An 85,871-nucleotide genomic window follows, 5' to 3' on the forward strand; every position below is an offset into this window, starting at 1 on the left:
ACAGTGTTGCCAAGAGTGAATAAAATGACTCATCTTTTTTACACAATTATACGGACTTAATCTGAAAATCCACCGAAATGTCCGTAATCTCCCCAATTACGGACATTTTCACTCGGAAATGCCACCGAAATGTCCGTTATCTTCCCAATGACGGACATTTTTCCTCGAAATGCCACCGAAATGTCCGTAATCTCCCCAATGACGGACATTTTTCCTCGAAATGCCACTGAGATGTCCGTTATCCCCCCGATGATGGACATTTACCTTCGAAAGTACCACTGAAATGTCCGCTATCCCTCAGATGACGGGGCTTTCCAGAAAGTCAGAAAAACTGTCTTTTTTAAAAAGTCTTTTTCAATTTCTGCTATTTCGTCGAATCATTGTATAATACTACTTTTACACAAAAAATGGACTTGACTCATCGAAAAGGAGAAAACGGTCACCATACGATATACATGGTGACCGGAGATTTGTTAGTAAATAAACTTCCGCAATATTTGCAAATTCAGAATTACTTTCCAACGCCTATTTCAATTGAATATCCACTTGGCTGATAAGTGTGATACTGAACTGCAGCAGAACCGAGTGTCTTAGCCGCAATTAGCATCGCTTTTTCATCAATATCAAATTTTGGATGGTGATGTGGATAGTTTTCCGTCGTATCTTCAGGTTTTGCTCCAGTAAAGAAGAATGTCCCTTTTACATGCTGAAGATAATAGGCAAAATCCTCGCCGCCCATTTGCGGTTCAGTTTCTTCAACAGAAGTAACCCCATCTATCTTTTGTGCGCATTCAATTAAATACTCAGTTTCTTCCTTATGGTTAACAACAGCAGGGTAGCCTTTCGCATACAAATAGTCATAAGTACTATCTGCTGTATAACAAGTCCCCTTAATAACCCGTTCGATTTCTTCTTTAATATTCGTTTGAACATCCTCATTAAATGTACGGACAGTCCCACCAAGCTTTGCTTTATCGGCGATGACGTTAAAGGCATTGTCTGCGACAAAAGAACCTACTGTCACAACAGCAGAATCGATTGGATTTACCTTCCTGCTAACAATTTGTTGGAGATTTACGACGAGCTGTGAAGCTGTTACAATCGCATCTTTTGTTTTGTGCGGCTGAGCACCATGACCACCTTTACCTTGAATGGTTACTTCAAATCGGTCAGCTGCAGCCATTATTGGGCCCACACGATATTGGATAGTCCCAGTTGTTTCTGATGCCCACAAATGTGTGCCGAAAATAACGTCAACACCGTCCAAACATCCATCCTCGATCATCGAAATAGCTCCGCCTGGTGCGTACTCCTCGGCATGCTGATGGATCATGACAAAATTGCCTTCCAGTTCATTACGCATCTCGTGAAGCGCATTAGCGAGCACTAACAACGTAGCGGTATGGCCATCATGTCCGCAAGCATGCATCACCCCAGGTACAAGTGATTTATATGGGACATCCTTTTCGTCTTGAATTGGCAATGCATCAAAATCAGCTCTTAACGCGACAGTTTTTCCAGGTTTACTGCCATAAATCTTGGCTACTACTCCGTTTCCACCGACATTCCCTCTTACTTCAATCCCTAATTTTTCATAAAATGACTTAATGTATTTGGCTGTATTCTCTTCTTTGAATGAGAGCTCGGGGTGCTGATGAAGAAATCGTCTAATTGAAACCATTTCATCGTAGCCTTTTTCTAATTTCGTAAATAACGTTTCTAGCATTTCCTCTCTCCTCTTCAATTGTATATTTTTTCACTATTATAACATTATTTATTGAATGGAAGGAGTAACTTATTGCAGAATAATAGCCATGCCAATTAAGGTTTCAAATTAGAAACGACGCTATCTGACGGTGAATCGACTTTTGTCACTAATTGGAAGATAATATACTTTTTCCTTTTGTCTAGTTCGATTTTCACGAGAAAAAATGATATATTTATCTATCTAAACAAGCTTTCGTTTGAGTAAAGGAAGATTATGGATGACAAATACTTTAACTTATATAAAGGAATGGCAAAAGGCGCTCAAGGCAGAAATCCAGCATTTAAAAAAGGATGGGAGTACAAGATACAGGATTATAAATGGGCGCTTGCTTTCGAAGGATGCATCTTTCACTTACTTTTTTGACACTTCTGCTTCCTTTAAAGTGCCTGTCGGTTCCGCAGTAAGGATCGAATGGGGCAAAAAAAAGACGGATGGCCGAATCCTCTCGTCTGAAGGCAAAAGTGTCATTATTGATATCGATGAGAACCTTGGTTCCGCATTGACTGAAGTGTTTGTACTGTATGATCCATGGGAGCTGCTTGATCAGCTTTTTCAGCGCCTGGAAGAAATGAAAGGAAGTAAACGCAAAAGAGGAAGGATTAAAAGACTAATGGATCCTTCTATGGAAGCGAAGCATCCTGTTGAAAAGATTAAATCAAATGTTCATGAATTAATTCTGCGCTCTAAATATAATCCTGTCACATACGTATGGGGGCCGCCGGGAACCGGAAAAACATATACATTAGCAAGAGTGGCAGCTAATAAGTATATTAAAGGATTACGCGTGCTAGTCCTTTCGCATAGTAATCAGGCAGTCGATGTATTAATGGCTGAAATTTCTATATTTGTTGAGAAAATAGGGCACTTGCAGGAAGGAGATCTCCTCAGATATGGCTCACAGATGGGAGAGGCCATTCAGAATCGTCCTTATCTGACATCAAATCAATTAATCCAAAAACACCATGCAAGTTTGGCAGAAAACAAGGAAAGTTTATCAGAAGAGCGCAGGTTAATTAAACAAGACTTGTCCAGGTCTTTTAGCAAAAGGGACTCTGACAGGCTCCTTGAAATTGAAAAAAAGCTTGCGAGTGTGCTCGAAAAAATCCGCCAAAAAGAAATACAATTCTTAAAGGAAGCAATGGTCATTGGAACAACGCTGGCAAAAGCGGCCAATGATGCGGCTATTTATGAAAAGGACTTCGACCTTGTTATCGTTGATGAAGCGAGTATGGCCTATGTTCCGCAAGCCGCTTTTGCTGTTTCGCTTGCAAAGAGAGCGATCATTTGCGGAGATTTCAAACAGCTTCCACCTATCGCAACTGCCCGTCATCCTCTTGTGAGTGAATGGTTAAGAGAGGACGTTTTCCATCAATCAGGCGTTTCTGAGTGGGTAAATGATGGCAAGTTGCATCCACATTTATTTCTCCTCAAAGAGCAGCGGCGGATGCATCCAGACATTTCAGCTTTCACTAACAAATATATTTACCATTCCCTTGTCGGTGATTATAAAAATGTTCTTAAATCCAGAACGGAGATTTCAGACAAACTGCCTTTTCCTAATAGAGCCTCTGTTCTCGTTGATTCTTCAGGAGCAGGGGAATATGGCATGACAGAGCGGTTCTCAAAATCACGAATGAATCTCTGGCAGCTGTTCTTATCTTTTCAGCTGATTCATGAATCGTTTACAGGCGGTGCTAGATCAATTGGATATGTTACCCCTTACCGCGCACAGGCATTCATGATGGAACAATTACTTGGAGAATTATATGAAAAAGAACTTCAAGAGGCAGATATCATAGCTGCAACGGTTCACCGTTTTCAGGGCAGTGAACGTGACGTGATGATTTTTGATCCAGTGGATAGTTCCCCACTAGAACGGGCGGGCATGCTTTTAACAGGAAAAGACAGTGAAAGATTGCTAAATGTGGCGATTACGAGGACGAAAGGCAAGTTCATCCATGTCTGTAATTATAAATTCGTGCGCAATCATGTATACCAAAACAAAACATGGCGCAAGCTTGCTGACCACCAGCTTATGAATAAGCAAATTGTCACCCCAAGTGAAATCGGCACTTGGATAAAAAATCAGCATTCCAGATTGCAATGGATGCATGCTAGAAAGCTTGATACGGTAAAAGGGGATATCCATTCGGCGGAAAAGACGATCATTCTTTCAATTCCAAAGGGAGGAACTTTAACGAAAGAATGGATTGAAGCATTTAATAAAAGAGGAAAAGAAGTGAATCTAACCTTATTAACAGTTGATCACATTCCTGGACTTCGAACAGACTGGGTTATACCGGAACCGCTGTCCTTTCCATTTATCATCATAGACCGGCAATTTGTGTGGCTAGGACTCCCAATCGAAGCCAACGTAAGGGCTCAGCCGCCTTTTGTGGCAGCAAGACTCGATTCCAAAATCACAGCTAATTATATTTTGAACCAGTTAAGTGAAAGAAACGTGTAAGGATGGATTAATAATCCATCCTTTATTATTTGGCTGTTTTTGCAAACTTTGTTGGCTTTTAATGATGTACTAATTTTTTTGAAAGGAGTTTTCATTAACTAAAGAAAATTCATGAGTCCAGAAAACTCCCCGAAAAAGAAAAAACCGGTCTCAAAAGGGGGACCTCAGTAAAATTCTTTAGCTATATAGCAACAATTCCTTAGAAATGAGCCTACTAATTTACTCAGTTGACTCCCAGGAAGGATTAGATTCATCCGGTATATAATATGTTGATACATATGAACTCCCCAAGAATAGTTGCTCCTGCTTAAAAGCAGTATTATTTATTTCACTGAAATACTTTTCATATGCCGTTGTATTCTGCCAATTTTTATATGACTTTTCATTTTCCCAAAAGGATAGAATCACATAAGTGGATGACTTAAGCGGGCGCAGTACTCTTAAGCCTAAGAAGCCCGGTTGATTTTCAAAAAAGTGATTCTTGTTTTTGAATCGAAATTCAAACAAAGGTCTTTCTTCCTCTATTACGGGAATATTATTCATAACGGCATATTTTGCTTTTTCAAAAGAACCGGCAGAATCAAGAATCTCATAAGTCCTGGGCGCATTAAATAGAGTTGAACCTACTGTTTCATGCATTAACACAGCATTTTCAATATTTTGCATGAGGATCATTCTTTCATTCGAATGTTTATCTTGAATTTTTTTAAGAAAATCAAATGTTCCGCTTGTCATATAGATGTTCATATTAATCACCTCTATGAAATATGTTTCCTATATTATAGTATTACTTTGAAACAATTCATAGTTACCTAGCTCCACAAGGAAGGCTTCGGCAGCATATTCATCGCACGAGTAAAAGCTTAGCTTTTTAGGAGGAGTGCCTAGGGGCTCGCCGACTAAGAACGCAACTTCCTGTTGCGACGTCGGGCACTAGTACGTCCTGTACGTCGGAGGTCATAAGCCAATCGGTCAAGAAGATTAAAGAACAACCTTCCTGCCGGCTCGTCTTATGCTTGTCGCCCCTGAGCGCTAAGAAAAGCTACAAAGAATAAGCCTCGCAGGAACAATCTGCTCTTTGATTGTTCCGAAGGCACTTCCGCTTTTCGATTAAAAACGTCAAATTTTCGACATTTCCCCTAGTTACCTATACAAGCATAGGTGAAAAGGATACAGTTAGTAAGGATGAATAGATATCTGTATTTCAAATTCTCATACATATATATTACAATATGGAAAGACAAGTCTTGAAAGGTGGATTATTTTAATGACAAAAATAATAAATGATACATTTTTAAGAGCAGCAAAAGGGGAAAAGACTGATCATGTACCAGTATGGTATATGCGCCAGGCGGGTCGTTCCCAACCGGAATATAGGGCAATTAAAGAAAAATATTCTTTATTTGAAATTACCCATCAGCCTGAGCTTTGTGCTTATGTAACAAAATTGCCAGTTGATCAATACAATAATGACGCAGCGATTTTATATAAAGACATTATGTCACCGCTTCCTGCATTAGGAATCGATGTGGAAATAAAATCTGGCGTTGGCCCAGTTATTGCCAATCCGATTCGTTCAGTAGCTGATGTTGAAAAGCTAGGAGAAATAAACCCAGAACAAGACGTACCCTATGTTCTTGAAACAATTAAGATTCTTACGAAAGAACAATTGACTGTGCCATTAATTGGATTTGCAGGTGCTCCTTTTACGCTTGCAAGCTATATGATTGAAGGTGGTCCTTCAAAAAATTACAATAAGACGAAAGCATTTATGTACGCCCAGCCAGAAGCTTGGCATGCTTTAATGAACAAGCTAAGCGAGATGACAATTACATATGTAAAAGCACAAATTAATGCAGGTGCAAAAGCGATTCAGATTTTCGATTCATGGGTTGGCGCATTAAATGTTGAAGATTATCGTATCTTTATTAAACCAGTTATGAACCGGATATTCTCCGCATTAAGGGAGGAGAATGTTCCGCTTATCATGTTCGGAGTAGGAGCGAGTCATTTAGCGATGGAATGGCATGATCTTCCGCTAGATGTAGTAGGTCTTGACTGGAGACTTCCGATTAAAGAAGCAAGAGAAAGAGGAATTACGAAAGCTGTACAAGGAAATCTTGATCCTGCCCTTCTTTTAGCACCATGGGAAGTTATTGAGGAAAAGGCAAAAGAGATTCTTGATCAGGGGATGGCGAGTCCGGGCTACATTTTTAACCTAGGACATGGAGTATTCCCGGAAGTAAGCCCGGACACTCTGCGTAGATTAACTTCATTTGTTCATGAATATTCAGCAGCAAAATTAAGTAAATAAACTCAAAACATTCGCCTTCAGTTCCTTTCTGAAGGCGCTTCGGATTTTAAAGCTTTTCTGTATTCACAATATGGGATTAGAGACAGAGGTGGATTGCATGGCAAAAAAGAAAATGGGTTTACTCGTGATGGCATACGGAACTCCATATCAAGAGGAGGATTTGGAGCGTTACTATACACATATTCGCAGAGGAAGAAAGCCTTCACCTGAGATGCTTGAAGAATTAAGGGAGAGATATGAAGCGATTGGCGGAATTTCCCCTTTGGCAAAAATTACGATGGATCAAGGGAAAAGTCTTGAAACATTTTTGAATGAAAACCAAGATGAATATGAATTTCAGATGTATCTTGGTTTAAAGCATATTGAGCCGTTTATTGAAGATGCTGTCAAACAGATGAATGAGGATGGAATCACAGAAGCCGTCAGTATCGTTCTTGCTCCGCATTTCTCTACTTTCAGCGTGAAATCTTACAACGGAAGAGCGAAGGAGGAGGCAGAAAAGCTTGGCGGCCCTGTCATTCGCTCGGTTGAAAGCTGGTATGATGAGCCAAAGTTTATCAAATATTGGGCTGATCAAGTGAAATCAACATTCAAGAGCATGCCAGAAGAACATAGAGAAAAGGCTGTCTTAATTGTTTCTGCCCACAGCTTGCCGGAAAAGATTTTACAATTAGGCGATCCGTATCCACAGCAGCTTCAGGAAACAGCCGAATTGATTGCAAGCCAAGCGGGTGTTCAGAACTATGCAGTAGGTTGGCAAAGTGCCGGAAATACGCCTGAACCGTGGCTTGGGCCGGATGTTCAGGATTTAACAAGAGCGCTATTTGAAAAAGAAGGCTATCAAGCGTTTGTTTACACACCGGTTGGATTTGTATCTGACCATCTTGAAGTACTGTATGATAATGATTATGAGTGTAAAGTCGTTACTGATGAAGTAGGTGCTGCCTACTACCGACCATCCATGCCTAATGATCAGCCGGAATTCATAGATGCAATGGCAACAGTCATTCTCAACATGTTATCAGATGATAAGTGAAACTTAATGTAAGGAAGGCGATTAACCGTGTCGGTAAAAAAGCATAAGGTTGTTATCATTGGAGGAGGCATTACAGGGTTAACAGCTGCTTATTATTTGCAAAAGGAAGCCCGGGAGAAAGAATTACCGCTTGATGTAATGCTAGTTGAGGCCTCTCATCGCCTTGGGGGGAAAATCCAAACGGTCGTTAAGGACGGATATGTAATAGAAAGAGGTCCTGACTCATTCCTAGCTCGTAAACAAAGTGCATCTCGCCTTGCAAAGGAAGTAGGGATGGATGACACATTAGTTAGTAATACAGCTGGTAAATCTTATGTGTTAGTAAAAGAGCGCCTTCATCCGATGCCGGGTGGATCAATTATGGGAATTCCAACCGAAATGGCCCCTTTTGTCACAACCGGATTATTTTCTGTCACAGGAAAGCTGCGGGCAGCGGCGGATTTTGTTTTGCCTCGTTCCAATCCTACGGAAGATCAGTCACTTGGGGAATTTTTCCGCCGTAGACTTGGGGATGAAGTAGTTGAAAACTTGATCGAACCGCTTCTTTCCGGCATTTATGCAGGAGATATCGATCAATTAAGTTTAATGTCTACATTCCCGCAGTTTTATCAAGTGGAACAAAAATATCGGAGCCTCATTTTAGGAATGAAAAAGGCAACCCCTCCGAAGCCAAAGAATATGGGGGAGTCGAAAAAGGCAAAAGGAATATTCCTGACATTTCAAACAGGTTTGCAATCATTTGTAGACGCAATCGAATCGAACCTTGAACAAGGATCTGTCTTAAAGGGATTTAGGGTTGAGAAAATTGCTAAAGGAAATGACGGCTATGAGCTTGAGTTGAATGGAGGAGACGTACTTTCAGCAGATAGCATAGTCATGGCAGTACCTCACCATATTACTCAATCGCTCTTTTCGAATTACAGCCTATTTGATAGCTTCAAACAGATGCCATCAACTTCTGTGGCTACCGTTGCGCTTGCATATCCTGAAGAAGCAATCGAGAATGACCTTGATGGGACAGGCTTTGTTGTTTCAAGGAACAGTGATTATACCATTACGGCGTGTACTTGGACTCATAAAAAATGGCCTCATTCGACCCCAAAGGGAAAAGTTTTGCTCCGCTGCTATGTAGGACGAGCGGGCGATGAAACTGTTGTTGAATTATCTGATGATGAAATAATTAAGATTGTATTAGATGACCTGAATAAAACGATGAATATTACGATGGATCCAGAGTTTGCGATCATTTCCAGATGGAAAGATTCGATGCCGCAATATACAGTTGGTCATAAAGATCGTTTAGATATGGTAAAAAAACAATTACCAATTGACCTGCCTGGTGTTTTTCTAGCAGGTAGTTCATATGAAGGATTAGGTTTGCCTGACTGCATTGATCAAGGGGAAGAGGCTGTAAGAAAAGTAGTATCATTTTTGAATAGCGAAAAGCAAAAAGCTGTCAAGTTGTGATAGCTTTTTTTGCTTGCTTTTGTTAGCTCTCTATGTTAATCTGATTTACGAATAAAGTGACTGTAATACTAATTTAGTCACTTGTTTTTAGGGGTGATAGAATGGCAATCGATCGTAAGCAGCTTATTATAGAGGCAGCTACAAAGTCTTTTTCCTTATTCGGTTATAAGGCGACAACGATGGATCAAGTAGCGAAGATTGCAAATGTCGGAAAAGGAACGATTTATACATTTTTCAAAAATAAGGAAGAACTGTTTGATGAAATTATTAACTCTTTAATTGTCGAAATGAAGCAAGCTGCCGATGAGGCGGATGATTCATCGCTTTCATTTCATGAAAAGGTTCATCTTAGGCTGTATAAGATCCTGGAATTCCGCATGAAGCACCAGCTGACAATAAAGCTTTTCCAAGAAGAAAAAGAAATGGGCACTCCTGCGGTGATGGAAGTGATGGAGAAATTAGAAGATGCCATTATCAATTACTTGAAAGACAAAATTTCCCATGCAATTGAAAAGGGTGAGATTCAACCATGTGATCCTAAGCTAACCGCGTTCGTCATGCTTAAGCTTTATGTTGCCCTTATCTTTGATTGGGAGCAGCGACATCAGCCATTAGAAAAGGAAGAAATCGCAAGTCTTTTCGAACAGTATATCTTTAAAGGATTATCAGTCAGATAGTCCTCAATTTTTGCTTATTAATGACCGAATGGGCAAAGTGGTCAATCAATCAAGGAGGTAATAACATTGAATAGTAATCTTTTTCTAAAGGAATTGCTGGCTGTTTTTCGGAACAAAAAGCTTCTTATTCCAATTATAGCAGTCTTATTTATCCCCATTTTATATAGCGGAATGTTCCTTTGGGCATTTTGGGATCCTTACGATCGCTTACCTGATTTACCAGTTGCGATAGTAAATGAGGATAATGGTGCGGTTTTTGATGGAAAAGAGCTAAAACTTGGCGATGACCTTGTTTCGAAATTGAAAGAGAGCAAAGATTTTAATTTTAAGTTTGTGAATAAAGAAGAGGGATACAAGGACCTCAAAAATCAGAAATATTACATGCTGATTGAGATACCGGATCATTTTTCAAAAAATGCTACAACTCTTTTAGAAAAAAATCCAGAGAAGTTGGAATTAGTGTATGTACCGAATGAAGGTTATAATTTTCTTTCTGCTCAAATTGGCGGAACAGCCGTTGACAAAATAAAGGCATCTATTTCAGAGAAAATAACTGAGACATATGCAGAAACGATGTTTGATAAAATTGGTGAGCTTGCGGATGGGATCGGTCAAGCAAGTACTGGCGCTTCAAAAATCAGTGAGGGAGCAGCTGAGCTAAAAGATGGTTCCTCAACATTGCATAAGAAGCTGTCCATATTGGCTGAAAAATCGATTGAATTTAATGAAGGTATTGGAAAAGCAAATTCCGGATCAAAAGAAATGGCATCAGGTTCTAAAACACTTGCAGGTGGTCTTGGCGAGCTGCAGGAAGGCTTTAAAAAGCTAGAAGCTGCTTCCAAGCAATTAAAAACCGGGCATGAACAAATGGCAACCGGAATTTCTCAAGCAAAAGGCGGAATTCAAACGGTAAATGATAAAATCCCTGTCATGATTTCTGGTACAGAGCAGCTTCAGGTTGGAGTGAATACACTATCAGCCTCTTTACAACAATGGCAATCAGAAGCGCAAAAGGTAAGTGGCGGTGTTGTGGTTTTACAGCAAAAGCTTCAAGTTGTGATCGGACAGCTACCTGAAAACTCTCAGGAGAGAATAGAACTTGAAGGTGTATTAAACCAGCTTAAAAGCGGGACAGATCAGCTTGCTGAGTCTGCTGGGCAATTAGCTGCTGGTGGTACCGAGCTTGCTAATAAAATTGGTGTCATTAATGAAGGACAGAAACAATTACAGCAAGGTGTCTATCAATTGGCGCAAGGAAGCCAAAGGCTCGAAAATGGGGCAAAAGAGCTTGCTTTAGGACAGCGAGAATTTCAAACTGGCATGGAAACGTTTGGCGATAAGTTTGCGGAAGCTAAGTCTGGTGCAGATAAGCTGGCAAATGGAGCGACTGTTTTAGCAGGCGGCCTTGGGCAGTTGGAAGAGGGCGCTAATGCGATCAAGGACGGAACAGGAAAGCTTGAGGACGGTGCCGATAAAATAGCGAAGGGAAATGCAACTTTATACGAAGGATCAGAAGAATTAGCTAATAAACTTGCTGAGGGCTCTGAGAAAGCATTTTCCGTTCATTCAGATGAAAAAACATATAATATGATGGCTGATCCGGTGCAAATTAATAATGAAAAAATAAATGAAGTTCCTAATTATGGAACAGGGTTTACACCATATTTCTTATCTCTGGGGCTATTTGTAGGTGCATTATTGCTATCAATTGTTTTTCCATTGCGTGAACCTGTAGCAGTACCGCGTAATGGCTTCAGTTGGTTCGCAAGTAAATTCGGCATCCTTATCGGAATTGGCATCATGCAAGCTTTACTTGCTGTATTTATTTTGCTTGCAGGTCTTGGACTTAAAGTTCAAAGTGTTCCATTGTTTATTTTGTTTGCGATCATTACAAGTCTGACTTTCATCGCGTTAATTCAGTTCTTTGTCACATTACTTGGCGACCCAGGACGATTCATTGCGATAATCATTTTGATCTTACAGCTAACTACAAGTGCAGGAACATTCCCGCTTGAGTTAGTACCAAACTATTTACAGCCATTTAGCTCATTCCTGCCGATGACCTATTCAGTTTCCGGGTTTAAGGCTGTTATATCAAGCGGTGACTTTAGCTTCATGTGGCATAATGCAGGAATTCTGCTGATTTTTACGTCAATATTTATTGCCGGTACATTTAGCTATTTCACTGCTATGCATAAACGGCGCTTTGCTGCTGTTGCAGAACAGAATTGAAAAAAGAAAACCAGGCGCTGAAACACAGCGGCTGGTTTTTCTATGTTTATAGGTTTTTGACATCTAAACAATGATCACATTTGTTGCCATAGCATTCATGCTGTTCTACGATTGGCTCTCCGCACTCTACACATTGCTTTGCTGGTAAATTTCTAAAGAAATCTAAAATGTTTTGAATCATTTTGAAGCCTCCTAATTATTTTTAGTTTATTCAGAACAATTTAATTATTAATTTCATTGTATTATAACAGTTTGGATTCGTCAACACCTGTTTCAACACAAAGTGGAAAAAATGAAAAAATGGGCATAATTGATTATATTTAAATGAATGGCTTTGTTAATGAACAATGTTGATAAATGCAAATTAGCGGGGGGCTTTTGCCTGGCCGATTAAAAACGCCACGTCCTGTGGCAACATCGGCACTTGTACATCCTGACGTCGGAGAGAGCCTTTTTTGTGAATGCAAAACCCGCCTCTCGGAAGGTAAATCGAACCCGCGACCAGACCAACAATATCGTTTAACAGCGCTATATGAATAAGATGTTTTTGTTTCTAGGAGGAGGAAATAGAATGAAATTAACAGTAATTGGCTGCTGGGGCGGCTATTCGAAGGCAAATGAGGCTAGCTCTGGCTATTTACTAGAGCATGAGGGATTTCAATTGCTCATTGACTGTGGAAGTGCTGTTCTATCGAAAATGCAAAATTTTTTACAGCCTGAACAATTAAATAGTGTAATTCTTTCCCATTATCATCCAGACCATATTGCTGACATCGGTGTGTTGCAACACGCGAGGCTTATTCAAGGGTTTTTAGGGAAAGAAATGGAATGCCTTCCGATCTATGGCCATGCTAGCGATGAACTGGAATTTTCAAAGTTAACTTATAAAAACATTACAATGGGTATCGCCTATCAGCCTGATCAACCTTTAACAATTGGTCCTTTTAAGGTACAATTTTTACAGACGGATCATCCTGTCCCCTGCTTTGCCATGAGATTTGAAGTTGAGGGAAAATCCCTTGTCTACACTGCAGATACATCATATAAGGAAGAATTCGTTCCTTTTAGTGCAGGTGCTGATTTATTAGTATGTGAATGTAATTTTTATGGGAATCAGAATGGAAAAGGTGCAGGACATATGACAAGTCTTGATGCAGGAACATTGGCGGAAAAAGCAAATGTAAAAAATCTTCTCATAACGCATTTGCCGCATTACGGCAACCTTGAACAGTTAAAGGAAGAAGCCGCACGAATATATAAAGGGCCTGTCTCTCTTGCAGCCTATCAGTGGTCCCATACATTTTAAGGAGTGAACCAGATGTTATTTATCGATAACAAAGGAATCACCGATCCAAGAATTAACCTTGCGATCGAAGAATACGTATTAAAAAATTTAGATATTAGTAAAACATATTTGCTTTTTTACATAAATGAGCCATCTATTATCATTGGGAAAAACCAGAATACGGTTGAAGAAATTAATACGGAATATGTAGAGGGCAAGGGTATACATGTCGTTCGCCGGCTTTCAGGCGGTGGTGCGGTTTATCATGATTTAGGAAATTTAAACTTCAGTTTTATTACGAAGGATGATGGGGAGAGTTTTCACAATTTCAGGAAGTTCACTGAGCCTGTGATCGCCGCGCTGGAAAAACTCGGTGTAAAAGCAGAGTTAAGCGGTCGTAACGATATTATCGCTGAAGGAAGAAAGATTTCCGGAAATGCCCAATTTTCCACAAAAGGAAGAATGTTTAGCCACGGAACCCTTCTTTTTGATTCAGAAATTGATAGCGTCGTTTCTGCTTTAAGAGTGAAAAAGGATAAAATTGAATCGAAAGGAATTAAATCAATTCGCAGCCGTGTAGCCAATATTTCTGAGTTTTTAACTGAAAAAATTACGATTGAAGAGTTTCGGGCTTTATTATTGAAGAATATTTTTAGTGAAATAAATGAAATTCAGGAGTACGAGCTCACTGAGGAAGATTGGGAGAACATTCATCAGCTATCGAAAGAAAGATATCAAAACTGGGATTGGAATTACGGGAAATCTCCGAACTTTAATTTGCAGCACTCCCATCGTTTCCCTGTTGGCCAAATTGATATCAGACTTGATGTGACGAAAGGACAAATCGAAAATTGTAAAATCTACGGTGACTTTTTTGGTGTTGGTGATGTAAGTGATATCGAAAACAAGCTTATAGGTATACGCTATGAAAAGTCTGAGATCGAAAAGGCTCTGGGAGATATAGAAATTAATCATTATTTTGGAAATGTAACGAGAGAGGATTTTGTTAATTTAATTTACTAATTTGAGGCAGATACTTGATGAGTAATAAGAAAAAACAGCTTTATCCTTCCTTTGGAGAGCTGTTTTTCTTATTGAATTATTGCGGTCTAGTAAAAATTGAACGCATGAGTAAAGCCATACGTAAATGAAGTGAATTTTGTGAATCATGGATGGAATAACCCAAAATCTCTTCACATTTGGCAATTCGATATTTAACGGTATTACGGTGAACATATAGTTTTCTAGATGTTATCGCAATTTCACAATTATTATCCAGATATACAATTAAGGTATTAATTAAGTCCTCCTCATCTTTATTTTTCGGATAGGAAAGAGAGCGCAAAGTATTTTCATAAAATTTAAGTAGATTTTCCTCGGGAATTAATCGAATTAATTCTTTTAATTGCTTTGCTTCGTAGAAGTTAATGAATTTGTATTGATACAATTCTGCGCCCTGTTCCCAAGCTTCCACTGCCTCTGCATATGTAACCGGGATCAAGGTAACGTCATTAAAAAAGCTGCCAACACCGAATGAAAGCGAAACTTTTAAATTCGAATACGCCTCATGCTGAAATCTCTCCAGCCTATCTTCTATAGAGCTTTTTAATTGATCATGAATATTCGTTGGTGATTGCATTAAAATAACAAAATAAGAATCCTTCATAAAAACGATATTATTATCATCATTTTTTAAAAATGTGTACAAATAATCATACAATCCATTCAAATTATCTGTACTTTGCTGTAGGGTGTTTTGCTTAACGTCATCAATCTTACAAACGATGCAAACATAATTTAAGTTTTCTATTAATCCATGCTGCTTTCCCCTATGAATAATTTCTTGTTTGTTAGAAATGTTTCCATCAACAAGGGAAGCGAAAAAATTATTTTCTAACAATCGACTGTTTTCTCTAATCGCTTCGTTTTTAAGCAGTGTGAAAGAAATGACCGTGGATGCTTGCTCAATTGCTAATTGTGAAGAAGGGTATGGAAGCTTCTCAGGACTAAAAATGATTAGCAAGTATGGATAGGGATGCATCGTTTTCACTTGGAATATTTTTATGGTAATGTCTGCATTCTGTGCACTTGGGTTGGCAATTGAAAGACTATTTTTTTCACGATATGTACCAATATTATCTTTAAAGAGTTCCTCCGCTTTTAACATTACCATTTTCATATTTTCCGTGTGAAAATGGTGGGAAAAAGAAGTAACATCGCCAATAGGATCTAGCAGAAGGACAGGACATTTTAATAAGGATCCGAGGTTTTCGATTAAGGATTGCAAATTATAGCCCTTTATCATCATAGTTGTAAATTTCTTGTGCATATGAATTGCATAAAATAACTCTTCAATTTTGTTATCCCAAATAAAGCTTAATAATTGGTGAGCAACCGTACCTAATGTTAATGACTCCGGAATTTGGATAATGGGGAATTCTAATTTGTTAGCTAAGTCGATAACCTCTTGTGGGATTTGATCAATAAATCTTTTGAGTTTTATCGCAATCCCTGCACATGGACGTTCATTAATTTGCAAAATGAGTTCGCAAAGTGCAGGAGGGTTGTCTTTAAAGGCGTAACCTGTTGTTAATAATAGGGAGTTTTCAGCTAAAAAGTGGACGACATCGGGTGTTTCTGATATCTCAATTGATTCAACTTCTCTGCCTAGCCCGGCATGTCCAGCGATAATTTTTGCCTCTTGGAACACATCTACGAAAAGTAAATCTTCAACCTTTTTCATCACACACCTCTAATTCATCTTTTTTGGACATTTTTTTGGGAGTCGGTCAAGTCTATACGTTATTAATTGTTTCAATTGTACAATATTGGTGTTGCAAATTGTTTATTTCGAATAATGATTTCGATTGCTAATTTCCTTACAATCAATTGTAAATAGAAATGATCTTTAATGGAACTAATTTTATGAATTTTTTTATAATTGATAAAGAAAGGGTGTATTAATATGTTACACGAACTAAATCCCTCTTTACGAACGCTAATGACACCAGGCCCGGTTGAAGCAGAGCCTCGTGTGCTTCGTGCAATGACAATTCCGATAATCGGGCAATTTGACCAGGAGTTTCTAGGAATTATGGATGAAACAATGGAATTGTTGAGGAAGTTATTCCAAACGAAAAATCATTGGGCTTATACAATTGATGGCACAGCACGCTCTGGAAGTGAAGCAGTTCTATGCTCCATCATTGAGCCCGGGGATAAAGTTTTAGTACCTATCTTTGGACGGTTCGGCCATTTGCTAGCAGAGATTGCTTACCGCTGTGGCGCAGACGTTTCTACGATTGAATGCGAATGGGGAACGGCTTTTGAAGAGGAAGAGATTATTGCTGAAATTAGGAAAGTGAATCCGAAAATTGTAGCGCTTGTACATGGAGAGACTTCAACGGGTATTATGCAGCCGTTAGATATAATCGGCAAATTCTGTCACGATAACGATGTTTTATTTGTTGTTGATGCTGTTGCTACAATAGCTGGAACAGATTTTAGAACAGATGAGTGGAATATTGATGCAGCTATTACTGGCACCCAAAAATGTTTAGGGGTACCAACTGGTATGGCCCCGATTACTTATAATGAAAGAATTGAAAAAATCCTTCTTGAACGGAGAAAAATAGAACAGGGCCTTGATATTACTTCTAGTAATCCTAGAAGAATTCAAAGTAACTATTTTGATTTAAGTCAAATTCAGGAATATTGGAGCCCAAAACGTCTAAATCATCATACGGAGGCAACATCAATGTTATATGCACTTAGGGAAGGTTTACGCATTATTCATGAAGAAGGTTTGCAAAATCGATTCGATCGACATAAATTGCACGAGAATGCGCTTGTAGCTGGCCTTAGGGCGATGGGGCTTACTCTATTTGGAGATTCACGTTATAAAATGCCGGTTGTTACTTGTGTGAATATTCCTGAAGGGGTGAACGGGGATGAAGTCCGTTCTACAATGGTTAAAGAGTTTGGAGTAGAGATTGCCAGCACCTTCGGATCACTTGCAGGGAAAATATGGCGAATCGGCTCAATGGGCTTCAGCTGCCGAAAAGAAAATATTTTAAAAGTTTTAGCTGCACTTGAGGCATCGATTTATCGCCACGGTGGAAAGGTCAACGCGGGTGAAGCAGTTCAAGCCGCACTTGATATTTACGAAGGAAAAGCTTTGGCAGTTAGCACTAGTAAATAAAACGATGATGATTAAGGCAGAAGGGTATTCACAACTAGTGAATACCCTTTTAGTTTGTAAATAAGTAAAAATATTCCCCAAAAGTAATAAATGGGCTTCCTGGATATAGGGGAAAAATGGAGTATTAAAATTGTTTAAAAAACCCGCTGATACCTTATGTTTTGTTCACTTTGAATAGGGGGAATATTTAAATTCGTCTATAGTAGATAATGACATTATTTATGGTAACGTTTACAATCTTTTTATAATTAAGTGAAAAATCAGAAAAGTGTAAAATTAAATTATGGAATTTAATATACTTATATTCAAACGATCTTAGATACCCTAATTTAATCGTACACTTTTTACATTTTTAACTTGGTTAGCAGTGGTCGTAATTCATCATCAATCTTTGAATGGGGAGGGAATCCTATTATTTAACATTAAACCAATGCAATATCATTGTCAGAAGAAATCCTGCAAACAATGAAAAAAGGAGTTGGGTGTACAATGTCTAATATAGAAAGTTACGTTCCAACAGAGACGCAGATCCAACATGATACGGGTGTGGATGAATCGCTTAATCCGAAAACTGATGAGGGTAGGACGGTAGGACAGAGAGACTATATTTTTATGTGGATTGGAGACGGCGTTAATTTAGGAAATATGACGCTTGGAGCTAGTTTGGTTGTGGCGGGAATTGCAACGCTAAACCTCTTTCAAACATTTGCCGCAGCTATCATAGCAATTGGTATCATTTCAACTATTTTTGCTTTAAACGACAGACTTGGATACAGAACGGGAATCCCATATGTTGTACAGCTCAGAATGTCCTTCGGGCTGAAAGGCTCCATCATATCATCACTATTGCGCGGTATCCCCGCCGTCGTTTGGTACGGTTTTCAAAGCTGGATTGGCGGTACTGCATTAAATGAAATTGCGAAGATTATTACGGGCGGTGCCTTTGACAGTGTTGCCATTTGCTTTGTACTGCTTCAGCTGGTGCAAATTGGGCTTTCGCTGTACGGCTTCCATGCCATCAAATGGGTAGAAACGCTTGTATCTATTGTTATAATGCTAGCGCTTCTCTATGTATTTGGCGTTCTTCTAACATCCCATAGCGCTGTTATTGCAGAAAAATGGGTTCATGCAAAAGGCACATGGGGCTTGCCGTTCTTTGCATTCATCATGATGTTTATGGGAAATTATGCGGGGATCTTTTTAAGCGCTGCGGACTATTCAAGAGAGCTCAAATCTGGTATTAGTGACGCAAAACGCGGGTTTTTGTATTTTTCGCCTATTTTAATAGCGTACGGCTTCGTACTTGGAATCGGTGCAATGCTTGCTTCCGCAACCGGAATCTCTAATCCTGTGAAGGCATTTGCAGTAGTGGTAGATAACTCTTATATTACATTCTTTGTTTCCGCATTTATTGTTATGGGTGCGATTGCAGTAAACATGGTTGCCAATATTATTCCACCGACCTATGTGATTACATTGCTTACAAAAATGAAATATAAAGTTGCTGTTACCATAACCGGGCTGCTTGGGTTATGCTCATTCCCTTGGGTACTTGTACAGGATTCTTCGGCAAAGGGTCTTGGTATGTTCATTCTTATTTATTCCGCATTTTTAGGCCCGATTGTTTCTATTTTATTAATCGAATATTATATATTGAGAAAGCAAAAAGTCAATGTTGCAGATTTGTACAAGGAAGATGGTCCATTTGCCGGATATAATCCTGCCGCAATGCTTGCGATGCTTATCGGCGCCGGTGCCGCCTTTCTAAAAGTGGAGTTGGCATGGATTATCGGCGTTGTTGTGGCAGGTATTGCATATATTCTTTTAATGAAGTTTGCATTTAAAGATTCAAAATTCAAAAAGGGCACGATTTTTGAAAAATAAATGTAAACCCGTTGATGCAATCAAATCTATGAGTTAAAGATAAAGGAGTGGATGTTTTTTGATCATCCACTACAATGAAATTTTTTTCAAGGCTTCCATGTGCAAACTAGAATAGCTGGGGCAGTTACGGGAATCAAAATCAGAATATTCCTATTTGTTATAATAATTTATTTTAGGGAGGAAATTCGATGATATATGACCTAATAATTAAAGGCGGCAAAGTTGTTTTTAGCGACGAAGTAAGAAACGTTGATATTGCAATAAAGGATGGAAAAATTTCTGCCATCGCTGAAACAATTAGCAATGTAGCGAAACAGATCGTAAATGCGGAAGGACAATATGTGATGCCTGGCATGATCGATACTCATGTTCACATTTGTGAGCCTGGCCGAACAGAATGGGAAGGTTTTGTTACAGGAACTAAGGCATTGGCTGCAGGAGGCACAACAAGCTATGTGGATATGCCATTAAATGCCCTTCCTGCAACTGTAGATAGAGAATCGCTGCGATCAAAGCTCGAGGCTGCCAAAGGAAAGAACTATGTTGATTATGCATTTTATGGCGGACTAGTTCCGAGAAATCTCGATAATCTTGAAGAGCTTTCAGAAGAGGGAGTCGTAGCTTACAAATGTTTTATGTCCACTTGTGGTACAGATATTCCGAATGATTTCAAAAATGTAGATGACTATACTCTTTATGCAGGAATGGAGAAGCTAGCAAAATTAGGGCATATACTTTCAATCCATGCCGAGAATGCGATTATTACAGACCGTTTAGGTGAGGAGATGGTTAAACTAGGCAAGCTAACAGCTACAGATTATGTTGCCTCCCGCCCTGTTTTTACAGAGGTAGATGCCGTAAAACGAGCATTATATATAGCTAGAGAAACGGGCTGTAAGCTCCATTTCGTACACATAAGCACAGCAGAAGCAGTAGATGTAATTATTAAAGCCAGAAACGAAGGTCAGGATGTAACCCTTGAATCTTGTCCTCACTATTTTACGATTACGACTGCCCAATTCGAAAAGATTGGCCCGGTTGCAAAATGTTCGCCCCCGCTTCGCAGCGAAGAAGAACAAGAAAAGCTGTGGAGTAAATTAATTGATGGCAAGATTGATATGTTAACATCAGACCATTCGCCATGTCCGCCTGACATGAAATATAGTGAGACAAATAATATTTTTGAAGTATGGGGAGGAATTTCTGGCTGTCAAAACAACGTAGATTTAATGTTTGATGAGGCGGTTTTAAAACGCAATGTCCCAGTAACTGATTTTGTACGGATGATTGCTACGAACCCGGCTAAGCGATTTAATATTCGTAATAAAGGGGAAATCGCTGTATCAAAAGATGCTGATATTATTCTTGTTGATGCCAGCCAGGCTTATGTAGTTAAGGAAGAGGACCTTTATTATCGCCACCAGCATAGCCCGTACATTGGCAGAAAAATAAACTGCCGGGTAACGAAGACATTTGTTCGTGGAAATCTAGTATTTGAGCTAAATCAAGGGATTGTAGGGGAGCCTCTAGGTCAATTAGTGACGTATAAAAAAGCAGGAGAAACTGTAAATCTATAAATATATTATGATTTAGGCAACTTCTTTCATAGAGAAGTTGCCTAAATACTTGTATGAACTTGCGATGTTAATAGGGGTTGGAAGCCCAGGGTTACAAATAATCTAATATTAGGTAATATTCACATAATTTTATTCAGTGTGAACAAAAAATAATAGTGATTTTGTCGATTGCTTATAATGACTAACGAAGTGAAAACGCTTAATATCTAAATTAGAAGCTTAATAGATTCCAATTCGAACGAATTATGCCCGCAATATCACAAATAAGTAATATGGGGATAATTTAAGGGGGAATGATGGAAATGGAAGGCTTGATTAATTGTGATGAGGATCTTGAAATTGAAAATTTAGCAGAAGAGATCGTAGATAGGCTCAACTGGTTGGGCGGCTTTGGAAAAGATCCAGTGGGAGGAGTTTCCCGCTTGCTTTATTCGAAAGAATGGCTTGAAGCCCAGCAGGCTTTGAAACGCTGGATGGAAAACGAAGGACTTGAAGTACAATTTGACGAAATCGGAAATCTGAGCGGAATATTAAAAGGGAAAGACACAAGGGAAACGATCCTTACTGGATCTCATATTGATACCGTAACAAATGGCGGAATATATGACGGTCAATACGGAATCGTGGCAGGTGTCCTTGCGACAAAATATCTGAAGAATCATTATGGACAACCGAAGCGAAATCTTGAAATAGTGTCATTGGCAGAGGAAGAAGGCAGTCGTTTTCCTTATGCCTTCTGGGGTTCAAAGAATGTTGTTGGTACTGCAAGCCGAAAAGATGTAGAAACGCTTTCGGATTTTAATGGCGTTTCTTTTGTAGAAGCAATGAAAGGATCTGGGTTTGCTTTCAGGGATGAATCAAAAGCTCCGCGTCAGGACTTGAAGGCTTTCATAGAAATCCATGTCGAACAGGGCAATGTCCTAGAGACTGAAAAGAAATCGGTCGGAATTGTACAAAGCATTGTCGGACAAAGGCGTTTTACTATTAAAGTAACTGGTGAAGCGAACCACGCAGGCACAACGCCGATGGGATATCGTAAAGATGCTGTCTATGCTGCTAGTCATATGATTTATGAAATCATTCGTTTAGCGAAGCAACAAGGTGATCCGCTTGTGGCAACAGTCGGGAAAATGGAGATAACGCCAAATATCGTTAATGTTGTGCCGGGAAAAGTCATTTTTACTGTTGATGTGCGTCATACTGACAAACATGCGATTGTTCAGTTTACTGAATTATTTACGGGGAAAATAAGAGAGGTTTCGAGGGAACATGGAGTAGAAATATCCATCGATATGTGGCTGGATGCCGATCCAGTTCCAATGGATTCAAAAATCGTGGAAGTCATTGAAAAGCAATGTAAGAAAAATAGTTTGAATTTTAAGTTAATGCATAGCGGAGCAGGGCATGATGCGCAAATTTTCGCCAAAACAATTCCGGCAGCCATGTTGTTTGTTCCAAGCCGAAAAGGCATTAGCCATAATCCTGCAGAATACACAGAGCCTGCCGACTTGGCCGAAGGGGTTAAAGCATTGATTGGCACTTTATATGAATTAGCATACAAAGAATAACGATAAAAAAGGAGAGTTTAAAAGATGGGTTATCCAAAAGATTTATTATCAAGCAGATCAATAATTGAGCATGGTAAATATGCATTAATCGCACCAGAAGGATTAGTGAATAATGTGATTCCAGGATTCGAGAATTGTATTATTTCGATTTTAGGTTCACCTAAGCTTGGAGCAAGCTTTGTCGATTATGTTGTGACAATGAAAAATGGCGGAAAAAATAGTGAGGGGTTTGGGGGGCAAGCTGACGTAGAGACATTCGTCTATGTCATTGAAGGTAAAATAAAAGCTGCTGCAGGTGAACAAGAGTTTGTTCTTGAAGAAAGTGGTTATTTATACTGTCCGCCAGGAATAAAAATGTATTTAGAAAACCTTGGGGATGGAGATTCGAAACTATTCCTTTATAAGCAAAAATATCGCCCTCTTGAAGGACGGAAGCCGTGGGTTTATTCAAATCACGCCAACCATATTGAATTCAGGAATTATGATGACATGCACAATGTCAATATTAAAGATTTATTGCCTGCGGATATTGATTTTGATATGAATTTTCATATTCTTTCCTTTGATCCCGCAGCATCTCATCCATTTATCGAAACACATGTCCAAGAACACGGCGCCTATCTACTTTCAGGAGAAGGAATGTATAATCTGGATAATAAGTGGGTTCCAGTGAAGAAAGGTGATTATATTTTCATGGGCCCATACGTACACCAGGCAGCATATGCTGTAGGAAGAGAAAATTTAACCTATGTTTACTCTAAAGATTGTAATCGAGATGCGGAATTATAAAAAAGTCTTTGATTCAAGAAATTAAATAAAGGCTGTTTTCGTAAAGTTTGTTGTTTTTATAATGTGATTTTTATTTAATAATCTGAGTTGATTGGAGCGGAGGGCACTTGACTCCAGCGGGAATAGAGGGAAGCGGGAGACCCCACAGGCGGTAACGCCGAGGAGGCTTCCGTCCCTCCCCGTGGAAAGCAAGTGCCCGCAGCGGAAATCAACGGGCAAAATATTAAGGCTTAAAAACAACAATATATGCGAAAATAGCCTAAATAAAAGAGGTGCATAGAGGTGGAAGAGAAAGCGACTATGGTAAGCATTGAGGGGATAAAGGCAGAAAGAGTCTTTGAAATTGATAAGATAGCAAAATTTGATCCGAACGAACCGCAAAAGAACTATTTCTATGAAACAGATAAAACTGTTGGGGCAGTATGGTGTCTTGAACCAGGACAGGAAGTGTATTTACACTCCCATTCGAATGTCGATGATATGTGGGTGTGCGTAGAAGGGGAAGGAACCTATTTCCCAGACCTGGATAATGAAATCCCGATTAGAAAGGGAATGGTCTTATTAGCCAAACCGAACCAAATTCATGGCATGCGTAATACAGGAAATGGTCGATTCATGTTCGTGGGCTTTGCTGCTGGTTCATTGCCGATGGATATAACAAGATACTAAAATTAAGTCGCACAGTAAGCAAACCGCTTTTCCGGTCTACTTTTTGTTTGGAAAAAAAGAGTCCTTCTCAAATTGAGAGGGACTCTTCCTAATTTCTACTATTGGAATTCTTTACAATTGATAGGAAGGAGCGTATTTAATAAGAAGTAAAGAAGTCAATTGCAGGGAGCTAATATGCCGTTGACTAAAAAATGGAAATAGATTAATTTAGTAATAGACTATAAACGGAGGAGGCTATCTAAATGAAGGTATGCTCATTTTTACCCGCCGCTACAAATATGATATATGAAATGGGACTAGAAAGACATCTGAATGGAGTTACGTTTGAATGTCCATCGGATAAACCAAAAGTTGTTCGCACTCAACTCGAGGGAAAAACCTATTCAAGTGCAGAGATTGAGACTATATTTACTGAATCATCAAATATGGGAAAAAGCTTATATTATGTAGATATGGAATTATTAACAGCGATTGAACCAGACCTTGTGTTTACTCAAGATGTATGTGATGTGTGTCAAATTAGCACATCTGTTGTTCAAAGAGCAATTGGATCTCTAAAAAAGCAACCAAAAGTGGTACCATTAATACCGCGTAGGCTTCGTGATGTATATCAGAATGCACTAACAATTGCAATGGAGCTAGGTGAAGAAAAGGTTGGTCTTGATTACTTAGCTGAATTACAAAAGAGAGTACGTGCGATTACAGACAAACTTCGTGAACATCAAGTAGAACCAAAAAGAGTGATGATTATGGAGTGGCTAGATCCCATTTATAATTGTGGGCATTGGATTCCTGATCAAATCGCATTGGCAGGTGGAGTGGATATGTTGTCCAATCCAGCAGGTTACTCAGTTGTCACCCCTTGGGAAAAAGTACAACAATATGATCCGGAAGTATTGGTCATTGCGCCTTGTGGTTTTCAGGTAGGACGATCGATACAGGAACTAGGCCAACTAACAAATAAACCGGGATGGAGCGATTTGACTGCAGTAAAGAACAGGGCAGTATATCTTGCTGATGCAGATTACTTTACAAGACCAAGTACCACATTAGTAGATGGGATTGAGATACTAGCTGCCCTTTTTCATCCGCATCTGTTTGAAATTCCAGAAACAAGTAAGAAAAAGGTTCTACCTGTTACAGAAAAAGAAATTATAGTGTAAGAATTGATAATTCGCAAAACAGGACCGGGCGGTTTTTGCCCGGTTTTTTCCTTATTATAAATCAGCTAGTCAATAAAATATCGGTAAAGGGATTCTTTCATATTTTTAATACTCGATTTCCTCGTAATCTTTAGGTTGGGGCAGCGGCTGCCCGTTTCCTCTGTTAGCTATCTCATTATTTGATTGCATTTCCTCACGCCTCTCTATAGCAGCTTTTCTATGTTGCTTTTTTTGTTTCTCCATGGTTAGTCACCTCCTAAAATTGGTGAAAATTAAGATGTGTTTCATTAATAGTTTCAACTATGCAATTAAAAAAATACAACGAGAGATGAATGAGTTTAGAGGGATTTCCACATGGCGGAAGTCCCTTGCTTTACGCGAAAAACACCAATTAGTTTTATTAAAGTTTTTCTAAAGTTGGTGTTTTCTGAAAATACTAGGAGCAAAAGAATATAAAACTTTTTATACATGCTTGTGCGTCTATTATGTGTATACAATTTATCAGCCAAAAAGGAGCCTTTTTGTGTAATGGGAAAGATGAGAAAGATGAAATCAGAGGATATTTTTACGGAGTTTGTTAGGGAAAACAAAGAAAACTTTTATCGGCTTGCTTATAGTTATGTGAAAAATTCAGAGGATGCTTTAGATATTGTGCAGGACTCGATTCATAAAGCGATAATCTCCATCGATTCACTTCAAGATCTGAAAATGATTAAAAGTTGGTTTTACAGAATTGTCGTGAATACTTCTTTAGATTTTTTAAGAAAGCAAAAGAGGGTAAGTATTGTCGATTCTGAGACGATGGAGTTAATCAGTTCTGGTAAAGAAGATCATTACGAGAACCTTGACTTAGAACGAGCGTTAGAACAATTACCCCCAGAGTACCGAAGTATCATTGTTCTCCGGTATTTTGAAGATATGAAAATTGAAGAAGTTGCCGACGTCTTGGGAGGAAATGTAAGCACGATAAAAACACGTTTGTATAAGGCGCTAAAATTATTACGTATAGAAATAAAAGATGAAATTATTGAGGGAGTTAAATAGGATGGATAAAAAACTTGAAAAATTGAAAAATGATTATAATAATATACCGATTCCTGACAAACTGAATTTTGTCGTAGAAAAAGCATTAAAGCAAGGGAAGAAAAAATCCCCAAAAAATAAATGGCTTGTAGGAGTTGCTGCAGCCGCTGTCCTATTTACAGCAGGCATCAATACAAGTCCGGCAATGGCGAATGCATTAGCAGACATACCGGTAGTTGGAAGTGTTGTGAAGGTACTTACTTTTACAGAATTTAAAGTTGAAGAAGAACAGTACGAAGCAGACATAAAAGTGCCTGCAGTATCGGATTTAGAAAATAAGGATCTTGCAAAAAGCCTAAACGAAAGCTATTTAAAAGAAAGTAAAGCCCTTTATGATGAGTTTTTATCTGATATGGAGGATCTGGAAAGCAATGGTGGGGGCCATTTAGGTGTTCATAGTGGATATGAGGTAAAAACCGACAATGATAGGATCTTATCCATTGGCAGGTATGTTGTACAAACTGTAGGGTCTTCTTCTACAATCATGAAATATGACACGATTGATAAGAAAAACCAAATATTATTGAGTTTACCGATGTTATTTAAAGATGATCATTATATTAGTCTTATTAGTGACAATATTAAAGAACAGATGCGAGAGCAAATGAAGGCGGACGATAATAAAATTTATTGGGTTTTGGATGCCGGCTTAGAGGATCCGATAGAACCGTTCGAGTCTATAGATATGAATCAAAATTTCTATATTAACAATGATGGGAAATTAGTTATTTCCTTTGATAAATATGAGGTAGCGCCGGGTTATATGGGGGTTGTTGAGTTTGTAATCCCGTCGGAAGTTATTTCGGATATTTTAGTCAGCGATGAGTATATTAAATCATAAAAGATGCAAAGGAATTTCAAGAAAAAGGAATGTTTTTTTGAGCTGATACGTTAAAAAATTCGGTCCCTTTTGATATAATGATTCAGAAAGAATAAAGTGTATAATCAAATAACCCTATATACATTTATATCTTGAAATATAAATCGATAGGTGGCAGAAAAGTAATGAATCAAAAGCCTTACAGAGTATTGTTGTATTATATGTATGTTCCCATTGAGAACCCAGAGGAGTTTGCCAAGGAGCATTTGGATTTGTGTAATGAGATTGGCTTAAAAGGCCGAATTCTTGTTGCAGCCGAAGGGATCAATGGTACTGTTTCTGGAACAGTGGAACAAACAAATCAATATACGGAAGTGATGAAACAGGACCCTCGTTTTGCCGATATGGTTTTTAAAATTGATGAGGCGGACGAGCATGCTTTTAAGAAAATGAAGGTTCGTCATCGAAAAGAGCTTGTAACCCTAAGATTAGAAGATGATGTGAACCCGAACGAACTTACGGGAAAGTATTTAAATCCGAACGAGTTTTATGAAAGATTACAGGATGAGGATACTATTGTATTAGATGCAAGAAATGATTATGAGTATGATTTAGGCCATTTTAGAGGGGCAATCAGACCAGATATTCGCAATTTCCGCGATTTACCGCAATGGGTGAGAGACAATAAAGATGTGTTAGAAGACAAAAAGATCATCACTTATTGTACCGGAGGAATTCGTTGTGAGAAATTCTCAGGTTGGCTGCTTAAAGAAGGTTTCGAAGACGTTGCACAGCTGCACGGTGGAATTGTAACGTACGGTAAGGATCCAGAAGTTCAGGGGCAGCTTTGGGACGGTCAGCTCTATGTTTTTGATGAAAGGATCGGCGTTCCTGTTAATCAAAAGGAGCATGTTGTTGTCGGGAGAGATTACTTTTCAGGGGAGCCTTGTGAACGGTATGTGAATTGTGCTAATCCGGAATGTAATAAAAAAATTCTCAGCTCAGAAGATAACGAACATAAATATTTACGCAGCTGCTCACATGAATGTCGAACGCACCCTAGAAATCGGTATGTTGCTCAACACGGACTAACAGATGAAGAAGTAGCAGAAAGACTTCAGAAAATAGAAAATTGAGTGCTTATCAAAACCCCAGTAAGGAGATACCTACTGGGGTCTTTTGTAATAATAAGCCACTGGCTGTAATTGTTAGCCATAGTTATCGATATTGGAAAGCACTAGAAAAGAATATTGACAAATTCTACTCGATGTAACTATAATGATTACATCAGGAGGTTGCAACATATGAAAATCAGCAGTCGCTTTACTGTAGCTGTTCATATATTATCTCTCGTAACCATACAAAGTAATGCGCATTGTACTTCAGAATGGATTGCAGGGAGTGTAAATACAAATCCAGTGGTCATTCGAAGAGTAATGGGAAAACTGAAAAATGCGGGATTCATTGAAGTTCGACGAGGAGCAGGTGGAGCTACACTAAAAAAGCCTTTGGAAGAAATCACCTTACTTGACGTTTACCGAGCTGTAGAAGTTGTTGAAGAAGGAGAACTTTTTCAATTTCATGAAAAGCCAAATCCGAATTGTCCTGTAGGAGCTAATCTTGAGGCAGTTCTTGAATTAATTTTACTGCGTGCTCAAGAAGCAATGGAAACCGTGTTGAATGAGGTTACTATGGGGGAGCTAGTCAAAGTATTAAATCAAAAAATTGGATAATATCATTCAATTTTTTTTACATCTGTTGTAACTGAGGTGGTTACGATTGCGGCAGTTCGTAATTAAAGGGAATGGTATCGGAAAAGATATTTAGGAAAAAGTAAAACACACTCAAAAAGGGAAGCCTAGCCTTTCGTCTAAGAGAATATATTAAACAATTTACTGGAGGTAATTTTATGAAAATCGGGGTTATTGGAGCAACTGGAAAAGCTGGAAATCTAATATTGAAAGAAGCAATGGATCGAGGACACCAGGTAACGGCTATGGTCAGAAATGCTTCAAAATTAACTGATAAAAATGTAACTGTTCTAGAAAAAGACGTATTTGAACTAAGTGCAGATGACCTAAAGCCGTTTGATGTTGTAGTAAATGCATTTGGCGCACCCGCAGGAGAAGAGCATCTTCATGTGGAGGCAGGAGCAGCGTTAATTGAAGCTGTTAAGGGAGCTCCCGAAACAAGATTAATCGTCGTAGGTGGTGCAGGCAGTCTGTTTGTTGATGAAGCGAAAACAACACGTTTGATTGATACTCCTGAGTTCCCGAAAGAATATTTTGCAACAGCTTCAAACCAAGGGGAAAATTTACAGGATTTACAAAATACAAGTGGAATTAAATGGACGTTTATCAGCCCTGCGGCATTCTTTAATCCAGAAGGGAAAAGAACGGGTTCATATCAAAAAGGAAAAGACAATCTAATCGTGAATGCAAAAGGCGAAAGCTATGTAAGTTATGCAGATTATGCTATCGCTGTTCTTGACGAAATTGAAAATCCCCAGCATATTAATGAACGCTTTACTCTCGTTTCAGAAGCTGAATAATTAAAATGATAGTAATTTAGATAAAGAAAGAGCAGTGAATGCTAACAGCTCTTTTTTTACATATACCAACAGAAATGTTATCTAATAAGACTTTTGATTTTTGATTAGAGCAGCACTTAATGTAGAATATAAATCGTTGGACAAAATTGTAAAAGCATGGAGGTATTTTAATGAAAATAGTCGCAATTGTAGGTAGTAATCGCGAACAATCCTTTAATAAAAAGCTTGTTTCTTTTATGAAGATTCACTTTCATAATAAAGTAGAGATTGAAATTCTTCCTATTGATGAGCTTCCAATGTATAACGAAGATAAAGAACTTTCACCACCTGACATTGTTAATACTATCAAAAGTAAAATTTCTGCGAGTGAAGGGATGATTATTGCTACACCCGAATATAATCACTCGATTCCTGGTGTGTTAAAAAATGCGCTTGACTGGTTTTCAAGAGTCGATAAAGTTATGGTGAAAAAACCAGTGATGGTTGTCGGCGGTACACCAGGTGCCTTAGGTACAGTCCGTGCTCAAATTCATCTGCGGCAAATCTTGAATTCCCCAGGTGTTTCAGCACTTACTTTACCGGGAAATGAAGTCTTTATCGGGGCAATTCACGAGAAATTCGATGAATCTGGAAAACTAATTCACGAACCTACAGTCAACTTTTTAAATACGGTAATGGATAATTTTCTAGATTGGGTTGAAAAAGCGAAGGCATTGTAAAGTGAATGCATTCAGATATAAAATGAGCAGTTCTGATAAAATGGACGAAACCTTATTAATAAAGCTTATAGAGTGTTAAATCATGCTAGATTTAACGCTCTATTTTTTTGTATTTGCCCGGATATTTATATTTGCACAAGCTCAGCTCGATTTACAGTAAAATTGATACTAAAAGGAGATGAACGATATGAAATCCGCACCTATTTCTATACAAGAAAGAATATTAACGATAGACATTATTCGTGGTTTTGCTTTGCTTGGCATATTTTTAGTCAATATGCCTGCTTTTCATTCACCAGCTTTTATGGTGCGGAATCCAGAATATACCGGTATGGATTATTGGCTTGATCTTTTTTTACAAATGTTTGTTCAAACAAAGTTTTATACGATTTTTTCCTTCTTATTCGGTTTAGGCTTTTACATTTTTATGAGCCGTGCCGAACAAAAAGGGTTGAAAATTAACCGTCTGTTTACAAGGCGGCTTACTGTTTTATTATTGTTTGGCGCCGTCCATTTCATTTTTATTTGGTTCGGTGACATTCTTCATACGTACGCTTTAGCCGGCTTTTTCTTGTTTTTGTTCTACAAGCGAAAAGCAAAGACAATCCTTACTTGGGCCTTTAGTTTATTATTTGTTTTTTATTCACTGATCAGTGCTCAGTTTTTATTACCTGCTTCTACGATTAAAGAAATACAAGCAATGGATCAAGATAAAGAAAGTAAGATCGCTGAATATATAGATATGTATGAACATGCAAGCTACTTAGACTGGGTTTCTTATCGCATTCATACCGAAATTATCCCGCTTACGATAGAGCTTCCTTTCGTATTGATTACTGTTTTAGCCATGTTTTTATTTGGGCTTTATGCAGGGAAAATTGGGATTTTCCAACCTAATTCGCCGCATCTACCTAAGATCAAGAAAATTTGGTTGATAACCCTTTTATTAAGTATTCCACTAGTCATTTTATTAGCAATCATGAAGTTAGGGCTTATAGATTTGGGCGTTTACCAAGAAAATGCTCTTTTTTTATTCACAAGTTTAAGCGGTTTGCCGTTATGCTTTTTCTATATGTCTTCATTAACATTACTACTAAGAAAAAAGCTTTGGCAAAAGCTGCTTCGCCCGCTCGGGTTTACAGGGCAAATGGCGTTAACAAATTACCTTTCGCAGACGGTGATTTCAACATTTATTTTCCTCGGACTTCATTTTTTTGGCAAAGTCAGCCTTGTAACTGGTACATTGATTTGTCTTGGAATTTATATATTTCAGGTTTTATTTAGTTATATATGGTTGAAAAGCTTTAGATTCGGTCCATTAGAATGGCTATGGCGCTCGTTAACATACGGCTATTTTCAAGCAATGAAAAAACAGGAAGGGGGAAAATCAGGTTACTAATCATATAGATTAATAGATGAATCCCCATATAAAACTTTTTGTTTTACATGGGGGTTTTTTGATGTGGATTCGAAAATTATTTAACCCAGCCTCCGAAAGAAATCTTTTCTTTGCCCTTGAAAGGGTTTTCACGTATTTTATCGAATTTGGATGGTATAGCAAACAAAAGGGAGTGGAACTGATGAGTTCGATTGTTGTTGAATTAAAGGAGCATATTGCGGTTGTCACGCTAAATCGCCCGGATGCATTGAATGCATTTAACTATGAAACTTTAACCGAGCTCCAATCATCTGTTGAACAATTGCGTACGAATCCTGATGTGCGGGTTGTTATTTTTATAGGATCTGGTGAAAAGGCATTTAGTGTGGGGGCGGATTTAAAAGAGCGGAAAACGTTATCGGAAGTAGATGTTCGCAGAAATATTTATAAAATTGGCGAGGTATTTTCAATGATCGATCAGCTGCCACAGCCTACAATTGCCGCCATCAACGGTTTTGCTTTTGGGGGTGGAATGGAGCTAGCCTTATCATGCGATTTCCGGATTGCTGTTTCAGGCATCTTGATGGGACTAACGGAAACAAGCCTTGCAATCATTCCGGGTGCTGGCGGCACACAAAGGCTGCCAAGATTGATTGGCCAGGCAAAAGCGCTGGAATTAATTTTAACAGCTAAAAGATTAACTTCAGAAGAAGCATTAGATTATGGAATATTGAACAGGGTCACAGATAAAGATCATTTATTAAAAGAATGCTGTGAGCTAGCGGAGCAAATGCTCGCCAATGGACCGCTTGCACTCCAACAAGCCAAGTTTGCCGTAAAACAAGGAATGAATGTTGACCTGCATACAGGCCTGCAAATAGAGAGAAAAGCATATGAAGTGATCATACCTACAGAAGATCGATTAGAGGCACTTTCGGCTTTTGCAGAAAAAAGAAAGCCGGAATTTAAGGGGAAATAGAAGAACATGGTGATTGCCATGTTCTTATTGAACTTTAAACCTACTAAAATAGTATTTTAGATTAACCTGATTAAAATTAGCCAAAGATTTACATATAACAGTTCTTATTGAAAATTTTTCGAAAATAGTAAAAAAGACTTGAAATTTAGACATTGATAGCTTTATAATTTAATGAATAAAAGCATAGAAGCATAGAAGCGTTTAAGTATAGATGAGGGGGAGTTAACATGTTTAAGAGTTTGAAAACTTTAAAAGTTCTTGCTGCAACAAGTTTGATGAGTGTGGCATTCCTGAGCGGGTGCGGAACTACAAATGAGAGTACAAGTGGCGGAGAAAAAAGCGAACCAGCTGAGAAAAAGGCTGAAAGCTACAAAGTTGGCGTTACTCAAATCGTAGAGCATCCTTCACTTGATGCGGCATTCGAAGGATTTAAAAAAGCATTGAAGGATGAAGGGTTAGAAGTAAGTTATGATGTTCAAATTGCACAAGGGGACCAGAATAACAATCAAACAATCGCGAATAATTTCGTTGGCGATAAAGTTGATTTAATCTTTGCTAATTCGACGCCAAGTGCACAAGGGGCTTTAAATGCAACAAAGGATATCCCAATTATCTTCACTTCTGTAACAGATCCTGTTGATGGAAAACTTGTTGCATCAATGGAGCAGCCAGGCGGAAATATTACAGGAACAACCGATACACATCCAGATGCAATTCCTAATACGGTAAGATTCATGGATGAGAACTTTAATGGAAAAACAGTTGGTGTTATTTATAATGCAGGTGAACAAAACTCTGTTGCCCAAATAAATCTCGTCAAAGAAGCAATGAAAGATACAAGCTTAAAACTTGTCGAAGCTACGGTCTCAACTTCAGCAGAAGTAAAACAGGCTGCCGAATCGCTTCTCGGTAAAGCAGATATATTCTATGTAATTACAGATAACACTGTTGTTTCTGCGTTAGAATCAGTTATTCAAGTTTCAAATGATCAGGGTCTGCCACTATTTGTTGGGGAATTGGATTCTGTTGCAAGGGGCGGATTTGCTGCTTACGGATTTGACTATGCTGACATTGGATATGAAGCAGGTGTAATGGCTGCGAAAATTTTAAAAGGGGAAAAACAGCCGTCAGAGCTTCCTGTCCAATATCCACAAAATCTAAAATTAGTAATTAATAAAAAAGCAGCTAATGCAATGAACATTGAATTGAAAGACGAATGGAATAGTCTCGCGGAGTTTATCGAATAAATCGCGGCGCACTAAAGTAAGAAAGGAAGAGTTTTATGCCTACAGCCATCTTTGGTTCAATAGAGGCAGGTGCGATCTACGCCTTAATGGCATTAGGCGTTTACCTGTCATTCAGAATTCTTGATTTTCCTGACCTCACCGTGGATGGGAGTTTTGTCACTGGGGCATCGGTAGCAGCAGTTCTTATTGTTGGAGGAGCAAATCCGTTCCTTGCGACAATTGCTGCTATGTTAGCAGGGTTTGCGGCAGGTTGCGTAACCGGACTTCTGCATACGAAGGGGAAAATTAATCCCCTTCTGTCGGGGATCCTGATGATGATCGCCTTGTACTCGATAAATTTAAGAATTATGGGGAAATCGAATGTTCCTCTTTTAGCAGAAGAGACAGTCATCACAAAATTAACCGCATTTTGGCAAGGTCTTGGCCTCGATCAAGTGCTATCAGCTACCGGTTTTGTCCCTAAAACATGGGGAATCCTAATCCTTATGCTAATCCTAGCTTTGGTTGTTAAAGTAATGATTGATCTTTTCCTAAAGACAGATATTGGTTTGGCTCTTAGAGCGACTGGCAATAACGAAACAATGATCCGCAGCTTTTCTGCAGATACAGATTTATTGAAGATTATCGGTCTTGGTCTTGCAAATGGACTTGTTGCTCTTTCCGGAGCTCTTGTCGCGCAATATAACGGGTTTAGCGATGTCGGGATGGGAATCGGGATGATTGTTATCGGACTCGCATCAGTTATCATCGGGGAAGCTGTTTTTGGTGCAAAAACGATTGTGAGAGCGACACTAGCGGTAGTTGGCGGAGCCATTTTATATCGCATTATTGTCACTCTTGCACTAAGGGTTGAATTTCTTGAAACAGGAGATATGAAGCTCATAACAGCTGTCATCGTTATCTGCGCTCTCGTCCTTCCGAAAATGATTGAAAAGCAAAGAGAGAATCAACGTAAAAAGCGGAGGCTCATCCAGTCTAAACAAAATGCATATGAGAAAAGTGGTGAACATCTTGCTGCAATTAAAACAGATTCATAAAATCTTTAATGAAGGCACACCTGATGAGAAAATCGCCCTTCATCATATGGACTTGCATCTTAAACCTGGGGATTTTATGACCGTGATCGGAAGTAATGGGGCAGGAAAATCGACACTCATGAATCTCATTTCAGGTAAGATGATTCCTGATTTAGGTGAGGTTATCATCGACGGGAAAGACGTTACAATGGTTAAAGAGCACAAAAGATCGAGATTGATCGGCCGGGTCTTTCAGGACCCAATGGCCGGAACTGCTCCTGCCATGACAATTGAAGAAAACCTAGCGATTGCTTTTTCAAGAACAACAACTCGCGGGTTGAAAAAGGGAGTTTCAAAAAATAGACGTGATTTCTTCCAGGAGAAACTTGAAACGCTTCATCTTGGATTGGAAAACCGTCTGCAAGCAAAGGTTGGCTTATTATCTGGTGGGGAACGGCAGGCACTCTCACTATTGATGGCGACCTTTACTGAGCCGAAAATCCTACTTCTTGATGAACACACAGCAGCCCTTGATCCGGCGCGTGCTGAGCTGATTACCGCCCTAACGAAAGAAATTGTTCAAACCTATCAGCTCACGACCTTGATGGTCACTCATAATATGCAGCAGGCACTAGATCTCGGGAACAGGTTAATCATGATGGACAAAGGCCAGCTAATTTTCCAAGCAAATGAAGAACAAAAACAGAAATTAACGGTTGAAAAACTGCTTGAAGAATTCCAGCGCATTCGCGGCGAGAAAATGAGCAGTGATAAGGCAGTTCTCATTTAAAAACACATGGTCCCCCATGTGTTTTTTAACTTTATTCAGCAGAAGTCTTTAAACCTATAAGTGACGAGATGAATCCAAACAGGTACCCAATTCAGTGGGCGCAAATTTGCCAAGGCGAATTTGATTGTTACAATATTTTACTATTTTTTGATAATCATATACATTATATCTAGAGTATTATTTAAAATTATTCGGGCGGTGAAACCAATGGCAGAACTTGCAGTAAACAAACAGGCTTCTGAATTTAGGAAGGGATTACAATCGGGCATTAGCATTGCGATTGGGTACGCGCCCATTGCCTTGACTTTTGGACTCCTTGCTAAAACGACTGGGCTTTCCATTGGAGAAACAGTATTAATGAGTTTAATTGTTTTTGCAGGGGCATCTCAATATATCTCACTTAGTCTGCTCTCTCTTGGGACCGGCGCTTTCGAGATTATTCTGACCACCTTTATTGTGAATATCAGACATTTTCTAATGTCGACAGCATTAAATGAAAAATGCGAAGAGGATCATATCGTTAATAAAGCCATCTATTCTTTTGGGTTAACAGATGAAACTTTTTCTGTTGCTGCGACACGGGAAGAATCGGTTACAGCAGGATACATGTTCGGAGTGATCTCCATTTCGTATTCCAGCTGGGTTATTTGCTCTGGGCTTGGTCATTTAATCGGGGCTAGTCTTCCGCAGACCTTGCAGGAAAGTATGTCTGTTGCCCTTTATGCTATGTTTATCGGATTATTAGTTCCATCCATGAAAAAAAACGCCAAAGTTGTATTTCTTGCTGTTCTAGCGGCCTGCTTTAATACAATTTTTACTTTAACAAATGCTCTGTCCACCGGATGGGCGATTGTAATTGCGACGCTTCTGTCTGCTGTTATCATAGAAATAATTATTGGGCTAAAGAAAAAGCAGGGGGAGAGAGAGCATGAGTAGCGAAATGATTTGGATGATTGCAGGGATGGCAGTCGTAACCTATATTCCAAGAATGCTTCCATTTGTTCTCTTTAAAGGGAAGGAAATGCCCGCTATTCTGCAAGGTGTTTTGAAAAATGTCCCTTATGCGACTTTAGGGGCGCTTATTTTTCCCGGCATATTATTTATCAATGAAGATATATGGTTTGGGCTTCTAGGGGCATTGGTTGCTTTAGTAGCCGCTTATTTGGGCGCAAATGTTATTGTTGTCGTTCTTGGTTCTATTGCGGTTTTATCAGTTTACTCAATCCTATTTTAGATCTCGCCAAAAAAGGTCAGTTCACCTTGAGCTGGCTTTTTCGTCTAGCTCCAGCGCCTAGCCCCTCGAGGTCACAAGCCAATCCTGAAAGGTAGAGCTCACCTTTCCGTGAGGCTCGTCTTGTGCTTGTCGGGGCTGATCAAGGCGCTTGCGCTTTTGTTGCGTGTAAATCCTGAAAATTGAGCATGCTATTATGGTAAATGCGTATCAAGAATTAGTTCTAATTAATGAATTTTATACTAAACTAAATATTGAGGGGCTGTACAAAAAGGGGGAACTGCGATGGCGAGAAAGATAGGCTTTTACGGTGTGATTGCCTATTGTTTATATGGGTTGTTTTTTTATTGGTACTTGTTTTATTTTGCGGATACAAATCTTCCATTTGAATATGAGGGATCCAAGGCAGATCCAGCTACATTCCTAAATGGCAGGGAACTAATGCTTAGTGAGGAATATTCAAAGATAAGAAATATAATGTTTTTCTTATCGACACCATTTGAATGGCTTTTATATTTGTTCATTCTGTTACTTGGCTTATCGAACGCTTTCAAAAAGTGGGCAGAGCATTCTTCGAAATATAAATTTATCCAGACGGCTATTTACCTTATCTGGCTTTCAGTTGTTACATTTGCTGCTACATTTCCATTGAATTATATTAGTTATTCTTTATCTAAAAGCTATAATATTTCCACGCAAAGCTTTGGCGGCTGGATGAAGGACGCGCTAATTGATTTTTGGATTAATTATGGCACGATGGTCATTATTGTTTCTATTCTCTATTGGCTAATCAATAAAAGCAGGAAAAGATGGTGGTTTTATGCGTGGTTGTTATCTGTTCCCTTCTCCTTATTTATGATGTTTCTTCAGCCGGTTGTCATCGATCCGCTTTATAATGATTTTTATCCATTGAAAAATAAAGAACTTGAAGCGAAAATCCTAGAAATGGCAGATAGAGCAGGAATTCCGGCTGAACATGTATTTGAAGTGAATATGGCTACCAAAACAAATTCCCTTAATGCTTATGTGACCGGAATCGGATCAAATTCGAGAATTGTCCTGTGGGATACAACTTTAAATCGGTTAAGCGATGACCAGATTCTTTTTATCATGGCTCATGAAATGGGCCATTACGTTGAAAAACATATTTATTTCGGCATTGCAGGATATTTGCTTTTATCATTAGTAGGTCTTTACCTGGCTTCGAGGATTATGGAGTATGTCGTTGGCAGATGGGGAAAAGCCTTGAAAATTCCATCCGTTCATGACATCAGATCACTTCCATTATTCTTAATGATTATTTCTATGCTTTTATTTGTCTCAAGTCCACTGTCAAATTTCGTTTCCCGTTACCAGGAATCACGTGCAGACCGGTATGCCATTGAGATGACAAAAGATTCTAATGCCGCCATACAATCGTTCCAAGAATTATCCCGAGCCGGCTTAAGCCAAGTAAATCCGCCGCTTTTAGTTAAAGTATTCCGGTATGGCCATCCAACAATGCTTGAACGTATCTCTATGCTTGAGGAATATGAAATCAAGAATCGAACAAATAAGAGCGAGTAGGCCATAGGGGCTGCTCGTTTTTTTTGCTGTTTTCTTAAAGTTTGTTGCTTTTATAATCTGAGTTGATTGGAGTCAAGTGCCCGCAGCGGAAATCAACGGGCAAACTTTGTGGGCTAAAAACAACAATATATGCGAAAAGAGCTTTTTGTTGCAGAAGAAAAATGAAACCCCCGTCACTGAATAACGGGGGATTAAAGTGATATCAGCTAAGTGCCGAAACGTTTAGTCAATTCTTTATATCGATTGGTTAAGCTGATAAATACAGGTTTGTTCCCTTCATCAATGGCATCGTCGATTTCTTTCATAAGCTTCTCTTTTTCGTTTTTCAGCAACACTTCTGAAAGCATCATGTCAATGTAAAGATCTAAAACATAGGACTCTTTTAGCTTCTTTCTTTTCATTGCACTTGCTTTCATGAGTTCTGTGTAGGATTTTTCATTCATGAAAATCACCTCGGATGCTTTTTACTATTATATGGAGTTACTTCAAGATATTCACCAAAACTTCATAAACTTTCTGAAAATTTTTACTGTGTCAAAGTTGTGAATAAATTAGCAACTTTTAGAAGAAAATGAAAATTATTGGCAGAATTCTGATATGATGAAATGGCGTAACAATAGTAAAGGAGATGAATTGATGAAGAGTCCAACAACAACTCCATTAATTGAGGAGTATGAAATCAATCCGAATACGATGATCATAAAGCCAGTATCTTATGGCAGCAAGATCTATTCGCAGATTTGGGAACTCGAGGATGAAGTGCTTTCCCCTTTTAAACCGATCGAAATCATTAAAAAAAGCTGCAGATATTTTGGATCGTCCTACGAAGGGAGAAAAGAAGGGACCCGTCAATTAACAGGAATAACCCACAAAGCACCAATAACCATAGACCCCACAAACTTCATTTATTTTTTTCCAACTTCTTCAGCGAGCAATGCACAATGTATATGGATTTCATTAGAACACATCCTTTATCATCGCCGTGCCGATGCAGGAAATACACAGGTGATTTTTAAAAATAAGGAGTGCCACATCATTCCTATCTCTTACAATTCTTTCAACAACCAGCTATTACGGACAGCCCTGTTAAAGACCACTTTAAATAGCAGGCTTGAGGAATCAGAACGGAAAGCATTGTATTTCTTTAGCGGGAAAAGACATATGAATGCATCAGAGAGAGCCGGGACGTATCGAATAGGGGGGAGGGAATAGATCTTGGCCAGAAGCATGTATTATAAGATCATGCTTCTGTTTTTTTAGGAAGCTCCATGTCGCCATCGATCATGTGCCGTTTAAATAAATAAAGCTCCAACAGCTCCTGCACCTTATTGCGGATGCGGGGATTGAAGTAGTTATGATTTTCCTCATAGCCTTTATACAAGAATAAAAACATCGTAAAAGCTTCGTCCCGTTTCAGCTGCTGAACCTTAAGCCTGTTTTTGATCATATAACGCTTTACTTCTCCGAGTTCTTTTTGAATCATATTCATCGTTTCCTCAATCAAATTCAAGTAGGGCTGTTTAAGCTTAAAAGGGCTTTTATTAATGACAATCAGGTCACGATTTAATACAGTCAATACCATCGGTAAATAGATAGCCTGCTCCATTATGTTCCGATCTTCCTCAGGAATTCTCGTCATAATTGCTATACCCCCTTACGAACTAAAGAACGTTTGTTCTTATATAATTTTACAGACAAAATGATTTTTGTGCAAGGGCTATTATTTGTCGAATGTTTTTCTTCTATCGACCTCCATATACAATCCCTTTAGCGCAAAAAATTGAACCACGATATACCAACCCAATTTTCAAATATCCCTGACGGAAATAAAATGAAAATAACCGCCATGCAAGGCAAAATAAAGAACATACAATATATACCAGCCCAAAGGACGAAACCTTTTTGCTAAAGAAGTAGTCTTATATGGATGAAGACTATTTTCCTATTAACTTTATTCAGCAGAAGTCTCTAAACGATATAAGTGGTGAGATGAATGCAAACAGGCATTCAATTCAATGGGGGTTCAAACCCTGGCTGAATAAAGTTAAGCCTCTGGCGAGCCTTTCGATTTTTTAAAGGAAATTATCGAGCAAGCTAAGATAAAAATCTGGGCGCAAATACGCCAAGGAGAATTTGAATATAAAAGGAAGGATTTTTTTATGAGATCTGAAAGATATCAACAGAAGAAACAAAAAAAGAAGAAATGGAAGTCAATCGTCCTCATTCTTTTTCTGCTATGTGCGGGGACGCTCGCTTATTCCTATATACAATTTAAACAAGGTGTATCTCTATCACAAGGGAAAACGGATGTAGAAAATATCGAATTCGAATTTCATGGAGATAAAGACCAATATGGCGGAACGAATATCCTATTGCTTGGAAGCGATGCCCGCGGAAACGAAAAATCAAGAGCAGATACAATCATGATCGCCAGCTATCATCCAGATAAAGGCACGTATAAGTTGATCTCCATTATGAGAGATTCGTATGTGAATATACCCGGATATGGAAAAAATAAAATCAATGCAGCTCTTGTTTTTGGCGGTCCTGAGCTGCTAAGACAGACGATTAAAGAGAACTTTGATATTGATCTTCAATACTATTCGATCGTTGATTTTAAAGGGTTTGTCCATCTGATTGATGAGGCATTTCCAAAAGGCGTAGAAGTCGATGTCGAAAAGGCAATGTCTGCTAATATTGGGGTAACATTGGAGCCGGGACTTCAAAGGCTTGATGGGGAGCATCTTCTTGGCTATGTACGGTTTCGGCATGATGCAATCGGCGATTTTGGAAGGGTTGAGCGCCAACAAAAGGTGATGAAGGAAGTGGCAAGCCAGTTCACTAACTTCCAAACGATTGCAAAGCTTCCGAAATTAGTTGGAGTCATGACCCCATTTATTAATACAAATATGGATACTACAGATATCCTTTATATAGGAAAAGATTTAATTTCTAAAAACAGCCGTGACATCGAAACACTTCGTATTCCGGTGGATGGATCATATGAAAATCAACGGATAAGCGGGGCAGGGGCAGTACTGGCTATTAATCTTGAACAAAATAAACAGGCAATTCATGATTTTTTAGCAAAATAAAATCCTATTTATCGAAAGTAAGTGTAAAATAAGATAGAAAGAGGTAAAGATATAGTATAGGTACGTATTAGCTTATTCGATACAAGGAGATTTCAAATGGATTTTGAACTGCTCAAAGATTGGTTTACGCTTGAAAATATCATGGGATTAATTGAAAAATACCGCACTTTTGGCCCGGTGCCGGGAATTCTGCTGCCATTAATTGAGGCATTTTTGCCTTTTCTTCCGCTATTTTTATTTGTGATGGCAAATGCAAATGCATTCGGTCTTTGGTTAGGCTTTTTGTTTTCTTGGATCGGTGCCGCTGCAGGTGCATTTATCGTCTTTTTATTAGTTCGGAAATATGGACAAAGAAGAATTCTTAAGGTTCTAAAGCGTAACTCAAAAGTTCAAAAGCTGATGAATTGGGTGGAAAGGCATGGATTTGGTCCATTATTTATTTTATTATGCCTTCCTTTCACCCCCTCAGCAGTCGTGAATATCGTAGCAGGGCTATCGAAAATCAGCATTGCCCAATATATGCTAGCCGTTGTGACAGGGAAAATGGTGATGATCTTTACGATGAGCTTTGTAGGGTATGATATTAAGTCACTTATTACACAACCAATGCGGACGGTGATCGTAGCAGTCATTATTTTTATTCTTTGGTATGTTGGAAAAAGAATAGAAATAAAAATGAATATGAACGTTGAAAAAGAAAAGAAATTTAGAAGGGCAAAATAAACAGTACCAGCAAGGAACTGGGGGAGAAGCAATTTGAAAGAGGCAGTGAAAAAAGAAGGAATAGAGTGGATTAAAGCCTTTGGAATTGGGATGATCATCTTTATTTTTATACGCACATTTTTCTTTTCCAATTATATAGTTGAGGGCGAGTCGATGATGCCTACCCTTGAAAGCGGAAATAAGCTGATCGTTAATAAAATCGGGTACCAAATTAGCGAGCTGAACCGATTTGACGTGATTGTTTTCCATCATAACAAAGAGGAAGATTTTGTAAAGAGAATCATCGGGTTGCCCGGAGATAAAGTGGAATACCGCAATGATGAGCTTTATATAAATGGAGAAAAGGTGAATGAACCATTCCTTGCAAAATATCGGAAGGAAATATTCGGAAGTAGGCTAACCGGAGATTTCACGTTAACGGAATTGACAGGTTCTGAGGTTGTGCCTGAAGGAAAGCTTTTTGTCATGGGTGATAACCGTCTCGGAAGCTGGGATAGCCGCCATTTTGGCTTTATTTCAGCCGATCAGGTAGTCGGCAAAGTAAACTTGCGATACTGGCCGATAGATGAAGTGGATGTTTCCTTCTGAAACATATGATAGGACTCGATAAAATTCGGGTCCTTTTCCAATTGTTTAGCTTTATTCAGCAGAAGTCTCACTTCTATAAGTGGCGAGATGAATGCAAACAGTTATCCAATTCAGTGGGGGTTCAAACCTCGGCTGAATAAAGTTAAGCCTCCGGCGAGCCTTTCGATTTTTTAAAGGAATTTATCGAGCAAACTAAGATAAAAATCTGGGCACATTGCGCTAAGGAGAATTTGATCAATAATGAGTGGCTTCTGTGATAATATAATTTGTAGAAGATAGCATTATTTTTGAAACGGAAGAGGAGGCTGGCAATGTCCGTTCGACTATTGATTGGCCGTTCAGGGAGCGGCAAAACAGAATATTGCTTGAACGAAATACGGGAAGAATTAGGCAAGAACCCAGATGGAGACCCGATTATCTACTTAGTGCCTGAACAGATGACATTTCTATCAGAATATAAATTAATAACAACGCCGAATCTTGGCGGGATGATCCGCAGCCAGGTGTATTCTTTCACGCGCCTTGCATGGCGAATCCTTCAGGAAACAGGCGGAATTAGCCGCTCTCATTTAAACAGCGTTGGGATCAGCATGCTCATCCGGAAGATTATCGAGGATAAAAAGGGGGAGCTAAAGCTTTTTCAGCGTGCGGCTGATAAAAATGGCTTTATTCAGCAAATGGAACAAATGATGACAGAGTTCAAAAGGTATTGCGTAAATCCTAGCGAACTTGCGGAAAAGCAAACCCAGTTGTCGGGAGCGGAAAAAACGAATAAGGCATTAGCGGATAAATTGCACGATCTCCAATTAATTTATAAGAGCTTCGAAGAATCACTCTATGAGAAATATGTAGATTCAGAGGATTATTTTCGTCTTTTAACTGAAAAAGCAGCTGAATCTGATTATTTAAAAAGGGCAGAAGTGTATATTGATGGATTTTATAGCTTTACCCCACAAGAATATATGATTGTTGAGCAATTATTGAAGCTCTGCAAAAAAGTAACGATCACATTTACTCTCGATCAGCCATTTAAGCAAGCAACGCCTGCCGACCTGCACTTATTTCGGATGTCAGGAGAGAACTGCCAGACGATATATGAGATGGCTCACCGGAATGGGATTGAAATAGAAGAGATATTTCTGAAAGAACAAATGCGATGGAAAGACCAGTCATTAAAGCATTTAGAAGCTCATTTTGATGCACGCCCTGCTGTCAGTTATCAAGGAGAAACAGCTATTCATATTGGCCACGCAGTGAACAGACGAGCAGAAATCGAAGGGATCGCCCGCAAAATCAATCAGCTAGTCCGGACCGAAGGATTGCGTTATAGAGATATCGCGATTCTTGCGAGGAATGGACAAGATTACCACGATATTATTGAAACAATTTTTTATGACTATGGGATTCCATATTTTATCGATCAAAAGCGGACAATGCTGAATCACCCTTTAGTTGAATTAATCCGTTCAATCCTGGAGATCATTAATGGAAACTGGCGTTACGAGCCGATTTTTCGGGCCGTCAAAACCGAATTATTATTCCCGGCAAAATTAAATGCGAATCGTTTGCGTGAGCAGATGGACAAGCTAGAAAACTATGTTCTTGCCTATGGCATTCAAGGGGATAAATGGACAAAGAAAAAAAGGTGGATTTACCGTAGAATCAGAGGATTGGAATTTGATTCGATCGTACAAACGGATGCAGAAAAGCAAACGGAGCAAGAACTAAATGAATTAAGGGACCTGATCACGTCCCCTATTCTACGCTTGGCACGACGACTTAAGAAGGCGGATAGCGGCAGAAAACTTTGTGAAGCCGTCTATTTATTTATTGAAGAATTAGACGTACCGGCAAAATTGGAAAAATGGAAGCTTGCTGAAGAAGAAAGAGGAAATCTTGTCAAATCAAGGGAACACGACCAGGCTTGGAATGCCATCATGGAGCTTTTGGATCAATATGTCGAAATGCTCGGAGAAGAAGAAATCACGCCTAAGCGATTTGCTCAAATCCTCGATTCCGGCATGGAGTCACTTCGCTTTACCCTTGTCCCGCCTGCTATTGATCAAGTAGTGGCGGCTGATTTAGAAAGATCGCGCCTTTCGGACGTCAAAGCAGCTTTTGTGATCGGGCTGAATGAGGGCGTACTTCCTGCTAAATTTTCGGAGGAAGGGGTGCTCGCGGATGAGGATAGAGAGCAGCTTCTTGCTAATGGGTTAAAAATTGCCCCTGGGAGCAGAACTCGCCTTCTTGATGAAGAATTTCTTGCCTATAAAGCATTTGTGACAGCATCTGAATGGCTTTTTATTAGCTATCCGCTCGCGAATGAAGAAGGAAAAGCATTAATGCCATCTACCTATATTAAAAGGATGGCAGATTTATTTCCAGACTGCAGGCAGCATTATTTTATGACAGATCCTGCCGAGCTTCCTGAAGAGGAACAGCTGGAATATGCCGCCAATGTAAATACCGCCCTATCTTATTTAACATCACAATTACAACTGAAGAAACGAGCTTATCCGATTTATGATTTCTGGTGGGATATTTACAACTTTTATCTCAATAATGAGAGCTGGAGACGCACCGCTCTTAAAGTTCTATCGAGTCTTAATTATGAAAACCGTTCACAGCAATTGGGGGAAGAAGTAAGCAAAGACTTATACGGGGATTTAATCCAGGCCAGTGTGTCCAGAATGGAACTATTCCACAGCTGTCCGTTTTCCCATTATACACAGCATGGGCTGAAACTAAGGGAACGGCAAGTTTTCCGGCTTGAAGCGCCAGATATTGGAGACTTATTCCACGCCGCTTTAAAATATATTGCCGAAATTGTTATGAAAGGGAAGCTTTCATGGACAGAAATGACAAGGGATCAATGTGAAATCCTTGCCAAAGAAGCGGTTGAAATGCTCGCCCCGAAATTGCAGAATGAAATATTATTAAGTTCAAACCGCCATTATTATATAAAAAGAAAGCTCGAACAGATTATTAGCCGAGCGTCATATGTTTTAAGTGAACAAGCAAAATCGAGCGGCTTTTCACCAATCGGGCTGGAGCTTGCTTTCGGGCCAGAGGGGGAGCTGCCGCCGTTAACTTTTCCACTGAAGAACGGGGCTAAGATGGAGCTTGTTGGAAGAATTGACCGTGTGGATAAGGCTAGTGATGGGAACGGGGTGTTTTTAAGAGTCGTAGACTATAAATCCAGTTCAAAAGATTTAAATGTGAATGATGTTTATTATGGACTCGCTTTACAAATGCTCACCTATTTAGATATCATCATCAGCCACTCCAATGCCTTGATTGGCATGGATGCCGACCCGGCGGGAGTTCTGTATTTCCATGTGCATAATCCAATGATCAGCACGACGAAAATCCTTACATTGGAAGAGATCGAAAAGGAAGTTTTTAAAAAGTTTAAAATGAATGGCCTCATGCTCGGAGACAAAAACGTTATTCGATTGATGGATCAATCGCTTGAATCCGGGGATTCATCGATTGTCGCGGCTGGAATTAAAAAAGACGGAACGATTTCAAAACGATCCAAGGTAGCAAGCAAACAGGAGTTTAACGATTTGCGAAGCTATGTCCGGAATATGTATGTAGGGACAGGAAATGCGATAACAGAAGGGAAAGTAGATATTTCTCCTTATAAAATGAAGGATAAAACCCCTTGTACATTTTGTTCTTATAAATCGGTCTGCCAATTCGATGAATCCTTGGAATCGAATAACTATCGATTACTCGTTCCACAGCCGAAAGAAGAAGTGCTTGAATTGATTCGAAAGGAGGTAGAGGAGCATCATGAAAACGACCATACCGGAAAAGCCTGAAGGGGTTACTTGGACAGATGATCAGTGGAAAGCGATTATGGCGAAAGGACAGGATATTCTTGTTGCTGCCGCGGCAGGATCGGGAAAAACAGCCGTTCTCGTTGAAAGGATTATTAAGAAAGTGCTTTCCGAAACAGACCCAATCAACGTCGATGAATTGCTCGTCGTTACCTTTACAAATGCATCCGCGGCAGAAATGCGGCATCGGATCGGGGAAGCACTAGAAAAGGCCATTAATGAGAACCCGAAATCCTTGCATCTAAGAAAGCAATTAAGCTTATTAAATAAAGCATCGATCTCTACCTTGCATTCTTTCTGTTTGGAGTTAATTAGAAAGTATTATTATATGATTGATATTGATCCGGGTTTTCGCATTGCTGATGAAACCGAAGCGCAGCTTTTAAGAGATGAAGTGTTAGATGAGCTTTTAGAAGAGGAATATGGCAGAGAAGGAAATGAAACGTTCTTTGCGCTCGTCGATACGTTTACGAATGACCGGAGTGACACGGCCTTACAAGACATCGTTCGGGATATATACGATTTTGCAAGATCCAATCCGTCACCAAATGAATATTTACATTCTATCTTGGCGATGTATGATGTCGATGATGCAGCTAAAATCGAACAACTCCCATTTGCCCACTCCCTTTTGCATGACATTGATCTTCAGCTTAAAGGGGCAAAGCAATTACTTGAAAGTGGGCTGGAGCTGACGAAGCTCCCTGGGGGTCCTGCACCGCGGGCAGAAAACTTTATCTCGGACCTCCATATCGTTGATACCCTTATCAAGGCAAAAGCTGAATCTTGGACAACTCTTTATGAAGCGATGCAAACTTGGTCATTCTCAAGGGCCAAAACTTGCAAAGGAGATGCCTTTGAGAAGGAATTAGTAGAAAAAGCGCAGAAACTGCGGGAAAAGGCGAAAAAGCTGCTTCAGGAATTAAAGGATGAGCTTTTCTCCCGTAAGCCGGAAAGTTTCACACGTGATATGAAAGAAATGAAGCAGCATATCGGTACCCTTATTTCTCTCGTTAAGAAGTTTTCAGAGCGATTTAATCTAATGAAAAGTGAAAAAGGCCTTGTCGATTTTGCTGATCTTGAACATTATTGTTTGGAAATCCTCTCTGAAGCAGAGGCTGATGGCAGCCTATTACCTTCAGATGCTGCTCTAGCGTGCAGAAATCAGTTTAAAGAAGTGCTCGTTGATGAATACCAAGATGTGAACATGGTTCAGGAAGCGATTATTCAATTGGTTACCATGGATGGGGAAGAAACGGGAAATCTATTTATGGTTGGGGATGTGAAGCAATCGATATATCGCTTTCGCTTGGCGGAACCGAATTTATTTTTAGGCAAGTATAACCGGTTTGCCGTTGAGGAGAATTCGGGATTAAGGATTGACCTAGCTAGGAATTTCAGGAGCCGAAAAGAAGTCCTTCACGGTACGAATTATATTTTTAAACAAGTCATGGGTGTTTCAGTTGGAGAAATCGAATATGACGAAGCGGCTGAATTAATAAAAGGAGCCCCGTATTCGGAGGAACAGTTATATCCTATTGAACTGGCGGTCATTGATCTGGAGGGAAAGGAAGAAGAAGAGCCCCAGGAAAATGAACAAGAAGAGTTTGACGAGGCTGACCTTGCCCAGTCACAGCTTGAAGCTAGATACATGGCCACGAAAATTAAAGAATTGATAGCTGATCGAAAAGAAGTATACAATCCAAAAACGAAGTCAGGAAGGCCTGCCATGTACAGGGACGTCGTTATTCTGCTTCGCTCGATGACATGGGCACCTCAGATCATGGAGGAATTTAAGCAACAGGGGATTCCGATCTATGCCAATCTGTCGAACGGTTACTTTGAGGCGACTGAAGTAGCCATCATGTTGTCGCTATTGAAAATCATCGACAACCCATATCAGGATATCCCGCTTGCATCTGTATTAAGATCTCCAATCGTCGGACTGACAGAGGAAGAACTTGCAAAAATACGAGTTAACCATAGAAATGGAAATTATTATGAAGCATTGGTTTCTTTTTGTAAAGCTAGGCCTGCTCAGGATACAGAAGAATTGTTTGGGAAAATTCGTCCCTTCTTTGATCAATTGAAGGAATGGCGTGTGTTGGCGCGCCAAAGTTCTCTTTCGGATTTAATTTGGCAACTTTACAGGGAAACGCATTTTTATGACTTTGTTGGGGGTATGCCGGGAGGAAAACAAAGACAGGCCAATCTTCGTGCCCTATATGACAGAGCTCGGCAATATGAAGCAACCTCTTTCAGGGGGCTGTTCCGCTTTTTGCGATTTATCGAAAGAATGCGTGACAGAGGGGACGACCTCGGTGCGGCTCGTGCTTTAGGCGAGCAAGAAGACGTAGTTCGCATCATGACCATCCATAGCAGTAAAGGACTGGAGTTTCCGTTTGTATTCATCGCGGGACTTGCCCGCAATTTTAATACAATGGACTTGAAAAAGCCGTATATGCTCGATAAAGAATATGGATTTGCAGCGAAATATGTTAATGCAGAAAAGAGAATCTCTTATCCGTCCTTGCCTCAGCTCGCTTTTAAAAGGAAAAAGAAAATGGAAATGCTTGCAGAAGAGATGCGCGTTTTATACGTAGCTTTAACTAGGGCTAAAGAGAAGCTATATTTAGTAGCCTCTGTGAAAAGTGCAGAGAAAAAAATGAACCAGTGGGCACAATCAGCGGATCATACAGAATGGCTTCTAAACGACTTTGATCGTGCTTCGGCAAATAGCTATCTTGATTGGATCGGGCCATCTCTTATTAGACATAGGGATTGTGGGGAATTGCTAGCGGATGGGATTGGAATGAACCCTCTCATTCCATCGGAAATGATCGGGCATCCATCATGCTGGGATATCCAAATTCTGAAGGGTGAAGAGGTAGCAAAGATTGAAAAACAATCGGAATCAGAAGAAGATTCCTTACTTAAGAAAGTTTTTGCTGGAGAACCCGTTCCGGTTCAGTCAGCACGCAGTCATGCTGTAGAGGCTCAGCTTTCGTGGAGGTATCCGGATTTACAATCAGCTTGGCACCGTTCTAAACAATCTGTTTCAGAGGTGAAAAGACAAAAAGAGATTTTTGCTGATGAAGAGAGCGGTAGTGAGCTGACACGTAAATTCAGCAAGCCACTGTGGAACCGTCCTGCGTTCATGCAGGAAAAATCATTAACTCCAGCTGAGCGGGGAACAGCGATGCATATGGTAATGCAGCATATGGATTTCAAGTTTCCTGTTACGGAAAAAGCTGTAGATGAAAAATTGGATGAAATGGTCCAAAAAGAGCTGTTGACCATGGAGCAAAGAGACAGTATTAACTCATTCCAAGTCCTGCAGTTTTTCGAAACGGATATCGGACAAAGACTCGTTCGTGCCAGTACAATCAATCGGGAAATTCCATTCAGTTTATCTTTTCCAGCAAGTGAAATATATCCCGATTGGCAGGGGGCAGACGAGCCTGTCTTAATTCAAGGAATCATTGACTGTGTTTTTGAGGATGAAGAGGGAATGGTTCTCCTTGATTATAAAACCGATGGCATTACCGACCGTTTTAAAGGTGGATTTGCTGAAGCGAGGACAGTGCTTGAGGAAAGATACAAAATTCAAATAGACATGTACACAAGAGCATTGGAACAAATTCTAAAACGTAAAGTAAATGAGCGCTATTTATTTTTCTTCGATGGAGCTCATACGTTAAAGATGGATTCATAATATAGAATCAATGAAAAGTAAAAAGCGGCTGATTCATTTTTTGTGAGTCAGCCACTTTTTTTAGTTATTCCCAATTGTCGGCTGGTCAATCAGATTTGTATCTATTACGTTGCTTGCATTAAGGCCATTATTCGTAATGATAAATCCCCCGGTATTTAATGCACCCTGACCCGAATTTTGTTTTGTATTGCTTTTTGGATTAATAAAAACGGCATCACCGAACTGGACAATCCCTCCGCCGACATTAATGATTTGTACCGGACCGATAATCGCTGGCATGTCAAACATCCTTTTCCTTTTGGCTATTGTATATCAGTATATTTCAGTTTCTCTACTTTGTTCAGAGTCTCTTGGTAATAGCTGTCGTATATGCTTAACTCTCGCTTCCATAGAAACGTGATAACTGCTTCCGATATGAATCAAGGAAGATGCAGACACCCCGTTAATATCAATGTTATTAACTTTAATAGCAGGATTTAGATTAATGGACTGCATGAAGAAATTTTCTTCGATGAGCGGGAAGGGGATATTTTTAGTAAAAGCAGGGTAGGCTTGAAAATTCCCTTCGTTTCCAAAAAAGGTGTCAGCTTCTCGGTGTACGGCAAGAGCACGACTAAACCCTTGAATAAAGGTTGAATCCCCGATTTCAAAAACGGATGAAATAATTAGGGTGTCTATTTTAATATGATCCACAATAGATGTTCTACTAAGCATTTCTAATCACTCCGGCGTTAATGGAACAAATGGGCCAATAATTAACGATTCAGCAGGTGTGTCAAATACAGACGCAAGCTGGATCGTTTGCGTGTCTCCTACCATTAAAAGCGAAGAACTCGATACCCCGATAATCCTAATGTTGCCAACACATAAATCCCGATTATAAACTTCAAAATTCACTCATTATTCATTCCCTTCACATGATTAGGCAAATTGCTGATAAATATTTGCACTCCATTTTGGATTTCTTTTTTTAACTGCTCAAGAATTTGTTCTTTCATACTGGCTGTTTTTCCGTCTCCCTTATTTCGAGCGGAAGCCTGGAACTGTTTTAGGTGGAGATCGATTCGGTTTGGCAATTGCTTTTTAATATCTTCCTTAATAAAGGTTATATATGATTCATCGACGGATGTGTTCATTTTACCTTCTATTTCTTTGATGACCAACGGTAAATCATTTTCCAAATATTTATAGATTTCATCTTCTATTTCCATTGTTCGTTGAAATTGAACTTTTGGATGATTTGGCGTATTGATTCCTTGGTTATTGACAGCAAAATCTTCAATCTCTTGAAGTTCAGCTGGATTTAAGCCGATATTTAAGGTACCGTCCAGTGATTCAACTTTTAATTGATCAAACTTATATTCAATTTTATCTACTCTAACAGGAGGGCGTCCTTTCAATGCTTTCGTCTCTTTTTCCAATTCCATAACCTTTTTTTCTAAGTTTCCAATTCTTTTTTCCTGGGCTTCTATAAAGGCGTGCAGTTTTTGCAGGTAATAGTATAATTCTTGATTCATAGATATCACCACGCCCTTTCGAAACCGATTGAATATTAAAGCTCTTTTCGCTTCAAAATTTGCCCGTTGCTTTCCGCTGCGGGCACTTGCTTCCGCGGGGAGGGACGGGAGCCTCCTCGGCGTTAACTGCCTGTGGGGTCTCCCGCTTCCCTCTATTCCCGCAGGAGTCAAGTGCCCTCCGCTCCAATCAACTCAGATTTATTTATATAAAATAACACTAATAAATCAACAAAGTTTACGAAAACAGCCAAAATGAATTACCTTCCCCCTCCTAATGGTACTGACGGGGCCTCAATATATTCTCCCATGCCAAAACCACCGAGATGGTTCGCTTCAGGGGCAGGTGCAGTAAATCCTCCTGTGTTATATAAATGTGCAGCAGGCTTGATAATACCAGCACTGCCAATCTGCAAGACGGAAGAATTCGTTATCCCGCCGATTTTGATAAAATTAATATTGATGGATTGCTGTATATAAAAATTCATAAAATCACCTTATCATTAAGCATTAAAAAAGTTTCCTTGATCAATTCCGTCTGAATCGTAGGTGTTCGTACTGCTTTGCTGATTATAAATACTTAGGCCATCCCCTGTATTAAAGGAACCAGACCCAGAAAATGTTTTGACATTCGCTAACGGCATAATCTTATAAACATCCCCGATATGAAATACCCCGCTGCTTCCGATCGAAACAACCTGTGCCACCCCAACGATAGCTGGCATACACTACACCCTTTTTTATGATTTCTTTAATATCGTATGTGCCTAATAATGGATTGTGATAAAAACGCCCAAATTTTCCAGCCACCTTGATCAAAAAAACATTATGAATATTGATATTGAAATGTACTATAACAGACACTTTTTCGGAAAATAACCTATAAACGGCTTCGAATTTTATGTTAATATGAATTATATGAATTTTATAATTATTTGGTGGGGGGAAATGATATGAATGTCCCATTATTGTTGACGCAATTTTTGGATCGTGCCGTTTCATTATATGGTTCTAAGAAGGCAATCATTTGCGATGACAGAGTGTTTACTTACAAGGAACTAAATGAAAGGGTTAACAAGCTGTCACATGGTTTGAAGGCACTTGGGGTGAAAAAAGGAGACCGCGTTGCTTATTTAGCCCCGAACACGCTTGAAATGCTGGAAGGGTTTTATGGCATTTTCCAGTTAGGAGCTATTATGGTTCCATTAAATATTCGTTTAAAGCCAGATGATTATGTATTTATCTTGAATCATAGTGAAACAAAAGTGTTATTTGTTGATCAGGATTTATATCAATTGATTGTTCCGGTAAAAGAACAATTGAAAACAGTTGAAAAAATCATCGTCCATTACAAAGAGGATGATTCAGAAGAAACGGATTATGATCAGTGGCTTGAAAGTCAGTCAGAGCAGTCATTTAAGAGGGAAATCTTAGATGAGAATGATTTATGCAGCCTATTATATACAAGTGGAACGACTGGGAGCCCAAAAGGAGTAATGCTGACACATCGGAATAACTATTTGCATGCCTTAAGCGCGATGCACCATTTACGTGTTCAGGATCAGGACGTATTGCTTCACGTACTGCCTATGTTCCATGTGAATGGCTGGGGTTCGCCTTTTTATTACACAGCGAACGGGGCTACGCAAGTATGTTTAAGAAAGGCTTCTCCAGAACATATTTTTGAGGCATTACAAAAACATCAAGTTTCGATTATGCATATGGCGCCGACGGTCCTTAACTCGCTGCTTCAGCATTTTGAGAAAAGTCAACCGCAGATTGAGCAGTCAGTCCGTGTTGTCATCGCAGGATCGGCCCCACCGCCAGCCTTTGTGACAAGAGTGGAAAAAGAGCTTGGCTGGGAGTTTTTGCAGGTGTATGGAATGACTGAATCATCCCCATTGAGTACTGTTTCTGCTATTCGATCTCATTTGAGGGATTTACCAATAGAGGAGCAATATCGGATGAAGGCAAAGGCCGGCTATCCGATGATTAGCTGCGAAGTGAAGGTAATGAATGAAGATGGACAAGAAGTGGCCCAAAACGGAACGGAAATTGGTGAAGTTGTAGTCCGAAGCAATGGGGTAATGAAGGGCTATTGGAAAAATGAAGAGGCTACAATGGAAGCAATCCGGGATGGCTGGCTACATACAGGTGATATGGCAACTGTCGATGTATACGGAAATATTGATATTGTCGATCGGAAAAAGGATATAATCATAAGCGGTGGTGAGAATATTTCCTCCATTGAGATTGAGGGCGTATTATACGATCACCCATCCGTCCTAGAGGCAGCTGTCATTGCGGTTCCGCATGAAAAATGGGGAGAGACACCCCATGCGTTTGTCGTACTTAGAGAAAATCAACATGCATCAGAGCAAGAGATGATTGCCTTTACAAGAGAAAAGCTTGCCCATTTTAAAGCGATTACGGGAGTAACATTTATCGAAGCACTGCCAAAGACAGCTTCTGGTAAAATTCAAAAAATCCATTTGCGCAATGATTATTGGGAAGAGAGTGGGAGAGAAGGCAGATTTGTAAATTGACTGGGATTTCTATGAATGAAGGGACTGTCTATTAAACAGTGATAAAAGCTATGTTTTTATTTAAAGGCCGTTTTCTAAAAGATTGTTGCTTTTATCAACATTGAAAACCGGTGAGTGGATTGGAGCGGAAAGGAATTGACTCCAGCGAGAGATAGAGGAAAAGTCGAGACCCCGCAGACGAAACCTAGAGGAGGCTCGACTTCCTCCCCGCGGAAAGCAACGGTCATTGTTCCAGATAACAACAAAGTTTACGATCAATCAAATAAATTAGGAGTGTTCAAATGAAGTTCGTTACAGCTGAAATAAGCGGGGAAGCCTTTGTGGGTTTAATGAATGAAACAGACAGAAAGATTCTGCCACTTGGCAAGGCGGCGGAAAAGAAAGATGGCAGCACTGATCTACCTTCTGCGATGCAGGAATGCATCGCTTTAGGAGACTCGTTTATTCAAAGCGTACGCAATCTCTTAGACTGGGTGAAAGGAAATCCTGAAGGAGAGGATTTATACATCCCATTGGATTCAGTAAAATTATTAGCGCCGATTCCGCGTCCGGGAAAAAATATTTTTTGTATCGGCAAAAACTATGCTGATCATGCGATTGAAATGGGCAGTAAAGAGGATATTCCCGAGCATATCATGGTGTTTACAAAAGCGCCAACAACGGTCATTGCTGATAAAGAGATGATTCTAAACCATCGGGATATTACGGAGCAGTTGGACTACGAAGGAGAACTCGCAGTCATTATTGGTAAAAAAGGGAGAGGCATTAAGAAGGAAGAAGCCCTTGATTATGTTTTTGGCTATACGATCATCAATGATGTGACGGCAAGGGATCTACAATCGCGTCATAAACAGTTTTTTATTGGGAAAAGCCTTGATACAACATGTCCAATGGGGCCGTGGATTGTTCATTCTTCAACGATTGAAAATCCAAATAAACTAGATATCAAAACAAGTGTAAACGGTGAAATAAGACAAAATTCTAACACAGAAAACTTTCTTTTTCCGATAGAAGAAATCATTGCTGTTCTTTCAAAGGGAATGACCCTTGAGCCGGGAGATATTATCGCAACAGGAACCCCTGCAGGTGTCGGAAAAGGCTTCAAACCGCCTCGCTTCCTGCAGCCAGGGGATGCAGTCGAAATTACAGTTGAAAATATTGGGACTCTATCGAATAAAATTGAAGGTTGATTTAAGTTAAATTTAAGGATCCTATGACGATTGTTACGTCAATTTCTATCATAAGGGTGTGAGGATAAATTTGGAAACCAGTGGCTCGCTACCATGTAAGAACGATATTTCCTTACATTTTTTGTGGTGAAGCATGGCTTCATGGATGACTAACGGGCAGGATAGAGTAATAAAATGACAATAATTAATCAATATCAAACAAGGAGTAGTAGACAAACTGCTCCTTGTTTGATTAAGTTGCTTTTAAGATATTGATTATAGATTCCTATCTAATAATATTCCTGCTTGCTCTGCCATGACGTGAGGGGGATAAGGCATCCCATTCTTGAACCACCATTCCACTGACCCAACAATTGCCGCTCCAAAAAATTGAACAATAAAATCCTCACTTAATCCGTGATTTTTCCCTCCTGTTACATTCACTTCATTCTTTAGCTCTTTTACGACAAACTCTAGGAACCGATTGCGAAAAAAAGGGACTTCTTTGTTCGCTAACATTGTTGAAAAGAATAAAAAATTACGTTCAAAGTATTCGAACCATATACGGTTTGCATTTACAAAATCTATTTCAGCTGCTGATTCGCACAATTCTCGCAACCTGTTAATATGTTCTTCAATGAGTTTATCTAGTAGATCAAATTTATCCATGTAATGGTGATAAACGGTTCTTCGCCCAACATTTGCTTTATCAGAAATATCCTTTATCGTAATTTTATCGAAATTTTTTTCAGACATCAGTTCAATAAAGGCTTTTTTTATTGCTTCTTGGGATTTGAGTATTCTTCTATCCACCATAGACATTCTGAGAGTCACCAAACTTTCTTGAAAATAATTACACAAGTTTAATCAATATGTGCATTAAGGCACAAAACGTGGTCATTTGATTATTGAAGAAATCCTGTTTTTATTTTAAATTATACACATATGCGCGATATTGCACCATTATGTATTATTCTGCTAACATCAAATTTATGTAGCTTCGAGATAATAGAAGAAAATTACATGAAAAAAGGGTTTGAAATGTCAAATATAGAAGGACTACACCCCACATAGAGGATGATTGGGGATTTTGCACCAAAACTTGTTCTTGCAACAAATGTTAAGAAAGGAATTGTGAAAAAAAGTGATATATTTATTCATTTTTTTCGTTGTATTATGTGTTGTCTTTTCATTGTTTATTAACTTACATCCAGCATTCGGCGGGAACCCTAGTAAAGAACAAAAAGAAGTGTATGAGAAGTTTGATAATTATGACAAAGGTAAATTTGTTAATCAGATGCCAACAAGGTTGAATATGAGTTTAGCTGATTACTTCTCTCTGATGAAGGAGTCTATTTCAGGTCGTAAAGATCGCAATCCTGCCGGTCAAGTTTCTGTCGCAGAGATTGATTGGAACAAAATTAAAAGTGAAGAAGATAGTTTAACTTGGTTTGGGCATTCTGCTTTTTTACTCAGTATCGATAACAAAAAGATCCTTGTAGACCCCATGTTAGGTCCAGTAGCTTCACCCGTTTCTTTTGCAGGAAGCAAACGCTACAGTGAAGATATGTTGCATATTATCGATAGAATGCCGCCTATTGATGCCGTCTTCATTACCCATGATCATTACGATCACCTAGATTATCCATCCATTCGAAAGCTGAAGGAAAAGGTCGGTCAATTCTTCGTTCCTTATGGTGTAAGTGCTCACTTGATCCGATGGGGAGTTGCAAAAGAAAACATAACAGAATTTAATTGGTGGGATGAAACGGAGTTCCAAGGTTTAACGGTTGCATTCACTCCATCCAAACACTTCTCTGGAAGAGGGCTTTTTAATCGGGATACGACGTTATGGGGTGGTTGGGTCATTCTTGGTAAAGATACCCGTTTCTATACCAGTGGGGATGGTGGTTATGATTCACAATTCAAGGAAATCGGGCAAAAATACGGACCTTTTGACATCACTTTAATTGAAGGCGGTCAATACGACCGACGTTGGTCTTGGGTTCATATGACACCAGAACAAGCTGTACAGGCTAATTTAAATGTAAATGGGAAGAATATGATGTTAGTTCATTGGGGAGCTTTTACGCTTGCTTATCACAGTTGGACAGAACCTATAGATCGCGCATTAATAGAGGCAAAGAAAGCAGAACGGAATCTCATCGCCCCTAAAATTGGTGAAACTGTTCGATTAACTGGAGAGCTATCTGTTCCTGTCTCATCATGGTGGAAAATGTAAATTGAGAAAAACAGGGCATAGCTTTGATATTTTGACTTCTCGGTACGCACAAACTGGAGCAATAAAGGAAGCATATAATCCCAATAGCTATTACTATAAACACCTTAAGTTTAGGATTTTCCTTTTAGATATGATATGATGTAAACGAAATTTTATTTAGGAGGCCGTGAAATGATACATGCTCATATCACAACGTGGGTTGTAGCACTTGTTTTATTTTTCGTTGCAATTGGATTAAATAAAAGTGGCAAAGCAAAAGGCTTAAAAGTTGTTCAAATGATTTTAAGACTTTTTTATTTGCTAATTATCGGTACAGGGGTTTGGATCTTAAGCTCGATTCATAGCATTGATACCCTCTATGTAATAAAATCATTAGTCGGCATTTTGGTTATCGGCATGATGGAAATGATCATTGTTCGGTCGGTAAAAGGAAAGAACACAGCGATTTTTTGGCTGCTGTTTATTGTTTCCTTTGTTCTTGTTCTTTATTTAGGCTTTATTAAACTGCCATTAACTTTCCTTCCCTAAAGAAATTAAAATAAAATAGTTAATAATCCCTGAAAAGTTGCTGATAAGGCAGCTTTTTCTTTATTTTGACATGTCATGATTACTAGATTTATGGTATTTTTAACATGATGAGGAATATGTTGCAAAAATTAACTTAACTAGTGGTGGTTCGAATGGCTAAAACAATAACTTGTCTTTATGAAGATAATGAGCAATTAAATAGTTTCATAGAAAAACACAATCTTTGCGGACATCAGAACCTGCTTGTTCAAGTATTTTCAGGTAGAACAGACAGGTCTTTTCTCCTGCAACTGCAAAATATAATAAGAGCGATGATTCCTTTAGCGAAGGTCATAGGATGGGCAACTGCTGGGGAAAAAAATAAAGATCAAATGACTGAAAACGAAGTGGTCCTTTCTTTTACAATTTTTGAGAAAATAGATTTGAAAAGGGTTTTCCTGCAGCAAGATTTCTTTGAAAACGGATTTGAAATGGGGGAAAGCTTTACACGCTTTATAGAAGCAACAAATAGCGAGTTTCTTATACTGAATGAGAGTTTAAAAGTATCTGAGCAACATTTTAAATCTCTTTTTGACAATAATGATGATTTTGTTTATTCAACGGATTTGCATGGCAATATTACAAGTGTCAACCCAGCTTTTGAAAAAACGTTCGGATACAATATAAATGAAATCATTGGACAATCAGCAGTTAAATATGTCATGAGTGAGGATGTTCCCAAGGTCAAGATGTATTTTTATAAAGCTATAAATGGGAAAGAACAACACTATAATCTTAATCTCAAATCTAAGTTAGGGGTCATAAATTTTTTCCATATTAAAAACCTTCCGATTACAGTCAATGGGGAATGCGTAGGTGTTTATGTCATCGGGAGAAATATGACAGAGCAAAAGAAAATAGAAGAGAAAATAACAGAGTTAGCTTTTTTTGACCTAGAGACAGGGCTCCCAAACCGAACGAAATTCACAGAACAGCTTGAAATGATGCTGTTAAGCGCGAAAAAGCTAAAGCAGGTGCTCGCGGTTCTTTCCATTGATATCGATCGTTTTAAGATCATTAATGATAGCCTAGGTCATTTTGCGGGCGATATGATTTTAAAGGAAATGGCAAATCGAATTGAAAAAAGCCTTCCAAGCGGGGCTTATATTGGAAGGTTTGGCGGCGATAAATTTACAGTGATTCTATCAAAGGATATTCATGTCGAAGCAGTGATGAATACAGCCAAAAACATTCTTAATAAAATTGCCAACCCTGTTTTTTTTGAAGACCAAGATTTCTATGTGACTGCGAGTATAGGTGTAAGCCTTTATCCAGAAGATGGATTAGATGAACATGCTCTATTGAAAAATGCGGACATAGCAACGAATCGTTCAAAAGTTCAAGGGGGTAACCGAGTTACTTTCTTTTCAACCGAAATGAATGACCAGGCAATGATCAGATTTGAACTGGAAAGTTATTTAAGGAAGGCTCTCCCGAAAAAGGAATTTTATTTAATGTTTCAGCCATTGATTCATTTGGATACCGGGGAGATATTCGGAAGCGAGGCATTGATCCGCTGGAATCATCCTAAGCTTGGTATCGTATCACCGGCAGAGTTCATTCCATTAGCTGAAGAAACGGGACTAATACAAGAAATCGGCAACTGGGTACTTATGACAGCGTGTAAGCAAAATAAAAAATGGCAATCCCTCGGATACGGAAATTTATCTATTTCAGTCAATGTATCGGCCCACCAGTTTCAACAGCCTGATTTCTTGAAAGAGGTAAAAAGAGCATTGACGGAATCAAAACTTGAGCCTCAATACTTAACATTGGAGTTAACTGAGAGTACGATGCTCAGGGATGTTAATTATAGCATTCTAGTTATGAAGGCATTGCAAAAACTTGGTGTAAAGGTGTCAATCGATGATTTTGGAACAGGATATTCTTCGTTAAGTTACTTGAAGGATTTACCGATTGACACGTTAAAAATTGATCGCTCCTTCATCAATAATCTTCGGATCAATACATCTGATATTGCGATCGTCAAAGCGATCATTACGATGGGCCACGGCTTAGACGTCGAAATTGTGGCCGAAGGAGTCGAAACAAAAGAACAAATCGACCTTCTGAAAGAATTAAAATGCCAATATGCACAAGGTTTTTATCTTCATAGGCCGCTTATGATAGATGATTTTGAAATAGGATTGAGTAAAGTGGGAAAAGGTACTAGTATCAATTAATCAGTATGTGAAGCCTGCCCTTTAGGCAGGCTTCTTACTTACTTACATTCATTATGTTAGTTTGGTAATTTATCCTTAAAGATTTATTATTGTCTATTGTGGTGTTAATACGCCTAAAATGCAATACCGAGCTCATACCCTACAAGCTGCCTGATGAAATAACTTGTCTAACTTTATGGGGTCAGTTCAATTTCATTTCCGAAATGAACTGCTTTTTTATTAACTATAATAAATATTTTTTGTATGCGGGTACCTCAAAAGAGAAGGGGAAGGACTCGATCTGAATCATTATCGTAATTTCTACCTATGACGAGATTTTTTCAATAATCATTCTTTTCCCGCTGTTTAATGTAAATTCGAAGCGATCATTTGTTTTTTCGAAATAGCTAAAATGGTGCTGGACATTGCAGATATGCTCTTGGTTATCAAAAACAATAAAATTAACCCCGCTCTTTCTCTCGCTGGCATCGAGAAAGGATAATTGGTTGTAACAATAAATACAATCATAGACAGAAAATTGTAAGGAATTTAATGTCGTAATAAATTGAAAAAAAGCATCATCATTCATTTCATCTAATAATTTTTCTAAAGAAAAGACAAGAAGCTTGCGGATGCGGACACTGTCCTGATCTTTCAGATGAAAGATTTCATCTGAAAAAGCTAATTTGCCATCTTCAAATAAAATCCCTTTTTTCCAGCGCTTAAATCGAAATAGCTCAATTTCTTGGTGAAGGAATTCATCTAATAAAGATGCTTCTTCTGTTTCCTTATCAAAAAACACCCACTGATTATTAATAAATTCGATTGTCCCTTCAGTAAATGCTCGATTTTGGTACTCTATTAGTTTCATTCGCTGCTGTCTATTCATAAAAAACCTCCATTTGCTTCCCTCACAATCTTTTTAGACAGTTTTCTCTATTTTTATAACCCCATGAGAGGCAAATACCCTTTATCTTAGATATCCGAAAATTACTCCTTATAAAAGGATATTCCTTTTACGGACATTCTGATACAAAATACAGATAGCTATCCCTATTTCCGCTAAGAATTGTTTGACGGAAGGGGGGAGAAAAGGCTACTCTTAAAGGGTTGAACTTTAACTTTATTCAGCAGAAGTCTCTTAACGATATAAGTGGAGAGATGGACGCAAATACGCCAAGGCGAATTTGGTGGTAAGCAAAGCCTATTAACAAAATGGCTTTTGGATTTTTTAAGGAGGAAGAGGAGCGGCGATGAAAAAAAGAGTTTGGACTCTCATCTTAATCCCTTTACTTCTTTTTTACGCCCTACCCGTAGGGGCAGTTGAAAAAGAAGATCGTAAATGGCAGGATGAATCAATTTATTTTTTAATGGTGGATCGCTTTAACAACGGGGATTTTCACAATGATTTTCATGTTGATGTAAAAGATCCTGAAGCCTTCCATGGCGGAGATTTTCAGGGGATTATGAACAAGCTGGACTATATTAAAGATATGGGCTTTACAACTATTTGGCTAACACCAATCTTTGATAATGAGGATAATGGATATCATGGCAATTGGATAAATGATTTTTATAATACAGAAGAACATTTCGGCACAATGGAAGAGTTTAAAGCTCTTGTTCAAGAAGCGCATAAAAGAGATATGAAGGTAATTCTGGATTTTGTCGTTAGTCATGTTGGCCTAAACCATCCGTGGCTAAATGAACCAGATAAAAAAGATTGGTTCAATGATCAAGAGGAAATGATACATTCGGAAGATCAGCAAGACCTTAAAGCTGGCTGGATGAATGGGCTACCTAAATTAAATCAGGAAAATCCGGAAGTAAAGAATTATTTAATTGATGCCGCCAAATGGTGGATTGAAGAAACAAATATTGATGGCTACTATCTTGACGCTATTGATTCTGTTCCTAAAAGCTTTACAACTGAATTTGCTAAAGAAGTAAAAAAAACGAAAGATCAATTCTATCTTTTGGGTGATGTGCGCTCAAATGATCCTGCTATCATTTCCGGGTATCAAGATACAGGGATTGATGGGTTTATTAATTATCCTCTAACTGAAAAATTACGGCCCGCTTTTGATCAGGTTGATAAGTCTTTAAAAGACCTTTTTACAGTCGAGGATCAAAACAGCTCCATCTATAGCAATCCATATTTAATGGGAACCTTGATGGATAATAATCATATAATCCGATTTACACATGATGCGATTACCAAGAACCAGCATCCTGGACCAAGATGGAAGCTGGCACTTACCTACCTGTACACTACACCGGGAATCCCTATCGTTTATTATGGCAGTGAAATTGCATTAGACGGCGGTGAGGGATCAGATAACTATCGGCAAATGGATTTCCGCACCGATAAGGATCTCATTGAACACATCACAAAAATAGGTGAGCTGCGGAATACTCTTCCTAGTTTAACAAGAGGGACAATGGAACTATTGGTAGTAGATAATGGGCTGGCTGTTTATAAACGGACGTTGGAGAACGAAACGACGGTCATTGCGATCAATAATACGTCCGAGTCCCAAAGTGTGACGATCAATGCGGCGCAGTTGGAAGCGGACAAGGAATTAAGAGGATTGCTAAACGGAGACCTAGTTAGAAGCACGGATGATGGTCAATACACGATATTTATCGACCGGGAAGAGGCAGAGGTTTATGTTTTAGCTGAAAAAACAGGCTTGAATCTCTCATTTATTTCGGCTATGGTAATCGTCTATGGTACATTTATAATTTTCATTATTCTTCTTAGGAAAAGATCGAAGAGAAATAAACCCCAAGAATAAATGAATGGTATCGTTATGCGGGGTGAAATAGGGTCTATTCTAAGATATTGTTGCTAGTGAATATTTTATTCCCTAAAGAAATTGGTCGCCACGAACTTCTTATGGTGACCAATTTTTTTATTCAAGGTTCTTTTGGTCACCAATCATCCTTTTGATGCCCGTTTTTGTCTTTGCGAGGTGTTTTCGTCACCAATTCTCCCTCTAGTGCTCATTTTTCCTCTGTTTATATTTTGGTGTTACCCATTTACTATCGTCCCGCCATTTACATGAATCATCTGCCCGCTGACATAGGATGAATCATCACATGCCAAGTATACATAGGTTGGGGCAAGTTCGTACGGTTGACCTGCGCGGCCAAAAGGCGTGTCTGTTCCAAATTGAGCTACTTTATCAGCAGAGAAAGTCGACGGGATCAGCGGCGTCCAGATGGGTCCTGGTGCCACACCATTTACACGGATTCCTTGTCCTGCGAGTGACATGGCAAGTGATCGGGTAAAGGAAACAACCGCCCCTTTTGTCGAAGAATAATCAATCAGCTGCTCATTTCCTTCATAGGCTGTTATTGAAGCGGTATTAATAATGGAACTCCCTTTTTTTAAGTGCGGCAGAACCATTTTTGTTAAATAAAAATAGGAAAAGATGTTGGTCCGGAAGGTTCTTTCCAGTTGGTCTGATGAAATATTAAGGAGACTCTCCTGCGGGTGCTGCTCTGCCGCGTTATTAACCAACACATCTATTTTACTAAGCTTTTCGATCGTTTTATTGGCAACCTCCCTGCAAAATGATTCATTTCCGATATCTCCTGGAATTAATAAACATTCTTGTCCTTCTGATTCGATTAATTGCTTCGTTTCTTGCGCATCTTCGTGTTCTTCCAGATAGGCGATCGCAATATTTGCCCCTTCTTTGGCAAAATAGATTGCTGCCGCTTTTCCAATCCCGCTGTCACCGCCTGAAATTAAGGCAACTTTTCCTTGCAATTTCCCAGATCCTTTATAATTAGCATCCACAGAGATAGGCTTTGGCTGCATGCGATCTTCAACCCCAGGCTGTTTATTCTGATGCTGTGGGGGAAATCCGTTTGGCCTATTTTGATTTTGTTTGTTTGGCATTTTGTAAACCTCCACCTAGAAAGGATAATTAATCACTTTCCTAGTATGGAGTGAAAGCCCGTGGATTATTAAATCAAAAAAAGAACGGACTAATTTCCGTTCTTTTTTCATATTAACGATAATTCACAAATTGTACATCAACGGTTAAGTCTGCTTCTTTTACGGCGGCAATGATTTGTTGCAGATCATCGCGGTTCTTTCCAGTCACTCGGACTTGATCATCTTGAACCTGACTTTTCACTTTTAATCCGCTATTTTTAATAAGCGTATTAATTTTTTTTGCGTTGTCTTTATCAATTCCTTGAGCAATTTTCGCTCTTTGGCGAACGGTCCCGCCGGAAGCACCTTCAAGCTTTCCATAATCTAGATTTTTAATTGGGATGCCACGCTTAATCATTTTGCTAAATAAGACGTCTTTCAGCTGGCCGAGCTTGTACTCATCATCGGATATTAGGACGAGCTCCTCTTTATCAAGGGTGACATTACTTTTGCTGCCTTTAAAGTCGTAGCGGGTTTGAATTTCCTTCATGGCAATATTAATCGCATTTGTTACCTCGGAAAAATCTACTTTGGATACAATATCAAATGAGCTTTCTTTCGACATGGATAGCTGCCTCCTTATACTTCAGTTCTTTTCTAAAAAGCACATTGCAAAGAACGCCTTTAGAAAAGAAGTTTCACTTTATTAATTAATTATAGTAAAATATAGCAGGCTAAACAACTTTAGGTGACATTAATGAAATTTATATAATTGGAAGACTGCAGTTATTTGGATGAAGGAGGATTTTATATGGCTTTAAATGAATTTATTGGTCGTTCGGTTAAGTTGACGGTTGAGAGACAGGCTGAATTTGGCCACTTTTTATCGGATGGCAATGAAGATGTGCTTTTACACAAAAATGATACGGATTTGGAATTGGAAGAAGGACAGGAAATTGAGGCTTTTCTATACATAGATTCAAGGGGAAGGATTGCAGCGACAACGACGATTCCTGAGGTAACAACGGAAACGTATGGCTGGGCACAGGTTTGTGATGTGAAGCCGGGAATTGGTGTCTTTATGTATATTGGCATAAATAAGGACATGCTGCTCGGAGAAGAAGATCTGCCCGTGCATCAATCTGTTTGGCCTAAAAAGGGGGATATGCTGTATATTACGCTTAGAGTCAACAGAAATGATCGTATATATGTAAAGGTAGCCACTGACCCTATAATTGAAGAAATTTCTGTGAAAGCAACAAGGGAAGATTTCAATAAAAATATTCATGGCCATATATATCGTACGGCGAAAGTCGGCAGCTGGATCTATACAGCAGAGGGATATAAAGGTTTTATCCATGAATCACAACGAAAAACCGAACCGCGGATTGGTGAAAAAGTGGAAGGCCGGATTATTGATGTCAAAGAGGACGGGACAATCAACGTTTCATTAACACCGAGAAAGCAGGAGGCACTTGATGAGGATTCAGAAATCATTCTGACCTATTTAGCTTCCCGTAACGGTGCAATGCCTTATGGGGATAAAAGTGCGCCAGAGGACATACAAGAGCGTTTCAAGCTAAGCAAAGCCTCATTTAAGCGTGCGCTTGGCCGTTTAATGAAAGATGGAAAGGTTTATCAGGAAGAGGGATGGACGTATATAAAGCAGGAAAAATAAATGAGCAAGCATCTGCTTGCTCGTTTATTTTAAATATGATCCGTCTTTTTAGAATATTGATTTTTCCCTGCTTTCCTGTTTTTATCACGCATCATATTTTTTTCATGGCGAAGGGCATTGTTATCCTTTGCCTTTTTATCATTATCAGAAGTATGGGGCATAATGTAAATACTCCTTTCCATTTTTTGATAAAAATTCGATTTTCATTTTGCTCATTAAAGTTGCTGCACTTTATTGTCTGTCAAAATGAAAAGGAGTATACATTCTAGAAGTGAGAGGCTAGATATGGAAAATGAAGCAATCGGAGAGTGACCGATTGCTTCATTCGTTACTTACTTATAAAGGGTTCACCTTATTTAAAAAGAATATCGCAATCGTGCCTGATCCTGTATGGGACCCAATTGCTGATCCGATCGAAGAAATATAGAAATCTTTAGCGTTTAATTCCTGCGCAATAAGCTCTTTCATTTCTAATGCTGTTTCTTCATCGTCCGCATGGCTGATGCCGATTACCTGGCTGTCCAGCGATTCGCCTCTTTCCTTCATTAATTCAATAATGCGGCGAAGGAGTTTCTTTTTCCCGCGGAGTTTTTCGATTGGAACAAGTTTTCCATCTTCTACATTTAGGAGCGGCTTAATGTTAAGCAAACCGCCTAAAAATGCAGATGCTTTAGAAACACGTCCGCCTTTTGCAAGGTAATCAAGATCATGTACCGTAAATAAATGCTCCATATGTTGACAGCGGAATTCAATATCCTTTAAGATATCTTCTTTGGACATATTTTCCTTTGCAAGTTTTACGGCTTCTTTAACAATTAGGCCGCACCCGAGTGAAGCACATTTCGTATCTACGATCGTTAAGTTGAAATCAGGATAAGTTTCTTTCACTTGGTTGCGTATCATAACAGCCGCTTGGTATGTACCTGATAATTCGGAAGAAAATGCGATATAAATGCCATCTTCATTATTTTTCGCCATCTTTGTAAATGCTTCTTCAAATGCAAGTGGGGAAGCTTGAGAAGTTTTAGGAATCTTGCCTTCTCGGATAGCTAGATATACTGTTTTAGGGTCAATCGTTACAAGATCTTCATATTCGGTCTCATTTAAATGGACTTTTAATGGAAAAAGTGTGACGTCATTCTCTTCAAAAAAGCTTAAAGGCAAATCACACGCGCTGTCAGCCAATATTTTTACTGACATTCATATTCACCTGCTTTCCAAACGATATATGCTTTAAGTTTATAGAAATTAGTAAGAAAAGACAATAAAATAGGCCAATTTTGGAAAGAGTAAAAAACTCTCAGGAGGTTTCATATGGTTTGGTTGGAAACGAAAAAAATAATTGTTGTACTAATTGGTGCGTTATTAAATGCAATTGCCATGAATTTCTTCCTAATCCCCGCTAATATTTATGCAAGTGGATTTGCAGGAGCGGCACAGTTGTTATCAAGTGTTTTCGGAGGGAATGTCTCAACAGGGATATTGCTTTTTTTATTAAATATTCCTGTGGCAATTCTTGGATGGAAAAAGGTGGGGAAATCATTTACTCTTTATAGTTTTATAAGCGTATTTACCATGTCGTTTTTTATGGAGGTAATCCCGATTACACAACTCTCTGATGACATATTATTAAATGCTGTCTTTGGCGGGGTTATTGCGGCAGTAGGAGTGGGGATGACGTTGAAATGGGGAGCATCAACAGGGGGGATGGACATCATCGCCATGGTCCTTTCTCGAATGAATGATAAGCCTGTAGGCATCTATTTCTTTACATTAAATTCAATTATCATTATTACGGCCGGAGCATTGTATGGCGGGGAAAAAGCATTGTACACAATTGTTGCGTTATATGCGACAACGAGGGTAATTGATGCGATTCATACAAGACATGTTAAATTAACTGCAATGATCATTACGAAAAAGGCTGAAGAAATGAAAAAAGCGATTCATGAAAAAATGGTTCGCGGGATTACAACGATTCCGGCAAAAGGGGCATTTTCGAATGAAGATAAAGAAATGATGATGATTGTCATCACACGCTACGAATTATTTGATCTCAAAAGAATAATTCAAGAAGTAGATCCACAAGCTTTTACTAATATTGTGCAAACAGTTGGTGTTTTTGGCTTCTTCCGCAAGGATTGAATACAGTCTGGAGGGTTCATTATGCTTCGGGTTATTTTTGCGTTTGTTTTAGTATTGAGTTTGTTGCCTATGCAATATTTGAATGCAGCTGAAGAGGATCGATCATTCTTTGGATTTGAAATAACTGATAGTTCGAGTGAAAATCCGGCATTTAGAAATGTAAAAGTAATTGGGGGAAAAGGGAGTTATGTCATAACCGGAGAAACACGGCCAGTAAATAGGGAATACTTCTATACTGTGGACGATGGCCATAAAGAATTAATTTCAGTCAAAAAAGAAAATACCAAGCTGAACTTTCCAAATTGGTCCCCCTTTAGGATTGAAGTGAATATACCGAGGGAGAAGCTGCCGCAAAATGGAACGCTTATTCTAAATTTATTTGAGCGGAGCCATGATGGAAAGGTGATCAATACTTTTCCCGTTATCCTAGTCCAATAACTCAAAAAGCTGACACAATTTGTGCCAGCTTTTTCGGTCATTCGGAAGTATTTGAACTTAACTGATCCAGTTCTTGTTGCATTTCTTGGAGCTGCGCTTGTTCTGCTCTTGTCGAATTGGCATAGGCAGAACTCAGAGCGTTTTTTGCTTGAGAAATCGCCATTTGCTGCGTTACATGATCAGCATTTTTAGCCATATTCACAGAACGTCTCGCCTCTTGAAACAATCTGTTACCCATTTATATTCCTCCAAGAGAAGATTCTTTCACATTGGCCATCTTTTGCGCCTCGGCCTCAGCGTATGTCATGTGATAAGGGATACGTTCAGCATGCTTAGTAACAGAATCTACACCCTGTTGCACAAAGCGTTTCGATTTATTACGTCTACCCATTCGAATCCCCTCCAAATGAAGTTTGTACGAAACAGCATTCTGCTGCTTCGTTAATTAGTATTCTCCAAACCGCAGTTTTAAAAAGGGGAATATTTTGGACAATTTTTGAAAAATAAAGAACGGAATCTTTAGGGAAGCAATAATTTAAAATAATTTCAAGTTCAACAAATCATTTAAATACACGCCGACACCATCTTCTTCATTCGTTAACGTGAGTTCATTTGCAACTGTTTTTACTTGATCAATCGCATTTCCCATTGCAACACCGCGACCGGCATATTCGAGCATTTCAAGATCATTATCTTCATCCCCAAAGGCAATAATTCGCTCGGGCGGAATTTGGAAATAATCGGCTGCTCGTTTCAGCCCAACAGCTTTATTTAATCCAAATTTTACGATTTCAATGACATGCCATGGAGCAGCCCAGCTGCGGTGGTCAATTACTTCAGCATGAACATTCGAGAGGTGATCCCGGATGGTTTTGACATGCTGCTCATCAGTATGAATTAACAAACTCGTTGGGGAAGCTTTCAAGAAATTTCGCAGATCTCCTGTTGTGACATTTGGTTCGCCAAATCCAAATATATCTAAAAGCTTTTCATCGTGATAATGAAAATATACATCATCGATCACTTCAGCAATAATATTGTGGAATTGAAAAGAGCTGCAGGCTTCTACGATATCTTTCGCGACATTAACTTCTAGTGGGGAATGGTATACACCCCATTTATGATCCTTTGGATGGTGCACAAATGCCCCGTTAAAATTGACAATCGGGGTATCCAAATTCATTTCTTTATAATATATCTCACTTGAGCGAAAAGGCCTTCCAGTTGCGATCATGACGATATGGCCTTGTTCACGGGCCTTTTGAATCACATTTTTTGTTTTTATTGAAATGGTTTTATCATCTTTTAATAACGTTCCATCGAGATCCAATGCAATTAAATGTTTTTCTGCCATAATAACACCTTCTTTATACATATTTTTCTAAATATAAGTGTAAAGGTTTGAGAAAAAAAAAGTTCGCATGTTACACTAAAAATAAGAAGTGTTCATTTCATTACCACTATGTTAACAAATATATTAGTCTTTTGTAATCAAACTTGCTTCAATCGCAAAACTTTACATAATATAAAGATTGCTTTACTCAGGAGGCGTTAAGTTGGTTATTATTGAAAATATAAAAATTACGGACATCCCTGTTTTGCATATTGCAGACCAAAAGAAATCAAGAGAAAAACTTCCATTCATTATTTTTATACATGGGTTTACAAGTGCAAAGGAGCATAACCTTCATTACGCTTATTTATTGGCTGAAAAGGGATTTCGGGTCATTCTTCCGGAGGCTCTTTATCATGGTGAAAGAAATAACGGTCTTTCCGGGCACGACTTAAACATTCAGTTTTGGGAAATTGTCATTCGCACGATCGATGAGCTGGAAATCCTAAAGCACTCGTTCGAAGAAGAAAAATTAATCGATCCGTCCAGAATTGGGCTTGTTGGCACATCCATGGGCGGCATTGTCACATTAGGGGCCCTTACAAAATACGAATGGGTCAAAACGGCAGCAAGTTTAATGGGAATGCCCTACTATGAAAAGTTTGCTCTTTCACAGATAGATGCAATGAGAAAGAAAGGAATGGAAATCCCAGTTCAAGAGGATGAAATCGCTCAATTAATGGAGAAGTTAAAAGAACTTGATTTAAGCTTACAGCCTGAAAAATTGGAAAATAAACCACTTCTTTTTTGGCATGGGAAGCAAGATACAGTTGTCCCTTACTCGTATACATATCATTTTTATGAAACCATTAGACCACTTTATTATCAGGAACCGGAAAAGCTTCAATTCATTGGAGAAGAAAACGCTGGCCATAAAGTTAGTACGAAAGGTGTTATTGAAACCGTAAAATGGTTTGAGACTTATCTATGATTTGTATCATACATTTTCATATAGATGTTTGATATGATAGCAGCAGGTATACTTAAGAAAAATGAAGGAGTGTTGAAAAATGGATCAAGATTTAAAGGATAGCATTATGGGTGCACTTGAGCTAGTTGTTGACCCTGAACTTGGTGTCGATATTGTCAATCTTGGCTTGGTTTATGATGTGAAAATGGAGGAAAACGGAAAAGCAGTCATAGATATGACTTTAACTTCAATGGGCTGTCCAATGGCCGGCACAATAGTTGAAAACGTAAAAAGTGCGATGACAGATATTCCTGAAGTAAAGGAAACTGAAGTGAATATTGTTTGGAATCCGCCATGGTCAAAGGATAAAATGTCCAGATATGCAAAAATTGCCTTAGGTATTCGATGAAAAGGAGAACAATCAATGAAAAATAAGGTAATTTTAGTTAGCTCTGATCAGCTAGGTAAAGGAGACAAGGAGCTTGGGGAAGGTGTGCTTGAAACTTTCTTTACTTTACTTAAACAAAGAGACGAACTTCCTAAAGCGATATTTTGCATGAATAGCGGGGTTTTCACCTTAACAGAAAATTCGTTTGTTTCTGTTCATCTGAAGGAACTTGAAGAAAAAGGTGTAGAGGTGCTTGCCTGCAAAACATGTGTTGATTATTATGAAGTCGAAAACAAATTGTTCGCCGGAAAAATAAGCGGTATGCCGTACTTCATTGATTTAGCAGCTAAATACGAGATATTAACCATTTCATAACAGCAGGGAGACCTGCTGTTTATTTTTTTACATCCATTACTAACCTCCTCCTCAACAATTATTCCCCACGAATGTGAGATTCTTCACTTATCTTCGAAAGAAATTCACCTATAATACTAGTGCATAGAAAATAATTAAAACATAAAACCAGCTTTATTTTTATAGGCTATTTTCGTAAAAGTTTGTTGCTTTTATAATGTGAAATTTATCAAGTAAATCTGAGTTGATTGGAGCGGAGGGCACTTGACTCCTACGGGAAATAGAGGGAAGCGGGAGACCCCGGAGGCGGTAACGCCGAGGAGGCTCCCGTCCCTCCCCGCGGAAAGCAAGTGCCCGCAGCGGAAATCAACGGGCAAATTTTGTAGGCTAAAGCAACGATATATGCGAAAACAGCCTTTTTATAAACACAGTCAAGGAAATCTGGAGGGGAATATTTATGGCTTTCAATCGAGATTTTAATAAAGATCCATTTATCGTAATTTGGGAATTAACAAGAGCCTGCCAGTTAAAATGCTTGCATTGCCGTGCAGAAGCTCAATATAAAAGGGATCCGCGTGAGTTAACTTTTGAAGAAGGAAAAGAATTAATCGATCAAATTTATGAAATGAATAATCCGATGCTTGTGTTTACCGGTGGGGACCCATTAATGAGGGAGGATGTCTTTGACACTGCCGAGTATGCAGTCAAAAAAGGTGTCCGTGTGTCCATTACACCAAGTGCAACCCCGAACGTAACGAAAGAAGCGATTGAAAAAGCGAAAGAAGTGGGATTATCCCGCTGGGCCTTTAGCCTTGATGGTCCAAATGCAGAAGTACATGACCATTTCCGGGGAACATCGGGGTCCTTTGATTTAACGATGGAACGGATAAAATATTTGCATGAACTGGAAATTCCTGTTCAAATCAATACAGTTATTTCTCGCTACAATATTGATTATCTTGACGAAATGGCAAAAGTTGTTGAAGGACTGAAATGTGTTCTTTGGAGTGTCTTTTTCCTTGTTCCAACAGGAAGAGGGCAAGAAACGGATATGATTTCACCAGTCGAACATGAAAAAGTGTTCACGTGGCTATATGAATTAAGTAAGAAAGTTCCTTTTGATATTAAAACAACAGCTGCTCAGCATTACCGACGTGTAGTCATTCAGCAAAAGACGAAGGAAGCAAAAGCTAATAATGAAGATATTCAATACTTAGATGCCCTAACTCAGCAAGGCTTAACAGGCTCCATTGATGGCCTTGGCAGAGCGCCAAAAGGTGTAAATGATGGGAATGGCTTTGTCTTTATCTCACATATTGGCGATGTTTATCCAAGCGGTTTGCTGCCTGTGAAAGCAGGAAATATTAGAGAACAACCACTCGGGGAAATTTACAGAGAATCTCCGTTATTTAAAGATTTAAGGAATCCGGATAAATATAAAGGCAAATGCGGTGTCTGCGAATTCAGATATGTTTGCGGCGGATCCCGCTCCCGTGCCTTTGCCATGACAGGAGACTATATGGAAAGCGAGCCATTCTGTGTGTATATTCCAAAGGCATTAAGGAAGAAAGCAACAACGTAAATTAATATTTCTTAAAAAGAAAGTGCAGCAAAGCAATAAGCTGCACTTTTCTATCATATTAATCAATATTGCAATATATAGCTGGGCAATCTTCACAGCCGATTTCATCTTTTAAAAATTGCAAATCATGAACGGTGATTTTTCCTTTACGGATAGAAATCACCTTATCTCGTTTTAAATCATTTAGGATCCTATTTGTACTCTCACGAGATGTACCGCAAAAATTTGCCAGCTCCTGGTTTGTTAAGGGAAGGTCAATTAGAATTCCGTCACTTACCATACTCCCATAGCTGTTTGTCATACGAATAAGTGTCGAAAATAAGGCACCTTTCTTGCCATTAAGAACAAGATCACGGAACTTTGTTTGCGTTTTGCGAAAATGGTCGCTCATCCATTTCATAAATTCAAAAGCTAAAGCACTATTTTGAAAAATTTCTTTTTCTAAAACATCCTTTTTAATAGCTACAACGAAACCTTCTTCAAGGACTAAGGCACTTAATAAATATTTTGGAGAGCTTGTAAATAAAGTTAATTCACCACAAATGTCATTTTCTCCACAAATTCTTAAGGAAAGTTCCCGCCCATCTTTCGTGATTTTACTAATTTGTATCTTTCCTGAAAGAACTAAATAAAGCTCGTCTGCTTCCATTCCTTCTTTAAAAAGAAAGGATCCTCTTACTGTTTGTATTCTACGGTCTTCAAAACGAAGCAACTCTTTAATTTTTATTGAATGAGTAGGTTTTATTACGTTAGGCATAGATATTTCACCCTTATTAAAAATATTTAAACTATTAAAAAGAAACTGGTTATCTTCTTTTGAAATTATAATCTTTTTCCTATGGTTACAGGAGAATATTAATGTGAAGACTTTTTGAACAATGGGGAAAGTGACAACATCATGATATTTTCACATGGTTATTAACATATGCGTAGTTATATGGTGTAATAATAGGTAAATGAATAAAAATGTTTTCGTAAACTTTGTTGCTTTTTAGTGTGATTTTATATAACAAGTTGAGTTGATTGGAGCGGAGGGCACTTGACTCCTTCGGGAAATAGAGGGAGCGGGAGACCCCACAGGTGGTAACCCCGAGGAGGCTCCCATCCCTCCCCGCGGAAAGCAAGTGCCCGCAGCGGAAATCAACGGGCAAACTTTGAAGATTAAAAACAACAATATATGCGAAAAGAGTCATAAAAAAAAAACAAGGCTATTTTCTAAATGATTGTTGTTTTTAAAGGTTTATTGATGAACCTATGTTAAAATAATGGAAAAGAGATCACTCTTAATGGAGTTGACTAAATTGGAAAAAACTATTATTAAAGATCAATTAAATAGACCGTTAAGGGATTTACGTATTTCTGTCATAGACCGCTGTAATTTTCGCTGTCAATATTGTATGCCTGCTGAGATATTTGGACCCGATTTTGTCTTTTTACCAAAAAGCGAATTATTGACCTATGAAGAAATCGAACGTCTTGGGAAAATATTTGTAAGCCTTGGAGTGGAGAAGATTAGACTAACTGGCGGTGAGCCGTTGCTTCGTAAGGATTTGCCGATTCTCGTTAAAAAGATTTCAGTTATTGAAGGGTTAAAGGATATCGGTTTAACGACGAATGGAGTATTACTGCCAACATATGCGGCAGACCTTAAGGCAGCCGGTTTGCAAAGGGTGAATGTCAGTCTGGATACATTGGATAGTGAGCTTTTCGGCAAAATTAACGGCAGAGGAGTTGGAGTCCAAGCGGTTCTAGACGGGATTAAAGCTGCTCAAAATGCAGAACTTGGTGTAAAGGTCAATATGGTTGTAAAAAAAGGATTAAACGATGCAGATATTATTCCGATGGCGAAGTTTTGCAAAGAGCAGGGGCTGCAGCTTCGGTTCATCGAGTTTATGGATGTTGGCAGCACAAATGGCTGGAAAATGGATGATGTCATCACAAAAAAGGAAATATATGAACTGCTTAAGGAACATTATCTTTTAGATCCAGTTGATCCGGATTATTATGGGGAAGTCGCCAAGCGTTACCGATATGAAGGGACAAATGTCGATGTTGGGTTTATTCCATCTGTTTCTGAGTCTTTCTGCTCAAGTTGCACCAGGTCAAGGCTGTCTGCAAATGGACAAATTTTTACTTGCCTTTTTAATGGTGAAGGGCATGATATAAAAGAATTTATGAGACAAGGTGTTACTGACGAAGAAATTGCCAAGCGTATAACTGACATATGGTCTGGAAGAAAAGATCGTTATTCAGATGAGCGAACAGCAGAATCGGCAAAGAATCGGAAGAAAATCGAAATGTCTTATATCGGCGGTTAATCATTAATTACGGATATCTTCAAAAAAAAAAAAGCTGCGGCATGTTTGTATGCCGCAGTTTTTGTCATTTAAATATATCTTGGAAATAAAATGTTATTTTCTAAGTGTACGTGCATGAAAGTCTCTCCTTCAAGCAATTCAAGGCGTTTGTACACAATCGTGTAAGTTCCGCAAGCATCAGCCGGCAACAAGTAATTAGATGTCGCATCTCTAAGTTGACTTAAAAGTGCTCCTGCATGGTCATGTTCTTTTTCAAGCTCTTTAATATATTCGATGATCTCTTCACGATTATCTAAAGATGGGTCTTCTAATTTTAGCAGCAATGGGAATACCGTTTTTTCCTCTTTTGCTGAGTGTGCGATCATTTCCTTCTTAAACTCGAAAAATAACTCATTTACCTTTAATAATTCTGGATGATGGCCCCCGTGAACTTTAGATACCTTTGTGACATAAGGGCTTAATTGGTCAAGCTCTTCTAAAAGTGGTCGATGGTAGTGCTCTTTAATATGTTCAATAATTTCAGCAGATGAGCTTTCTGTCCAAACTTGCATATCATCCTTCTGTTTTTCATTTTTAATAAAAATATCATTTAAGTCTGCCATTAATTGTTCCATATTGACAGATTGTTCAGTGGCTGCATTAATTAGCGGTGTGTTGCCTCCGCAGCAGAAATCTATTCGATAGCGTTTAAAAACATCACTTGTTTTTGGCTGCTCATTTACAATATCTCTCACTAAAGTTGTTTCAGAAAAGGGCATGTTCATTTTTTGAATATCCTCCTTCAAGGTTCTATCTTATTTACATCCTAAGCATAAAGGATATTTTCAAATGGGCTGGTGACCCTCATCACACTTTTTGTCTTTTTGTGAAAATATTTTTAGGGGAAAGGGTGTTGTGATGTTTGTCATGTTGAAAGGTATTATGTACTTATATATTATAAAGGTAATAGGAGCTGATATTTTATGATAGAGAGAAGAACACCAATCCCGGTTGGAGAAGCCGTTCAACGAATCATGAAGCATCAAATAGCGGGAGAGACAGAATATTGTTCGATAAATGAAAGCTTTGGAAGATATTTAGCTGAGGATATCACTGCGACAAATGATGTTCCGCATTTTGACCGTTCACCGTATGATGGGTTTGCTGTAAGAACGATCGATACAAAAGCAGCTTCGCAAACGAATCCGGTCGAATTTGAAGTAGTGGATCATATTGGTGCTGGCATGGTAACTAAAGAGCAAGTAGGTGCGTTTCAGGCCGTCCGAATCATGACAGGTGCCCAAATGCCGGAGGAGTGTGATGCTGTTGTTATGCTTGAACTTGCAAAGGCATTTGAAAAAGACGGGAAAAACTTTATGTCAATCAAGCGTGCATATAATCCCGGCGATAATGTCTCTTTTCGAGGCGAGGATGCTAAACAAGGGGATGTTCTCGTCAAAAAAGGGACAAAAATCAATCCCGGAATACAGGCGATTCTCGCTACATTTGGCTATGCACGTGTTCCGGTTGCAAAAAAACCAATCATTGGCCTATTTGCAACCGGAACAGAGCTCTTGGATGTTGACGACCCTTTAGTACCAGGGAAAATTAGGAATAGTAATTCCTACATGATTGCTGCCCAAATTGAGCGTTCAGGTGCTGAAGTTCATTATTTCGGAAAACTGCCAGATCAATTTGAAACTTGCTATGAAGCAGTGAAAAATGCCATTGGTGAGGTAGATATGCTCATTACGACAGGCGGCGTTTCTGTTGGTGATTTCGATTATTTGCCGGCCATATATGAAAAGATGGAAGCTGAAGTATTGTTTAATAAGGTTGCGATGCGCCCTGGAAGTGTGACAACCGTTGCGCAACTCAATGGGAAGCTATTATTTGGATTGTCTGGAAATCCATCCGCATGCTATGTCGGTTTTGAACTTTTTACCCGCCCGATTATCCGAAGAATGCTATTTGCTGAGAAGCCGCATCTTCGCAAAGAAAAAGCGATACTCGAAGTGGATTTTTTAAAGGCAAACCCTTTCACACGCTTTGTGAGAAGTACTTTATCGGCAGCAGATGGCCGATTAGTTGTTGGCCCAAGCGGAAAGGATAAATCCAATATCGTCATGAGCCTAGCGGGTGCAAATGCATTAATGGTTTTACCGGGAGGGACACGAGGCTTCGAAGCTGGTTCTGAAGTAGATGTGTTAATGCTGGAGGATTTTGATGGAAGCGAGTGGCCATGGTAAGAAAACCGATCGTTTTTCAAGTAGCTGGCTACCAAAACAGCGGAAAAACGACGCTTGTCAAAAAAATTATTAAACATCTAACATCTAGTGGTTTTGCTGTTGCCACTATCAAGCACCATGGACATGGTGGCAAGCCTGATATGATAGAAAACAAAGATTCAGGGCAGCATATTTCTTCTGGTGCGCTCGCATCTTTAGTTGAAGGGGAAGGCAGGATATTGCTGCAGCTTGAGAAAAACAGCTGGACTCTTGACGAACAAATCGAGATTCTTATGCCATTGAAGCTTGATATTATTATTATTGAAGGCCATAAGCATAAGGATTATCCTAAAGTAGTGATTTTAAGAAATATAGAGGATCAACACCTTTTATCCAAGTTGAAAAATATAAAAGCCGTTTTATATTGGGATCCCTTCAAGGAAATAAGTTCGATTCAAAGCGAGTATTCCGCGATTCCGTTTTTTGAAATCCATGACAATAATGGGGATGAATGGATAGTTAGTTATTTGCAAAACGAAATAAATGGGATTCGTTGAAAAACCGTCACAAGTTGACGGTTTTTTTCTATGTTTGTGATGAGATTCACTTATAGGGGATGAAGTTGAGTTTATAGTAAAGTTAGCATGCTTTAAGGAGGTATAAAATTGAAGCTATGTTTGCCGAAACAGCACGGTGCATGGGCAATGCTGCTGATCCCATTCTGGCTCGGGGCTGTTGCATCTGAACTGACTTGGTTCCATATCCCTTTTTTCATAGGCTGGCTGTTTTTATATTTAGCCACATATCCAATGCTTCTATTATTTAAAAAGAAGAAAATACAATATTATGCGAAATGGACAACCATTTACCTCGTTCCAGCTATTGTATTACTGCTATTCCCATTATGGGAACGGCCATCCATTGTTATTTTTGGTTTGATTATGCTTCCATTTTTTATTATAAATGTTTATTATTCATCGAAAAATCGTGAGAGGGCACTTGGGAATGATATTAGCGCCATAATGGCTTTTTCAATAGCCGGTTTGGCGAGCAGTTATTTGGCTAACGGCGAAGTTAACTCTTCGGCTGTTATTGTTTTTATTACAACGGTTTTATTCTTTACGGGCAGCACTTTTTATGTAAAAACAATGATTCGTGAGAAAAGAAATCAAGTCTTTAAGTTGTTTTCATGGATTTACCATATAGCAGTTGTCATTCTTTGGGGTATGTTCGGGCAGTGGTTTATTGCTGTTGCGTTCCTTCCGAGCTTACTAAGGGCATTCGCTTTTAATGGCAGGGCATTAACGCCAAAGCAAATCGGAATTATCGAGATTATAAATGCTGTCTTCTTCTTCATTATCATTCTATTTGTAATTTACTAAACGACCAATAATAAAGATCAGCATGCATAAAAAAACGCTTGGAGTAAATTAAATCCGAGCGTTTTTTGTTTCTTATTCATAAGTCTAACTGCCTATTCAATATTACAAATATCGATTGGGCAATTTTCGCAATCAATTTCGACTTTTAAATAGTTTAGATCATGAATGGTAATGATCCCCTTATCAATCGATAATGCGCCATTTTTGCGAAGTTCGCCCAGCATTCTGTTCACAACTTCACGGGATGTTCCGCAAAAATTGGCAAGCTCTTGGTTTGTTAATGGTGTTTTTATGATAATTCCTTGCTCCGCTTCCACACCATAGCTATTGGAAAGCCGGATTAATGTCGAATATAAAGCCCCTTTTTTTCCATGGAGGACAAGGTCTCTAAATTTGGTTTGCGTTTTTCGGTATTGAAGGCTGATCCATTTTATTAGTTCGAGAGTAAGCTTATGATCCTGATTCAGCCTTTCTTCAAGCTCATCCTTATAGATGATCGCTACCTCTCCATTTTCAACTACCTTCGCATTCAGCATATATTTCGGCGATGGGCAGAATAGAGATAACTCACCGATTAAATCTCCTTTAGAGCACATTCTTAAAGTTAGTTCACGACCATCAGGAACGATTTTACTAATTTGGATAATGCCGCTTTGAACAATAAAAAGTTCATTTGCGGTCATTCCTTCTTGAAATAAAAAAGTCCCTTTCTCCATTTTTTTTGTATGATGAGCCGTCAGCAATAATTCTTGTAGATCCTGAGAAATTTCAGTAAAGGACTGCATATCAAAACCACCTTTTCCGGTAGTATTCGTCCGTTGGAAACGAACCTTCAAGTTATTCCATTAGGCTGTTTTCTAAAAGTTTGTTGTTTTTAAATAGGTTTTGTATAAAGTTGATTGGAGCGGAAATCAACTAGACCTCTTTTGGGTTAAATAGATACAAAGTTTACGAAAACAGCCAAATCTAATCAGCCAATATAGTTAATACCACTATTATATTGTAAAGATTAAAAACTTCAAGAAAAAATGGTTGATTTTATTTGGATTCCTTTCTATAATAAAAGAAATAATAATTTATAAATATAAAATATTTTGATTAAATATACAAAAAGAGGATGAAGAAGAAACCATGAAAGTTTCAATTATTGGCACAACAGGATATGGGGGTGCGGAATTACTTCGTATATTAAAGCAACACCCTGAATTCGATATTCAATCCATACACTCAACGAAAGAAGATATTCCAATATGGAACGAATATCCTCACTTATATGAAATTATTGAAAATAAGCTGCAAAAAATTGATGCAGATCAAATCGCTGACCAATCAGACATTGTTTTTCTGGCGACACCATCTGGAATATCGGGAAAATTGGCTAGTGAATTTGCTGGGAAAAACATAAAGGTCATTGATCTTTCAGGTGATTTAAGAATCCCAGCGGAAAAGTATCGGGAATGGTATAAACAAGAACCGGCACAGCCAGGCTTAGTAGAAGAAGCCGTATACGGTTTGTCCGAATGGAATCATGAGAAAATCAAAGACGCTAATCTTGTTGCCAACCCTGGCTGCTATCCAACAGCATCGCTACTAGGATTGCTCCCTGTCGTAAAGGCAGGCATTATCAATCCTTCAAGTATCGTTATTGATGCGAAGTCAGGTGTTTCAGGAGCTGGTAGATCTTTAACTAGAAACACAAGCTTTTCAGAAGCAAATGAGAATTTCAGAGTCTATAAAGTAAATGAGCATCAGCATACACCGGAAATTGAACAGCAGCTTCTAAATTGGAATAACGATATAAAACCAATCACGTTCACTACACATCTTTTGCCGATTACAAGAGGAATCATGACAACAAGTTATGTACAGCTAGAAACGGAGCAAAGTACGAGACAATTGCTTGAGTTATACAAAGAGATGTATAGCGGACATCCATTTATCCGCATTCGCCCCGAAAATAATTTTCCATCAGTCAAGGAAGTGGCGGGTTCTAATTACTGTGATATTGGTTTGCATGCTGATCCTCGAACGGGAAGACTGACGATTGTGGCAGTAATTGATAATTTAATGAAAGGTGCAGCTGGTCAGGCTGTGCAAAACGCTAATATTATGTATGGGATGAAGGAAAATATAGGTCTTGATTTTGTCCCATTGTATCCATAAGGAGGAAAAGGAAATGCAAGCTTTATCACAATCAGCAAGTGTAAAGGAAGTCACAGGAGGAAGCATTATTACTCCAAAAGGATACAAAACAGCCGGTGTGCACGCAGGTCTCAGATACGCGAAAAAAGATTTAGGCATTATTTTAAGTGACAATCCTGCTAATTGTGCAGCAGTCTATACGACGAGCCATTTTCAAGCTGCCCCTTTAAAGGTAACACAGGAAAGTATAGCGGCAGAAGAATCCATTCAGGCCCTCGTCGTTAATAGTGCATGTGCAAATGCCTGTACAGGGGAGCAAGGGCTAAGGGATGCATACCTAATGAGAAAATGGACAGCAGAGAAATTTGGTTTACAGGAGTGCCACGTTGCTGTCGCTTCAACAGGTGTGATTGGCGAATATTTACCAATGGATAAGATTGCTGAAGGAATCCAATCGCTCGAGCCGGGAAACGGGAATGATTTTGCAGAAGCCTTTCAAACAGCTATTTTAACAACGGATTTAGTTATGAAACACTGCTGTTTCTCAGCAGAGATTAACGGAAAAACAGTTTATATGGGCGGTGCTGCAAAAGGATCAGGTATGATCAATCCAAATATGGCGACGATGCTTGCTTTTATCACAACAGACGCCAATATTGAAAGTAAACACCTCCAAACAGCACTAAGAAAAGTAACGGATACGACCTTCAATCAAATAACGGTTGACGGTGACACATCAACAAATGATATGGTGCTTGTCATGGCTAACGGACAAAGCGAGAACGATACGCTCTCACCAGAACACCCGGATTGGGACGTCTTTCTTCAATTACTTGCAAAAAGCTGCGAAAGCCTTGCAAAACAAATTGCGAAAGATGGCGAAGGAGCAACGAAATTAATTGAGGTAGATGTATCAGGTGCAGGAACCGATCTTGAGGCGAGAATGGTTGCGAAGCAAATTGTCGGTTCCAATCTGGTAAAAACGGCAATTTACGGAGAAGATGCGAACTGGGGGAGAATTATTGGCGCGATCGGACAAAGTCAGGCTAATATTAATCCAGATTCTGTAGATATCGCAATTGGGCCGATTACCATGCTGAAAAACAGTGAACCACAGCCTTTTTCAGAGGAAGAGGCAGCTGAGTATTTACGCAAAAAAACAATTCAAATCGTAGTTGATCTGTATCAAGGCAACGGAAAAGGGAAAGCTTGGGGCTGTGATTTATCATATGATTATGTGAAGATTAACGCGAGCTATCGAACATAAGAGGTGTTTCATTTGAAAAGTGTGTTGATTAAATGCGGCGGAAGTGTACTAGACGAATTGACCCCAGCATTTTTTAATAGTCTTAAAGAGTTGGAGAAAGAAGGATATCAGCTAATATTCGTGCATGGCGGTGGACCGGATATTAATAAAATGCTAGACCTTTATAATGTGCCACAGGAGTTTGATAATGGTCTTCGGAAAACGACATCGGAAGCAATGGAGATTGTGGAAATGGTGTTAGCTGGAAAAACAAACCGAAAACTGTCAGCATTGCTTGAGTCGCATGGAATTAGGGCATTCGGCTTAAATGGCAGTGATGGGCGTTTCCTGCAAGGCGAATTTATTAACAAGAAAAAGCTTGGTTTTGTCGGTGAAATAACGAATGTGAAAACAGATGTGATTTCAATGCTGCTTCGTGAACATTACACACCAGTTATTACGCCTATTGCCATTACTGATAATGGAATCAAGCTGAATATTAACGCTGATTTTGCCGCAGCGGCAATCGGAATTGCCCTCAATGTTGAACATTGTATATTCGTGACGGATGTGGATGGCATTATTATCGACGGAAAATTGAGGGCTGAATTGAGTACAGATGAAATCGAACAGAATATTCTTGAAGGCGAAATCACTGGAGGAATGATTCCAAAGGTCACGTCTGCTACGTCAGCAATCGGAAAAGGGCTCCAAAGTGTGATGATCGTTTCTGGCAAGAATAATTTTTATGATAAATCAGGATGGACCGGAACAAAAATTTACGCTAAAGAGAGGGTTATACGATGAGCTTTTTATTTCCGACTTATGCGCGGTGGGAGGTTGAACCTGACTCAGCGAAAGGAAGTACGATAATCGGTAAAGATGGAAAAAGATACTTGGATTTCACTTCAGGAATTGGTGTATGCAATCTTGGCCATCGTCCGGAAGTTGTCCAAGAAGCAATCAGTAAACAGCTTAATCGTTTCTGGCATGTGTCTAATTTATTCGTCCAGGAAGAGCAGGAGGTTGCTGCGAAACAACTGGCAAAGGCAGCAAGTATGGATGTCGTGTTTTTTGCAAATAGCGGAGCAGAGGCGAACGAAGCTGCGATTAAGCTTGCAAGAAAAGCGACAGGTCGGACGAAAATTATTACATTCGAAAACTCTTTTCATGGCCGCACCTTTGCAACAATGTCAGCAACGGGACAGGATAAAATCAAAATGGGTTATGGACCGATGCTTGAAAAGTTTATCTATCTTCCATTTAATGATGTTGAGGCACTTAAACAGGAAATCGATACGGAAACGGCAGCAGTCATGCTTGAAATCGTTCAAGGTGAAGGCGGCATTCATATTGGGAACAAGGAATTTCTAAATGAAGTTCAGCAGCTATGTAAAGAAAATGGGGCTTTATTCATCATTGATGAAATCCAAACAGGAATTGGACGGACAGGGAAACCATTTGCATTTCAGCATTTTGAATTATCACCTGACCTTGTTACCTCAGCAAAAGGATTAGGAAACGGATTGCCAATCGGGGCTTTAATAGGGAAAAAGCATTTGGAAACGGTCTTTGGGCCTGGAAGCCATGGATCGACATTTGGCGGAAACCCACTAGCGATTGCTGCAGCTAATGCAACGATGGAAACGATTTTTCAAGAGAAGTTTCTAGACAGTGTAGAAGAAAAAAGCAGCTATATTTATGAGAAAATCGCTGATAATCTCCTTTCCTTGCCAGTGGTAAAAGAAATCAAGCAGCTTGGAATGATGATTGGGATTGAAACAAGCATTGACCTGCCTGCCTTATTGAAACAGTTAAGAGATCATGGTTTGTTAGCACTTCCTGCAGGTACAAATGTTCTACGGCTGCTGCCGCCATTAACCGTTACAACCAATGAAATAGATGAAGCAGTAAAAATTATTCAAACCGTAATGATGAATATTTCCGAAACAGCCGTTTAGGCTGTATTCTTTTACACACAATTGCATAAAAATGAATATAATTATATAAATATACAAATGCTGAAATGGAATTAACGACTATACCAATACAAAAATAATGTCAAAAAGGACATATAAACTTATTTTCGAACCTTTTTGAATAACTTAAAGAGGGAGTGGAGCAAAATGATTTCGATTCAAACGGCAGAACAGAAATTAAATATTAAAGGGGAAGATTTCTTACGCCTCGCTGATTTTTCACCAGAGGTTATAGAAGGCTTGTTACTGAAAGCAAAGGAGCTAAAAAATGCTTCTCTGCTTGGAAAAAACCCAGCACCATTAAAAGGAAAAATACTTGGAATGATCTTTGAAAAATCGTCGACACGCACAAGAGTATCCTTTGAGGCTGGGATGCTGCAGTTGGGCGGGAGTGCCTTATACTTAAATAGTCAAGATCTTCAACTTGGTAGAGGCGAGTCAATTGCTGATACAGCGAAGGTACTTTCCCATTATGTCGATGCGATTATGATCCGTACTTTTTCCCATAAGAAAATTGAAGAGCTTGCATGGCATGCAACCATCCCAGTTATCAATGGATTAACGGATCTTTATCATCCTTGCCAGGCACTTGCTGATCTTTTAACGATACAGGAGCAAAAGGGAAATTTGAAAGGGCAAAAACTCGTTTATGTAGGCGATGGAAACAATGTGGCACATTCATTAATGATTGGAGCTACAAAAATGGGAGTCAATTTTACGATTGCCTGTCCATCAGGTTATGAACCTGAAAAATCGATCGTTAAAATGGCAAAGGAATTTGCAGCCGAAAGCGGATCCTCAGTTACAGTGTCCAACGATGCGGTCGAAGCGGTTAAGAATGCGGATGCCATATATACAGATGTCTGGACTAGCATGGGACAGGAAGAAGAAAATGAGCAAAGACTTAAAGCTTTTAACAAATTTCAAGTGAATGAAGATTTAGTCCAAAAGGCAAAAAATGACTTCGTATTCCTGCATTGTTTGCCAGCCCATAGGGGGGAAGAAGTAACTGCAGGGGTCATTGATGGTTCGAATTCTGCCGTTTTCCAACAGGCTGGAAACAGACTACATGTCCAAAAAGCACTTCTTTCAGAAATTATGTAGAAGGATTGGCCCTCTCCGATTGAGAAGGGCTTTTTCATTTAGGCTGTTTTCGTAAAGTTTGTTGCTTTTATAG

Annotated in this window: 83 protein-coding genes; 57 read left to right on the forward strand and 26 right to left on the reverse strand. The window is 39.0% G+C overall.

Annotation, left to right across the window (positions count from 1 at the left end; all coding sequences use genetic code 11):
* Positions 1–56 precede the first annotated feature (56 nt).
* Both BGM26_RS00005 and BGM26_RS00010 read right to left on the reverse strand, forming a co-directional pair.
* Positions 57–227: a hypothetical protein gene (locus BGM26_RS00005; protein WP_217037687.1), complete on the reverse strand. Its 171-nt coding sequence runs from the start codon at positions 225–227 to the stop codon at positions 57–59.
* A gap of 284 nt (positions 228–511) precedes the next feature.
* On the reverse strand, positions 512–1,726 hold the full coding sequence (locus tag BGM26_RS00010) for a M20 family metallopeptidase (RefSeq protein WP_217037688.1): 1,215 nt from the start codon (positions 1,724–1,726) through the stop codon (positions 512–514).
* Between the two features lie 259 nt (positions 1,727–1,985).
* On the opposite strand from BGM26_RS00010, the gene BGM26_RS00015 reads away from it, so the two are divergent.
* Positions 1,986–4,235 carry an AAA domain-containing protein gene (locus BGM26_RS00015; RefSeq protein ID WP_217037689.1) on the forward strand — a complete coding sequence of 750 codons (2,250 nt, stop codon included), beginning with the start codon at positions 1,986–1,988 and terminating at the stop codon, positions 4,233–4,235.
* 219 nt (positions 4,236–4,454) lie between these two features.
* Here BGM26_RS00015 and BGM26_RS00020 read toward each other — a convergent pair whose 3' ends face one another.
* Positions 4,455–4,982, reverse strand: a complete 528-nt coding sequence (locus BGM26_RS00020) for an antibiotic biosynthesis monooxygenase family protein (protein ID WP_217037690.1) — start codon at positions 4,980–4,982, stop codon at positions 4,455–4,457.
* A gap of 520 nt (positions 4,983–5,502) precedes the next feature.
* Between BGM26_RS00020 and hemE the strand changes: the two genes are divergently transcribed.
* The 5 genes from hemE to BGM26_RS00045 all read left to right on the forward strand — a co-directional run bounded on the left by hemE (position 5,503) and on the right by BGM26_RS00045 (position 11,961).
* Complete coding sequence (gene hemE, locus BGM26_RS00025; protein ID WP_217037691.1) at positions 5,503–6,549, forward strand: uroporphyrinogen decarboxylase; 1,047 nt, start codon at positions 5,503–5,505, stop codon at positions 6,547–6,549.
* 97 nt (positions 6,550–6,646) lie between these two features.
* A complete protein-coding gene (gene hemH / locus BGM26_RS00030; RefSeq protein WP_217037692.1) occupies positions 6,647–7,585 on the forward strand; it encodes a ferrochelatase in 939 nt (312 codons plus the stop codon).
* 27 nt (positions 7,586–7,612) lie between these two features.
* Complete coding sequence (gene hemY / locus BGM26_RS00035) at positions 7,613–9,052, forward strand: protoporphyrinogen oxidase (RefSeq protein WP_217037693.1); 1,440 nt, start codon at positions 7,613–7,615, stop codon at positions 9,050–9,052.
* Positions 9,053–9,153: 101 nt separating this feature from the next.
* Positions 9,154–9,729, forward strand: coding sequence for a TetR/AcrR family transcriptional regulator (locus BGM26_RS00040; RefSeq protein WP_217037694.1), 576 nt, complete (start codon positions 9,154–9,156; stop codon positions 9,727–9,729).
* Positions 9,730–9,795: 66 nt separating this feature from the next.
* Entirely contained in the window at positions 9,796–11,961 is a 2,166-nt protein-coding gene (locus BGM26_RS00045) for a YhgE/Pip domain-containing protein (RefSeq protein ID WP_217037695.1), read from the forward strand.
* A gap of 46 nt (positions 11,962–12,007) precedes the next feature.
* On the opposite strand, the gene yhfH is transcribed toward BGM26_RS00045, so the two are convergent.
* Positions 12,008–12,142 (reverse strand): protein YhfH, encoded by a 135-nt coding sequence (gene yhfH / locus BGM26_RS00050; RefSeq protein WP_217037696.1) that lies wholly within the window; start codon positions 12,140–12,142, stop codon positions 12,008–12,010.
* Between the two features lie 390 nt (positions 12,143–12,532).
* On the opposite strand from yhfH, the gene BGM26_RS00055 reads away from it, so the two are divergent.
* Together BGM26_RS00055 and lplA are read left to right on the forward strand one after the other, a co-directional pair.
* Complete coding sequence (locus BGM26_RS00055; protein WP_217037697.1) at positions 12,533–13,267, forward strand: MBL fold metallo-hydrolase; 735 nt, start codon at positions 12,533–12,535, stop codon at positions 13,265–13,267.
* 12 nt (positions 13,268–13,279) lie between these two features.
* A complete protein-coding gene (gene lplA / locus BGM26_RS00060) occupies positions 13,280–14,269 on the forward strand; it encodes a lipoate--protein ligase (protein ID WP_217037698.1) in 990 nt (329 codons plus the stop codon).
* A gap of 76 nt (positions 14,270–14,345) precedes the next feature.
* Here lplA and BGM26_RS00065 read toward each other — a convergent pair whose 3' ends face one another.
* The gene (locus BGM26_RS00065; protein WP_217037699.1) at positions 14,346–15,989 is read right to left on the reverse strand and encodes a PucR family transcriptional regulator; all 1,644 of its coding nucleotides are present in this window, start codon (positions 15,987–15,989) and stop codon (positions 14,346–14,348) included.
* A gap of 222 nt (positions 15,990–16,211) precedes the next feature.
* Between BGM26_RS00065 and BGM26_RS00070 the strand changes: the two genes are divergently transcribed.
* The 7 genes from BGM26_RS00070 to BGM26_RS00100 all read left to right on the forward strand — a co-directional run bounded on the left by BGM26_RS00070 (position 16,212) and on the right by BGM26_RS00100 (position 25,097).
* Entirely contained in the window at positions 16,212–17,447 is a 1,236-nt protein-coding gene (locus BGM26_RS00070; protein WP_217037700.1) for a pyridoxal-phosphate-dependent aminotransferase family protein, read from the forward strand.
* Between the two features lie 489 nt (positions 17,448–17,936).
* Entirely contained in the window at positions 17,937–19,331 is a 1,395-nt protein-coding gene (locus BGM26_RS00075; RefSeq protein WP_217037701.1) for an NCS1 family transporter, read from the forward strand.
* Between the two features lie 188 nt (positions 19,332–19,519).
* Complete coding sequence (gene allB, locus BGM26_RS00080; RefSeq protein WP_217037702.1) at positions 19,520–20,908, forward strand: allantoinase AllB; 1,389 nt, start codon at positions 19,520–19,522, stop codon at positions 20,906–20,908.
* Positions 20,909–21,210: 302 nt separating this feature from the next.
* Positions 21,211–22,476 carry an allantoate deiminase gene (gene allC / locus BGM26_RS00085; protein ID WP_217037703.1) on the forward strand — a complete coding sequence of 422 codons (1,266 nt, stop codon included), beginning with the start codon at positions 21,211–21,213 and terminating at the stop codon, positions 22,474–22,476.
* A gap of 24 nt (positions 22,477–22,500) precedes the next feature.
* Entirely contained in the window at positions 22,501–23,265 is a 765-nt protein-coding gene (gene allE, locus BGM26_RS00090) for a (S)-ureidoglycine aminohydrolase (protein WP_217037704.1), read from the forward strand.
* Between the two features lie 282 nt (positions 23,266–23,547).
* Complete coding sequence (locus tag BGM26_RS00095; RefSeq protein WP_367949251.1) at positions 23,548–23,934, forward strand: cupin domain-containing protein; 387 nt, start codon at positions 23,548–23,550, stop codon at positions 23,932–23,934.
* A gap of 242 nt (positions 23,935–24,176) precedes the next feature.
* Positions 24,177–25,097: an ABC transporter substrate-binding protein gene (locus tag BGM26_RS00100; protein WP_217037705.1), complete on the forward strand. Its 921-nt coding sequence runs from the start codon at positions 24,177–24,179 to the stop codon at positions 25,095–25,097.
* Positions 25,098–25,202: 105 nt separating this feature from the next.
* On the opposite strand, the gene BGM26_RS00105 is transcribed toward BGM26_RS00100, so the two are convergent.
* Positions 25,203–25,340, reverse strand: coding sequence for a hypothetical protein (locus BGM26_RS00105; RefSeq protein ID WP_217037706.1), 138 nt, complete (start codon positions 25,338–25,340; stop codon positions 25,203–25,205).
* A 294-nt stretch (positions 25,341–25,634) separates the two neighbouring features.
* Here BGM26_RS00105 and BGM26_RS00110 point away from each other — a divergent pair, with 294 nt between their 5' ends.
* From BGM26_RS00110 to BGM26_RS00175, 14 genes are all read left to right on the forward strand, one after another.
* Positions 25,635–26,141, forward strand: a complete 507-nt coding sequence (locus BGM26_RS00110) for an RNA polymerase sigma factor SigV (RefSeq protein WP_217040568.1) — start codon at positions 25,635–25,637, stop codon at positions 26,139–26,141.
* A gap of 1 nt (position 26,142) precedes the next feature.
* Positions 26,143–27,021, forward strand: a complete 879-nt coding sequence (gene rsiV / locus BGM26_RS00115; protein WP_217037707.1) for an anti-sigma-V factor RsiV — start codon at positions 26,143–26,145, stop codon at positions 27,019–27,021.
* A 164-nt stretch (positions 27,022–27,185) separates the two neighbouring features.
* A complete protein-coding gene (trhO, locus tag BGM26_RS00120; protein WP_217037708.1) occupies positions 27,186–28,136 on the forward strand; it encodes an oxygen-dependent tRNA uridine(34) hydroxylase TrhO in 951 nt (316 codons plus the stop codon).
* A gap of 168 nt (positions 28,137–28,304) precedes the next feature.
* Positions 28,305–28,733, forward strand: coding sequence for an Rrf2 family transcriptional regulator (locus BGM26_RS00125; protein WP_217037709.1), 429 nt, complete (start codon positions 28,305–28,307; stop codon positions 28,731–28,733).
* A 176-nt stretch (positions 28,734–28,909) separates the two neighbouring features.
* Positions 28,910–29,551: an NAD(P)-dependent oxidoreductase gene (locus BGM26_RS00130; RefSeq protein ID WP_217037710.1), complete on the forward strand. Its 642-nt coding sequence runs from the start codon at positions 28,910–28,912 to the stop codon at positions 29,549–29,551.
* Between the two features lie 170 nt (positions 29,552–29,721).
* Positions 29,722–30,270, forward strand: a complete 549-nt coding sequence (locus BGM26_RS00135; RefSeq protein ID WP_217037711.1) for an NADPH-dependent FMN reductase — start codon at positions 29,722–29,724, stop codon at positions 30,268–30,270.
* 187 nt (positions 30,271–30,457) lie between these two features.
* Entirely contained in the window at positions 30,458–31,669 is a 1,212-nt protein-coding gene (locus BGM26_RS00140; RefSeq protein ID WP_217037712.1) for a DUF418 domain-containing protein, read from the forward strand.
* Between the two features lie 181 nt (positions 31,670–31,850).
* On the forward strand, positions 31,851–32,627 hold the full coding sequence (locus tag BGM26_RS00145; protein WP_217040569.1) for an enoyl-CoA hydratase-related protein: 777 nt from the start codon (positions 31,851–31,853) through the stop codon (positions 32,625–32,627).
* A 227-nt stretch (positions 32,628–32,854) separates the two neighbouring features.
* Complete coding sequence (locus tag BGM26_RS00150; protein ID WP_217037713.1) at positions 32,855–33,874, forward strand: ABC transporter substrate-binding protein; 1,020 nt, start codon at positions 32,855–32,857, stop codon at positions 33,872–33,874.
* Positions 33,875–33,909: 35 nt separating this feature from the next.
* Positions 33,910–34,911 carry an ABC transporter permease gene (locus tag BGM26_RS00155; RefSeq protein ID WP_217037714.1) on the forward strand — a complete coding sequence of 334 codons (1,002 nt, stop codon included), beginning with the start codon at positions 33,910–33,912 and terminating at the stop codon, positions 34,909–34,911.
* Positions 34,886–35,680 (forward strand): ABC transporter ATP-binding protein, encoded by a 795-nt coding sequence (locus tag BGM26_RS00160; protein WP_217037715.1) that lies wholly within the window; start codon positions 34,886–34,888, stop codon positions 35,678–35,680. Before BGM26_RS00155 ends, BGM26_RS00160 begins: the two co-directional genes overlap by 26 nt.
* A gap of 207 nt (positions 35,681–35,887) precedes the next feature.
* Positions 35,888–36,616, forward strand: a complete 729-nt coding sequence (locus BGM26_RS00165; RefSeq protein WP_217037716.1) for an AzlC family ABC transporter permease — start codon at positions 35,888–35,890, stop codon at positions 36,614–36,616.
* Positions 36,609–36,914: an AzlD domain-containing protein gene (locus BGM26_RS00170; RefSeq protein ID WP_217037717.1), complete on the forward strand. Its 306-nt coding sequence runs from the start codon at positions 36,609–36,611 to the stop codon at positions 36,912–36,914. Before BGM26_RS00165 ends, BGM26_RS00170 begins: the two co-directional genes overlap by 8 nt.
* A gap of 282 nt (positions 36,915–37,196) precedes the next feature.
* Positions 37,197–38,477, forward strand: a complete 1,281-nt coding sequence (locus BGM26_RS00175) for a M48 family metallopeptidase (RefSeq protein WP_217037718.1) — start codon at positions 37,197–37,199, stop codon at positions 38,475–38,477.
* 206 nt (positions 38,478–38,683) lie between these two features.
* Here the strand turns inward: BGM26_RS00175 and BGM26_RS00180 are convergent, their stop codons facing one another.
* Positions 38,684–38,920 (reverse strand): IDEAL domain-containing protein, encoded by a 237-nt coding sequence (locus BGM26_RS00180; protein ID WP_217037719.1) that lies wholly within the window; start codon positions 38,918–38,920, stop codon positions 38,684–38,686.
* Positions 38,921–39,113: 193 nt separating this feature from the next.
* Here BGM26_RS00180 and BGM26_RS00185 point away from each other — a divergent pair, with 193 nt between their 5' ends.
* Positions 39,114–39,689, forward strand: a complete 576-nt coding sequence (locus tag BGM26_RS00185; RefSeq protein WP_217037720.1) for a competence protein ComK — start codon at positions 39,114–39,116, stop codon at positions 39,687–39,689.
* 28 nt (positions 39,690–39,717) lie between these two features.
* Here BGM26_RS00185 and BGM26_RS00190 read toward each other — a convergent pair whose 3' ends face one another.
* Positions 39,718–40,116: a YhjD family protein gene (locus BGM26_RS00190; RefSeq protein WP_217037721.1), complete on the reverse strand. Its 399-nt coding sequence runs from the start codon at positions 40,114–40,116 to the stop codon at positions 39,718–39,720.
* A gap of 520 nt (positions 40,117–40,636) precedes the next feature.
* On the opposite strand from BGM26_RS00190, the gene BGM26_RS00195 reads away from it, so the two are divergent.
* From BGM26_RS00195 to addA, 5 genes are all read left to right on the forward strand, one after another.
* Entirely contained in the window at positions 40,637–41,572 is a 936-nt protein-coding gene (locus BGM26_RS00195) for an LCP family protein (RefSeq protein ID WP_217037722.1), read from the forward strand.
* Between the two features lie 96 nt (positions 41,573–41,668).
* Positions 41,669–42,295: a TVP38/TMEM64 family protein gene (locus BGM26_RS00200; RefSeq protein WP_217037723.1), complete on the forward strand. Its 627-nt coding sequence runs from the start codon at positions 41,669–41,671 to the stop codon at positions 42,293–42,295.
* A 33-nt stretch (positions 42,296–42,328) separates the two neighbouring features.
* Positions 42,329–42,883, forward strand: coding sequence for a signal peptidase I (lepB, locus tag BGM26_RS00205; protein WP_217037724.1), 555 nt, complete (start codon positions 42,329–42,331; stop codon positions 42,881–42,883).
* Between the two features lie 311 nt (positions 42,884–43,194).
* On the forward strand, positions 43,195–46,710 hold the full coding sequence (gene addB / locus BGM26_RS00210; RefSeq protein WP_217037725.1) for a helicase-exonuclease AddAB subunit AddB: 3,516 nt from the start codon (positions 43,195–43,197) through the stop codon (positions 46,708–46,710).
* Positions 46,682–50,443: a helicase-exonuclease AddAB subunit AddA gene (addA, locus tag BGM26_RS00215; protein WP_217037726.1), complete on the forward strand. Its 3,762-nt coding sequence runs from the start codon at positions 46,682–46,684 to the stop codon at positions 50,441–50,443. The genes addB and addA overlap by 29 nt, the downstream gene beginning before the upstream one ends.
* Before the next feature lie 60 nt (positions 50,444–50,503).
* Here the strand turns inward: addA and BGM26_RS00220 are convergent, their stop codons facing one another.
* From BGM26_RS00220 to BGM26_RS00245, 6 genes are all read right to left on the reverse strand, one after another.
* Complete coding sequence (locus tag BGM26_RS00220) at positions 50,504–50,722, reverse strand: spore germination protein (protein WP_217037727.1); 219 nt, start codon at positions 50,720–50,722, stop codon at positions 50,504–50,506.
* 33 nt (positions 50,723–50,755) lie between these two features.
* Entirely contained in the window at positions 50,756–51,157 is a 402-nt protein-coding gene (locus BGM26_RS00225) for a spore germination protein GerPE (protein WP_217037728.1), read from the reverse strand.
* A 6-nt stretch (positions 51,158–51,163) separates the two neighbouring features.
* On the reverse strand, positions 51,164–51,340 hold the full coding sequence (locus BGM26_RS00230; protein ID WP_217037729.1) for a spore gernimation protein GerPD: 177 nt from the start codon (positions 51,338–51,340) through the stop codon (positions 51,164–51,166).
* Positions 51,337–51,960, reverse strand: a complete 624-nt coding sequence (gene gerPC, locus BGM26_RS00235) for a spore germination protein GerPC (RefSeq protein WP_217037730.1) — start codon at positions 51,958–51,960, stop codon at positions 51,337–51,339. The genes BGM26_RS00230 and gerPC overlap by 4 nt, the downstream gene beginning before the upstream one ends.
* Before the next feature lie 257 nt (positions 51,961–52,217).
* A complete protein-coding gene (locus tag BGM26_RS00240) occupies positions 52,218–52,445 on the reverse strand; it encodes a spore germination protein GerPB (protein ID WP_217037731.1) in 228 nt (75 codons plus the stop codon).
* A gap of 15 nt (positions 52,446–52,460) precedes the next feature.
* Positions 52,461–52,682, reverse strand: coding sequence for a spore germination protein (locus BGM26_RS00245; protein WP_217037732.1), 222 nt, complete (start codon positions 52,680–52,682; stop codon positions 52,461–52,463).
* Positions 52,683–52,910: 228 nt separating this feature from the next.
* Here BGM26_RS00245 and BGM26_RS00250 point away from each other — a divergent pair, with 228 nt between their 5' ends.
* Positions 52,911–54,503: a long-chain-fatty-acid--CoA ligase gene (locus BGM26_RS00250; RefSeq protein ID WP_217037733.1), complete on the forward strand. Its 1,593-nt coding sequence runs from the start codon at positions 52,911–52,913 to the stop codon at positions 54,501–54,503.
* 281 nt (positions 54,504–54,784) lie between these two features.
* Positions 54,785–55,693 (forward strand): fumarylacetoacetate hydrolase family protein, encoded by a 909-nt coding sequence (locus BGM26_RS00255; protein WP_217037734.1) that lies wholly within the window; start codon positions 54,785–54,787, stop codon positions 55,691–55,693.
* Positions 55,694–55,948: 255 nt separating this feature from the next.
* On the opposite strand, the gene BGM26_RS00260 is transcribed toward BGM26_RS00255, so the two are convergent.
* Positions 55,949–56,494, reverse strand: a complete 546-nt coding sequence (locus BGM26_RS00260; protein ID WP_217037735.1) for a TetR/AcrR family transcriptional regulator — start codon at positions 56,492–56,494, stop codon at positions 55,949–55,951.
* Between the two features lie 322 nt (positions 56,495–56,816).
* Between BGM26_RS00260 and BGM26_RS00265 the strand changes: the two genes are divergently transcribed.
* The 3 genes from BGM26_RS00265 (at position 56,817) to BGM26_RS00275 (ending at position 60,664) form a co-directional block, all read left to right on the forward strand.
* Positions 56,817–57,914, forward strand: coding sequence for an MBL fold metallo-hydrolase (locus BGM26_RS00265; RefSeq protein ID WP_217037736.1), 1,098 nt, complete (start codon positions 56,817–56,819; stop codon positions 57,912–57,914).
* A 171-nt stretch (positions 57,915–58,085) separates the two neighbouring features.
* Positions 58,086–58,442: a YisL family protein gene (locus BGM26_RS00270; RefSeq protein WP_217037737.1), complete on the forward strand. Its 357-nt coding sequence runs from the start codon at positions 58,086–58,088 to the stop codon at positions 58,440–58,442.
* 152 nt (positions 58,443–58,594) lie between these two features.
* On the forward strand, positions 58,595–60,664 hold the full coding sequence (locus tag BGM26_RS00275; RefSeq protein WP_217037738.1) for a bifunctional diguanylate cyclase/phosphodiesterase: 2,070 nt from the start codon (positions 58,595–58,597) through the stop codon (positions 60,662–60,664).
* Positions 60,665–60,968: 304 nt separating this feature from the next.
* Here BGM26_RS00275 and BGM26_RS00280 read toward each other — a convergent pair whose 3' ends face one another.
* Positions 60,969–61,532, reverse strand: a complete 564-nt coding sequence (locus BGM26_RS00280) for a DUF2777 domain-containing protein (RefSeq protein WP_217037739.1) — start codon at positions 61,530–61,532, stop codon at positions 60,969–60,971.
* Between the two features lie 364 nt (positions 61,533–61,896).
* Here BGM26_RS00280 and BGM26_RS00285 point away from each other — a divergent pair, with 364 nt between their 5' ends.
* Positions 61,897–63,441, forward strand: coding sequence for an alpha-amylase family glycosyl hydrolase (locus tag BGM26_RS00285; protein WP_217037740.1), 1,545 nt, complete (start codon positions 61,897–61,899; stop codon positions 63,439–63,441).
* Positions 63,442–63,677: 236 nt separating this feature from the next.
* Here the strand turns inward: BGM26_RS00285 and BGM26_RS00290 are convergent, their stop codons facing one another.
* On the reverse strand, positions 63,678–64,553 hold the full coding sequence (locus BGM26_RS00290) for an SDR family oxidoreductase (protein WP_217037741.1): 876 nt from the start codon (positions 64,551–64,553) through the stop codon (positions 63,678–63,680).
* Between the two features lie 112 nt (positions 64,554–64,665).
* Positions 64,666–65,157, reverse strand: coding sequence for a YajQ family cyclic di-GMP-binding protein (locus tag BGM26_RS00295; RefSeq protein ID WP_217037742.1), 492 nt, complete (start codon positions 65,155–65,157; stop codon positions 64,666–64,668).
* A gap of 186 nt (positions 65,158–65,343) precedes the next feature.
* Between BGM26_RS00295 and BGM26_RS00300 the strand changes: the two genes are divergently transcribed.
* Entirely contained in the window at positions 65,344–66,210 is an 867-nt protein-coding gene (locus BGM26_RS00300; protein ID WP_217037743.1) for a CvfB family protein, read from the forward strand.
* Positions 66,211–66,239: 29 nt separating this feature from the next.
* Here the strand turns inward: BGM26_RS00300 and BGM26_RS00305 are convergent, their stop codons facing one another.
* Both BGM26_RS00305 and BGM26_RS00310 read right to left on the reverse strand, forming a co-directional pair.
* Positions 66,240–66,371 carry a DUF3941 domain-containing protein gene (locus BGM26_RS00305; protein WP_217037744.1) on the reverse strand — a complete coding sequence of 44 codons (132 nt, stop codon included), beginning with the start codon at positions 66,369–66,371 and terminating at the stop codon, positions 66,240–66,242.
* Between the two features lie 175 nt (positions 66,372–66,546).
* On the reverse strand, positions 66,547–67,410 hold the full coding sequence (locus BGM26_RS00310) for a DegV family protein (protein WP_217037745.1): 864 nt from the start codon (positions 67,408–67,410) through the stop codon (positions 66,547–66,549).
* A 114-nt stretch (positions 67,411–67,524) separates the two neighbouring features.
* Between BGM26_RS00310 and BGM26_RS00315 the strand changes: the two genes are divergently transcribed.
* Both BGM26_RS00315 and BGM26_RS00320 read left to right on the forward strand, forming a co-directional pair.
* Positions 67,525–68,355 (forward strand): YitT family protein, encoded by an 831-nt coding sequence (locus tag BGM26_RS00315; protein ID WP_217037746.1) that lies wholly within the window; start codon positions 67,525–67,527, stop codon positions 68,353–68,355.
* Positions 68,356–68,376: 21 nt separating this feature from the next.
* Entirely contained in the window at positions 68,377–68,793 is a 417-nt protein-coding gene (locus BGM26_RS00320) for an intracellular proteinase inhibitor (RefSeq protein WP_217037747.1), read from the forward strand.
* A gap of 37 nt (positions 68,794–68,830) precedes the next feature.
* Here the strand turns inward: BGM26_RS00320 and BGM26_RS00325 are convergent, their stop codons facing one another.
* From BGM26_RS00325 to BGM26_RS00335, 3 genes are all read right to left on the reverse strand, one after another.
* Entirely contained in the window at positions 68,831–69,031 is a 201-nt protein-coding gene (locus BGM26_RS00325; RefSeq protein WP_217037748.1) for a DUF3813 domain-containing protein, read from the reverse strand.
* Positions 69,032–69,184 (reverse strand): hypothetical protein, encoded by a 153-nt coding sequence (locus BGM26_RS00330; protein WP_217037749.1) that lies wholly within the window; start codon positions 69,182–69,184, stop codon positions 69,032–69,034.
* Between the two features lie 144 nt (positions 69,185–69,328).
* Entirely contained in the window at positions 69,329–70,147 is an 819-nt protein-coding gene (locus BGM26_RS00335) for a Cof-type HAD-IIB family hydrolase (protein ID WP_254118872.1), read from the reverse strand.
* A 202-nt stretch (positions 70,148–70,349) separates the two neighbouring features.
* Here BGM26_RS00335 and BGM26_RS00340 point away from each other — a divergent pair, with 202 nt between their 5' ends.
* The 4 genes from BGM26_RS00340 to BGM26_RS00355 all read left to right on the forward strand — a co-directional run bounded on the left by BGM26_RS00340 (position 70,350) and on the right by BGM26_RS00355 (position 73,420).
* Positions 70,350–71,117 carry a prolyl oligopeptidase family serine peptidase gene (locus BGM26_RS00340; protein WP_217037750.1) on the forward strand — a complete coding sequence of 256 codons (768 nt, stop codon included), beginning with the start codon at positions 70,350–70,352 and terminating at the stop codon, positions 71,115–71,117.
* A gap of 79 nt (positions 71,118–71,196) precedes the next feature.
* Entirely contained in the window at positions 71,197–71,505 is a 309-nt protein-coding gene (locus BGM26_RS00345; RefSeq protein ID WP_217037751.1) for a metal-sulfur cluster assembly factor, read from the forward strand.
* Between the two features lie 15 nt (positions 71,506–71,520).
* The gene (locus BGM26_RS00350; RefSeq protein ID WP_217037752.1) at positions 71,521–71,859 is read left to right on the forward strand and encodes a DsrE family protein; all 339 of its coding nucleotides are present in this window, start codon (positions 71,521–71,523) and stop codon (positions 71,857–71,859) included.
* A 436-nt stretch (positions 71,860–72,295) separates the two neighbouring features.
* On the forward strand, positions 72,296–73,420 hold the full coding sequence (locus BGM26_RS00355; protein ID WP_217037753.1) for a TIGR04053 family radical SAM/SPASM domain-containing protein: 1,125 nt from the start codon (positions 72,296–72,298) through the stop codon (positions 73,418–73,420).
* A gap of 58 nt (positions 73,421–73,478) precedes the next feature.
* Here BGM26_RS00355 and BGM26_RS00360 read toward each other — a convergent pair whose 3' ends face one another.
* Positions 73,479–74,177, reverse strand: a complete 699-nt coding sequence (locus BGM26_RS00360) for a Crp/Fnr family transcriptional regulator (protein ID WP_217037754.1) — start codon at positions 74,175–74,177, stop codon at positions 73,479–73,481.
* Positions 74,178–74,706: 529 nt separating this feature from the next.
* Here BGM26_RS00360 and moaA point away from each other — a divergent pair.
* Complete coding sequence (gene moaA, locus BGM26_RS00365; RefSeq protein WP_217037755.1) at positions 74,707–75,738, forward strand: GTP 3',8-cyclase MoaA; 1,032 nt, start codon at positions 74,707–74,709, stop codon at positions 75,736–75,738.
* Between the two features lie 68 nt (positions 75,739–75,806).
* Here moaA and ric read toward each other — a convergent pair whose 3' ends face one another.
* Positions 75,807–76,502, reverse strand: a complete 696-nt coding sequence (ric, locus tag BGM26_RS00370) for an iron-sulfur cluster repair di-iron protein (RefSeq protein WP_217037756.1) — start codon at positions 76,500–76,502, stop codon at positions 75,807–75,809.
* 198 nt (positions 76,503–76,700) lie between these two features.
* On the opposite strand from ric, the gene BGM26_RS00375 reads away from it, so the two are divergent.
* The 3 genes from BGM26_RS00375 to BGM26_RS00385 all read left to right on the forward strand — a co-directional run bounded on the left by BGM26_RS00375 (position 76,701) and on the right by BGM26_RS00385 (position 79,327).
* A complete protein-coding gene (locus tag BGM26_RS00375; protein WP_217037757.1) occupies positions 76,701–77,966 on the forward strand; it encodes a molybdopterin molybdotransferase MoeA in 1,266 nt (421 codons plus the stop codon).
* Positions 77,960–78,502: a molybdopterin-guanine dinucleotide biosynthesis protein B gene (gene mobB, locus BGM26_RS00380; protein ID WP_217037758.1), complete on the forward strand. Its 543-nt coding sequence runs from the start codon at positions 77,960–77,962 to the stop codon at positions 78,500–78,502. The genes BGM26_RS00375 and mobB overlap by 7 nt, the downstream gene beginning before the upstream one ends.
* A 108-nt stretch (positions 78,503–78,610) precedes the next feature.
* A complete protein-coding gene (locus BGM26_RS00385) occupies positions 78,611–79,327 on the forward strand; it encodes a YwiC-like family protein (protein ID WP_217037759.1) in 717 nt (238 codons plus the stop codon).
* 92 nt (positions 79,328–79,419) lie between these two features.
* Here the strand turns inward: BGM26_RS00385 and BGM26_RS00390 are convergent, their stop codons facing one another.
* Positions 79,420–80,112: a Crp/Fnr family transcriptional regulator gene (locus tag BGM26_RS00390; protein WP_217037760.1), complete on the reverse strand. Its 693-nt coding sequence runs from the start codon at positions 80,110–80,112 to the stop codon at positions 79,420–79,422.
* A gap of 346 nt (positions 80,113–80,458) precedes the next feature.
* Here BGM26_RS00390 and argC point away from each other — a divergent pair, with 346 nt between their 5' ends.
* From argC to argF, 5 genes are all read left to right on the forward strand, one after another.
* Positions 80,459–81,490 (forward strand): N-acetyl-gamma-glutamyl-phosphate reductase, encoded by a 1,032-nt coding sequence (gene argC / locus BGM26_RS00395; RefSeq protein WP_217037761.1) that lies wholly within the window; start codon positions 80,459–80,461, stop codon positions 81,488–81,490.
* A 13-nt stretch (positions 81,491–81,503) separates the two neighbouring features.
* Positions 81,504–82,736, forward strand: a complete 1,233-nt coding sequence (gene argJ, locus BGM26_RS00400; RefSeq protein ID WP_217037762.1) for a bifunctional ornithine acetyltransferase/N-acetylglutamate synthase — start codon at positions 81,504–81,506, stop codon at positions 82,734–82,736.
* 21 nt (positions 82,737–82,757) lie between these two features.
* Positions 82,758–83,522 (forward strand): acetylglutamate kinase, encoded by a 765-nt coding sequence (gene argB / locus BGM26_RS00405; protein ID WP_367949312.1) that lies wholly within the window; start codon positions 82,758–82,760, stop codon positions 83,520–83,522.
* Entirely contained in the window at positions 83,519–84,676 is a 1,158-nt protein-coding gene (locus tag BGM26_RS00410; RefSeq protein ID WP_217037764.1) for an acetylornithine transaminase, read from the forward strand. The genes argB and BGM26_RS00410 overlap by 4 nt, the downstream gene beginning before the upstream one ends.
* A 165-nt stretch (positions 84,677–84,841) precedes the next feature.
* Positions 84,842–85,798 carry an ornithine carbamoyltransferase gene (gene argF / locus BGM26_RS00415; protein WP_217037765.1) on the forward strand — a complete coding sequence of 319 codons (957 nt, stop codon included), beginning with the start codon at positions 84,842–84,844 and terminating at the stop codon, positions 85,796–85,798.
* Positions 85,799–85,871 lie beyond the last annotated feature (73 nt).

This window comes from Bacillus sp. FJAT-29790 (assembly GCF_019039215.1).
GTDB lineage: Bacteria > Bacillota > Bacilli > Bacillales > Cytobacillaceae > Cytobacillus.

Coding starts and splice junctions, on each gene's coding strand:
- BGM26_RS00010 (WP_217037688.1), bottom strand. CDS start 1,726: ATGCTAGAAACGTTATTTACGAAATTAGAAAAAGGCTACGATGAAATG.
- BGM26_RS00015 (WP_217037689.1), top strand. CDS start 1,986: ATGACAAATACTTTAACTTATATAAAGGAATGGCAAAAGGCGCTCAAG.
- BGM26_RS00020 (WP_217037690.1), bottom strand. CDS start 4,982: ATGAACATCTATATGACAAGCGGAACATTTGATTTTCTTAAAAAAATT.
- hemE (WP_217037691.1), top strand. CDS start 5,503: ATGACAAAAATAATAAATGATACATTTTTAAGAGCAGCAAAAGGGGAA.
- hemH (WP_217037692.1), top strand. CDS start 6,647: ATGGCAAAAAAGAAAATGGGTTTACTCGTGATGGCATACGGAACTCCA.
- BGM26_RS00040 (WP_217037694.1), top strand. CDS start 9,154: ATGGCAATCGATCGTAAGCAGCTTATTATAGAGGCAGCTACAAAGTCT.
- yhfH (WP_217037696.1), bottom strand. CDS start 12,142: ATGATTCAAAACATTTTAGATTTCTTTAGAAATTTACCAGCAAAGCAA.
- BGM26_RS00055 (WP_217037697.1), top strand. CDS start 12,533: ATGAAATTAACAGTAATTGGCTGCTGGGGCGGCTATTCGAAGGCAAAT.
- lplA (WP_217037698.1), top strand. CDS start 13,280: ATGTTATTTATCGATAACAAAGGAATCACCGATCCAAGAATTAACCTT.
- BGM26_RS00065 (WP_217037699.1), bottom strand. CDS start 15,989: ATGAAAAAGGTTGAAGATTTACTTTTCGTAGATGTGTTCCAAGAGGCA.
- BGM26_RS00070 (WP_217037700.1), top strand. CDS start 16,212: ATGTTACACGAACTAAATCCCTCTTTACGAACGCTAATGACACCAGGC.
- BGM26_RS00075 (WP_217037701.1), top strand. CDS start 17,937: ATGTCTAATATAGAAAGTTACGTTCCAACAGAGACGCAGATCCAACAT.
- allB (WP_217037702.1), top strand. CDS start 19,520: ATGATATATGACCTAATAATTAAAGGCGGCAAAGTTGTTTTTAGCGAC.
- allC (WP_217037703.1), top strand. CDS start 21,211: ATGGAAGGCTTGATTAATTGTGATGAGGATCTTGAAATTGAAAATTTA.
- allE (WP_217037704.1), top strand. CDS start 22,501: ATGGGTTATCCAAAAGATTTATTATCAAGCAGATCAATAATTGAGCAT.
- BGM26_RS00100 (WP_217037705.1), top strand. CDS start 24,177: ATGAAGGTATGCTCATTTTTACCCGCCGCTACAAATATGATATATGAA.
- BGM26_RS00105 (WP_217037706.1), bottom strand. CDS start 25,340: ATGGAGAAACAAAAAAAGCAACATAGAAAAGCTGCTATAGAGAGGCGT.
- BGM26_RS00110 (WP_217040568.1), top strand. CDS start 25,635: ATGAGAAAGATGAAATCAGAGGATATTTTTACGGAGTTTGTTAGGGAA.
- rsiV (WP_217037707.1), top strand. CDS start 26,143: ATGGATAAAAAACTTGAAAAATTGAAAAATGATTATAATAATATACCG.
- trhO (WP_217037708.1), top strand. CDS start 27,186: ATGAATCAAAAGCCTTACAGAGTATTGTTGTATTATATGTATGTTCCC.
- BGM26_RS00125 (WP_217037709.1), top strand. CDS start 28,305: ATGAAAATCAGCAGTCGCTTTACTGTAGCTGTTCATATATTATCTCTC.
- BGM26_RS00130 (WP_217037710.1), top strand. CDS start 28,910: ATGAAAATCGGGGTTATTGGAGCAACTGGAAAAGCTGGAAATCTAATA.
- BGM26_RS00135 (WP_217037711.1), top strand. CDS start 29,722: ATGAAAATAGTCGCAATTGTAGGTAGTAATCGCGAACAATCCTTTAAT.
- BGM26_RS00140 (WP_217037712.1), top strand. CDS start 30,458: ATGAAATCCGCACCTATTTCTATACAAGAAAGAATATTAACGATAGAC.
- BGM26_RS00145 (WP_217040569.1), top strand. CDS start 31,851: ATGAGTTCGATTGTTGTTGAATTAAAGGAGCATATTGCGGTTGTCACG.
- BGM26_RS00150 (WP_217037713.1), top strand. CDS start 32,855: ATGTTTAAGAGTTTGAAAACTTTAAAAGTTCTTGCTGCAACAAGTTTG.
- BGM26_RS00155 (WP_217037714.1), top strand. CDS start 33,910: ATGCCTACAGCCATCTTTGGTTCAATAGAGGCAGGTGCGATCTACGCC.
- BGM26_RS00165 (WP_217037716.1), top strand. CDS start 35,888: ATGGCAGAACTTGCAGTAAACAAACAGGCTTCTGAATTTAGGAAGGGA.
- BGM26_RS00170 (WP_217037717.1), top strand. CDS start 36,609: ATGAGTAGCGAAATGATTTGGATGATTGCAGGGATGGCAGTCGTAACC.
- BGM26_RS00175 (WP_217037718.1), top strand. CDS start 37,197: ATGGCGAGAAAGATAGGCTTTTACGGTGTGATTGCCTATTGTTTATAT.
- BGM26_RS00180 (WP_217037719.1), bottom strand. CDS start 38,920: ATGAATGAAAAATCCTACACAGAACTCATGAAAGCAAGTGCAATGAAA.
- BGM26_RS00185 (WP_217037720.1), top strand. CDS start 39,114: ATGAAGAGTCCAACAACAACTCCATTAATTGAGGAGTATGAAATCAAT.
- BGM26_RS00190 (WP_217037721.1), bottom strand. CDS start 40,116: ATGACGAGAATTCCTGAGGAAGATCGGAACATAATGGAGCAGGCTATC.
- BGM26_RS00195 (WP_217037722.1), top strand. CDS start 40,637: ATGAGATCTGAAAGATATCAACAGAAGAAACAAAAAAAGAAGAAATGG.
- BGM26_RS00200 (WP_217037723.1), top strand. CDS start 41,669: ATGGATTTTGAACTGCTCAAAGATTGGTTTACGCTTGAAAATATCATG.
- addB (WP_217037725.1), top strand. CDS start 43,195: ATGTCCGTTCGACTATTGATTGGCCGTTCAGGGAGCGGCAAAACAGAA.
- addA (WP_217037726.1), top strand. CDS start 46,682: ATGAAAACGACCATACCGGAAAAGCCTGAAGGGGTTACTTGGACAGAT.
- BGM26_RS00220 (WP_217037727.1), bottom strand. CDS start 50,722: ATGCCAGCGATTATCGGTCCGGTACAAATCATTAATGTCGGCGGAGGG.
- BGM26_RS00225 (WP_217037728.1), bottom strand. CDS start 51,157: ATGCTTAGTAGAACATCTATTGTGGATCATATTAAAATAGACACCCTA.
- gerPC (WP_217037730.1), bottom strand. CDS start 51,960: ATGAATCAAGAATTATACTATTACCTGCAAAAACTGCACGCCTTTATA.
- BGM26_RS00240 (WP_217037731.1), bottom strand. CDS start 52,445: ATGAATTTTTATATACAGCAATCCATCAATATTAATTTTATCAAAATC.
- BGM26_RS00245 (WP_217037732.1), bottom strand. CDS start 52,682: ATGCCAGCTATCGTTGGGGTGGCACAGGTTGTTTCGATCGGAAGCAGC.
- BGM26_RS00250 (WP_217037733.1), top strand. CDS start 52,911: ATGAATGTCCCATTATTGTTGACGCAATTTTTGGATCGTGCCGTTTCA.
- BGM26_RS00255 (WP_217037734.1), top strand. CDS start 54,785: ATGAAGTTCGTTACAGCTGAAATAAGCGGGGAAGCCTTTGTGGGTTTA.
- BGM26_RS00260 (WP_217037735.1), bottom strand. CDS start 56,494: ATGTCTATGGTGGATAGAAGAATACTCAAATCCCAAGAAGCAATAAAA.
- BGM26_RS00270 (WP_217037737.1), top strand. CDS start 58,086: ATGATACATGCTCATATCACAACGTGGGTTGTAGCACTTGTTTTATTT.
- BGM26_RS00275 (WP_217037738.1), top strand. CDS start 58,595: ATGGCTAAAACAATAACTTGTCTTTATGAAGATAATGAGCAATTAAAT.
- BGM26_RS00280 (WP_217037739.1), bottom strand. CDS start 61,532: ATGAATAGACAGCAGCGAATGAAACTAATAGAGTACCAAAATCGAGCA.
- BGM26_RS00285 (WP_217037740.1), top strand. CDS start 61,897: ATGAAAAAAAGAGTTTGGACTCTCATCTTAATCCCTTTACTTCTTTTT.
- BGM26_RS00290 (WP_217037741.1), bottom strand. CDS start 64,553: ATGCCAAACAAACAAAATCAAAATAGGCCAAACGGATTTCCCCCACAG.
- BGM26_RS00295 (WP_217037742.1), bottom strand. CDS start 65,157: ATGTCGAAAGAAAGCTCATTTGATATTGTATCCAAAGTAGATTTTTCC.
- BGM26_RS00300 (WP_217037743.1), top strand. CDS start 65,344: ATGGCTTTAAATGAATTTATTGGTCGTTCGGTTAAGTTGACGGTTGAG.
- BGM26_RS00305 (WP_217037744.1), bottom strand. CDS start 66,371: ATGCCCCATACTTCTGATAATGATAAAAAGGCAAAGGATAACAATGCC.
- BGM26_RS00310 (WP_217037745.1), bottom strand. CDS start 67,410: ATGTCAGTAAAAATATTGGCTGACAGCGCGTGTGATTTGCCTTTAAGC.
- BGM26_RS00315 (WP_217037746.1), top strand. CDS start 67,525: ATGGTTTGGTTGGAAACGAAAAAAATAATTGTTGTACTAATTGGTGCG.
- BGM26_RS00320 (WP_217037747.1), top strand. CDS start 68,377: ATGCTTCGGGTTATTTTTGCGTTTGTTTTAGTATTGAGTTTGTTGCCT.
- BGM26_RS00325 (WP_217037748.1), bottom strand. CDS start 69,031: ATGGGTAACAGATTGTTTCAAGAGGCGAGACGTTCTGTGAATATGGCT.
- BGM26_RS00330 (WP_217037749.1), bottom strand. CDS start 69,184: ATGGGTAGACGTAATAAATCGAAACGCTTTGTGCAACAGGGTGTAGAT.
- BGM26_RS00335 (WP_254118872.1), bottom strand. CDS start 70,147: ATGGCAGAAAAACATTTAATTGCATTGGATCTCGATGGAACGTTATTA.
- BGM26_RS00345 (WP_217037751.1), top strand. CDS start 71,197: ATGGATCAAGATTTAAAGGATAGCATTATGGGTGCACTTGAGCTAGTT.
- BGM26_RS00350 (WP_217037752.1), top strand. CDS start 71,521: ATGAAAAATAAGGTAATTTTAGTTAGCTCTGATCAGCTAGGTAAAGGA.
- BGM26_RS00355 (WP_217037753.1), top strand. CDS start 72,296: ATGGCTTTCAATCGAGATTTTAATAAAGATCCATTTATCGTAATTTGG.
- BGM26_RS00360 (WP_217037754.1), bottom strand. CDS start 74,177: ATGCCTAACGTAATAAAACCTACTCATTCAATAAAAATTAAAGAGTTG.
- moaA (WP_217037755.1), top strand. CDS start 74,707: ATGGAGTTGACTAAATTGGAAAAAACTATTATTAAAGATCAATTAAAT.
- ric (WP_217037756.1), bottom strand. CDS start 76,502: ATGAACATGCCCTTTTCTGAAACAACTTTAGTGAGAGATATTGTAAAT.
- BGM26_RS00375 (WP_217037757.1), top strand. CDS start 76,701: ATGATAGAGAGAAGAACACCAATCCCGGTTGGAGAAGCCGTTCAACGA.
- mobB (WP_217037758.1), top strand. CDS start 77,960: ATGGTAAGAAAACCGATCGTTTTTCAAGTAGCTGGCTACCAAAACAGC.
- BGM26_RS00390 (WP_217037760.1), bottom strand. CDS start 80,112: ATGCAGTCCTTTACTGAAATTTCTCAGGATCTACAAGAATTATTGCTG.
- argC (WP_217037761.1), top strand. CDS start 80,459: ATGAAAGTTTCAATTATTGGCACAACAGGATATGGGGGTGCGGAATTA.
- argJ (WP_217037762.1), top strand. CDS start 81,504: ATGCAAGCTTTATCACAATCAGCAAGTGTAAAGGAAGTCACAGGAGGA.
- BGM26_RS00410 (WP_217037764.1), top strand. CDS start 83,519: ATGAGCTTTTTATTTCCGACTTATGCGCGGTGGGAGGTTGAACCTGAC.
- argF (WP_217037765.1), top strand. CDS start 84,842: ATGATTTCGATTCAAACGGCAGAACAGAAATTAAATATTAAAGGGGAA.